This window comes from Streptomyces sp. NPDC058284 (assembly GCF_042881135.1).
Lineage (GTDB): Bacteria > Actinomycetota > Actinomycetes > Streptomycetales > Streptomycetaceae > Streptomyces.
The window spans coordinates 170,351-269,649 of sequence record NZ_JBHVYE010000008.1; the positions used below are offsets into that span (position 1 = coordinate 170,351).

Genomic DNA, 99,299 nt, shown 5'->3' on the forward strand with positions numbered 1-99,299 from the left:
GGGACCTGCCGAGCGACGTCGGCGCCGCGGACGTCGAGAAGCCCGCGGCGCAGTTCGCGGAGCGGCTCGCGGCGGCGCTCGCCTCCGACGCGCCGCTGACCGCGGACGAGCGCCGGGCGCGCGGCGGCCTCACCAACCGTCAGGTCACGCTCAGCTGAACCATCGGCCGGTCGGGGCGGTAGGGGTCGTATGCGTGACTCCTGTCACAACTCCCCGTAGGGACAGATAAATCCCTGTCCGGATAACTGGGATCGAATTTGCCAAGAGCCGATCTCTTGTTACCGTTCAGGTAGCCCGGTTGCTGGTGCATCCCCCGTCGCCAGCAACCGGGCCTTTTTCATTTCCCGGGACCGGTTCGGGTCTCAACTGCCTTGCGCCGACGCGGAGTTGCTCCCCGAGCGCAGCAGCAGTCGGCCCGCCTCCCCCGCCGCGTACTCCGCCACCGCCGAGTACGCCGCCGCCTCGCCCGCCGTCCGCTCGCGCGGGGTCTCGCACGTCGCCGGTTCGTCCCCCACGCCCACCACACAGTGCATTTGCACGGTGCGAGCGCCGGGACCCATCAGGGTCAGCACGGCGGTCAGCTCCTCGCCGGTGGCATTGCGGTAGTACGTGCGCGCCCAGGTGTCGCGGGCGCGCGTGAGGACACAGGTCTGCGCCTCGATGCCGTCGGGCGAGGAGAGTTCGGGGCCGCACCGCGCCGCGGTGGTCTCTCCGAGGACCGCGGGCAGGGAGGACTCCGGACCGGACCCCGCAGACCGGTATGGCTCCGAAGGGGCGTTCGAGGGGGCGCGTGAGGGGGAGAGAGGGGGCGACTTCGCGTCACCGTCACCCACCGGCCCCGCGGACGCGCCGGCGAGCGGTAGAAGAACCGTGACGGCCACGACGCCCAGGAGCACGATCAGGCGGGGTTGCATGAGCCGAAGATATCGACAGTGGGCGCGCGGCCCGGCCGCCGCGCGCCCGATTCCCCTACAACTCGGGGGCGCTCACACCCGTACGAGTGAGGGCGTCCACGACGGCGTCCACCACCGCCTCGACGTCCGGCACCCAGGGGGCGGCCGAACCGGGCAGCGGCGCGCGCTCCCAGCGGACCCTGCCCTGCCCCGTCTCGGAGGGGGGCAGGGCGAGATAACCGCCCTCCCCGTGGAAGCGCAGTGAGCCGGGGACGTAGTCCTTCGTATAGAGGAGCTCACCCAGCTGGGCCATGGAGTACGGCGCGACGAGCACATGGAGCCTGGTCTCGGTGGCGACCACAGGGCCGAGCCTGATGCCGGCTTCGTCGAGCGCGGCGAGGGCGCGCACGCCCGCGTCCACGGGGAGGCTCACGGCGCACGGGGCGCTGCCTCCGGTGGCGAGCACGACGGGTGCGCCCGGTCGGTTGGTCCACCACCAGCGGACCATCCGCTCATCGGTGGTGGCGGCGAGGAGGCCGGGGTCGAGGGGGTGCGCGCCCGGCACCGCGCAGTCGAGGTCAGGGCAGGCGCACCGGCTGCCGTCGCGCCGGTCGAGGCCGACTCCGGGCAGTACGGGCCACCGCCATGCGGTCGCGAAGGTCAGAGCCGCGCCGAGCTGTCCGGCGCTCCGGCCGGGCCTTCTTCCGATTCGCCAGGACAGGAGCCTGCGTCGCCTTCCGAGGATCTCGCGCATGAGCGCTCGTTCCTTTCCGTTGCACGCCGGCGGTTAGCCGGGGAGACTGCGGGCCACATCACACCATGTGTGGATCTCTTCGCTGTACGTACGAGCTGGCACATCCGACCCCAGCCTGCGGCATGGGGAACCACTCTGAACCGAGCGTTGACGTGGCGTGGGGTGGCGGCGCCTGGCGTTTGCCGTCCCGCGATATTGCTTGCCGCCTCCGCCACGGGAGGATGGGGCACGGTCGTCGTGAGTTAGGACGCCCGGGTCCTTGGTCAGGTTCCGGACGGGTCCCAACTGCCCCTGGCCATCACTGAGTACGTACCCAGCGCGACCACTGCAACGCTTTACCGAACAACCTCAGTCGACCCCAATATGCCCTAACCTGCCGCTGTTTTCAGCCATATTTTCAAGATCTTTTACCGCTTGATCAATTCCCACGGACACCAGGAATCCCAGCAGGACAATGCTGGACATCCCCTCACCAGTGCGTGTACATCTGGAGGCATTGCTAGCGGCGCATAATGACATGGGGGTTTGCGATGCTATTGAGCATTACGCACCGGCCGGAAAGCCGTCAGCCATGAACACCCCTCACCTTCCGAAAGTGGCCGGAATCGATTCCACTGTTCCACCACCGGCCCACACTGTCGCGCCGACCGCGCAGACCACGCCCGCCGCAGCGCCCACGAGGAGCACTTCCGTGCCGGGCGCACCGGGCGCCGTGCTCCAGGACCGGCTCGCGGGATGGGTCTCCGACCTCACCACGCTGCACGAACTGACCGAACGGCTCGCCCGCACGGCCACCCTCGACGACGCCCTGCAAGAGCTCCTGCGCGCGGGTGCCGCGCTGGTGGGCGCCCGGCGCGGTCTCGTCGTCGTGGAGCCCGCCGACGGGCTCGGCCCCGAGACCACCGTGGGCCTCGGCCTCGACCGCGCCGACCTCGGGCACATCGAGACGGTGCCGCGCGCCGCCACCGCGTACGGCAGGATCCTGGACGCCCCGGAGGGCGGGGCGGACGCCGCGCCCGGTACTGGGCCTGCTGCCGCGTCTGCTGCTGTGCCCGGCGCCGTGCCCGGGGAGATCGCGCAGCCCGATCTGCTCGCCGACGACGCTCTCGACCCGCGTCACCGCGAGGTCGCCGCCCGCCTCGGATACGCCGCGAGCTACGCCCTGCCGCTCGCCTCCGACTCCGCGGGCCGGATCGGCGCCGCCGTCTGGCTGTACGACGAGCCCGCCGAACCCGCCGAGCGCCGCCGCCACCTCGTCGGGCTCTACACCCGCCACGCCACCGAGCACGTGGCGCGGCTGATCGAACTGGACCGCGCCCGCGCCGCCGACGCCACCCTGCGCGAGGAGCTCATGCCCTCGCGGCTGCCCCGGGTCGCCGGTGTGCAGCTCGCCGCCCGGCACCGCACCGGGCCGCGCGGCGGCGGCGACTGGCACGACGCGCTGCCGCTGCCGGACGCGGCGCTCGGCCTCGCCGTCGGGTCCGTGACCGGGTCGGGGCCCAGCGCCGTGGCCGCGATGGGCCGTCTGCGCGCCTCCCTGCGCGCGTACGCCGTGATGGAGGGCGAGGACCCCGTCGCCGTCCTCTCCGACCTGGAGCTGCTGCTGCGGCTGACCGAGCCCGCGCGGTCGGCGACGGCCCTCTTCGCGTACTGCGAGCCCGCGCTGCGCAAGGTCGTCCTCGCCGGAGCCGGCCACAGCCCGCCGCTGATCGTCGGGGAGCGGCGCACGGAGTTCGTGGAGACCTCGCTCTCCGCGCCGCTCGGGATGCTCGCCTGCTGGGAGGCGCCCAGCGTGGAGATCAGCCCGGAGCCCGGAGAAACGGTGCTCCTCTACACCGACGGGCTGCTGTACCGCACCGGCGAACCGATGGACCGGGCCTTCGCACGGCTGCACGCGGCGGCGGCGAGCGTGCCGCGGGGCATCAGGGACGACCCCGGCGCGATCGCCGATCACGTGCTGCACACCGTCCTGCCTGACGGGCTCGACGCGGTGGACAGCGACGAGGACGTGGTGGTGCTCGCGGCCCGCTTCGAGTGAGGCGCCGGGCACGCGCGGTAAGTGGCCTTCCGGCCCTGGGACCCCTTCCGTACACCCGTACGATGGAGGGTGGCCCAGTGTCGTACATAGGAGGCAGACCGTGTCGGAGGCGCTCAACCCGGTGACCCCGGAAGAGACCGAAGAAGAGCCGATCAAGCAGCGCAAGAACGGCCTGTACCCGGGCGTTTCCGATGAGCTCGCCGAGAACATGAAGTCCGGCTGGGCCGACACCGAGCTGCGCGACCTGCAGCCGATCGCGCAGGCCGAGCACACCGCGGCCCGCCGCGCCGCGCTCTCCGCGCGCTTCCCTGGCGAGCGCCTGGTCATCCCCGCGGGCAACCTCAAGACCCGTTCGAACGACACCGAGTACGCCTTCCGGGCCTCCTGCGAGTACGCGTACCTCACCGGCAACCAGACCGAGGACGGCGTCCTGGTCCTGGAGCCCACCGCGAGCGGCCACGACGCGACGATCTACCTGCTGCCGCGCTCCGACCGCGAGAACGGTGAGTTCTGGCTGGACGGCCAGGGCGAGCTCTGGGTCGGCCGCAGGCACTCCCTCACCGAGGCCGAGAAGCTGTACGGCATCCCCGCCTCCGACGTGCGCGAGCTGACCGGCGCGCTGCGCGAGGCCACAGGACCGGTCCGCGTGGTCCGCGGCCACGACGCCGGGATCGAGGCGGCCCTGACCGACAAGGTCACCGCCGAGCGCGACGAGGAGCTGCGCGTCTTCCTCTCCGAGGCCCGGCTGGTCAAGGACGAGTTCGAGGTCGGCGAGCTGCAGAAGGCCGTCGACTCGACCGCCCGCGGCTTCGAGGACGTCGTGAAGGTCCTCGACAAGGCCGAGGCCACCAGCGAGCGCTACATCGAAGGCACGTTCTTCCTGCGCGCCCGCGTCGAGGGCAACGACATCGGCTACGGCTCCATCTGCGCCGCGGGCCCGCACGCCACCACCCTGCACTGGGTGCGCAACGACGGCGCGGTGCGCTCCGGCGAGCTGCTGCTGCTCGACGCCGGTGTGGAGACGCACACGTACTACACCGCGGACATCACGCGCACGCTGCCGATCAACGGCCGCTTCGACGCGCTGCAGAAGAAGATCTACGACGCCGTGTACGAGGCGCAGGAGGCGGGCATCGCGGCGGTGAAGCCGGGCGCCAAGTTCCGCGACTTCCACGACGCGTCGCAGCGCGTGCTCGCCGAGAAACTGGTCGAGTGGGGCCTTGTCGAGGGGCCGGTCGAGCGCGTCCTCGAGCTGGGCCTGCAGCGCCGCTGGACGCTGCACGGCACCGGCCACATGCTCGGCATGGACGTCCACGACTGCGCCGCCGCGCGCACCGAGGCGTACGTGAACGGCACGCTGGAGCCCGGCATGTGCCTGACCGTCGAGCCCGGCCTGTACTTCCAGGCGGACGACCTGACCGTGCCGGAGGAGTACCGCGGCATCGGCGTCCGGATCGAGGACGACATCCTCGTGACGGAGGACGGCAACAAGAACCTGTCGGCCGCTCTGCCTCGTACGTCCGACGACGTCGAGGCGTGGATGGCACGGCTCAAGGGCTGAGTGTTCCCGCAGAACCGGGTCCCCTCTTGAACCGGGTCTCCTCTTAAAGAGGAGGCCCGGTTCTGCGTTTTCGGCCTTTACAGGGGGCCTTTACAGGGGGCCTTCCCAGTGGGTTTAGCGCTCGTCCTCGCCCGCGACCTTGGCGGTGCTCAGGGCGATGCGGTTCCAGGTGTTGATGGTGAAGATCAGGGCGAGGACGCGGGCCAGCTCCTGCTCGTCGAAGTGGCGGGCCGCCTCGGCGTAGACGTCGTCCGGCACACTGCCCCGGGAGACGAGGGTGACGGCCTCGGTCAGGGCGAGGGCCGCCTGCTCCTTCGCCGTGAAGAAGTGCCTGGCCTCGCGCCATACGCCGATCATGTGCAGCCGCGCCTCGTCCTCACCGGCCTTGCGGGCGTCGGAGGTGTGCATGTGGAGGCAGTACGCGCAGCCGTTGAGGAGCGAGGCGCGGATCTGGACCAGCTCGACCAGGGCCGGGTCGAGACCGTCGCGGGCGGCGGCGTCGAAGCCTATGAGGGCCTTGAACGCCTTGGGGGCGGCCTGCGCGAAGTTGAGGCGAGGGGTGAGGGTGGCGGCCGGGGTGGAAGCGGTCTGCGGGGTGTTCGCGGTGTGCACGTTGTTCGTCATGACGATGAATCTAGGTCCGGGAAAGACCTCGCGTAGGGTGCATTCCCATGGCGGAATCATGGGTCAATTCGGCGGAACGCATCGGCAGTGACCTGCATGTGGAGCTGTCGGGTCCGGGCAGTCGCCGCGCCGTTCTGATCCGCGCGCTGCGCGATGCCGTACGCGAGGGCCGCCTCGCCCCGGGCACCCGTCTGCCGCCCTACCGTTCGCTCGCCGCCGACCTCGGCCTGGCCCGCAACACGGTCGCCGACGCCTATGCCGAACTGGTCGCCGAGGGCTGGCTGACGGCTCGGCAGGGATCCGGGACCAGGGTGGCGGAGCGCGCGGCGCCGCCCAAGCGGCCGCGACGGCCGAAGCCCGCACCCGCCCGGCCCGCCACCCCCGCGTACAACCTCCGCCAGGGCACACCGGACGTGGCGTCCTTTCCCCGCACGTCTTGGCTCGCCGCCGCCCGGCGTGCGCTGGGCGCCGCGCCCAACGAGGCCTTCGGTCCCGGCGACCCGCGCGGGCGCGTCGAACTGCGGCTGGCGCTCGCCGACTACCTGGCACGGGCCCGCGGGGTGCGTGCCGACCCCGAGCGCATCGTGGTCTGCTCCGGGTCCGCGCACGCGCTGCGGCTGCTCTTCGGGGGCGCGCCGGGCGCGGGCGGCGGCGTGCTGCGAGGCCCCTTCGCCGTGGAGTCGTACGGCCTCGGCTTCCACCGGGAGATCCTGGCGGATTCGGGCGTGCGGACCGTGCCGCTCGGCCTGGACGAACGGGGCGCGCGCGTCGAGGAGTTGGTGGGGCATCCCCGAGTACGCGGCGTACTGCTCACGCCCGCGCACCAGTTCCCGACCGGTGGCCCACTGCACGCGGCCCGGCGCGCCGCGGTCGTCGACTGGGCCCGCACCGGTGGCGGGGTGGTCCTTGAGGACGACTACGACGGCGAGTTCCGTTACGACCGCGAACCGGTCGGCGCCGTGCAGGGCCTGGACCCCGAACGCGTCGTCCACCTGGGCTCGGTGAGCAAGAGCCTGTCCCCCGCGGTGCGCCTCGGGTGGATGGTGCTGCCCGAGCACCTCGTCGACGGCGTCCTCGCGGCCAAGGGGGAGCGGGAGGCGTGGGCGAGCGTCCTCGACCAGCTCACGCTCGCCGACTTCATCGCCTCCGGGCAGTACGACCGGCACATCCGCCGGATGCGGCAGCGCTACCGGCGCCGCCGCGACCGCCTCGTCACCGCCCTCGCCGAACACGCCCCGCACATCACGGCCACCGGCATCGCGGCGGGCCTGCACGCGGTGCTGCGGCTGCCGCCCGGCACGGAGGCGTCCGCGGTCAAGGCCGCGTCCTGGCAAGGGATCGCGCTGGAGGGGCTCGCCGGTTTCCGGCACCCGCGGGCCACGATGCCGGCCGGGGACGGCCTCGTCGTCGGGTACTCGACGCCGACGGAGCACGCGTACGACGCCGCGGTCGAGGCGCTGCTGCGGGCGCTGCCACCCGCCGACGACTCCGTCGGGGTCCCTGCCGAGACGGATCGGTAGCCACCGGGCCGGGGCGGCGCGGTCAGTCCGAGGAGTCCTCCGGGTACGGCACCCAGCGGAGCTCGTCGCCGCCCCGGCGGACCGTGCCGAAGGGGACGTCCGCGAAGTGGACGCCGAAGCCGATGGTGCCCGGCTCCGCGAGCTCGGCGACGAGCGCGCGGCGGACCTCGGCGGCCGCGTCCCGGTCCAGGTCGGGGGAGGCCGACCAGTCGGGGTGGGCGATCTGGAGGGGCGAGTGCAGGGCGTCGCCGAACGCGATGACGCGCTGCCCGCCGTCGGAGATGACGTACGCGGTGTGGCCCGACGTGTGGCCGGGGAGCAGCCGGACGTGGACGCCGGGGCGGATCTCCTCACCGTCGGCCACGGTGCGCACCCGCGGTTCGAGGGCGCCGAGGATGTCGTCGTCGAGGCCCTCCGCACCGGCGTGGTGGCGTCCCGTCCACTCCTGCTCGGACAGCAGGTACTCGGCGCCGCCGAGCGCGGGTCCTTCGCCGCCGGGCGCGGACTGCCAGGCCCAGCCGACGTGGTCGGGGTGGAGGTGGGTGAAGGCGACCGCGCCGATCCGCGCCGGGGGCCGGCCGGCCGCGGCCAGGCTGTCGAGCAGCGTCCCGCTCCGGACGGCGCCGATCCGCCCGCCGTCCTGCGCGGGCATCGTCAGCGGGCCGAAGCCGGCGTCGATCAGCAGGGCGCCCACGGCGTCGTCGTTGTCGCCGCCCTCGCCCTCGCTGGCTCCGCCCTCGTCATCGGCGCGCTCGACGAGCAGGCCGCCGATGCTCGCCGTCAAGTAACCGTCGGCGTCCAGGTATTCGGGGTGGGCGGCCCAGTCGTCCTCGGTGGAGGCGGAGAACCAGAGGCGCGGTGACAGCTGCACCGCGCCGTCGGGTAGGTACGTCAGCTTCGTACGGCCGATTCGCAGCGAGCGCATGCGCGCGGGGCGCCGGAGCCGGTCGTTTCCATATGCCGTCGTAGGCAGGGGAGTTGTCATGGTTGCTGCCAACCATGGTGGGGACAGTCGCATTCCCCCACCGCCTGCCGTCCGGCCGTGGCGAATCGTTTCTCAGGGCGTGTGGCCGTCAAGCCGTCAGGCCGTCATCAACGGCGCGTCCGCGCGCCACTTGAGGATCTTGTCGAAGCTGATCACCGCGCCTCTGCCGGGTTTGTTGGCGAGGTGGACGTGATCGGCGAGTTCCCTGATCAGGCACAGGCCACGGCCGTGCTCGTCCGTCTCCGCGGCGGGCGGCCTTGGCGGCGGACAGCCGCGCGAGGAGCCGGGGAAGCCGGGGCCGGAATCGGTCACCTCAATGCGGCACTTCTCGCCGTCCAGATAGGCCGTGACCCGGTACCCGCCCGCGCCGCCCAGCGCGCCGCCTGGGTTACCCGCACCGCCGTGCTCCACGGCGTTGGCGCACGCTTCGCTGAGAGCGACCGACAGGTCGTAGGAGACGTCGGGGTCCACGCCCGCCGTCTCCATCGTGCCGATCAACAGGCGGCGGGCGAGCGGAACGCTCGCAGCTTCGCGCCGCAAATGGAGAGACCACCAGATGCTCATGCTCCAGCCTCCTGGCTGCGGCTCGACATACCGATACGTATTGCCACACCCGCCCGCGGATAAGCGCACGGTTGACGTGATACCGCCCATACGGCGGACGCGCGGCCCCGCCCGCTCCGTGTAGGCCCGCGGCGCCTCGGGGTCCCTCGGAGCCCGTCTTAGAGCCGGCCGCAGACGCCCCAACACCCTGGAACCGGACCTTCCGGACCTGCCGTACGCACCGGGCGGGTCCAGTGCGATGATGGCCCGGCCATGAACGCCCCCCACCAGCGCCAGCCGCGCGACGGAGCCGATCTCCGGCTACTCAGGGCCGCGACATTCGCCGCGGTCTGCGTCGTGCTGTCCGCCGGGGGCCATGTGCTCGCTTCCTGCGCCGCCGTCCCGCTGTGGACGCTGGGCGTGGGCTTCCTTCTCGTCCTCGCGGTCGCGCTGCCGCTCGCCGGGCGGGCCCGTTCGCTGCCCGGCATCGCCGCGCTGCTCGCGGCCGGACAGCTCGGCCTGCACGCCCTGTTCGGCCTCGGCCAGCACGGCACCGCGGTCACCACCACCGTCACCCGCAACGGTGACGGCTCTCTGGTGGAACGGGCCGCCCGGCTGGTCTGCGGGGCGGGCGCCGCGCCGATCACGCCCGCGCAGGCCCACCGGATCCTCACCACCGCCGGGTTCGGACCCGGTGGCGCGGGAGGTTCGGTCGGTTCGGGCACTCTCGGAGCGGGCCACTCCGTCGCCCACGGGCACGGCGGATCCGCCGCCGCGGCCGCGGACGCCGCGCTGGACTCGGTGACGAGTGCGACCGGCGCACCGGGCGGCGGCCCGCTCGGGTCGATGGGCTCGATGGGCTCGATGGGCGCCATGTCGCTCCTGCCGTCCCTGCCCATGCTCATCGCCCACGTCCTCGCGGCCCTGGCCGCCGGCTGGCTGCTGCGCCGCGGCGACATCGCGCTGCTCCGCCTCATCCGGCTCGCCGACGGGGCGCACGGGGTCACCGAAGGAGCGCTCGTACGTTCCTTGCGCTCGGCGCTCACCCTCGTACGCGCCCTGCGGGCGGGTCTGCCCGGCGCGCCCGAGACGACCGGCCCGCCGGTTCCGCGCACCGCGCTGCTCGCGCCGCCGAAGCCGCGCACGGTCGCGCTCGAGGACGCGGTGATCAGGCGCGGTCCCCCGGCCGGCCCCCTCGATCTCGAACTCGCCGCCTGACGCGACACTCCACACCGCTGTACGGAGCAGTGCTCCACACCGCTGCACGGAGGGGTCGCCCGGCGTCGCGCGCGTGCCCGGCGGGCCGCGCCCACCCCCCGTATCCAGCACCCGGTACGGCGACCAGCGCGTCGCGTACCGGTGACCACTGACGAAAGTGGAGTGTTCCTGTCATGAAGATGTCCCGTATCGCCGCCGTCGGCACCGTCGCCGCCTCCGCCGTTCTCGTCCTCTCGGCGCCCGCGCTCGCGCACGTCAGCGTCTCTCCCGAGGGCGCCGCCGCCAAGGGCGGGTACGCGACGGTCAACTTCAAGGTGCCGAACGAGATGGACGACGCCGCGACCAACAAGGTCGAGGTCACCTTCCCGGCCGACCACCCGCTCGCCTCCGTCATGACGGAGGCCGTCCCCGGCTGGAACGTCAAGGTCACCAAGAGCAAGCTCGACAAGCCGCTGGAGATCCACGGCGAGAAGATCGACGAGGCCGTCACCAAGGTCACCTGGACCGCCGACGGCAAGGGCATCCAGCCCGGCAGCTTCCAGAAGTTCCCGGTCTCCCTGGGCCAGCTGCCCGAGGACACCGACCAGCTCGTCTTCAAGGCGATCCAGACGTACGACAACAAGGACGTCGTCCGCTGGATCGAGCCGCAGCAGAAGGGTCAGGAGGAGCCGGAGCACCCGGCGCCCGCCCTGGAGCTGACCGCTGCCACCGAGGGCCACGGCGCCGCCGCCGACACCAAGGCGGACGACAAGGGCGGCAAGACCGAGAGCGCGTCCTCCGACTCCTCGGACAGCAGCGACACCACCGCCCGCGTCCTCGGCATCGTCGGCATCGTCGTCGGCGCGGCGGGCGTCGCGTTCGGCGTCCTCGCGGGCCGTCGCCGCGTCACCGGCTGAGCCGTCGGCCGAGCCACCCCACGGGGTGCGCCGCCGCGGCACGCAGCCGCCCCGGTGCACCCCGACCCCCTCACATCTGGGACATTTCCGTATGCGCACGAAGAGCTCGAAGAGCCACTCCAAGCACCTCTCCAAGAGCACCAACAAGAAGCTCGCCGCGGCTGCCCTGCTGGCCACGGCCGCCCTCACGCTGACCGCCTGCGGCGGCGGTGACGACAAGAAGCCGGTCGCCGACGTCTCCGTCGAGACCGACTCGGGCAAGGCCTCCACGGTCCTCGACAAGCCCTACGAGAAGCCGAACCTCGTCCTCACCGACACGCACGGCAAGAAGTACGACCTGCGCAAGGAGACCAAGGGCAAGCCGACGCTGATCTACTTCGGCTACACGCACTGCCCCGACGTCTGCCCGCTGACGATGAACAACATCGCGGTCGCCAAGAAGAAGCTGCCCAAGGCGGACCAGAAGAAGCTGAAGGTCGTCTTCGTCACCACCGACCCCGAGCGGGACACCCCCGCCGAGCTCGGCAAGTGGCTCAAGGGCGTGGACGCCGACTTCACCGGCCTGACCGGCGACTTCGCCACCATTCAGGCAGGCGCCCGCCAGCTCGCCATCAGCATCGAGCCGCCCAAGAAGCAGAAGGACGGCAAGATCGTCTCGATGCACGGGCTGCAGGTCATCGCCTTCTCACCGAAGAACGACTCGGGATACGTCATGTACAACGCCGACGCGACAGCCGGTGACTACACGAAGGATCTCCCCAAGCTCATCGAGGGAAAGAACCCGTGAACCACCGCACCACCCTCCACCGCACCACCCGGCGCCGCACCACCCCCCACCGCGCGTTCACCGGCGGAGCCATGGCGCTGGCCGCCGCGCTCGCCCTGGCGGGCTGCGGCGGCTCGGACTCCGGCAAGGACTCCGAGCCGGCCTCGGCGAAGGCCCCCGACCTCAAGGTCAGCGGCGCCTACATCCCCGAGCCCACCATGGCCGACATGGCGGCCGGTTTCCTCACGCTCACGAACAAGGGCGGCGCCGACAAGCTCACCTCTGCCACCAGCGATGTCGCGGGCTCGGTCACGCTGCACAGCACCAAGGGCGGCGCGATGAAGGAGCAGAAGTCCTTCGACGTGCCCGCGGGCGGCCACCTCGACTTCACCAGCGGCGGCAACCACCTGATGCTCGAAAAGCTCAAGCGCAAGCTGGAGCAGGGCGAGAAGGTCACCCTGACGCTGCGCTTCCAGAAGTCGGACCCCGTCAAGGTCGAGGTGCCGGTCAAGGAAGCGACGTACCAGCCGAAGCAGCACGACACGTCACACAACTCGCACTGAGGGACGGACCGTTGATGCAGACCATCGCTTCCCGCTCCGGGGTCGCTCCCCGGACCAGCGCCGCCCCCCGTGTCTGGCGGCTCCTCCTCGTGCTGCTCGCGGCGACCGGCGCCTTCCTCGCCGGGGCCGCGCCGGCCTCCGCGCACGCCGCGCTGACCGGCAGCGATCCGAGGCAGGGAGCGGTGGTCGAGGCGGCCCCCGCCCAGGTCAAGCTCACCTTCTCGGAGAAGGTCGCCATGTCGGAAGGCTCCGTGCGGGTGCTCGACCCGTCCGGCAAGCGCGCCGACACCGACAAGACGACGGACCTGGGCGCCAACACGTACGGCGTGAAACTCCGCCCCGGCCTGCCCGACGGCACCTTCACCGTCGCCTACCAAGTGGTCTCCGCCGACAGCCACCCCGTCTCCGGCGCCTTCACCTTCTCCATCGGCGCGCCCTCCGACACCAAGGTCGCGCTGCCCGACCAGGAGGCCGGCGGCGGCCTGGTCGGCGTGCTCTACGACATCACCCGCTACGTCTCGTACGCCGGTTTCATCCTGCTCGTCGGCGGCGCCGCCTTCGTGCTCGGCTGCTGGCCGCGCGGCGCCGGGGTGCGGCCGCTGCAGCGGCTCGTGACGTCGGGCTGGGTCGCGCTCACCGCCTCCACCCTCGTCCTGCTGCTCCTGCGCGCCCCCTACACCGGCTCCGGGAAGCTCGCCGACGCCTTCGACATGGGCAAGCTCGGCGACGTCCTCAACACCAAGACGGGCGCGGCCCTCGTCTCCAGGCTGCTGCTCCTCGCCGCCGCCGCGCTGTTCATCGCGGTGCTCTTCGGCGCGTACGCGAAGCGCGAGGGACCCGACGACGCGGCCGAGAAGAAGGACCTCACCTTCGGGCTCGCCATCGGCGGCACCGTCGTCGCCATCGGCATCGCGGCGACCTGGGCGATGGCCGAGCACGCGTCGACCGGCATCCAGGCGGGCATCGCGATGCCCGTCGACGTCCTGCACCTGCTCGCCGTCTCCACCTGGCTCGGTGGGCTCGCGGCGCTGTGCCTCGCGCTCTTCCGCACGGCCGCGGTGGACGCGCCCGCGGTGCGACGGTTCTCGGCCGTGGCATTCACCAGCGTCGTCGTACTCGCCGCGACCGGCACGTACCAGTCGTGGCGGCAGGTCGGTTCATGGTCGGCGCTGACCGGTACGTCGTACGGGCAGCTGCTCCTCGTCAAGATCGGCCTGGTCGTCGTCCTGGTGGGCGTCGCCTCCGTCTCCCGCCGGTGGACCGGCCGGATCACGGCCGAGGCCGCGGCGGCGACCGCCGTGGTCGTCGAACAGCGCGGGAAGCAGACGCAGGCTTCCAAGCAGGCGTCCAAGAAGACGGTCACCGTGCCCGCCACCGACGCGGACACGGGCGGCGATTCCCAGCGCTCCGCCCAGCTGGCGCGCCAGCGTGCCGCCATGGACACCGCCCGCGAGAAGCGCATACGTGACGCCGACCCGCACCGTTCGGGCCTGCGCCGCTCGGTGCTCACCGAGACCGGCATCGCCGTCGTCCTGCTCGCCGTGACGACGATCCTCACCACCACCGAGCCGGGCCGCACCGAGGAGGAGGCCGCGGGCGCCACCGCGGCGGCAGCGGCGCAGCGCTCGGGCCCGCTCAAGGTCAAGGTGCCCTTCGACACGGGCGGCACCGACGGCAAGGGCACGGTGCAGCTGGACCTCGACCCGGGCCGCAGCGGCAGCAACGCCCTGCACCTGTACGTGAAGCGGCCCAACGGCAGCGCCTTCGACGTCCCCGAGGTGAAGGTCTCCTTCACCCTCGCGTCGCAGGACGTCGGACCGCTGCCCGTCGCGCCCGACCACATCGCCACCGGACACTGGAGCGCGAACGGCGTGCAGATTCCGATGGCAGGAAACTGGAAGATCGCGGTGACGGTGCGGACCAGCGACATCGATCAGGTCACCGTGAAGAAGAACGCGCAGATCGGCTGAGTGGAACGACCATGGCGGACAACGGCATTTCGAGGCGGCGGCTGCTCGGCACCGCCGGCGCGACCGGACTCGCGCTCGGCGCGGCGGGCGGCGCCGCCGGATACGCCGCGGCACCCTCGTCCGACTCCTCCGCCGCGGTGGACGGCCCGTCGTCCGCGCTGACGTCCCTCGGCACGGACGAGGTGATGTTTCACGGGAAACATCAGCCCGGCATCACCACACCCATGCAGTCCCGCGGCCATCTGGTCGCCTTCGACCTGGTGGCGGGGACGGGCCGCAAGGAGGCGGCAGCCCTGCTGCGCCGCTGGTCGGCGACGGCCCAGGCGCTGATGGCGGGGCGGCCGACCGACGGCGACGACACAGCCGTCGCCCGGGACGCGGGCCCGTCCTCGCTCTCCGTCACCTTCGGTTTCGGCGCCTCCTTCTTCTCCCGCACGGGCCTGGCGAAGCAGCGCCCGGCCGCCCTGGACCCGCTGCCCGACTTCTCCTCGGACCATCTCGACAAGGCGCGCAGCAACGGCGACCTGTGGGTGCAGATCGGCGCGAACGACCCGCTCGTCGCCTTCCACGCCCTGCGCGCGATCCAACGGGAGGCGGCGGGCGCGGCGAAGGTCCGCTGGCAGATGAACGGGTTCAACCGCTCGCCGGGCGCCACCGCACGCCCGATGACCACCCGCAACCTGATGGGCCAGATCGACGGCACGAACAATCCCAAGCCGTCGGAGAAGACCTTCGACCAGCGCATCTTCGTCCCCGATGGCGGGAACCCCGCGTGGATGGCGGGCGGTTCCTACGTCGTCGTACGCCGCATCCGCATGCTCCTGGACGACTGGGAGAAGCTCGGCCTGAAGGAGCAGGAGGCGGTGATCGGACGGCACAAGTCGGACGGCTCACCGCTGACGGGCGGCTCGGAGAGCACCGAGCCGAAGCTCGACAAGACCGGCCCGGACGGCAAGGTCGTGATCCCGCCCAACGCGCACGCCCGCATCAGCAGGCCCGACCAGAACGGCGGCGCCGCGATGCTGCGCCGCCCGTTCTCCTACCACGACGGCTTCGACGCCAAGGGCGAGCCCGACGCGGGCCTGCTCTTCATCTGCTGGCAGGCCGACCCGATGAGTGGCTTCATCCCGGTGCAGCGCAAGCTCGACCGGGGCGACGCCCTGTCGGAGTTCATCCGGCACGAGGCCAGCGGGCTCTTCGCGGTGCCGGGCGGGGCGGCGAAGGGCGAGTACGTGGGGCAGCGGCTGCTGGAGGGGTGAGCCGTCGCTCGCCCGGGCGCGTGGCATATGCGGGGGCGCGTGTTGGGGTGCATGTGGGGGCGTACGCCTTCTTCGTACGCGCGTACGTGCGACGGGCGCCGCTCTGTGAGACGCGTGAGCCGCGCCACGTCGGGCCCATTAGGGTGACGGTATGTCGGCGACGCGCTATACGTACCTGGGCCCCGAAGGCACCTTCACGGAGGCGGCACTCCGCACGCTGCCGGAGGCGGCCGCCCGGGAGCTCGTCCCCATGGTCTCCGTGCCCGCCGCGCTGGACGCGGTCCGCGGCGGCCAGGCGGCTGCCGCGCTGGTGCCGATCGAGAACTCCGTCGAGGGCGGCGTCACCACCACCGTCGACGAGCTCGCCAAGGGCGAGCCCCTGATGATCTACCGCGAGGTCGTCCTGCCGATCGCCTTCGCGCTGCTCGTGCGCCCCGGCACGAAGCTCACGGACATCAAGACGGTGACCGGTCACCCCGTGGCCCAGCCGCAGGTCCGCAACTGGCTGGCCGCGCACCTGCCGGACGCCCTGTGGGAGTCGGCGGCCTCGAACGCGGACGGCGCCCGCCTGGTCCAGGAGGGCCGCTTCGACGCCGCCTTCGCGGGTGAGTTCGCCGCGGCGACGTACGGCCTGGAGCCGCTGGTCAGCGAGATCCACGACGCGGCGAACGCCGAGACCCGCTTCGTGCTGGTCGGCCGCCCCGCCCGGCCCGCCGCGCCGACGGGGGCCGACAAGACCTCCGTCGTCATCTGGCTGGGCGACGACCACCCCGGCGCGCTGCTCGAACTGCTCCAGGAGTTCGCCGTACGCGGCGTCAACCTCATGCGGATCGAATCGCGGCCGACGGGCCAGGGCATCGGCAACTACTGCTTCTCGATGGACGCCGAGGGGCACATCACGGACCGCCGGGTCGGCGAGGCCCTGATGGGGCTCAAGCGGATCTGCCCGCAGGTGCGCTTCCTCGGGTCGTACCCGCGGGCCGGAGTGGCGACGGAGGACGTCCGGCCGCTGCGGCCCGGCACGACCGACAGCGAGTTCATGGCGGCGTCGGACTGGCTGGCACGCTGCGAGGACGGCCGTTTCTAGCCGCTCGCCCGCTCCCCGTCCGGTCCTACCTGCAGATTTACGTTGTCCACAGAAGTTATCCACAGGTGCGCGTCTCGACCTGGGGACAAGTCGACAACGAAGCACGACATGGTCGACAAATCGGCGCAGGGACCTCAAGTCCGTCCACAGTCCGGCACGTCACCCCTCGTCCACTCTTTTCCATTGATCAACTCTTTGGGGCGAGGTATTTCCACTCGAAAGTGGGTGTGCGGGTGGTTTGGGAAGCGATTCCTTCGGCCCGTGCGGAACTTTCGGAACTCCCCCTTCCGGCATCCACAGATCTTTCGCACAGGCTGTGGACAACCGTCCGGAGTCGCCGATTCCTGTGGACAACCGCGGCGAGCGGGCGGCCAAGTCCCGCTTCCCGCAAGGAGTTCGGGTCAAGACGCCGGGTGCGGTCTGCCCCATTTCGGGGAATGGTGGCCATTTATTGACCCGCACCCCGAGTGCTCAGCGGCGGCGGCTTTCCAGCCGGGCCGAGCCCCATTCGGAGCCGTCGGCCGCCAGGAATTTCCATTCCGGCAAAACGGGCATAACGCACACCATGCAATATCGAGTCGTAGGCCGCAACCGCACGACGGTAGCCTTGAAGGGTGATTGACCTTCGCCTGCTCCGTGAGGACCCCGACCGTGTTCGCGCCTCCCAGCGCGCCCGTGGAGAGGACGTCGCGCTCGTCGACGCCCTGCTCTCCGCCGACGAGCGGCGCAGGTCGTCCGGCCTCCGCTTCGACGAGCTCCGCTCCGAGCAGAAGGCGCTCGGCAAGCTGATCCCCAAGGCCGCGCCCGAGGAGAAGCAGGAGCTCCTGAAGAAGGCGGGCGAGCTCTCCGCGGCCGTCAAGGCGGCCAACACCGCGCAGGACGAGGCCGACGAGGAGACCAAGCGCCTCCTCGGGCAGCTGGGCAACCTCGTCCACCCGGACGTCCCGGTCGGCGGCGAGGAGGACTTCGTCGTCCTCGACACGATCGGCACCCCGCGCGACTTCGCGGCCGAGGGCTTCGAGCCGAAGGACCACCTCGAGCTCGGCGAGCTGCTCGGCGCGATCGACGTCGAGCGCGGCGCCAAGGTCTCCGGATCGCGCTTCTACTACCTCACCGGTATCGGCGCCCTGCTCGAACTCGCCCTGGTCAACGCCGCCATCGCGCAGGCGACCGAGGCCGGGTTCATCCCCATGCTGACGCCGTCGCTCGTCCGCCCGCGCGCCATGGAGGGCACGGGCTTCCTCGGCCAGGCCGCGGAGAACGTGTACCACCTGGAGAAGGACGACTACTACCTGGTCGGCACCTCCGAGGTGGCGCTCGCGGCGTACCACATGGACGAGATCATCGACGCCGACAAGCTGCCCCTGCGGTACGCGGGCTTCTCGCCCTGCTACCGCCGCGAGGCCGGCACGTACGGCAAGGACACCCGCGGCATCTTCCGCGTCCACCAGTTCGACAAGGTCGAGATGTTCTCGTACGTCGACCCGGCCGACGCCGAGAACGAGCACAAGCGTCTCCTGGAGTGGGAGAAGCAGTGGCTGACCGGCCTTGGCCTGCCCTTCCAGGTGATCGACGTGGCGACGGGTGACCTCGGCGCCTCGGCCTCGCGCAAGTACGACTGCGAGGCGTGGATCCCCACCCAGGGCAAGTACCGCGAGCTGACCTCCGCCTCGAACTGCGACGGCTTCCAGGCCCGCCGCCTGTCGATCCGGATGCGCGACAGCCGCGACGGCAAGAAGGTCCTCCAGCCGCTGGCCACGCTGAACGGCACGCTGTGCGCCGTTCCGCGCACCATCGTGGCCATCCTGGAGAACCACCAGCAGGCCGACGGCTCCGTGGTGGTGCCCGAGGTCCTGCGTCCGTACCTCGGGGGCCGAGAGATTCTGGAGCCCATCGCCAAGTGAGTCACCCTGCTCCGGTCACGCCCTCCTTCCCGTACAAGCTGGTCGCGACCGACCTCGACGGGACGCTGCTGCGCCCCGACGACACGGTTTCGGGACGTACGCGCCAGGCGCTCACCGCGGTCACCGCGGCGGGCGCGGCGCACATCATCGTCACCGGCCGTGCGGTGCCCTGGACCCGGCACATCCTCGACGACCTCGGCTACGACGGGCTCGCGGTATGCGGCCAGGGCGCGCAGGTGTACCACGCGGGGGAGCACCGGCTGCTCACCTCGGTGACGCTCGACCGCCAGCTCGCGGGCCTTGCGCTCGCCAAGATCGAGGCGGAGATCGGCCCGCTCTTCCTCGCCGCGAGCCGCGACGGCATCGACGGCGAGGTGCTGGTCGGCCCCGGCTACGCGGTCCAGGAGGGCCCGCTCCCCGCCATCCCCTTCACGGACGTCGCCGACCTGTGGGCGGCCCCGCTGAACAAGGTGTACATCCAGCACCCCGGCCTGAGCGACGACGCGCTGGCGCAGGTGGCGCGCCGGGTGGCGGGCGATCTGGTCGGCGTGACCATGGCGGGCGAGGGGATAGTCGAACTCCTGCCGCTCGGCCTCTCCAAGGCCACGGGCCTCTCCCTGGCGGCACGCCGCCTCGGCGCGAAGGCCGCGGACACGATCGCCTTCGGCGACATGCCGAACGACATCCCGATGTTCGGCTGGGCGGCCCACGGCGTAGCCATGGCCAACGCCCACGACGAACTCAAGGCGGTCGCGGACGAGGTGACGACGTCGAACGAGGCGGACGGCATCGCGGTGGTTCTGGAACGCTTGCTGGGCTGAGGTCGCCGAGCGGGCGAGGGGGCGTATCCGGCCCATCGGGCGCTTGAGTTTTCCAGCGGTCGGGCGCTCAAGATTCCCAAGCCCGTCGTGCGCTCAAGCTCCCCGGCCCGTCCGGTGCTCAAGATCCCCGGCCTGTCCGGCGCTCGAATTTTCAGCCCACCCGGTGCTTGGGATTTCCAGCCGGTCCGGCGCTCGAGATCTTCAGCCCGTCCGGTGCTCAAGACCCCCGGCCCGTCCGGCGCTCGAATCTTCAGCCCGTCCGGCGTTTGAGGACGAACTCGGCGAAGCCGGTGATGAAGGCCGGATCAGGCGGCGCGGGCCCCCACCCCCGCCCAAGCCCAGTGCAACGCCCCGTCACTCCTCCCCGGCCAGCGTCAGCGATCGGAGCCGCTGCCCCGCGTACCACGTGGCGAGCACCGTGACGGCGACCAGCAGGACCGTCGCGGCCGGCAGGCCGACGTCCGAGGGGATCAGGTCACCGTGGCCGACCTTCTGCGCCACGGCGAGCGACCACTGCTGCACGCTGAGCGTGCGCGCCCCGGAGACCAGCGAACCGAAGAGCGCCTCCCACACCAGCGCGTAGACGAGCCCGAAGACCACGGCGTGCCGGGTGACCGTGCCGAGGAGCAGGAAGATCGCGGCGTACGTGACGGACGCGACGAGGGCGGCGATCGTGTAGGCGATGGCGATCTGCTGCCCGTTGCCGTTCAGGATCATCCCCGAGATGAACGTGGGGATCGCCGAGAAGGCCATGGTCACGGCGATGGCGACGATCAGCTTGGTGAAGATGATCGTGGGCCGCCGGACCGGCTTGGAGAGCAGGTAGACGACCGAGCCGTCGTCGATCTCCGGACCGATCGCACCGGTGCCCGCGATGACGCCGATGATCGGCACCATCGTGGCGAGCGCGAATCCGCCGAGGACATCGGCGGCCACCTGGTCGTCGGCGCCGCTGAACCCCCGTACCGCCGCGGAGATGACGATCAGGAGGAGGGGCAGGGCGAGGAGGATCAGCGCCCGGCGCCGGCCGAGCAGGGCCCGGTAGGTGAGCCGGGCGACAGTGGGGTTGTACACGGTCAGTCCCTTCAGGCCGCGACGAGGTAGGAGAAGACCGACTCGAGGGACTCGTCCGAGGGCGAGACCGTCAGGAGCCGGATGCCGTGCTCGCGGGCGACGCGGGGCAGCAGCGCGGTGAACCGGCCGAAGTCGACCGCCTGGATGCGCAAGGCGCCCTCCTTGAGGTCGACTTCGATGCCGGCCGTCGACGGATCGGCGATCAGCGCGGCGGCCAGGGCGCGGTCGTCGCTTGAACGGATCAGATAGCGGTGCGGGCGGTCGGTCATCAGACGCCGGATCCTGCGGAAGTCACCGCTGGCCGCGTGCCGTCCGGCGACGATGACCTCGATGTGCGAGGCGAGTTGCTCGACCTCTTCGAGGATGTGCGAGGAGAACAGGACCGTGCGGCCCTGCCCGCCCATGGTCCGCAGGAGGTCCATCAGCTGCATGCGCTGACGCGGGTCCATGCCGTTGAAGGGCTCGTCGAGCAGCAGCACCGCAGGGTCGTGGACCAGGGCGGAGGCCATCTTCACGCGCTGGCGCATGCCCTTGGAGTACGTCGAGATCTTCCGGTCCTGCGCGTACTCCATCTCGACGGTGGCGAGCGCCTTCTTGGCGGCCCGCTCGTCGAGACCGTGCAACTCGGCGTTGGCGACGACGAACTCGCGGCCCGTGAGGAAGTCGTACATCGCCTCGCGCTCGGGGACGATACCGATGTCCTTGTAGATCTCCTGGTTGCGCCAGATGGGCCTGCCGTCGAGGGTGACGCTGCCCGTGGAGGGGGCGAGGAAACCACCCATCATGTTGATGAGCGTCGACTTGCCCGCGCCGTTCGGACCGAGGAGCCCCGTGACTCCCGGGCCGATGTTCATGGTGATGTCGTTGACCGCCACGACGTTCCCGAACCAGCGCGACACATGGTCAATATTGATCGTGGTCATCAGAGGCCGACCTTCCGGTAGCGGCGCATCAGCGCGCCGTAGCAGCCCGCGATGAGGCAGAGAACAACGACTACGTAGAGGGCGCCTACGGCGGAAGAGGGGCCTTCCCCTCCGGGGAAGGCGGAGGTGGCGCCGAGGAAGGCGGTCTGTACGCCGTCGATGAGCGTGATCGGCGAGAAGAGGCCGAGCCAGGCGATGGCTCCGGTGCTGCCCTGCTCGGAGGCGATCTGCTGGACCGTGGACACCGCTCCGTAGGTGATGGTCAGCACCGCGATGACGGCGGCGATGCCGAATCCGCGGCGGGGTGTGACGGCGGAGATGACGAGGGCGATACCGGAGAAGAGCAGGGAGAGCAGCGCCACGGAGACCAGCCCCTGGCCGAATCCCTTGGTCTGGTCGGCGAAGTCGAGCTTGGCGAGCAGCGCCCCTACGTAGAGCACGACGAGCGGCGCCGCGGTGAGGACGAAGAGCGCCGAGGACATCGCGGCGAACTTCGCCGCCACGTAGTCACCGCGCTCGATGGGCCGCGAGAAGTAGAGGGGCACTGTCTTGAAGCGCAGGTCGCGGGAGACGGTCTGCGGGGCCTGGGCTGCCAGGAAGAGGCTGATGACGGCCTGGAGCACGATCGCGTAGCGCGTGTAGTCCAGGGGGAGGTCGTCGGCCTTGGTGGCGACGGCGACCGCCACCATGATCGCCGCGGGTGCGCACATCACCGCGAAGAGGATCATCGGCAGGACCTTGGACTTGGCGGAACGCCCGAGTCCGTACGCGCCGCGCAGGCTCTGGGAGAAGAGCGAGCGGCGGGCGTAGGCACGGCCGAGCCGCGGTCCTTCGTAGTTGCGGTAACCGATGTTGTGGATGCGGGTGGACTCGGGGGCCCGTGCGGGCTCCGGACTCCGGGTGGCCTCAGTGCTCATCGCGGCCGGCCCCCTTCTGCTGTGCGGTGGTCACGAGGGCGGCGGTGGGCCCGGCCGCGGGCTCCTGTCGCGGCTCGTCCGTGAAGACCTCCGCGATGTGGTGCCTGCGCTGTTCCATCCGCACCAGGCCGAGGCCGAGGTCGGCGACGAGGTCGCGCACGACGTCGTACGTCTCCTCGCCCTCGGCGGTGAGCAGGATCGTGTGCCCCGCGCCGGGCAGCTCGCCGCCGGTCTCCGTGCCGATGCCGCGGCCCCGCAGCGCCTCGCGCAGCGCGCGGGTGCCGTCGGGGTGGTCGTCGGTGTCGGTGACCTCGACGGCGAGCGTCGTGGTGGTCTGGGTGAAGTCGGTGGTGGAGCTGGACCGCAGGAGCTTGCCGCCGTCGATGACGACGACGTGGTCGCAGGTGCGCTCCAGCTCGCCGAGGAGGTGCGAGGTGACCAGGACCGAGATGCCGAAGTCGGTGTGGACGCGGCGGATCAGGCCGAGCATCTCATCGCGCCCGACCGGGTCGAGGCCGTTCGTCGGCTCGTCGAGGAAGACCAGCCGGGGGTCGTGGACGAGGGCCTGAGCGAGCTTGACGCGCTGCTTCATGCCGGTCGAGTAGCCGCCGATGGGGCGGTAGCGCTCTTCGTAGAGCCCGACGTGGCGCAGGGTGTCCGCGGTGCGCTCGCGGGCCGCGGTGGGCGGGAGTCCGGACATGCGCGCCATGTGCACGACGAACTCGGTGGCCGAGACGTCGGGCGGCAGGCAGTCGTGCTCCGGCATGTACCCCACGCGTTCGCGGATCTCGCCGCCGCTGGTGGCGACGTCGAGGCCGAGCACGGTGGCGCGGCCCTCCGTGGCGGGGGACAGACCCAGCAGGATCTTGATCAGTGTGGACTTGCCGGCTCCGTTGGCTCCGACGAGTCCAGTCACACCGGGCCCGATATCCATGGAGAGCCGGTCAAGCGCGGTCACCCTGGGGAACCGCTTGCTCAGGCTTTCGGTCGCGATCACAGTCACGCTTCGACGCTAGTGGCGCGGCCCACACCGGCGCGTCAGACCAAGGGCCTGCCCTGCCCTCACTCTCGAGTATCACGGGCCCGTAGGGGTCGTCCGGAAGTCGACCCGTGGGGGTTCTTCCGGACCTCTCCCGCAGGGTTGGACAGAACTCTTGACGTAGCCGCCGGGCATTGTCACATTCATCAGTGTCAAGTTACGACCGCGTACGGCGATGGCCCGGGACACGGGATGCACCGGACTCGGGATGGACCGGACTCAGGACGGACGGTGGCATGACCTCAGCGGTGGCAGGCGAACTCTCGGCGGAGCTGCGGGGGTTCAGAGAAGTGCAGACCCTTGCGTACGCGTGCGCCGAGGCGGTGGCGGCTCAGCTCAGGCCGGGTGTGACGGAGCGCGAGGCGGCGCGGATGCAGCGCGAGTGGCTGCGCGAGCGGGGCGTGCGCGACTGGTTCCACCTGCCCTTCGCCTGGTTCGGGGACCGCACGGCGTTCGCGGGCTTCCGGATCCCCCTGCAGTTCTTCCCCACCCACCGCAAGCTGGAGCCGGGGATGCCCTTCATCCTCGACATGGCCCCGGTCTACAAGGGCTTCACGGCCGACATCGGCTACTCCGGCTGCCTGGGCCTCAACCCCGTGCACGACAGGCTCCTCGCCGACCTGGAGGCGCACCGTGAGCTGATCCTGCGCGAAGTGCGCGAGCGCAGGCCGCTGCGGGAGATCTATGAGGACGTCGACCGTCTCATGGTCCGCCAGGGGTATGCCAACCGCCATCGCGCGTATCCGTTCGGCGTCATCGCGCACAAGGTCGACCGGGTCAAGGAGCGCCGCCTGTCCCCGCACCTCTTCGGTTTCGGCACACAGTCACTGAAGGGTCTGGTCAGCGACGCGATCCACGGCCACCGCGACGGCTGGTCGCCGCTGTGGTCCCCGTACAAGTTCTCCGACCACCCGCCCCGGAAGGGGCTCTGGGCGGTCGAGCCGCACCTCGGTTTCCGGGGTACGGGCGCGAAGTTCGAGGAGATCCTGGTCGTCACCGACTCCAAGGACCCCGAACAGAGCGCGTTCTGGCTGGACGACGATCTGCCGCATGTGCGGCGCTGGGCTGAGGAGAGGGCCGCCGCATGACGACCGGAGACATCGCCAAGGGCACCGGCGAGGAGCGGAGCGGCGGCCTGCGGGGCGCGCGCGAGCGCTGGGTTCGCACGGGCGGGGTGGAGCTGTGCGTCGCCGAGCTGGGCGACCCGGACCGGCCCACGATCCTGCTCGTGCACGGCTATCCGGACTCCAAGGAGGTGTGGAGCGAGGTCGCCGGGCGCCTCGCCGACCGCTTCCACGTCGTGCTGTACGACGTCCGCGGGCACGGCAGGTCGACCGCACCGCGTCCGCTGCGCGGCGGCTTCACCCTGGAGAAGCTGACCGACGACTTCGTGGCGGTCATCGACGAGGTCAGCCCGGACAAGCCGGTGCACGTGGTCGGGCACGACTGGGGCTCGGTGCAGTCCTGGGAGTTCGTGACCGTGAAGCGCACGGAGGGCCGCATCGCCTCCTTCACCTCGATGTCGGGCCCCTCGCTCGACCACTTCGGCCACTGGATCAAGCAGCGCGTGTCCCGGCCCACGCCCCGCAAGGTCGGCCAGTTGCTCGGCCAGGGCGCCAAGTCCTGGTACGTGTACATGCTGCACACCCCCGTGCTCCCCGAGCTCGCCTGGCGCGGCCCGCTCGCCAAGCAGTGGCCGAAGATCCTCCAGCGCCTGGAGAAGGTCCCGGCGGGCGACTATCCGACGTCGTCCCTGCCCCAGGACGCGGCACACGGGGCCTGGCTCTACCGCGACAACGTCCGCGCGAGGCTGCGCAGGCCGCGCACCGACGCGTACGCCCACGCGCCCGTGCAGCTCATCACGCCCTCCGGGGACATCTTCCTGTCCGAGCGGCTCTACGACGAGCTGGAGCTGTGGGCCCCGCAGCTGATCCGCCGCACCCTGTCCGCCAAGCACTGGGTGCCGCGCACCCGTCCCGACCAACTGGCCGCCTGGATCGGCGAGTTCGTCACGACGAACGAGGATGGCATGCCCGTCAACGACAGCGGTGCGAGCGGCAAGCACGCCGACCGGTTCGGCGGACAGCTCGTCCTTGTCACCGGAGCGGGCAGCGGCATCGGGCGGGCCACCGCCTTCGCGTTCGCCGAGGCGGGCGCGCGCGTGGTGGCCGTCGACCGGGACGCGGAGAGCGCGGCCCGCACGGCGGAGATGTCGCGCCTGATAGGTGCCCCCGCGGCCTGGGCCGAGACGGTCGACGTCACCGACGAGCAGGCCATGGAGAAGCTCGCCGAACGGGTCGCCACGGAGTACGGCGTGGTGGACGTCCTGGTGAACAACGCGGGCATCGGCATCGCCGGCTCCTTCCTTGAGACCAGCAGCGAGGACTGGAAGAAGGTCCTCGACGTCAATCTGTGGGGTGTCATCCACGGTTGCCGGCTCTTCGGCAAGCAGATGGCCGAGCGCGGCCAGGGCGGCCACATCGTCAACACGGCGTCCGCGGCGGCGTACCAGCCCTCCCGGAGCCTGCCCGCCTACAGCACCTCCAAGGCGGCCGTCCTGATGCTCAGCGAGTGCCTGCGCGCCGAGCTCGCGGGCCGGGGCATCGGGGTCTCCGCGATCTGCCCGGGCTTCGTGAACACGAGCATCACGGCGACGTCCCGCTTCGTCGGTGTCGGGGCCGACGAGGAGAAGCGCCGCCAGAAGAAGTCGGCCCGGCTGTACGGCCTGCGCAACTACCCGCCGGAGAAGGTCGCCGACGCGATCCTGAACGCTGTCGTCAAGAACCAGGCGGTGGTCCCGGTCACCCCGGAGGCCCGCGGCGCCCGCTTCATGTCGCGCTTCAGCCCGAAGGCCCTGCGTGCGATAGCCCGATTGGAGCCGCCGCTGTGAGCAAGGAGACGGATCCCCGCACGGGCGCGCGGGAGCACTACGCGATCGTTCCGCGCCGGGTCTCGTTCGACTGGGACGGGACACCTCTGCACTGGATACCGGACGAGCCGACCGCCACGCACGTCATCAACGTCCTGCATCTGCTTCTCCCGGCGGGGGAGCGGTGGTTCGTGAAGGTCTTCAAGGAAGGCCTGCCGCTGATCACCGATCCCGCACTGCGCGGGGACGTCAAGGGGTTCATGGGTCAGGAGGCCACGCACAGCGTGCAGCACGCGCACGTGCTCGACCACCTGGCGGCGCAGCGCCTGGACACCGCCGCCTTCACCAAGTACGTCGACTTCCTCTTCGAGAAGCTCCTCGGCGAGAAGCCACCGCTGGGCGTGCCGGTGCCGACGCAGGAGTGGCTTCGGTTCCGGCTGTCGATCATCGCCGCGATAGAGCAGTTCACGGCCGTCCTGGGCGACTGGGTCCTGCGCGCCGAGGGCCTCGACCGCGCCGGGGCCGACGAGGTCATGCTCGATCTGCTGCGCTGGCACGGGGCGGAGGAGGTCGAGCACCGCGCGGTCGCCTTCGACATGTTCCAGCACTGCGGCGGCCATGGCTTCCCCCGGTACGCGCGCAGGGTCGCCGGCATGGCGGTCACGGCGCCCGTGATGCTGTACCTGTGGATGTGGGGCACGGCCTATCTGATCCGCCACGACCCCCAACTCGCAGACCGCTCGCGGTACTCATTGGCCGAGCACAATCGCGCGGTCCGCAAGGGCCTGCTGCCCACCTGGCGCGAGCTCGGCACGGCGATACCCCGCTATCTGCGGCGGTCGTACCATCCCTCCCAGGAAGGCTCGTTGCGCAAGGCCGTCGGATATCTGGCGCAGTCGCCCGCGGCGCGGGCCGCGGCGGGCGCGATCGGCCGGACGGCCACCGCGTAGCGGCTGTGCCCAGGCGACACGAAGGGCGGGGGGAGTGACGTATACGGAGCCCACAGAGCAACCGGCGGAGCATCGCGCGGAGTACCGCATCGAGGATCTGGCGCACCACAGCGGGGCGACGGTCCGTACGATCCGCGCCTATCAAGACCGCGGGCTGCTCCCCCGTCCGGAGCGGCGCGGTCGGTCGAACGTGTACGGGGACGAGCATCTGGCACGCCTTCGGCAGATCGCGGACCTGCTGGACCGCGGTTACACCCTGGCGTCCATCAAGGAGCTCCTCGAGGCCTGGGACGCGGGCCGGGGGCTCGGCGGGGTGCTCGGCCTGGTCGCGGAGGTCGACGGCCCGTGGACGGACGAGAAGGCCGACCGGATCACCCGTGCCGAGCTCGACGCGGCCTTCGGCGGCACTCCCGACGAGGCGGCGGTGGCCGACGCGATCGCTCTCGGGGTGCTCGAACCGATACCGGGCCGCGAGGACGAGTTCCTGGTGCCGAGCCCACAAGAGCTCTCGGTGGCCGTCGAGTTGTACGCGGCGGGCGTGCCGCTGTCAGCTATTTCGGGGCATTTGCGGGAGTTGAGGGGCCAGGTCGAGCATATAGCCGCCCGTTTCCTGGAGTTCACGACCGAGCACGTATTCGCGCGCTATCTCGGACCTCACCCGCCGACCGACTCGGACGCGGCGGAGGCGGCCTCGCTCGTCCGCAGGCTGCGACCGCTCGCCCAGCAGTCGGTGGACGCGGAACTGGCCCGTGCGATGCGGACGTTCGCCACCAGGCACCTGCGTCAGCACCTGGAGCCGGGGGCACTCGCCTCTCGCACGGACGAGCGGCAGAACGTAGCACTCCCGGCATCCACAATGCGCGCCGTTCAGGCCCTGGTTGGCGAGACGAACGCGCCCGCGTTCATCGCCGCAGCCGCCGAAAAGGAGGTGCAGACAAGGACATTGGACGCGCTGGCGACAAGAGGCCCAAATATGCCGCAAGTTAGCCAAATGCCGCCAGTCGCTTAAGAGTTGTCCACAGAATTATCAACTAGCCTGTGGATAACTTGACTTGGCTGTGGATCAAACCTCCGGGCCTCGATCCGTCGATGAAAAGTCGATGGACGAAAATCGAGCACGCGGAAAACGGCGTTTCAGCTCAGCTGTCGGGGCGCCTCGGTGGCGATTTTCTCGAACACCGACTGGTCCGCGGCGAAGTCCGAGCCGGGGATCGGCCAGTGCACCACGATTTCGGTGAAGCCCAGCGCCTGGTGGCGGCCGGCGAAGTCCACGAAGGCGTCGACGGACTCAAGGGGACGGCCGCGCTCCGGCGTGAAGCCGGTCAGCAGGACCTTGTCCAGGTCGGCCAGGTCCCGGCCGATCTCCGCACACGCCTTGCCAAGCTTCTCGAGCTGACCCGAGAGCGCCTCGCGGGACTGCTCCGGCGTGCCCGCCTCGAAGAGCTTCGGGTCCCCCGTCGTCACCCACGCCTGCCCGTGCCGGGCCGCGAGCTTCAGGCCGCGCGGGCCGGTGGCCGCCACGGCGAAGGGCAGCCGCGGCCGCTGCACGCAGCCCGGGATGTCACGCGCCTCGGTCGCCGAGTAGTAGGTCCCTTCGTACGTCACCGAGTCCTCGGTCAGCAGCCGGTCGAGCAGCGGCACGAACTCCGCGAACCGGTCGGCGCGCTCGCGCGGGGTCCAGGGCTCCGCACCGCTCCGCAGCAGCGTCGTGGCGTCGAAACCGTTGCCGCCGGCGCCGATGCCGAGCGTGATCCGGCCTCCGGAGATGTCGTCGAGCGAGATGAGCTCCTTGGCGAGCGTCACCGGGTGCCGGAAGTTCGGTGACGTGACGAGCGTGCCCAGGCGCAGCCGCTCGGTGGCCGTCGCGGCGGCGGTCAGCGTGGGCAGCGCCCCGAACCACGGCCCGTCACGGAAGGTGCGCCAGGCGAGATGGTCGTACGTGTACGCCGCGTGGAAGCCGAGCTCCTCGGCCTGCCGCCACTGGTCGCGGGCGCCCTCGTGCCAGCGACGTACGGGAAGAATCACAGTGCTCAGACGCAGACTCATGCCCCAGAGCTTACGGCGGGGCCCTGAGCCGCCGAGTACTCAGATGTGCGCCCCAGCGCACGGCCGTGCGCGCATATGCGGGACAATCGAGGACGTGACCTCAGCTACCCCAGGGCCCCGGCGCCCGGCCCCCACCGCCCCGGCCCCCACAGCTTGGGCGCCCGGCGGCCCGGCCGCGAGCCGGCCGCGGCCCCGGCTGATCGCGACGGACCTCGACGGCACGCTGCTGCGCGACGACAAGACGGTCTCGGACCGCACCGTCGCCGCGCTCGCGGCAGCCGAGGAGGCCGGCATCGAGGTCTTCTTCGTGACCGGCCGCCCGGCCCGCTGGATGGACGTCGTCAGCGCGCACGTCCACGGCCACGGCCTCGCCATCTGCGGCAACGGCGCCGCCGTGGTCGACCTGCACGGCGGCCCCGGCACCCACCGCTTCGTCAAGGTCCGCGAGCTGGCGCGGGAGTGCGCCCTCGATGTCGTGCGCAGGCTGCGCGCCGCGGCGCCGGGCACGTCCTTCGCGATCGAGCGGACCGGGGGACTGCACCACGAGGAGACGTACCCACCGCTGCACATGGAGCCGGGCGAAAGCGTCGCCCCCGCGGAGAAGCTGCTCGCCGAGCACGCGGCGGACTCCGCGGCCCCCGACCAGCCCGTCCTCAAGATCCTCGCCTTCCATCCCGGGCTCGCCCCCGACGAATTCCTGGTGCTCGCCCGCACGGCCATCGGCGACCGGGCCACGGTCACCCGTTCCAGCCCGAGCGCCCTCCTGGAGATCAGCGGCCCCGGCGTCTCCAAGGCGAGCACCCTGGAGCTGTGCTGCGCGGAGCGCGGCATCGCGCCGCGGGAAGTCGTCGCCTTCGGAGACATGCCGAACGACATAGAGATGCTCGCCTGGGCCGGTACGTCGTACGCGATGGGCAATGCCCACCCGGACGTCGTCGCCGCGGCCTCCGGGCGCACCGTCGCCAACAACGACGACGGCGTCGCGGTCGTGATCGAGCAGATCCTCAGAGCCTGTCTTTGAACCCCCGTCGTCCGCGCGAAGCGCGGGCGCAGCGGCGTTCGGTGCGTGCGTGCCGGGCGCCGGGGCGCAGGCGGGGGTTCAAAGACAGGCTCTCAAGGACGGGTTCGGAGGGTGACGCCCCGCTCGGCCAGCCACTCCCGCGGATCGACCGCCGACCCCGGTTCCGGCGTGAGCCGCACCTCGAAGTGCAGGTGCGGACCGGTCGAGTTGCCGGTCGTGCCGGACTGCCCGATCCACTGACCGGGACGTACCCGCTCCCCCTGGTCGACGGTGACGGCCGCGAGATGCGCGTACTGCGTGAAGTAGCCGCCCTTGTGCCGCACCACCACCTCGATCCCGAAGCTCCCGCCGCACGACACGCTCTCCACCCGGCCCGCGCCGGCCGACCGCACGGGCGTCCCGATGCCGACCGCGAAGTCCTGCCCGGTGTGCCGGTGTGCCCAGCGCCCGCCGACGCTGTCGAAGCCCGCCGAGAGCTCGTAGGACCTCACGGGCGTCACCCACGCGCGCGTGCGGCGCGTTTTCGGCTGATCGAGCCGGACCGCGCCGCGGCACCTCCCCGCCGCCACCGACCGGTCGGCCTCGCCCTGGAGGGTCCACCGGGCCCTTTCCAGCTTCTGATCGATGTCCCGCTTGAGCTCGGCCAAGTGGACCTTGCGCCGCTCCAGGGTGCGCTTGGCGCGGGCCGCCCGGTCCTTGGCGAGGGCGAGCCCGGCCGCCGCCCGCCGGGTCTTGGCGACAGCGCTGTTCACGGCCAGATCGGCCTGCCACCGGATCTGCCTGCCCCGCATCAGGGCGTCGGGGCTGCCCGCGAGGAGGAGTTGCACGGTGTAGAGCGGACCGCCACCGGTGCGGTACTGGGCACTGGCCAGCCGGCCGAGGTCACCGCGCAGCGCCGCCATGTCACGCCGCTCCTCGGCGAGCAGCCGGTTCACCCTCCGGACCTTCGCGCGCTGGCGGCCGACGGCCCGATGCACCTCTTCGTAGCGTGCGGTCGCCACGGAGGCCTCCTCGTACAGCCGTGCCACGTCGACGCTCGTGTCCGGAGCCTCGGAGGCGGGGGCAGGGGGAGCGGACCAGAGCAGCGCGCACAGCAGTACCGGCACGCTGACGAACGGGTGCGGACGGTGGTGGCGGCTCAGCAACATGTCAGGGATCGTTGCCGGTCGCGGTGGCACGGGTCAGGACCAACTCGTGGACCCGGGGGCCACGGTGCCCCGTACGGCCCACTCGTATACCGCCGAACAGGGCCCGCCACGCTCACTGAGGCCGCCCCGTACTACGTCAGTACGGCGCCTCCCACACCACCGTCGTACCGCCGCCGTCCTCGCCGATCCCGGGCCCGTACCAACTGTCACCGCCCAGCGACTCGGCCCGCCTCTTGAGGTTCCTCAGGCCACTGCGCCGGCCGCCCTCGGCGATCCCCACGCCGTCGTCGGCGACGGTCAGGCGTACGCCGTGCTGCCCGTCGGGGAGGACGACGGTCGAGTCGACCACGACGTCGATACGGGCGGCCTGCGCGTGCCGGAACGCGTTGGACAGCGCCTCCCGCAGCGCCGCGATGAGGTTCTTGCCGGTCAGTTCCCCGACCACCGTGTCGACGGGCCCCACGAAGTGGTGCGACGGTTTGAAGCCCAGCGGGACGGCGGCCATGTTGATCTCGCGCAGGACGCGCGTGCGCAGCCCCGAGGGCGCCTCGGCCGGCCCCTGCTGCAGCGCGAAGATCGCCGTGCGGATCTCCTGGATCGTCACGTCCAGTTCGTCGACGGCGCGGCCGACGCCTACCTGCACCTCCGGCACGACCGACCTGCGCTGGGCGCTCTCCAGCATCATCCCGGTGGCGAACAGCCGCTGGATGACGAGGTCGTGCAGGTCCCTGGCGATCCGGTCGCGGTCCTCGTAGACCGCGAGCCGTTCCCGGTCCCGCTGCGCCTCGGCCATCATCAGCGCGAGCGCGGCCTGCGAGGCGAACTGGGTGGCGAGCGTCCGCTCGGCCTCGGTGAAGGGGCGCGCACCGCGCACGCGCGGCGTCACGAGCGTGCCGAGGACCCGGCCGTCGCTCTGCAGCGGCAGCATCATGACGGGGCCGAACGCACGGGCGGCCTCGGTCATGATGCGCGGGTCGGCGGCCGCGTCGTCGATGAACACGGAGTTGCCTTCGAGGAGGTCGGCCACGATGCGGCTCTCCGCGGGGACGATCATGCCGAGGGCTCCGACGGGCTCCTGCGAGGAGACCGCGACGACCTCCATGCCGCCCTCCTCGTCGGGCAGCAGCACGATGCCCGCGGCCGAGTCCGCGAGGTGCCTGGCCTGCTCGGCGACCACTTCGAGCGCCTCCTCGGCGTCGCTGCCGGACAGCAGGGCCGTGGTGACCGCCACGGAGCCGTCGATCCAGCGCTCACGCTGCTTGGCGGCTTCGTAGAGGCGCGCGTTCCCGATGGCGATGCCCGCCTCCGTGGCGAGGACACGCACCATGTGCACGTCGTAGTCGTTGAAGTCCGCTCCGTTCCGCTTCTCCGTCAGGTAGAGGTTGCCGAAGATCTCTCCCTGGACGCGGATGGGGACGCCGAGGAAGGTCCGCATCGGGGGGTGGTGGGCCGGGAATCCGCAGGAGCGCGGGTCGGCGGAGAGATCGCCGAGGCGCAGCGTCCGCGGCTGGTGGATGAGGGCGCCGAGGAGGCCCTTGTGGCCGTCGGGCAGGTGTCCGATGCGCTCCGCGGTCTCCTCGTCGATGCCGTGGTAGACGAAGTCGGAGAGCCCTTCGCCGTCTTCGGCGACGACGCCGATGGCGGCGTAGCGGGCATCGGCCAGCTCGGCGGCCGTCTCGCAGATGCGGTCCAGAGTGGTGTGCAGTTCGAGTCCGGCACCGACCGACCGCATGGCGTCGAGCAGTTGCGGCACCCGCGAACTCAGCTCGGGCGTGAGCCCTTGGAGGCCGCGGATCGCCAGCTCCGCCGCCTTCACCGTGGTCGGTGTGCCGTCGGGAAGCGGGGGATCGGCGGGGGCCGAAGGTACTGACATGCCTTTGAGCCTAGTAAGTCCTATTTGAAGGGGAAAGCCGAAGCTTTGAAGGGGAAAGCCGAAGCCTCGATCGATCCGATACGTCTCCGGCCCGTCCCCGGCCCGCCGAAGTCCGTCCCGCCCGGCTACCCCTCGGCCCCAGGACACCCCCAGGACCCCCCAGGACGCCCCCTCAAGCCGCCACCAGCAGGTCCGCCGCCCGCTCCACCTCCAGCATCCGCCGCAGCGGCCCCTCCACCGCCGTGAGCTCCGCGTACGTGCCGCGCTGCGCCACCCGTCCCGCGTCAAGGACGAGCACCTCGTCCACGGCGTCGAGGCCGGCGAGCCGGTGGGTGATGAGCAGCGTCGTACGTCCCTCGGTGACGGCCAGCAGGTCGGCGGTGAGGGCGTCGGCGGTCGGCAGGTCGAGGTGCTCTGCGGGCTCGTCGAGGACGAGGACGGGGAAGTCGGCGAGGAGCGCGCGGGCCAGCGCGAGGCGCTGCCGCTGCCCTCCGGAGAGCCGGGCCCCGTGCTCGCCGACGAGGGTGTCGAGCCCCTCCGGCAGCGAGTCGGCCCAGCCGTCGAGCCGTGCCCGCTCCAGGGCGTCGCGCAACTCCTCCTCCGTGGCGTTCTTCTTGGCGAGCAGCAGGTTCTCGCGCACCGAACTGTCGAAGATGTGGGCGTCCTGGGCGCACAGCCCGACCATGCGGCGCACGGCGTCACCGTCCAGGGCGGCCGCGTCCGTGCCGCCGAGGGTGTACGTCCCTTCGCTCGCCCCGAGGAACCGCAGCAGCACCTGCGCGAGCGTCGTCTTGCCCGACCCGGAGGGGCCGACCACGGCGATCCGCCGGCCGCGCTCCAGGGTGAGGCCGACGCCGGCGAGCGCGTCCCGGTCCTGCCCCTCGTACCGGGCACGCAGCCCCTCGACGCGCAGCGGGAAGGGCGACTGCGGCGCCCGCGCGGGTACGGCGGGCTCGGGGACGGGCACGGGCGCGTCGAGCACTTCGTAAACGCGTTCGGCGCTCTTGCCGACCCGCTGGCGGTACTGCACGGCGAGCGGCAGCCCCATCACCGCTTCGAAGGCGGCCAGCGGCGTGAGCACGACCGCGGCCAGGTCCACACCGCTGAGCCGCCCGTCGTGGACCGCCTGTACGCCGACGAGCGCGGCCGCGGCGACGGTGAGCCCGGTGGCGAGCGCCCTCAGGCCGTCGCCGAGCGCGGTGGCGGTGGCACCCCTGGAGACGATCCGGGTCAGCTCTGCGTCGGCCTCCCCCGCCTTGGCCGTACGCCGCTTCAGCGCCCCGGCGACGGTCAACTCCGCGGTTCCGGTGAGCAGGTCGGCGACGCGGGTGGCGAGCACCCCGCGCGCGGGGGCCAGCTTTCGCTCCGCGCGACGGGCCACGGCGCCGCTGACCAGCGGCACGCCGACGCCCGCCGCGAGCAGCCCCGCGGCGAGCACGGCACCCGCCTCGGGCAGCAGCCAGGCGGTGAACCCGACGGCTCCCGCGCTCACGAGGGCCGCGGCGGAGGCGGGGAGCAGCCAGCGCAGCCAGTAGTCCTGCAGGGCGTCGACGTCGGCGACCAGGCGGGAGAGGAGGTCGCCGCGCCGGGCGCCGCGCAGGCCCGCGGGGGCGAGCCGCTCCAGGCGCCGGTAGACGGCGACCCTGGTGTCGGCGAGCATCCGCAGCACGGCGTCGTGTGAGACGAGCCGCTCCGCGTACCGGAAGACGGCGCGGCCGATGCCGAAGGCGCGGGTCGCCGTGACGGCGATCATCAGGTACATCACCGGGGGCTGCTCCGAGGCCCTCGATATGAGCCAGCCGGAGGTGGCCATGAGCCCGACGGCGCTGCCGAGGGCGAGGGCGCCGAGGAGCAGGGCGAGGCCCAGCTGACCCCGCCTCGCCCGCGCGGCGTGCCGGACCCTGGCAAGGACCCGGCTCTTCGGGCGGGTCGCGTCCGGATCGCCCGGCACCGCGCTGTCGCCTGGGCTGCCCGCGATGTGCCCGCCCGTGCCGGACGGCACATCGGACGGCGTCACGGACGGGCGCGCCCCCTGGCTCCGGGAGGCCACGTCCGTGGCGTCCAGCCGTACGACCCGGTCGGCCACCGCAAGGAGCGCGGGCCGGTGCACGACCAGCAGAACGGTCCGCCCGACCGCCAGCCGGCGAACCGCCTCGACCACCTCCGCCTCGGTCCCGCCGTCGAGCGCCGCCGTCGGCTCGTCGAGTAGGACCACGGGCCGGTCGGCGAGGAACGCCCGCGCCAGGGCGAGCCGTTGCCGCTGCCCGGCGGAGAGCCCGGCCCCGTCCTCACCGAGGGCGGTGCCGGCCCCGGCGGGCAGCGCGTCCACGAACTCCAGGGCGCCCGCGTCCCGCAGAGCCTCCCGCACCTGGGCGTCGTCCGCCTCCGGCCGTGCGAGGCGTACGTTCTCCGCGATGGTCCCGGCGAAGAGGTGCGGCCGCTGCGGGACCCACGCGATCCGCTCCCGCCACCGCTCCGGCGCGACGTCGGCCAGGTCGACCCCGCCGACGCACACCCGCCCCTCGGTGGGCCTGACGAACCCGAGCACCACGTTCAGCAGGGTCGACTTGCCCGCCCCGCTGGGCCCCACGAGCGCCACGGTCTCCCCGGGCGCCACCTGGAAGGCGGCTTTGGAGACGGCGTCCGACGTCCGCCCCGGGTACCGGACCGTCACGCCCTCCACGCTCAGCACGCCCGAGGGCGCCGCCCCGGTCCCGGCGGGCGGCACCGGGGTCTCCAGCACCTCGAAAATCTCCTCGGCGGCCGAGAGCCCCTCCGCCGCCGCGTGGTACTGCGCCCCGACCTGGCGCAGCGGCAGGTACGCCTCGGGCGCGAGGACGAGGACGACGAGTCCGTCGTACAGCTCCATCTCGCCGTGCACGAGCCGCATGCCGATGGTGACCGCGACTAGGGCGACCGAGATCGTGGCGAGCAGTTCCAGGGCGAACGACGACAGGAAGGCGATGCGCAGCGTACGCATCGTGGCCTGCCGGTACTCGCCGGTGATCTTGCGTATCGAGTCGGCCTGGGCCTTCGCGCGACCGAACACCTTCAGGGTCGGAAGCCCCGCGACCACGTCCAGGAAATGTCCTGAGAGCCGCGAGAGGAGCCGCCACTGACGGTCCATGCGGTTCTGCGTGGCCCAGCCGATCAGGATCATGAAGACCGGGATGAGCGGCAGGGTGACGACGATGATCACCGCCGATACCCAGTCCTCGGTGACGATGCGGGCGAGCACCGCCACCGGCACGACCACCGCGAGCCCCAGCTGCGGCAGATAGCGGGAGAAGTAGTCGTCGAGCGCGTCCACGCCCCGCGTGGCGAGGGAGATCAGCGAACCCGTGCGCTGCTCTCCCAGCCACCCGGGCCCGAGCGCGCCCGCCCGCTCCAACAGCCGCCCCCGCAACTCCGACTTGACCGCCGCGCTCGCCCGGTGCGCGGCGAGCTCGGCCAGCCAGGAGACCAGGCCCCGCCCCAGCGCGACCACGGTGAGCAGCACCAAGGGCGTGCTCAAGTCACCTGCGGAGAGGCTCTTCTGGAAGGCGCCCACCACGATCTCGGCGATGAGCATCGCCTGACCGATGACCAGGCCGGCGCCGATCAGTCCCAGAACCACCACGGCGACCAGGAAGAAGCGAGTGGCGCGGGCGTATCGCAGCAGGCGCGGGTCGATTGGTTTCACGTGAAACACACCCTCCGAAGGGCAGGGGAGCGGCAGGTGACGACGGGCTCAATGCGCCGCGTCGGCGATGTGCTGCGTACCGATCCGCTTGCGGAACACCCAGTACGTCCACGACTGGTAGAGCAGCACGACCGGTGTAGCGACGCCCGCGCACCACGTCATGATCTTCAGCGTGTACGGGCTGGACGAGGCGTTGGTGACCGTCAGGCTCCACTCCTCGTTCAGCGACGACGGCATGACGTTCGGGAAGAGCGTCAGGAAGAGCATCGCGACGGCCGCCGCGATCGTGATCCCCGACAGCGCGAACGACCAGCCCTCACGCCCGATCTTGATCGCCACGAGGGCACCCACCAGGGCGGCCACCGCCACGATCATCGCGATCAGGCTCTTGCCGTCGCCCTTGTCGGCCTGGGTCCAGGTCAGGAATCCGAGCGCGAGCACGGCCGTCACGAGCCCGAGGCCCAGCGCGGTCTTCCGCGCCCGCACCCGGATGTCGCCCACCGTCTTGAGCGAGGCGAACACCGCACCGTGGAAGGTGAACAGCGTCAGAGTGACCAGACCGCCCAGGATCGCGTAGGGGTTGAGCAGGTCCCACAAGTCGCCCACGTACTCCTTGTGGGCGTCGATCTTCACGCCGCGCACGATGTTGCCGAAGGCCACGCCCCACAGCACCGCCGGGATCAGCGAGGTCCAGAAGATCGCGTGTTCCCAGTTGGTCTGCCACCGCTCCTCGGGCCGCTTGGCGCGGTATTCGAAGGCGACACCGCGCACGATCAGGCATATCAGGATGAGCAGCAGCGGCAGGTAGAAGCCGGAGAAGAGCGTGGCGTACCACTCGGGGAAGGCGGCGAAGGTCGCGCCGCCCGCCGTGAGCAACCACACCTCGTTGCCGTCCCAGACGGGACCGATGGTGTTGATGAGCACCCGCTTCTCGACCCGGTCGCGGGCGAGCAGCTTGGTGAGGATCCCTATCCCGAAGTCGAACCCCTCCAGGAAGAAGTAGCCGATCCACAGAACGGCGATCAGTACGAACCAGACGTCGTGAAGTTCCATGTCGTCGTCGCTCCTTCCTTCAGTACGAGAAGGCCATGGGCCGGTCGGTATCGGCGTCGGAATCGGAGCCTGAGCCCGAATCCTTGCCAGAGCCGGGGCCGCCGATCTTGGTGGGCGGGTCGAGGTCCGCCTCGGTCAGCTCGGGCGGGCCCTGCCTGACGTACTTGAGCAGCAGCTTCACCTCGATGACGGCGAGGATCGCGTAGATCAGCGTGAACCCGATCAGGGAGGTGAGCACCTCGCCCTGCGAGACCCCGGGGGAGACGGCGTCCCTGGTGCGCAGGACTCCGTAGACCACCCAGGGCTGCCGCCCCGTCTCGGTGAAGATCCAGCCCCAGGCGGTGCCGATGAGGGGGAAGATCAGCGTCCACTGCGAGAGCCGCCACCACCACGTGCCGAGCCTCGGCGCGAGCTCCTTGTCCTTGGTGAGCATCAGCTTGGGGATGTCGTCCGCGCCGGTGCGGTGCTCGGGCGCCAGCCAGAACTTCTTCCGGGTCAGCCAGAGGCCCGCGGTGCACAGCGCCATCGAGACGCCGCCGAAGCCGATCATCCAGCGGTAGGACCAGTAGGCGGTGGGGATGTTGGGCCGGTAGTCGCCGGGCCCGTACTTCTCCCGCGCCTCCTTGTTGAGGTCGTTGATGCCGGGGATCTCGGCGTTGAAGTTGTTCTTGGCGAGGAAGGACAGGACGCCGGGGACCTGGATGGCGACGTCGTTGTGCCCCTTGGCGACATCGCCGTACGCGAAGATCGAGAACGGCGCCGGCTTCTCGCTCTCCCACAGCGCCTCGGCCGCCGACATCTTCATCGGCTGCTGCTCGTACATGACCTTGCCGAGGGTGTCGGCGCTGACGACGGTGAGCAGCGTGCCGGCGAACGCGGCGACCAGGCCGAGCCGCATCGACATCCGCATGGTGCGGATGTGCTGCTTCTTGCGCAGGTGGAAGATGGCGATGCCGGTCATGAAGGCGCCGCCGACCAGGATGGCCGCCGAGATGACGTGGAAGAAGTTGACGAGCGCCGTCTCCTGGAAGAGCACCTTGGCGAAGTCGGTGAGCTCCGCGCGCTTGGTGCCGTCCCGCTCCACGATCTTGTAGCCGACCGGGTGCTGCATAAAGGCGTTGGCCGCGATGATGAAGTACGCCGACAGGACGGTTCCGATGGAGACGATCCAGATCGTGGCGCAGTGCAGCTTCTTCGGCAGCTTGTCCCAGCCGAAGATCCACAGCCCGATGAAGGTCGACTCGAAGAAGAACGCGATCAGTGCCTCGAACGCGAGCGGCGCGCCGAAGACGTCACCGACGAAGCGCGAGTAGTCGGACCAGTTCATGCCGAACTGGAACTCCTGGACGATGCCGGTGACGACACCCATCGCGATGTTGATCAGGAACAGCTTTCCCCAGAACTTGGTCGCTCGGAGGTAGTGCTCCTTGCCGGTCCGCACCCACGCCGTCTCGAGGATCGCCGTCAGGGCGGCGAGCGAGATCGTCAGGGGGACGAACAGGAAGTGGTAGACGGTCGTGATGCCGAACTGCCATCGCGCCAGGGTTTCCGGCGCCAGAGCCAGGTCCACTGCGGCTTCTCCTTACTCACCGCGGGCCAAGGAGGCAGCTTTGCCCCTTTTATCCCGCTGATCTCCGGACGAACCGGGACGCGCTTGTGAACGCGTTCACATTCACAAGCATTATGTCGTACCGGCTGCGCACATCCAAAGGGGGGTCCCCTTTACCGCCGGGAACGCCGGAACACCAGGAACACCGGAACACCGGGAACACCAGGAAGGCCCCGGACTGCTGTCCGGGGCCTTCCCTATCGCTTCAACATCTTGTTGCATCCGCGCCATGCGGATACGGACCTCCTGGCCTCCTTCGAGGCTAGAGCTCCTTGCGGAACGTCTCTGCCGCCCGCAGAAAGAGGTCGTTGGCCTCGGTCTCGCCGATCGTGGCCCGCATCCCCTCACCGGCGAACGGCCGCACGACCACACCGGCCTTCTCGCACGCCGCCGCGAAGTCCGCCGTACGGTCCCCGAGCCGCAGCCAGACGAAGTTCGCCTGCGTCTCCGGCACCGTCCAGCCCTGGCCGCGCAGCGTCTCGACCACGCGCGTGCGCTCGGCGACCAGCGAGTCGACCCGCCCCATCAGCTCGTCCTCGGCGCGCAGCGACGCCACCGCCGCGTCCTGCGCCAGCTGACTCACGCCGAAAGGCACCGCCGTCTTGCGCAGCGCGGCGGCCACCGGCTCGTGGGCGACCGCGAAGCCGACACGCAGGCCCGCGAGACCGTACGCCTTGGAGAACGTGCGCAGGACGCAGACGTTGGGGCGGTCACGGTAGATCTCGATGCCGTCCGGCACCTCGGGGTCGCGGATGAACTCGCGGTACGCCTCGTCCAGGACGACCAGCACATCACTCGGCACCCGGTCCAGGAACCGCTCGAGTTCCGCCCTGCGGACCACGGTGCCCGTGGGGTTGTTGGGGTTGCAGACGAAGATGAGGCGGGTGCGGTCGGTGATGGCCGCGGCCATCGCGTCGAGGTCGTGCACCTCGTCGTCCGTCAACGGCACCCGTACCGAGCTCGCACCGCTGACCTGCGTGATGATCGGGTACGCCTCGAAGGACCGCCACGCGTAGATCACCTCGTCGCCCGGACCGGAGGTGGCCTGCAGCAGCTGCTGGGCGACGCCGACGGAGCCGGTGCCCGTGGCGATGTGCGAGACGGGCACCCCGAAACGCTCGGCCAGCTCACTCATCAGGGCCGTGCACGCCATGTCGGGGTAGCGGTTGAAGGAACCGGCCGCCGCGAGCGCACTCTCCATGACGCCGGGAAGCGGCGGGTAGGGGTTCTCGTTGGAGGACAGCTTGTAGGCCACCGGACCGCCGGCCGCGGCGGGCTTGCCCGGCTTGTAGGTGGGGACACCTTCCAGCTCGGCGCGCAGCCTCGGGCTCGTCTCGCTCACCGCAGTCCTCCTCGTAGCCAGTCTCGACACGTTCGAATACTGCTTACCTTATGAGGATTGGGCGCCCCTGCGAATGGCCTTCCGATATCGGCGTACGAACGATCCGGCATCAACGCACGGACGATCCGGCATCGGCGTACGCGACGATCCGATATCGGCGTACGCGGCGGAGGGGGCGCTCCGTGCTCCCCCACGCGCCGGTGGCTCGCTCCGTGGCGCGCGTCCCCCGTGAAGGTGAGTTGAGACCTCTTCGAGACCTGATCCATTTGGCAGGCTCATGCGTGACGATCACGGGCAGCTGACCGTCCGACCACCCAACCCCCTTGCATTCCATGGTCATTGAGCCGCACACGCCATGCAGAAACGTGCCTGTCAACGAGTGAATATGCGTCCCTGCTACCCACCCGCATGAGCCCTACTATCGGCTCGCCATGACAGCAGCAGGGAAGCACCAGGTGAGCCGAGCGGAGACCGCGCGCCGGGGCAACCGGCAGAGTCGAGCGGGGATCAGAGACGTCGCCGCAGCCGCCGGTGTCTCCATCACGACTGTCTCCGACGCCCTCAACGGCAAGGGTCGGCTTCCCGACGCCACCCGACGCCATGTCCGCGAAGTCGCAGAGCGGCTGGGCTACCGCCCGTCCGCCGCGGCCCGCACCCTCCGTACCGGCAAATCCGGCCTCATCGGCCTGACCGTGACGACGTACGGGGATGAACCTTTCACCTTCACCGAGTTCGCCTACTTCGCCGAGATGGCCAGAGCCGCCACCTCGGCTGCCCTGGCCAGGGGATACGCCCTGGTCATCCTCCCCGCCACCTCGCGCCGCAGCCCCGTCGACGTGTGGTCGAACGTCGCACTCGACGGGACCGTCGTCGTCGACCCCTCCGACCACGACCCCGTGGTCAGCGAACTGGTCAGACAGGGCCTCCCGGTCGTCTCCGACGGCCGCCCGGCCGGCTCCCTGCCGGTCACCGCCTGGGTCGACAACGACCACGAGGCGGCGGTCCTGGAGATCCTCGACCACCTCGCCGCCGCCGGTGCCCGCCGGATCGGCCTCCTCACCGGCACCACCACGGACACGTACACCCACCTCTCCACCACCGCCTACCTGCGCTGGTGCGAACGCGTCGGGCAGGACCCGGTCTACGAGTCCTATCCCGCGCACGACCCCTGCGCGGGCGCCGTCGCCGCCGACCGGCTGCTCGCCAGGCCCGATCGGCCCGACGCCGTCTACGGCCTCTTCGACCCCAACGGCACCGATCTCCTCGCCGCCGCCCGGCGGTACGGCCTGCGCGTCCCCGACGACCTGCTGCTCGTCTGCTGCAGCGAGTCCACCGTGTACGCCACCACGGAACCGCCGATCACCACGCTCTCCCTCAAACCCCGGCGCATCGGCACAGCCGTCGTCCAGCTCCTCATCGACGCCATCGAGGGCCTCGACACGGGCCGTCCCATCGAGCAGGTGATACCGACCGAACTGATCGTGCGCACCTCGTCCGAGCGACGTCCGCCGCGCACGACGGTCAGCCCGCCCCGATCGCCCGGCCACGGCTGACCGCTTCCGCCCAAGCGTCCCGACACCGGGCAGAGGTTGGTGTATCCCCCGCCACCAGCGGGGAAACCTCTGCCCAATTCGGGAGAAAACCTCGGCGAACCGGGCTTCAGTACCGATTCACCACCCCTGGTGCACCACACAGCGGGAGCCGCATTCCTATGATGGGCGGACGACACCGCGGGCCGCTGCGACCAAGCAGTCCGATCTCGGTGCAGATGCGGCGCAATGGTGGTGGAGGGGTCGATGACTCAGGGGGCCGGTCAGGGACCCGATGTGCGGACGGCGACGCTGCGCGACTTCCGCGTACCGGCGTACGTCCATGAGACGACCGCTCCCGGCCCCGCGAGCCCAGGAGCTCCCGGCGAGCCGCCGGAGGAGGGCTACACCCCCACCCAGCGCGATCTGCCCGTCATCAACCGGGGAGACACCGTCCAGGTGCAGGTCATGCCGGAGCCGCCGCAGCCGCGGGCCAGCGAGGAGCACGGGCCCCTGTTCGTCGTGGGCGACGTGCACGGCTATCTGGAGGAGCTCCTCGCGGCCCTCCATGAGCAGGGCCTCATCGACGCCGAGGGCAACTGGGCCGCGGGCAACGCGCGCCTGTGGTTCCTCGGCGACTTCACCGACCGCGGTCCCGACGGCATCGGCGTCATCGACCTCGTGATGCGCCTTTCCGCCGAGGCCGCCGCCGCCGGTGGCTACTGCAAGGCGCTCATGGGCAACCACGAGCTGCTCCTGCTCGGCGCCAAGCGCTTCGGCGACACCCCCGTCAACTCCGGCGCAGGCACCGCCACCTTCCAGGCCGCCTGGCTGCTGAACGGCGGGCAGAAGACCGACATGGAGCGGCTGGAGGACCACCACCTGCAGTGGATGGCCCGCCTGGACGCGATGGAGGAGGCCGACGGCCACCTGCTCGTGCACTCCGACACAACCGCCTATCTGGATTACGGCGACTCGATCGAGGCGGTGAACGACACCATCCGGGAGACCCTCACGCGCAATGACGCCGACGAGTGCTGGGACCTCTTCCGCAAGTTCACCAAGCGCTTCGCCTTCCGCGACGAGTCGGGCCCCTCGGCCGTCCGCGAACTCCTCGACATCTATGGCGGCACACGCATCGTCCACGGCCACAGCCCCATCCCCTACCTCCTGGGCGATGTCGGCTCCGAGGACGAGTCGGACGGCGGCGGCCCGGTCATCGAGGGCCCGCACGTCTACGCCGACGGCCTGGCCATCGCCATGGACGGCGGAGTGACCATGGCTGGAAAGCTACTGGTCCAGCAACTCCCACTGGCTGACTGAGGCTTCAGCGGGCAGGCGTTCCTCTACACGATCACGCTGGCCAGGGTGGCAAATTCTGGAAACCCCCTGTCACCGCATGCGGTCACGGCTCTACCATCGGCTTATCCGTAGCAGGCTCCCCTCCGTTTCTGCCCAACGGCTCGTAGCCATGCGAGCCTCAGCCCTACGGAGCATCGGGGGATGCACATGAACAGCGCTCCACACCTGCTCAATGAGGACCGCCCCGAATACGAGCGGATTCTCGATGAGGCGCTGCGCAACGCACCTGACCGTCCTGAACTCGCCGCCGTGGGCCAGCGGCTCAACACCGAACAACTGCGCACCATGGCCCTGAACGCGACAGCACTGATCACGGCCGCGGCAGCGGCCGAGTACGCGCACTACGTGAAGGTTCGCGAGGAGTTGCGCGAACCTCGACCGACATCCACCACGATCCGTGAAGGGAACGGACAGAGCGCCGCGGAGTCCGGCTCCGGCGGCCTCAGCCTCGCCACCACGATGGGCGAGGTGGCGGAACCGGTGGCAGCGGGAGCCGGGGCGATCGCCGTCGTCGCGGTCCTCGCACCCGTCCTCGCGGGGGCGGCCGCCGCGATATTCCTACTCGTCGGCTACATCCTGAAGATGCTCAACCCCGAGCCCGCCTTCGCGGACACCCTGCTCACCGCGGGATGGCTGTTCGGCGCGCTCACCGCAGGGGGCATCCTGGTCGCCGCCGTCGGTCTGCTCCTGACCGCTCTGCGCAACGGCTCCACCTCGCTCCAGGCAGAACTCCACGGCGAGCAGTGCGAGGAGGTCTCCCGGGCCAGGGAAGACTGGGGCCGGGCGCTCCTCGAGCGGGGCGTCGTACCGTTCCTGCGGGAGGCCCTGACGGATCCGGGGGCGGCTCCGGCCGCCCGCGCGCCGTCTCCGGGCGCCGGGGAATCCGGCAAGGGTGGCCGCATGCCCCAACTCGGCTACCACAGGCCGGGGTTCAGCAGCCCGGACGGCGGCCAGACCGCGGGGTCCCGGCCGAGCTACTCGAGCCCGGACTTCTCCAGCCCCGATTTCGGCGGTCCCGACCACAAGCCGGAGTAGTAGGGCCGGGGACGGGCACGGGCACGACCGTGCACAGGTACGCAGGGGCCGGACGAAGGGCCGGCCAGGTCAGACCGTATGACCTGGCCGAACACCCGGCTGGACGAGGCGCGGGGCAGGGCAGTGACCGGCTGGATGCCGGTGTGCTGCCCTGCTTCCGCGTGCCGTCGGCCGTGGGGACGGCTCAGTCGGCGATCGGCAGGTAGACCCGGTTGCCCGCCGCGGCGAACTCCCTGGACTTCTGCTCCATGCCCGCCTCGATGTCATCGGCGGCCAGGTCACTGTCGGCCAGGTCACCGCCGTGCCGGCGCCGAATGTCCTGAGAGATCTTCATGCTGCAGAACTTCGGCCCGCACATCGAGCAGAAGTGCGCCGTCTTCGCGGGCTCGGCCGGCAGCGTCTCGTCGTGGAACTCCCGCGCCGTGACCGGGTCGAGGGCCAGATTGAACTGGTCCTCCCAACGGAACTCGAACCGCGCGTCCGAGAGCGCGTCGTCCCAGTCCTGCGCGCCCGGGTGCCCCTTGGCCAGGTCGGCGGCATGGGCCGCGATCTTGTAGGTGATCACGCCCGTCTTGACGTCGTCCCTGTTCGGCAGGCCGAGGTGCTCCTTCGGCGTGACGTAACAGAGCATCGCCGTGCCCCACCAGCCGATCATCGCGGCACCGATGCCGGAGGTGATGTGGTCGTAGGCGGGTGCGATGTCCGTGGTCAGCGGGCCGAGCGTGTAGAACGGCGCCTCCTCGCAGATCTCCTGCTGGAGGTCGATGTTCTCCTTGATCTTGTGCATCGGGACGTGACCGGGGCCCTCGATCATCGTCTGTACGTTGTGACGCTTGGCGATCGTGTTGAGTTCCCCGAGCGTCCGCAACTCGGCGAACTGCGCCTCGTCGTTGGCGTCCGCGATCGAGCCGGGGCGCAGGCCGTCGCCGAGCGAGTACGTCACGTCGTATGCCGCGAGGATCTCGCAGAGCTCCTCGAAGTGCTCGTAGAGGAAGCTCTCCTTGTGGTGCGCGAGGCACCAGGCGGCCATGATCGAGCCGCCGCGCGAGACGATGCCGGTCTTGCGGCGCGCGGTGAGCGGGACGTACGGCAGGCGCACGCCCGCGTGCACCGTCATGTAGTCCACGCCCTGCTCGGCCTGTTCGATGACCGTGTCCTTGTAGATCTCCCAGGTCAGCTCCTCGGCCTTGCCGTCGACCTTCTCCAGGGCCTGGTAGAGCGGCACGGTGCCGATCGGCACGGGGGAGTTGCGCAGGACCCACTCACGGGTGGTGTGGATGTTGCGGCCGGTGGACAGATCCATGACCGTGTCGGCGCCCCATTTGGTCGCCCACGTCATCTTGTCCACCTCCTCCTCGATGGAGGAGGTCACCGCGGAGTTGCCGATGTTGGCGTTCACCTTCACCAGGAACTTCTTGCCGATGATCATCGGCTCGATCTCCGGGTGGTTGACGTTGGCCGGGATCACCGCGCGGCCCGCGGCGACCTCGGCGCGCACGACCTCGGGGTCGAGGTTCTCGCGGATCCCGATGAACTCCATCTCGGGCGTGATCTCACCGCGCCGGGCGTACGCGAGCTGCGTCACCGCCTGACCGTCGCGGGCCCGACGCGGCTGGCGGGGGCGGCCGGGGAAGACCGCGTCGAGGTTCTTGAGCCCTCCGCGGGGCGAGGTGTGCTTGAGACCGTCGTCCTCGGGGCGAAGCGGACGGCCGACGTACTCCTCGGTGTCGCCGCGGGCGATGATCCAGTTCTCCCGCAGCGGCGGCAGCCCGCGGCGGACGTCGGTCTCGGCCGACGGGTCGGTGTACGGGCCCGAGGTGTCGTACAGGGTGACGGACTTGCCATTGGTGAGGTGCACCTGACGGACCGGCACGCGCAGGTCGGGGCGCGAGCCCTCGACATACGCCTTGTGCCAGCCGATGGACTTCCCGGCCTCGTCGGCCGCGACGGTGTTCTCGTCGCTGCCGGAGGCAGGCGTGCGTGTGTCCGATGTGGTCATGAGACCTACTCCCTACGCCGGCATTACCCGGTAACAGGTTCGGCGGTCGACGCAGCGGATCCCGTACGGCTCGTGCACGATCGTGCCCGTTCGTACGGAGGTCAGCGCCCTCTCAGCCCGGTGCTCCGAGCTCCCGCGATTGCAAAGGTGGCACCACGCTAGCGTCATATCGGCCGCGCTGAACAGAGGGCCCCCTTCGTTCTTGCGATGATCGGGCAGTGACCACCACAGAACCGCCGCTCCCCCCGCCCCCCCACCCCCCGTCCGGGCCACCGGCCCCGGCCCCGCCCCCGGACGGAAACTTTCCAGGTGACGGGCGTGTGCACGGGGGGCAGGGAGACGGAGGACAAGGACACGGAGGACAGGGGTCCGGGCCACACGGGCACGGGTCCGGGTCACACGGGCAGGGCGGGTCACACGGGCACGGGTCCGGGCATGGAGGACACGGGCACTCGCACAGTCACGGTCCGGCCGCTCCCGTCTCCAAGCACCTCCGCAAGGTCATCGCCGCGGTACTCATCCCCTTCGCCGCCGCAGTCGTCGTGGGCCTGGCCGTGCTGTGGCCCGGAGGCACACCGGGACACGAACGCACCGGCGTCGGCTTCGACCGGCAGACACAGTCGGCGAAGGTCACCAAGGTGCAGGAACTGCCCTGCAAAGACCTCAGCCCGTCACAGCCCCAGCCGAACGGCGACACCTCCACCGCCGAGGGACAGTCCGCGCAGTCCCGGGCGGCGGGCATCTGCAAAAGGGCGACGATCGAGGTCGGCAGCGGCAAGGACAAGGGCCGCACCTTCACCGAGATCATCCAGCCGGACTCGCCCCGGCAACTGAAGCAGGGCCAACAGGTGGTGGTCGCCTACGAGCCCAAGGCCCCCGAAGGACTCCAGTACTCCGTCACCGACGTCAACCGCAAGATTCCGATGGCTCTGCTCGCCGGCATCTTCGCACTCGCCGTCGTCGTGGTGGGACGGCTGCGCGGCCTGATGGCCCTGGTCGCCCTCGCCATCAGCTTCCTGGTGCTCACCTTCTTCATCCTGCCCGCCATCCTGCAGGGCTCGAACCCACTGGTCGTGGCAGTGATCGGGGCGAGCGCCATCATGCTCATCGCGCTCTACCTCTGCCACGGCCTCACAGCCCGTACGTCGGTCGCGGTGCTCGGTACGCTCATCTCCCTCCTCCTGATCGGCTTGCTCGGCTCACTCTTCATCGGCTGGGCCTCCCTGACCGGCAATACGGATGACAACACCGGCCTCATCCACGGCCTTTACCCGTCCATCGACATGAGCGGGCTGCTGCTCGCGGGCGTCATCATCGGCTCGCTCGGCGTCCTCGACGATGTGACGGTCACCCAGACCTCCGCGGTCTGGGAACTGCACCAGGCCAACCCGACCATGGGCTGGCGCGGTCTGTACCGTGCGGGCATCCGCATCGGCCGCGACCACATCGCCTCCGTCGTCAACACCCTCGTCCTCGCCTACGCGGGCGCCGCCCTGCCCCTCCTCCTTCTCTTCTCGATCGCTCAGTCCAGCGTGGGCACGGTGGCCAACAGCGAGTTGGTCGCCGAGGAGATCGTCCGCACCCTGATCGGCTCGATCGGCCTGGTCGCCTCAGTGCCGGTCACGACCGCGCTCGCCGCCCTGGTCGTCTCGGCGGACCGCACGACGGGGGCGGGGGGCAGTGCGGGCGCCGGGGGGAATGCCGGAGCCGGTGCGAGTGGGGGTGCGGGTGCGAGTGTGAATACGGGTGCGCGTGTGAATGCGGGCCCTGTCGCAGGGGCGGGTGCTGGTGCTGCCGGTTCCGCTCGGCCGTCGCGCGGTGGGAAGGGGCGACGGCGCAAGCGCTAGTTGATCCGGGGCTTGGGGTTGGGGTGGGGGTGGGGGGGTTGAGGCGCTCGGGGGCCGGATGCACGGGGCGTCCGGGGACGATCGGTGCACCCGGGCACTCAAGCCGCTGTACGCGCCCCAAGGGCCCCGCCAGCAAATGCACCAAAATGCCACTGCCTGTATGGAGTTGTTGGCGGCAACGAGTCAACCCGCGTTCTGCTCCTCCGCGAGGATCCGGTCCAGCGCCTCGTCGAGGTGTGCGTCGAAGTCGGCGAGCACCCGCTCCTGTCCGAGCGGCACCAACTTGTCCGTGCGGTCGAGGAAGGCGAGCAGCGGCGGGATGCCCACCCGGAACAGCGCTTGGTCCGCGCCGACCTGAAGCCTGATCAGGGCCTCGTCCAGCAGACCGGTATCGGTGGGCTCGATCCGCACATCACCGTCGCCGCACGGCCTGCCCACCCCGTCGATCAACAACTCCCGCCCGAAGGCCCAGGTCACCGGAGTGTCCCCCGGCAGATGGAACGTCAGCCGCACGGCATAGGGATCGTCGATCTCGTAGCGCAGCTCCACCGGGATGCGAAATGACAGTTCCTCGGAAACGAGAAAGCTCATCATGACCTCTGCCTGCACCGTCTCGTCCATCGCGCCCTACCCCGTCACTTAGCCGTCGAGGAGCCAGGAACCAACTCCCTGACACCCTCGCATCTTGCTCAACGTGCGTGTCAGATCACAAGGAGTGAGTTTTCAGATGCTGATAGAGAAGGCGAGTGTTCCTAGTAGCTTTCCGATCTCCCGTTGCAACCGGTGGGCTGCGGGCAGCAGTCGGTCGGCTTGATAGGCCGGAACGGAGATGGCCATGGTCGCGGCCGTGTCACCCGCTGTAATCGGGATTGCCGCGCAGACCGTCCCCAGCGCGTACTCCTGACGCTCCACGACGGGCCGCATCCGCTCCATGGCATCGAGTCGGCGGATGAATGTGCGGTCGTCCCGGACCGAATAGCGCGTGGTCGACTGGACCGGGTAGCGGTCGAGGTGGTCCAGTCGTGCCTCGTTGTCCAGCTGGCCGAGCAGGCACTGCCCGATCGCGTGCGCATGTCCTGTCTCCCTGAAGTCAGCCCATTCCTCCACGGCGGGGTTGCCCGGGGTGTCCGCGACGGCCACGATGTCGATCTCGCCCTCGCGGTAGACGGCGAAGTACACGGGGACGCCGATGGCGTCCCGCCAATGCGCCATGGACTCTTCGATCGCTCCGCGCCGCTTCTGCTCCGCCCCGCTGCTGCTCAGCCGCTCGGCTGCCTCGCCGAGCACGAACACACCCTTCTCCCTGCGCAGATAGTCCTCATGGGTCAGGGTGCGCAGCAGGTGGTACGCGGTGGGGAGGGCAAGCCCCGCCTCACGGGCCAACTGCTTTGCGGGCGCGCCTCCTTGGTGCGAAGCGGCGGCTTCTAGTAGCCGCATCGCCCGTTGTACCGAGCCGATGAGGGTCGGCCCGACGGTCGCGGAACTGGTGTCGGTCTGCGAAGAGGTGTCGATCGGTGAGGTGGTGTCGATCGGTGAGGTTGTGGTGTCGGCCGCGGCCAAGGTTCACTCCCGAAGCGCGTGGGGGCCCGCCCGGGCCCGGAGCAGCGAGGGAGGGGCAGTACGCGTGCGCCCGTACACGGAGATCGCCCCCCGCGTCGGTTTCCGGACTCTAATCCTTGGCCTTCGCTCTACGGTGCCTCACCGCGAAACTTCCCCCGGGCGAGGGAACCGATTCGCAAAATCACCAGTCAGTGGTCAGGATCTGACGGCGGGCGGTCACCAGTCGGTGCGGGACGAGGACGAGCCGGATATGAACTTCCGTACGACGTAGATGAGTCCACCGACCAAGGCTACGAATATCAGCGCCTTGAAGAGCAGACCGACCACGAATCCGACAACGGTCGCTATCACGCCGCCGAACACGACGAGTGCGATGACGGGCACAGCCACCCACTTCACCCACCACGGCATTCCCGCAAAGATCTCCTTCGCTGCCACGTCCTTACCTCTCTCTGCTCCGTCCGCACTCCCGCGCTCTTCGCCTCGGTGCGGTTCCTGAATTCCTGCAGGTCCCTGGCTTCTCACATTCGAGACTAAGGTGCCAAAGAGCTCCGCGGGGGCCTCGGAGCCCTTGTCCTCCCCTGATCCGACCCTGAGAGAACCCCGAGGCCCCAGCCCTGATCAGGACTCGGGCGGAGAGAAGACGACGAGTACGCGCAGGTCCTCGCTGATGTGGTGGAACTTGTGGGCCACTCCCGCCGGCACATAGACGACGCTGCCCCGCGCCACCTGCGTGGTCTCCGTGCCGACCGTGATCGAGGCGCGACCGCTGACGACCATGTACACCTCGTCCTGGCGGTGCGGCTGCTGCGGGTCGGACTCCCCGGCCTTCAGCGCGTACAGCCCGACCGACATGTTCCGCTCGTGCAGGAATTGCAGGTAGGCGCCGTCGTTCGCGGCGCGCTCCGCCTCCAGCTCGTCCAGTCGGAAAGCCTTCATCGCTCTCGTACACCCCTCGCTGATGCCCGTTGTGCCGCCGCTCGGCCTGCCACTGCTCGCGGGCTCCCGTGAGCCGACCGTTCCCGGCTCGTGTCTGCCACGATCAGACACATGAAGAATTTTGTAGTCAAGACGATCGCCAACGCCGCGGCCCTGGCTGTCGCCGTGTGGCTGCTCGACAAGATCACCCTGACCGGTGACGGCACCGGGAAGAAGGTGGGCACGCTCATCGTCGTCGCCCTACTCTTCGGTCTGGTGAACTTCCTGGTCAAGCCGGTGGTGAAGGTCCTCACCTTCCCCCTGTTCATCCTGACGCTCGGTCTGATCACCTTCGTGGTCAACGCCCTGATGCTGCTGCTGACCTCGTGGCTGGCCGACAAGCTCGACGTCAGTTTCCACGTCGAGGGCTTCTGGACCGCCGTCCTGGGCGGCCTGATCATCTCGATCGTGTCCTGGGCCATGAATGTCGTGCTCCCCGACGACAAGGACTGACTGCCGAACCCTCCGGCGGCCGAGGGGTGAGGGGGCCGAAGAGTGTCTGAGAATGGTGGGGGCGGCGAGCGGAAGCCCGCTCGGCGTTGTACGTGAAGCAGTGGAGAGGCGGGCGGCATGACGGAACCGGGACGCGTGGACGACGGCGCGGCGCGCATAGGCGACGGCACGCGTGCCGTGCGGGCCGGGTTGCCCGAGCCCGTGAAGTACGAACCGACGCTGCCCGGCCCGGTGTTCGCAGCCCACTTCCATCTGCCTGGCGACCCGACGGGCGGATATGCCTACGGACGCGACGACAACCCCACCTGGACGCACCTGGAGCGCGCCATCGGGGATTTGGAGGCGCCGGGCTCCGGTACGGACGTCGAGACGCTCGTCTTCGCCTCCGGTATGGCCGCGATCTCCGCGGTCCTGTTCTCGCAGCTGCGCGCCGGCGACGTGGTGGTTCTGCCGGACGACGGATATCAGGTCCTGCCGTTGGTCCGCGAGCAGCTCTCGGCGTACGGCATCGAGGTGCGCACCGCCCCGACTGGCGGTGATGCCCAGCTCGACGTCCTGGACGGCGCCAAGCTGCTGTGGATCGAGACGCCTTCCAACCCCGGCCTCGACGTGTGCGACGTGCGGCGGCTCGCCGATGCGGCACACGCGCGTGGCGCCCTGGTGGCCGTCGACAACACCCTGGCGACGCCGCTCGGCCAGCGCCCCCTCGAACTCGGCGCCGATTTCGCGGTTGCCAGCGGTACCAAGATGCTCACCGGCCACGGAGACATCCTGCTGGGGTACGTCGCCTGCCGTGACGCGGAGCTGACCGCCTCCGTGCGGCAGTGGCGCAAGATCGTCGGGGCTATCCCGGGGCCGATGGAGGCCTGGCTCGCGCACAGGTCGCTCGCCACGCTCCAACTCCGCGCCGACCGGCAGAACGGGAATGCTCTGGCCGTCGCGGAGGCCCTGCGCGACCGCGCCGATGTGTCGGGGCTGCGCTACCCCGGGCTACCCGGTGACCCCTCCCACGAGATCGCCTCGCGGCAGATGCGGCGCTTCGGGTGCGTGGTCTCTTTCACGCTGCCCACGCGCGCGCGTGCCGAGCGTTTCCTCGAAGCACTGCACCTGGTCGACGATGCCACGAGCTTCGGGGGCGTACGGTCCACAGCCGAACGCCGTCGCCGGTGGGGTGGTGACGCCGTCGCGGAGGGCTTCATCCGCTTCTCCGCGGGCGCCGAGGACCCTGCTGACCTCGTGGCGGACGTGTTGCGCGCCCTAGACGAGTCGGCCGCCCCCGCGGGCTGACCACCCCGGCGGGTGCCACCGGTAGCCCCTCAGCGGATCCACGGCATGGTCTCCAGGCGGACCGCCAGTGGCACTCCGGCTACGCACAACGAACGGTCCGAGCCTCCCCCCACGTGGCTCGGACCACCTGGATTCACCGTCGAGCGCGCGCTGCCCGCCCGGCCTTAGTGACTGCTGCACGCCGCCGCGGACTGGGCTTGATGGGGGCGGGGCCGACCCGCGATGTTTCACGTGGAACAGTCCGGGCCACATTTTCCCCATGACCGTCCGACCCGTGGTCAAGCGCACCGCACGTGCCGTCCTACTGGACGGAGACGACCTGATCCTGATCAAGCGCACCAAGCCCGGCGTCGATCCGTACTGGGTCACCCCGGGCGGCGGAGTGGAGGCGGAGGACGCTTCCGTCGTCGACGCGCTCCACCGCGAGGTCCACGAGGAGCTCGGTGCCAAGATCGTCGACGTCGTGCCCTGCTTCGTCGACACCGTGGAGCACATTGGTGAGGACGGCGGCGCGACCGGAGTGAAGGTGCAGCACTTCTTCGTCTGCCGACTTGAGTCCATGGACACCGGCCAGCGGCACGGACCCGAGGTCGAGGATCCGTGCGGCGAGTACGAGATCGTGCACGTGCCCTTCACCCGGGTCGGCATCGCCTCGGTACACCTCGTACCGCTGTCACTCCGGCACTATCTGGACGGCAACATCGAGGGCGTACGTGCGATGCACGCCCCCGACCTCGGTTAGTCCGCCGCCGGCCCGGGTCGTTCCGCCACAGGACCGGCTCAGTCCGCCGTCGCCATCAGTTCCTCGACCGAGTCATGGCGGATTCTGCCCTCGGGGATTCCGATGTCCCGCAGGGTGTCCACGCCGTTGCGGATCATTCCGGGCGGGCCGGAGAGATAGGCGTCGTACTCGTTCCACGGCCCGTAGTCCCGCACGGCATCCGGCAGTTGGGCCCGCTGGTCGACGAACGGTCGTACGGCGAGCCACGGATGGGTCTGTTGCAGTCGCAGCATCGTGTCGATGTCGTACAGGTCGTGATCGGTGCGCGCCCCGTAGAACACCTCGACCGGGCGGCGCCTGCCGTGCTCGGCGACGTCCTCGACCAATGCCTTGATGGGCGCGATGCCCGTGCCTCCACCCAGGCACAGCAATCCGCTGTCGGTGGTGTGGTCGACGGTCATCGAACCGGCGGGCGGGCCGAGCCGCAGGACGTCGCCGGGACGGGCGTGATGCACCAAGGCGTTCGACACCCACCCCGCCGGGACGGCTTTCACGTGGAAGGACAGCAGCCCGTCGGAACGTGGCGCCGATGCGAAGGAGTAGTGGCGCCAGATCCGTGGCCACCAAGGGGTCTCCAGGCTGGTGTACTGCCCGGCGAGGAAGGGGTACGGCTGGTCGGGGCGGACCGTGACGACCGCTATGTCGGGGGTCCGGAGGTCGTGCGAGACCACTTCGGCGAACCACCACGCCGGGGCACGCAGTTCGTCCTCGGCGGCCGCATCGATCATGACCTGCGAGATCGTCGTGTACGTCCGGACCCAGGCGGCTTCGGTCTCCTCGTCCCAGACCGCGCTCGCGTACCGGCTCAGCGAACCGATCAGGCACTCGCCGACGGCCGGGTAGTGCTCGGGCTGCGTGCCGTACTTGCGGTGACCCCGTCCGAGGTTCTTCAGATACGAGACGAGCACGTCGGGGTGGTCGATGTGCTCGGCCGAGGTCAGCAGCGCCTTGAGAATCCGGTCCCGCTGGGCGTCCATCGCCGCGGGGAAGAGGGCGCGCAGGTCGGGGTGGCGGGTGAAGAGCAGCGCGTAGAAGTACGAGGTGACCTTGTCGGCGACAGGGGCGATTTCGGCCATCGTGCGTTGGACCAGGACCGCGTCGGGGGACGCCTTCCGCGAGGGCTTCGTCTCCGGGGACGGTATCGGCGGCGAGGCCGACTGGGGTTGCGGCGCCGGAGTCCGAGAGGGCTGGTGTTGATCCTGCGGCAAGACCTGTGGGGGCTGGGCCTGGGCACCCGGAGCCTGGGCACCCGGAGCTGTGGATATTCGCTCGTCCGTCGACTCCGTGGCGGTCGACGACGGGGAAGCGTCGGACTGTCGGCTGTCTGCGTCCTCCGGCCGCGCCGAAGGCCTGCGCGGGGTGAACCAGCCGCCCCCGTCGCCGGTCGTGCCGTCATCCGCCGACGTGGTGGTCGGAGCGTCCATGCTGTGCCTCGCCTCGAACATCTCTCGGTCGGTCTGCGCACTTCCTGCCGGAAGCTGCCTGTGTTCCCCGCTCTGCCTGGACGGCCGTTACGGCCACATTGAACCCCGGCCCCCCGGGCCCTACGGACAAGTAGGGCGAGAATGTGATATTGGCCGCAGCCGTCTCACCGCAGCATCCCATTGCCCGTCGTCGCGCCGTCCGGGTAACCGGAAGTGCGAGTTCTGGATCTCTCCACCCCGTTAGGCTTCATTACCTGCGCGCGTACCCCCCAGGGTGCGAGAGACGCACCCGGCACGAACCGTGATCGACCATACCGGCAGCCTCCCGACGCACAAGTACCTCTTCCCTTCGCACGGAATTCTGTCGATCTGGCTGTCAATTGCCTCAATTACCCGCCGTGCCGGACCAATTCGTACGCCTTACGCAGATCCCGCCCGACATAGGAGTGGGTCGCCAGGCTCACCAGCCGTTGGTCCGCATTGACCGCCACGGAGACCGGCACTACGCCGAACAACTCCAGGTCGGAAAGCGAGTCGCCGTACGCGACGCAATCGCTGCGGTCCACCCCGAACTCTTCACAGAGCCGGTTCGTGATCTTCACCTTGGCCGCCGCATTGAGAATGCCCGTCGGATCGACGGGTTCGCTGAACGGTACGGCCGGGAAACGCGAACCGTGTGCGGCATGCGCGCCCCATCCGATGAGCCGCTCCACGAAGAATGACGGCGAGAGGGAGACCACCGCGCAGTAGTCACCGCGCTCCCTGATGTCGGCCCAGGTCTCCTGGATGATCGAAGAGATGTAGGCGTGCCATGTCCGCCGAGGCTAGTGCCCCTTGCCACCCGGGCTGCCAGACACCCCGTCCCGCACTGCTCGGCCCCATGTTTCACGTGAAACATGACCTTCCCGTAGGCCGCCTGTCGGCGCAGCAGCCTGAGACAACGTGGCCGGAACCAAAGTGGTTCTGCCCACAAACCGGTGGACGCCGAGGATGTACGTCAGACAGCCTGGCCCGCGTGTCGACACCTTCCCTCTCCGCACTGCCCATCCGCCGACTGACGCCCCGCGACCTGCTGGCCTGCGCCGACTTGTCCGAAGACCGGGGCTGGCCACGTGAAGAACACAAGTGGGGTCTGCTGCTTTCGGCCGGAACGGGCTACGGCATCGATGCCCCCGAAGGAAACGGCCTGATCGGCGCCTACGTAGTGACCCAGTACGGCCCTCGGGAGCACCCCGGTCTGGCCGCGATCGGCATGGTCCTCGTCGCCGAGCGGTACGCCCGTCGGGGCATCGGCCGTCGGCTGATGGAGTACGCCGTCGGGGCAGCGGGTCCTACCCCTCTGACTCTCCACGCGACACCGTACGGCCGTCCTCTCTACCAACAGCTCGGCTTCAAGGTGATCGGCCGGGCCGAGATGATCAGGGGGCACTTCGCCCCTGTGGGGCCACTGCCCGCGCTCGCCACCCGACCGGCCACCGCGGAGGATCTGACCGCCATCCTCCGGCTCGACACCGAGGTCCTGGGGCTTGATCGCATGCATGTGATCACCCGGCTACCCGCCTTCACCGACCAGCTTCGGGTAGCGGAGGCCGACGGCGAGCTCGTCGGCTACGCGGGCGCCTGGCCCAACATGGAGACGCATGTCGTGGGTCCGCTCGTCGCGCGGGACACCGAGACAGCGAAGGCTCTCATCGCCTCACTCGCCGTCGGCACCGACCGTCCGCTGCGTACCGACATCGACGTACGGCACGAAGAGCTGCTGTCGTGGCTGAAGGAGAGCGGCCTCGAATCCGTCGCTCACAACGCCGTGATGGCGTACGGGACACCTGAGCTGCCCGGCGACTGGACCCGCCGTTTCGCACCGCTGACGGTGGCGGCCTGCTGAGCCGACCGCCGCGACACGGAAGGCCTGCCCTCCCAGCAACGTCTGGGAGCAGGCCTTCTCTCGTACGTCTGTTACCCCTTGTAGGAGGTCGTACGTGCCTTACGCGAGGGCCTCCACGGCCCTTGTCGCGAAGCCGTGGTCCTGCTCGGGCGCACCGCCGCCGACGCCGACGGCGCCGATCAGACGGCCGTCACGGTGAACCGGTACCCCGCCCGCGATGAAGAGCAGGGGGCGGTCGAGTGCGGTGGGAAGGGTGTGGAAGAGGCCGCCGGGCTGGACCGCGTCCACGAGGTCGGCGGTCGGTGCGTTCAGCTGCAGTGCCGTGTACGCCTTGCGGGTGCTGGTCTCGCCGGAGATCAGGACGGCCCGGTCATCACGCCGGAAGGCGATGAGGTGGCCGCCCGCGTCGAGGACGGTGACGCTGACCGTGGCACCGGCTGCCTCGGCCGCGCGGCGGGCCGCGTTGACGAGTACCTCGGCGTCATCGGTGGTCAGCGGGGCAACGGCGGTGGTGGTGCTCATGAAGGTTCTCCTGCGAAGTGATGCTTGGGGGACGGAGGGTGTGGGATGGGAACAGTGGGGAGGGCCGAGCAGGCGGGGGAGGGAGTCAGTGGTGGACCGGCGTCCGCTGCTCGACGGGCGCGGGTGTCGCACCGCTCACGACGAGACCGGGGCTTGCGGAGCGACGCTCCAGGGCGGCCGAGACGAAGGCCAGCACAAGGGCGGAGGCGGCGAGTACCGCGCCGACCCAGTTCGGGGCGGTGTAGCCGAGTCCTGCGGAGATGACGAGCCCGCCGAGCCATGCCGACAGCGCGTTGCCCAGGTTGAATGCGCCGATGTTGACCGCGGAGGCGAGCGTCGGAGCGCCCGAGGCGTGGTCGAGGACGCGCTTCTGCAGAGGCGGCACGGTCGCGAAGCCGAGGGCCCCGATCAGCAGGACGGTCACGGCGGCCGCGATCTTGTTGTGCGCGGTGAAGGTGAACAGGCCGAGCACCAGGGCCAGGGAGCCCAGGGTCACGTACAGCATCGGCATCAGCACGCGGTCAGCGAGCCGCCCGGCGACGAGGTTGCCGCCGACCATGCCGAGCCCGAAGAGGACGAGCAGCCAGGTGACGGAGGAGTCCGCATAGCCTGCGACATCCGTCATCATCGGCGTGATGTAGGTGATGGCCGCGAAGACGCCGCCGAAGCCGAGGACCGTCATCGCCATGGCGAGCAGCACCTGCACATTGCGGAAGGCACCCAGCTCATCGCGCAGCCGCACGCCTTCGGGCTTGGGCAGGTCCGGCACGAGCTTGGCGATCCCGACGAGGCCGAAGACGCCCAGGGCTGCCACGATCACGAAGGTGATCCGCCATCCGATGGCCTGGCCGACGAGCGTGCCGAGCGGTACACCGACCACGTTGGCCACGGTGAGGCCCGAGAACATCATGGCGATCGCTCCGGCCTTCTTCTCGGGGGCGACCAACTCGGCCGCGACGACCGAGCCGATGCCGAAGAAGGCGCCGTGGGCGAGTGAGGCGACGACACGGCCGGCCAGCATTACACCGAAGACGGGGGCCACGGCGGAGAGCAGGTTGCCGAGGACGAAGAGGCCCATCAGGAGCATCAGCATCCGCTTGCGCGGGATTCGGGTGCCGAGGGCGGTCATCAGGGGGGCGCCGAGTACGACGCCGAGGGCGTAGCCGGTCACGAGGAAACCGGCCGTCGGGATGGAGACGCCGAAGTCACCCGCGACCTCGGGAAGTAGCCCCATGATCACGAACTCCGTGGTCCCGATCCCGAAGGCCCCGATCGCGAGGGCCAGAAGCGCGAGTGGCATGGATCTACCTTCCAAACGATTGCAGGTGCGCCTTACGTGCGTTCACAATAGTTGCAGACGCTGGGTACTTGCAAGCGCTGGATATTGCATCGGTGGACTACTCTGGGTACAACCGCTCCGGGACGGAGGAACAAGAGCCATGACAGCGACAGACCCCGCACTCACCGGGCTCGCCCAAAGCTGGTGCGCCCTCTCCTTGCTCCACGGCAAGATCGAGGCGCGCGTCGAGCGCGCCCTCCAGGCCAAGCACGGCCTGAGCGTGCGGGAGTACAGCCTCCTCGACGTCCTCAACCGCCAGCACGACGGTGAGGGCGGCCATCTGCAGATGAAGCAGGTCGCCGACGCCGTGGTCCTGAGCCAGAGCGCGACCACCCGCCTGGTGACCCGGCTCGAGGAGCGTGGCCTCCTGTCCCGCTACCTGTGCCCCACCGACCGCCGCGGCATCTACACGGACGTCAGCGAGGCCGGTGCCGCACTGCTCGCCGAGGCGCGTCCGACCAATGACGCCGCCCTGCGCGAGGCCCTCGACGAGGCCGCACAGAGCCCGGAGCTGGCCCCGCTGGTCAAGGCCGTCGAAACGCTGCGTGTGCCCGCGTAGGCTGCGGCCATGGGAGATCTTGAAATCCGCCCTGCCACAGCCGCAGACCTGGCCGCCATCGTGGAGATGCTCGCCGACGACCCCTTGGGCGCCGCACGCGAGTCTCCGGACGACCTCGCTCCGTACGTCACGGCGTTCGAGCGTCTGGCCGCCGACCCGAACCAGCACCTGGTCGTCGCCGAGCGCGAGGGGCGTGTCGTCGGCACACTCCAACTCACGATCGTTCCGGGGCTTTCCCGGAAGGGTTCCACCCGGTCGATCATCGAAGGCGTGCGCGTTCACGCAGATGAGCGCGGGAGCGGACTCGGTACGCGCTTCATCGAATGGGCCGTCGAGGAATCCCGCCGCCAGAACTGCCAGTTGGTACAGCTGACGTCGGACGCCACCCGCACCGACGCCCACCGCTTCTACGAGCGGCTCGGCTTCTCGGCCTCCCATGTGGGCTTCAAACTGCAGCTCTGAGACAGCGCTCGCCCACAAGGTGTTTCACGTGAAACACGACGAGACGGCTTGTTTCACGTGAAACAAGCCGCCTCGTCGTACTGTGCCGCCCCCAGGCCCCCGGAGTGTGAGGGCTGTCTACGGGAAGCCGCGCCACCCCTGCGGGTGCACCCCGCCAGGAACCGGCACCCCCTCGTCGTACGGCTTCCGCGTGAAGACGAACGATCCCAGGTCGAGGTGGCTCACCGAGCCGTCCTGCCGCCGTACCGCCTGCAGCAGCTCCCCCGCGTAGTAGCCGTTCAGGCCTGTCCAGGTCCCGTCCCCGTTGGACCGGAACCGGGCCTGGCGCCCCGCACCGGCGAGCGGGCCCATCTCGACGCCGCCGTCGGCCGTCAGCCGGAGCGCGAGCACCTGAGTCCCCCAGTACCAGGGCCCCGCCAACTCCAGCGCGGGTCCGTCGACTTCGGTGAGCGGCCGCCACGGCTCAGGAATACGGGGCTCGGCGTCGGCCACGATCTTCAACAGCTCCACGGCCACCGCCGCCACCAGCGGACCCGAGGTGCAGTTGGCGAGGGTGACCGTGACCAGACCATCCGCCTCGCTCACCCACAGAGCAGCCAGGAAACCCGGCAGAGACCCGCTGTGTCCGGCCAGGCTGCCCCTCTCCCACCGCAGCAGATCCACTCCCAGGCCGTACGCCCTGTCCCATTCCCCCGCCTGCGACGGAGCCGACGGCGTCCGCATCTCCCGTACGGACTCCGCGCAGAGAACCCGGTCGTCCCCCGAGACCAGGAAGGCTCCAAAGCGCGCCAGGTCGGCCGCGGTGGACCACAGTTGCCCTGCCGGGGCCATCAGGCCCAGGTCCTCGACGGGCTCGGGCATCATCACGTCCGCCCAGGGATGGACGGCGAAACCACCCGCGTGCGGTGCCTGAGGCTGCGCACTCGTACGGCTCAGGCCCAGCGGCTCAAGCACCTCGCGGCGCAGCACCTCCTCCCACGGAACTCCCCGCAACGCCTCCACCAGCGAACCGAGCAACGTATAGCCGGGATTCGAGTAGTGGAAGCGGCGTCCCGAGGGGTGCTTGAAGGGGTCCTGGCCCAGGACATCGGCGAGTTCCGGACGCGTCGATCCCGGTGTGCGCTCCCACCACGCGCCGGGCGTCTCGGCGGCCAGGCCGCCGGTGTGGGAGAGGAGTTCGGCGATGGTGACCTCCCCCACGCCGGTCTCCGGCAGATGCTTCTCCAGCGGGTCTCCCAGATCCAGCAGGCCCTCGTCCCGCAACCGCATCACCAGTACAGCGGTGAAGGTCTTGGTGATCGAGCCGATGCGGTACTGGACGTTCTCGTCCGGCTCGTGCCCGTCCACCATGCTGCGGCCGCCGCTCCACACCAGCTCGCCGTCCCGGGCCACCGCGGCGACCAGCGACGGGGTCCGGCCCTCCGTCTGCGCGGTGGCGATGCGGTGCAGCAGAGCTCGGCGGGTGGACGGGAGAAGCTCTTCATGGGGTGTTGTCATGGGACCAGTTCACCCGGCGGTCGTGGCTGAGTCGAGCGAATTCGTCCCCGTGCCCCCTCAGCCCTCCCACGGCATCGAGCCCGCGATCCGCCGCGTGGTGATGTTGATCCGGTTGAGCATGTTGGTCAAGCCGACGGCGAGCACGAGCGCCGCCAGTTCCTGCTCGGTGAAGTGCTTCGCCGCCTCGTCCCAGACCTCCACCGGCACCGGATCGCTCCGGTCGGCCAGCCGGGTGGCCGCCTCCGCGAGAGCGAGGGCAGCACGCTCCGCATCGGTGAAGCAGGGGACGCTGCGCCAGGCAGCCACCGCCGAACACCGCTGGTCGGTGACGCCCGCCGCCCCGGCGCTTCGCGCACTGCCGTCCACACAGACGCTGGATCCGTTGATCTGGCTCACACGCAGCTGCACCAGCTCGATCGTCGCCTGGGGCAGCCCTTGCTTCCTGACGACCTTGGACAGGATCAGCAAGGCCGTCGTGGCCTCCGGGATGATCACGGCGGGGTTCCGCATACGAGCCTGCATTGAGTGTTCTCCTCAAGCGTCTGCCCAGCGCCGCTGTCTGACTCAGAAGCGCCGTGGTGGTCCGTCACTGCACCGACGAATCGCGACGCGGGAGTGTGAGCGGCGGCGTGGTGACCGGGGGGCCCGGCCGCTGCCCGGGTACCACCGCGCGAGGCGTACGGCTCGTCGCCGGGCCCGAGGCGCACCCGAACCCGCGTTCCCCGTGAGTGCGGCACTCGGCACTCGGTGCACCCGAACCCGTCCCTTGACCTTGCGTGCACTCCAGGTCCTAGCGTCCGTGCATGATCACCGAACAGCAGAGACTCGGAAGCGGATTCGGGGCCCGCAGCACTGCCGACGACGTTCTCGCGGGGAGGGATCTGGCAGGCACCACGGCCCTGGTCACAGGCGGGTACTCCGGTCTCGGGCTGACGACCACCCGCGCGCTGGTCCGTGCGGGCGCGCACGTCATCGTCCCCGCCCGCCGCCCCGAGGCCGCTGAGGAGGCCCTGCGCGGCCTGCCTCATACAGAGGTGCAGGCCCTCGACCTCGCCGATCTGGACAGCGTCCGCGTCTTCTGCGAACGCTTCCTCGAATCCGGCCGCTCCCTCGGCATCCTCATCAACGGCGCCGGAGTGATGGCCTGCCCGGAGACGCGCGTCGGCCAGGGCTGGGAAGCGCACTTCGCCGTCAACCACCTCGGTCACTTCGCGCTGACCCACCGTCTGCGCCCGGCCTTCGCACCTTCCGGTGTCCGTGTAGTGGCCGTCGCCTCATCCGGGCACTTCCTGTCCGACATCCGCTGGACCGACCCCCACTTCCGCACCGGATACGACCGGTGGCTGGCATACGCCCAGTCCAAGACCGCCAACGCCCTCTTCGCCCTGCACCTCGACCGCCTGGGCAACGACCACGGCGTCAACGCGTTCGCCGTGCACCCCGGCAGCATCCTCACCCCGCTGCAGCGCCATATTCCGCGCGCGGAGTGGTTCGCTCAGGGCTGGGTGACCCAGGACGGCACTCCTGCCAAGGGTTTCAAGACACCGGAGCAGGGTGCGGCGACAGCGGTCTGGGCAGCGACCTCACCTCTGCTGAACGGTCACGGAGGCGCGTACTGCCAGGACTGCGACATCGCCGAACCGGCAACCACCGACGACATGCTGATCGGCGGCGTCAAGCCCTGGGCCGTGGACCCCGACGCGGCCTCCCGGCTCTGGGACCTCTCCTGCGAACTCACGGGCGTCAGCGCCTTCTGAACCCCGACAGGCAGACAAGGGAGGCGGGAGGGGCCGGGTCACCTGCGCGCCGCGGTGTCGGAGGGCAGTTCGGCGAAGCGGTCCCGGTAATCGCCGGCGAAGCGGCCAAGGTGCGCGATCCCCCACCGGTAGGCGATCGCGCCGACGGGATCGTCGGAGGCGAGGATCTCCTCTCGGATCCGGTCGAGCCGCAGGTCGCGGACGTAGGACATGGGCGAGATGCCGAGCCTTCCCCGGAACGTGGAGCTGAGCGTCCGCGGGCTGCACTTTGCGACACTTGCGATGTCGGCGAGGCTGATGCGCTCGCTGACGTTCGCTTCGATGAACGCGAGGGCTGTCCGCAAGGAGCGCGGGTAGCCGGGCCGCGGACCGTCGTGCAGTTCGCCGGTGTGCGAGTGCGGCTGGGCCAGGAGCAGAGCGGTGACGAGGCAACGCAGCTGGCTGCGCTGCAGATCCGCGCGTTGGAACAGAGGGTCTCCCGAGTCCAGCTGTTCGAGGAGGGAACGGACCAGCAGACGTACCGCCCGGCCTTTGGGCTCGGCGAGGTCGAGGGCCAGCTCGAAGCGCACGGTGGACCTCGGCGTACGCCCGGTCAGCGCGGCGAATTCCTGGTCGACCAGGGCGGCATCGATCCTCAGCCCCAGAAACCCCGGCCTCCGGCTCGGCAGGGGCCGCAATTCCTGGATGTCTCCGGGGTTGGCGACTCCTGCCGTCGTCTCGTCGAGCATCGCCCGCAGGCCGCCGCACGATGCCGAGAGGGCACCGGACAGGCCGATGTTGACGAAGTAGGAGCCGCGGGCGCGGCCCTCGGCCGGGGCGACTCGCACATTGAGTGGCGAGACGAAGTAGCCCACCGCGAAGTCGTGTGCGGCGACGCCGCGCAGTTCGTGTTCGCCGCCGCACAGCTCGTCCAGGGGCGATGTGGCGATCGAGCCGCCGAACAGGCGGGTGGCGGCGTTGAGAAGATCGGCGGGGTTTCGCGACCTGGTGATGAGGTGGTTGCGCAGCGGCGTCGACACGATGGTGGGGTCACCTCCCGAAGGAGTCCATTCTCCGTCGTCTGTACGGCCATCCGCCGGGACGCATCGGGGCACCCTTCGCACCGGCTGGTCACACGGGCTCTGCCATGAGCCGGTGGCAGGAATCGACCAGCGGATACGTCTCGTGGTGGCGCCGCGCCTGCTCCAGGCGGGCGACCGCCACCGAGGTCTGCACGAGCGTTCGGCACCGTCGCGCGCGTCGTCCTGTGAACGCCTGGAGTCCCACGGCGACCGACTCGTGCCGCCCGAGTTCCCGCGCCAGTACAAGCCCGTCCTCGATGGCCAGAGCAGCGCCACTGGCCATCTGAGGCGCGGGCGCATGCGCGGCGTCCCCGATGACCACACCGCCACCCCGGTGCCAGTCGCCCTCCAGGAACGCCGTGAGCACCGGACGGCGCACCACCGCTTCCGGGACGGAGACCAGGGAGCGGATCTCCTCCATCCGGCCCGGGAAGGCCTCAAGGAGTCGCCGCAGACGCGGGGCGAGTTCGGCGTCGGGCAGCACGCTCTGCTCCACGCCGTTCTCCGTCAGGAACACGTACGCCTGCGTGTTCGAGAGGGGCACGAGTCCGGCCGTGTCGGTCTTCCCGGCAAACTGATGGATACCCCTGGCCCACCGCGGGCGTGGCACCAGAGCCCGCCAGACCATTTGCCCGTGGAAATCGAGCGAGGTCTCGAGTCCCAGGAGGCCCCGCACCGACGAGCGGATCCCATCCGCGCCCACCAGCAACGCGACCCTCCGGACCGCTCCGTCCGACAACCGCACGCGGACCAGCTCACTCTCCTGATCCACCGCGGCAACGGTGACTCCATGGCGTACCACTACGCCACACCTCTCGGCCTCCGCGTACAGGATGCGGTGCAACACGGGGCGTGCGATGCCGACCATCGCCGGCTGGTACGCACCGAGCAGGCGCGGCAACCGGACCACGCCCGCGGGCTCCCCGCGCATGTCCACGTGCGTGATCGTGCTCATGCCGTAGCCCTCGGCCAGACACGCGTCGGCGAGACCCAGCTCGTCCAGCGCACGCAGCGAAGGACCGGTCAGGCACAGTCCCCATCCGGAAGGAGCTTGCGACGGGCCGATCTCGGCGATCTCGACCTGCCATCCGTCGCGTGCCAGAGCGGTGGCGACTGTCAGACCAGCCACGCCCGCACCCACGATCACGGCCGTCCGCGCGCCGCGACAGCTGTCCATGAACGCCTCCAGGCTTCGATTTCCTCCGCTTGCCTCGCAACCGTAGGGCGCGTCGGCGCTCTGCCTCATCCACATCGGGCGGCGGCCATCCGTTCTCGGCAAGCGGTCATCCCAGGGGAACGCCCGAGCCGGTCGGCGCCCGCATCTCCACTCGCTCCAGTGATCCAAGCACTTTCATCCACCAGTACGGACAACCCTCTTGCGCAATGGTCAAGGAGTGTTGACCATTGGCGCATGCCTACTGACGATCTCCCCGAGACGCTTCACGTCACCACTGACGAACAGCTGCGGGCCGTCTCCAATCTCACTCGCCACCGGATCATGGCCGTCCTCCGCTTCGAGCCCGCGACGATCACGCAGATCGCCGAGCGGGTGGGCCTGGCGAAAGGGAGTTCCAGCTACCACGTACGACTGCTCGAACGGGCCGGCCTGGTGAAAGTGGTGCGGACGCGGAAGGTCCGGGGGGTCACCGAGCGGTACTACGCGATGGCCGCACGGTCGATCGTGCTGCCGGAACCGGGCGAGGGAGGCCCGGATGTGCTGATGCGGCATGCGGTGGCGGACCTGGAGGCATCGTCGGCGGAAAGCGAGCGGCACGTACGGATGGCGCATCTGCGGCTCACCGAGGAGCAGTTCGCGGAGCTGGGGGCGCGGTTGCAGGCGCTTGCAGACGAGTACCGGGAGCTGTCCGACCCGTCACTGCCGGACGCGTCTCTCGTCTTCGCCCTCTTCCACCCGGCACCGCGTCAGCAGACCGAAGCAACCACCAAGTCCGAAGGGGACGCCACGTGACCTCAAGCGTTCGAAAGCTGCCGGCCGGGTTCGGACGGCTGTGGACCGCGCAGACGGTGTCCTCGCTCGGTGACGGAGTGACACATGCCGCGCTGCCGCTGCTCGCGTTGACGTTGACGCGGAATCCGATGGCGCTCGCCGTCGTCACGGCCGCAGGAACACTGCCGTGGCTGCTCTTCGGGGCGCTCGGCGGTGCGCTGGTGGACCGCTGGGACCGTCGGCGCACGATGTGGGTCGCGGACGCGGCACGTGCGGTGCTGCTCGCGATACCGGCGGCAGCAGCCGCGCTCGACACGCTGAGCGTTCCCCTGCTCGCAGCCGTCGCCTTCCTCCTCGGCCTCGGCGGGCTCTTCTTCGACACGGCCGCCACGGCCTACCTGCCGGATCTACTCGGCCGCGCCCCCGCGCTCCTGGAACGCGCCAACTCCCGCCTGCGCGGCACCCAGACCGCCGCGTCCGGCTTCGCGGGGCCGCCCGCAGGCAGTGCGCTCCTCGCACTCGGTCGGGCGGTTCCGCTGCTCGCCGACGCGGTGTCGTTCGCGCTCTCCGCACTGCTCGTACGGTCGTTGCCCGCCACCCCGCGGCCCGCACCGAAGGCCCGCGAGTCGCTGCTGCGGCAGGCGCGGGCCGGCGCCTCGTATGTCTTCCGGGACCGCGTCCTGCTCGGGCTCGCACTGCGTCCGGCGGTCGGAAACGTCGCCTTCCTCGCCGTGGAGACCGTGCTCGCTCTCTTCGCGCACGAACGTCTCGGCATCGACACCTTCGGCTTCGGCCTGCTCCTGACAGCGGAGGCCACCGGCGGTCTGCTCGGCGCGGGCATCGCCTCCTTCCTCGGCCGACGACTCGGCACCGGCACCGCACTGACCTGCACGGCCGCGGTCGAAGGGCTGGCCATCCTGGGCCTTGCCGCCGCCCCGAACCCTTACGTGGCCGGGCTCGCGCTCGCCATCTGCGGGGCCGGCATGGGCGCCACGATGGTGCTCGGGCCCTCTCTCCGGCAGGCGATCGTCCCCGCCCATCTGATGGGCCGGGTCGCCTCCACCTCCCGCATGCTCGCCATGTGCGCCGCCCCGTTCGGCGCCTTCCTCGGCGGCTGGCTGGCCACCACGTACGACGTACGCACCCCGCTCTACGCCGCCGCCGGCCTCCTGCTCACCATGACCGCCGTGACGGCGACCATGACCAGCAACCGCCGGGTCGAGGCGGCGCTGCGTGACGCTGCCTCGTACAGCAGCTCAGGGCACCCGGAACCCGAGGCTCCCGTGCGGGAGATTGCGCCCGAAGTGCGATAGCCCGTCCTGTAGGTTCTCACTTTCGATGTCAGGCGTCGGCGCTATGACCTGGACGTTCCCCTTCAGTCTCACGACGTGTCGGTCGGCGGCTGTCTCAGGGCGGTGTCATTTCCTCAGACTGTCCAGCCAGCTCCACCACGTCTGGGGCGTCACGAACCTGCATCGGCAGCCATCCTTCCACCCACTCACGCACCTTCACTGTAGGAATCCGAGGCAACTGAGCACTCCGACCTGGGACATTGCGGTAGTTGCGCAAACCCGACAGCCCTGCGGCGCCAGCACTTGAGCAGCGGCTCAGACTGACAGCCCCGCGGCTCCAGGCTCCGGATTCCGTCTCCGTTGGTCAGCGTTGGGACTCGCTGAAATGGCTCTGCCCGCGGCTCCGTAGCCAGTCTTGCCGGGTTTTCCCCGCAGCACGGTCGGCCACCACCAGCATGACGTCGCTGCGGCTACCGACCGCCCGATGACGATCCATCGCTCTGGCCACCGTGTGGAGTTCTACAGTGAAGGGCCCGCCAAGGGGCGCCGCTCGAAGGGGAATGAGCGTTGGCACGAACCGCGAATGGAGGACGCCTTGGCACACGAGAGTGGGTCACACTCCGTGTTGATGTGGCACTTGTCGCCCGATCGGCCTTGGGCCAAGGAGATCGTTTCCGGTCTGGCCCGGCACGGCTTCGCTGTGCGGAGAATGGAGCAGTACGTAGGGCGGGGGGAGCAAGCGACGGCTCTAGGAGAGAATAAGCAGGCGGGGCTCCTTTTGAGCCTCAAAGGCGCTGACTCACTACTCCTTCTGATCTCTCCGAACGTGCCTCCGAATGATGAGCAACTGCGCAGTCTCGACAGCAGCATGGATCAGCGGGGTGTCGATGTCATCCCAGTGATTCTTGGGTCAGGGTCAGTGCCCCAACCGCTGAGGGGGCGAGCCGGGGTGACCATGGCGCACGGCGAGGCGTCGATCGGTGAACTCACACAGAGAATCGAAAGAGGGAGGGCGCTTGACCTCCTGGACCTCCGGTCGGCGGATTTCGAGAATTTGGTAGAGGACCTTCTCCGCAGTGAGGGCTTCGACGTCATCGCGTTCAGCAGAGCGGGAGACCGTGGATACGATTTCTTAGCGAGGACCCCCGGAACCGACAACACGTCGCCGATCGAGTACGTCGTGCAGGTCAAGGCGTATCGACACTCACGTGTGTCGGTGGCAGCCGTGCACGAAATTGCACAGAAGGTCGCCAGGGCAGGAGGTGGCCGAGCCGTCATGATTGTGACGAATGGTCAGCTCACCTCAGTGGCAAAGCGCGCACTTACGGACCTTGCCTCACTCCCGGAGTCCCCCGAGATCCGCGTCTTGGACGGCACCCAGGTCAAGTACCTCCTACTCAAACATCCTGACCTGGTGCGCAAGTACGGGCGATCACACCACGAACGAGGCCGGTGAGGGGGATGACCACCCAAGCCGCACTGACAGCTGCACAACTGCGTGCAGACCTTGACTCGTGCCCGGCGGGGGCATCCGGGTGGAAGAGATTCGAGGAGGTCGCGCTCGACGCACTCAGCTACCTTTTCGTCCCGCCGCTCAGGCCGCCTACCCCCCAGGCGCACACCTACTCCAATGTGGAACGCCGGGACGCCGTCTTCCCTAACCGACACCTCGACCCGTCGAGCAACTGGGGCATTTTCCGACAGGACCTTGAGGCTCGGATGATCGCAGTGGAGTTCAAGAACTACGACAAGACAGGGATCGGGCGGGAAGAAGTCGATCAGACCGCCAATCATCTGCGCCGGGCCTGGGGTCGGCTTGCCTTACTTTGCACGAATGTTGAGCCGAGTAAGTCGGCGCATATTCGCCGAAACTCGATCTTCAGTGATGACGAAAAGGTGATCCTCTTCATCACTAAAGCCGACCTCGGCGAGATGCTGGATATGAAGGATCGAGGCGAAGATCCCTCGGACTTGATCATGGACATCTATGAGGCATTCCTAATCCAGCACGAGTGATTCCCCGGGGGAGGGAGGCCGTGGAAAAGCTTCAGCGACCTCCTCCGAGGGCGCCAACTTCAGCACGCTATCTGCTCAAGCAGACCGTTGACTGCTCATCTACTGCTTAGATACGGGTGTCCCGTGCCAGCGAACATCGACCGGTAGTTGCCCGGCTCGCGGCTGGCCTCACGGGCTGAGAGCGCACCCTGGACGAGCACTGACCTGCTACATGTAGAAGATCGCGATCCCCTTAATGTGGCGCGTCAGTGACGGGGGGAGGCTGCTACCTGCCTCGACATCCCGGACATACGAGGGCAGTTCGAAGCGCAATCCACTGAGGACGTGCGGATAGTAGGGAACTGGGAAGTGGCCGCGATCCGCGGGAAGATCTCTGAAAATCATTCCACTCCCAATGTCGACCTTGCCCGCAACGGCCAGCTCGTAGTCACCCCTCGTGCGGATTTTTGACATCTGCTTCCAAATTACCGAGGCGACCTGCTGCGGTCCGTAATTCGGAGCCACCAGCATGCGTTTCAGTTCGTGGCCGCAGCTTGGGAAGTTCAGGTCCCAGAAACGGGTTCGTGGTAGCGCTGGGTCGGCCAGGTATTCCAGGGGTGAGGCATCATGGAAAGCCTCCACGGCAGCAGAGCCAGGATCGTTAAGCAGTCGCCGCTGGGCGACTCGAGCGCTGAGGACCGACACGCCAGCCCGAGCGCACCGGTTACAGTCCGGCTCTGTGTGGCTGTCGCCACAGATCAATCCCGCCCGGTAGGACGCGTCACCGCAGTACAAGACGTACACCGGAGGAACCTTGTAGTGGTCGGCGGTCCGAAGCAGGTCCGGTAGTTGGACTCCGCTCTTGTTCTTATGCTCAAAATCGATGGACCACCCTTTGCCCTTTCGCTTAAGGCTCTTAGCCTGAACGAACATCCCGAAGCAGATTCCGGTTTCTCGATCAACCCACCACCAGAGCCAATCAGCGCCAGTCACACCCTCTTTGGTCCTGTCGAAAGTGATGGGCTTGACCAGCGGTGCCGATTTCTGGCAGAGGATTTCAGTCGCAGGCTCCTCGTTCCAGCTGCCGTTCGTCATTACCCAAAAGGCCATGTACTCGTCGACGGCCTCCCTTCCTCTTGTAAGTGCGGCAAGCAGCTCTGGTTCCCTCATGATGTACTCCCAGCTTGCGCCAAAAGGTGCAGCGTTCATGTGGCGGCGACCTGCGGCGGCGCACCTCACCAACGTGTCACCACTCTCAGGCCCACGCCAGCGTCATCCAAGGCATCGAGTGAGCCGAGTTGATACCGGCAAGGTTCGATGGCACGCGCTCAAACTTCCCTGGCACAGGACACCTGCGGCGAGGAATCTTCAGTGGCGAACGCAGCCTGGCTGAGACCATCGGGTGGAGCTTCTCCGGCTCGGATCTTGTCAGCGGATCTTGCTCACGGTGATCGCCATAAGGGCACGTCTCCGCCTCGATCCGTCGGACCCGAGCAAGGTGTAGTGGCAAGACTGTCCCCATGAGCAAGATTCACTGACAAAAAGGAAGATCACCTGTCACAGGACAACGGGCCCGATTGCTGAGGTAGAACGGTCCCCTACATTCATGTAGGTTCTCACCGCTCGTGACATCTACCGATGCCGTGACCTGGGGTTTCTCTGGTTGTCTCACGGCCTGGCGGGAAAGTCCTGCCTCACCGCCGTGTCATTTCCTCAGCGGTGATGTGGGGCCGACGACATCCCGCCGACCCCAAGGAATCATCGCTCGTGGTGGTTCGGCTTCGTGATCCCGAAGCGGGCCAGGTTCTCCTCGTTTTCCTCAGTGGCCCATCGGTGGAAGCCGGCCTTCTCCAGGACGCGGACGGAGGCCGGGTTCGACAGCTCCACGTTGGCGAACACCGTGTGGACGCCGGGGGTGGTGAGGGCGAACTCGGCGAGAGCCCGGGTGGCCTCGGGGGCATAGCCCCGGCCGCGACGGGACGCCACGATGCCGTATCCGATTTCGAGGGTTCCCTCGCTGGGCGGCCAGAACAGGCCGATCGAGCCCACGACCAGGCCGCTGTCGCGCTCGATGATCAGACGGTGGCCATGCTCGCCGAGCCAGTCGGGGAACTGGCCGAAGAGGCCCGCAACGGCGCGGTCGCCTTCGGCAGGGAAGTCGTCCGCCCAGTGGGCCGACCTGGTGTCGTCGAGGACCTCGGTGGCCTCGGTCATGGTCCAGGTCCGGAGAACGAGGCGGTCGGTGGTCAGCTGAATGCGGGCTGATGAAATGGAGGAAGTCACGTGTTATTCCTGGTCGTTGGAACGACCGGACCGCGCTCTGCTAACGCGCGGGCCGGAAAAGGGCATGCTGAAGACGGCCGACGGCAGCCATATTCATCAACCTCCCTCTCCCGTGATCACGCGCCTCTCGCGCTGGCGTGAAGGTAGCAACCCCTCACCGGCCTGGGCAAAGCATTTTTGGTCGGGATCAGCAAGGGCTTCGCGGGCAGCTGCGGCGACCTTCTGGCCGAAGGCCGTCAGCTTCATGGGGTGTCCGCGCTCAGCCCGCTCGAGTAGTTGTTGGCCGAGGTCGTTCTCAAGCCGCTGAATCTGCTTCATCAGTGCCGCGGGCGTGATGCGGCGAAATCGGGCGGCTTGATAGAGGCTCGGGTGTGGAGCCGCTGCCGCGAAGCGTTCCAGCCGCTGCCATGCATAGGGGCTGGTGAGGGCCTTGCGCAGAATCGCAGGTGCGTGGGCTGCTTGTTCGGCCAAGCGAAGAGCCGAGTCGTGACTCACTCCGCCTCGGGGCCTGATCGGGATGTTATGTCTGTGTGCCCACCGCTCCATGTGCGCGTGACTCATGCCCCTCTCCCGGGCGAGATCAGCAAGGGTCCGGCGACGAACGACGTATTGCTCGTGCAGCCAGTCGCGCTCGACGATCCCTCGGCGCGTGTAGTCCTGCGGTCCATCACGCAGCGGGATGCCGTATTCGTGTGCGAGCGGGGTCAGAACCGTGCGGGAGATGCCAGTGAGTTCTGCAATCCGGGCGAGTGAGAGATGTTCACTCTGGTAGAGGCGGGCGAAGTCACTTCTCGAGAGCTGTTGTCGAGCCGCGTAACGAACGCGGCCTGTTGATCTCGCGGCGGCCTCGGTCAGAGCGGCGGCAGGAGCGGGGTTCTCCTCCAGAATGCCTCGAACCACGGGGATGCTGGTGCCGAGGGTCTGAGCTGTCCGTCGAACGGGATGCTTGCCCTGACGGATCAGACAGTGCAGGTGTGGGATGTCGATGGTGGTGGGGTCGGGTCCGGGCAAGTCGAGTCCATCGAGTAGGCGAGCGGGTGGCTGCCAGACCACCGGTTCGTTCCGGATGCGCTGGGCAAGGAGGAACGCGCGGGCCTCGTCGTTCAGCGCTTCCGCAAGCTCGGGTGTCAGGAAGACGGGGAATCGTGCGGCCTCGACGCGGAAGTGTGCTTCTTCGTCCTCGTCGAACCCTGGGGAGGCTTGCGCTGGCAGGCCGCTGATGCGTTGGAACAGACGGCGGCGGACGACCCACTCGCGCCGTCCGTTTCCGGGCTGGGTGCCGGTGGACCGGCAGATCTCCAGCCAGCGCTCGTGCGGCAGCAGGAAGGTGTAGTCCAAGCGGCGACGCCTGGAGTAGTCGATGGGAACGTCGTGCGCGTCGAGGTAGTTGGCCAGTCGGATCAAGGCGGTCTGAACGTCAGGCCAGCGCGGGTCCTGGCCCAGTTTGTGCTGGATGCGGCCGACGGCGGGGCCGTCGGTATGGGAGTCGAGGAGTTCGGCGGCGGCGTCGAGCCGGACCCAGCTGTTGATCACCAGCAGTGAGGCGGACAAGGCCATAGGAAGGACGTTGTGGAAGCCCTCCGGTGAGGCACTGAAGCGCATGGCCCAGGAGGGCCAGAACGTGCTCGGGATCTTCCGGGCTCGCTGGCCGCCTGCCCGGCTTGCGGTGCTGGGACAGCTGGGCAGGGCTGTGATCGTGCGGAACCGGAGCTGTTCCAGAGGCGTGAAGGACGGGGCAAGCGCGGCTAGGTGCACGGCCTTGAGAACAGGGCTCAGGCCGCATCCCCAGCTGTCGATGCTGGTGGCCGTGACTTGGTGAAGATCCGGATGCATTGCCAACAGCAGTTCGCGCATCGCGCTCCCGCTGCGGTGGATGTCGCGGTGAGCGAGGACGCTCAACGTGAGCGTCACGGCAGCCGCAGTACTCACTGCCCGCGCCGGCGACATGTAGCCAGGGCGGGCTGCGGCTCGGTGTGCGAGATGACAGCCGGGCTCGGGGACGAGGTGCCGTTCGGCGAGGTCCGGCGGGGCCAGGGCGACGAGGGAGTGGGGAGGCAAAGCTGCCAGGACGCGACCGCTGATGGCACGGATGTCATTCAGGGCGGTTCGTGCTGGCTGAGGGTGTGCCGCATAAGGGCCGAACGACGCCGTTCCGCTATCGATGATCCCTAACACCCGGTCCTGAGCGAGCAGGGCCGGATGTCCTTCCGGCAGGCGGAAAGTAGGGGTTTGGGTCAGATCGAAGCCGCAGCCGGCCGATGGAGGGTCGTCCGTGCGGGCCGGCGGGTTTCCGCAGAACCCAGGTCGGGGGACAAGCTTGCCGGAGCGGGGCTGAAGTCTCTGGATGCGTCCGCAGCTCGGACAGCAGTCCGCCAGAAGACAGCGGTGGGTGGGACAGGCGAAGGTCCAGCCCAAGCGCCAGGTTAGCTGCCAGCGGCCGGTGGATGCGGCCAGGCAGTCCGGACAGAACCGGGAGCCAGAGCGGCCCCAGAGCCTTCCGCGTTTGACGTGCAGGCCATCGGCGGTGATGTGTAGGGCCCGACCGTCGTAGTGGGCCAGCGTCATGCTCATGACCTTTTCCAGGGGCAGTCCGCTCGCGCGGGCGACGGCTGCGGCTTCTGGGGCAGGCAGTGCGATCGTCCAGTCCGGAGGGATGCCCCGGGTGCGGTCACCAGCGCCACTGCGGGAGGGAAATCCGAGGTGCCGCTGAAGCTCGCCCAAGGTGGCGTGATGGCGAACCGCCGATGTCTCCAGCCAGGAGTCGAACGCCTCTCCGGGAAGGGGTTGCACTCGCAGTGGGAGGGTTCGAATGCGGGGCCTCATGCAGCCTTCCGCCGGTTGGCGCCGGGTCGGCTGGTCAGCTTCCCTCGTCCCAACGCGGCTTCGAGTTCTCTGCGGGCAGCCTCGGACGCCTCGTCGTTCTTCACCCGGTCGAGCAGGTCACGGTCGAGGCGTTCGGTGCCGCTGCGGATGGCCCGCTGGCAGCCGCGGTTGACCAGTGTCACCAGCGAGCCGATATGGCCGGTGCTGCGTGCGAAGAGGTAGTCGGACAGGTCGTCCGCGAGCATGCCGGGGTGTTTGTCGGCAAGGACGATGCGCTTTTCGAGAGCCAGGAGCATTTGCCGCCATTCGCGGCGACCGTTCTCTTTGGTGATTGTGAAGGGCGGCATGTCCAGCCGCGTGGTTCGGCGGCCTGTCTGAGCCAAGGTGGTGTCGCCGCCGGTGTCCCCTTCGCTGAACAATCCCTTCTCAGCGAGCCCGACCCCGACTTTCAGCAAAGTAACGGGGAACTCGTTGGCGATCCACTTGAGATGGTTGCTGACCTCGATGCCGCTGGTCTTGCGCCATTTCAGAAAGTGCAGGTCATCCAGCACCAGCAGACGGACCTCACAGGACAACACGCAGTCCAGAGCCTGCTGGCCAAGCTGGGCTGTGGTGCCGCGGTGGCGGCCAGGGTGCCCGAAGAACTCCAGCAGGGCCCGGTTCAGGTCCTTCATGCCGGTGTTGCCGGTGAGCCCGACCCGGCAGACCGGCCATCGCTCATTGCCCTGGGCGGTGAACTCGCCTTGCTCGGCAATCTCTCTGCGGTGGAATTCCCGGGTGAACGCGAGGACCGAGGTGGTTTTGCCCAAACCGGGAAAAGCATCGACGGCGACGGCGCCCTTGGCCTTGTCGCCGTCCTGCAGGTTGCTGTCGACGATGTCCCACAAGTCCTCGTGCAAGGCGGATAGTTGAGGAGTCTTGATCGGGCCGAGGTTGGCATGCCATTCCCGTCGCCGACGGCTGTATTCAGCTCTCGCCTCGGGGCTGAGCTTCTTCAGCTCGGCGCATGTCAGCAGCTCGGGTTGGCTTCGGCGTGGGGCATCGGCGAATGCTCTGAAGTCCTCCTTCCGGGACAGTGCCAGGTTGCCCATGCTCGGCAGGCTGGTGGTGACGGTCACGCATCCTCCAGGGCGTCGGCGTAGAAGTCGTCCTCGCCGGCGAGGTCTTCCAGGTCGGCTTCGTCGTCATCGCCCATTTCGGGCGCTGCGGCCACCTCCGGCTCTCCGTGGGAAGAGGCCGTCTCCTCGCCCAGAGCCTTGCGGACAGAAGGGAGCGAGAGGACCTGTTCCTCGGTGTCGGGCAGTTCGATGGCAGCCTGTTCACGTGAGAGCCGCAGGGCCATGCGCCGCTCGGCTAGCGTCGTGCCCAGGCCGAGGTTCCAGCGTTCCAGCAGGTCGGCGACCGCGAGCCGGTCGTCGGGGTAGCGGTATTTCGCGGCGGCCAGCTTCCTGGCGAAGATCAGAGCGTCCTCGCTCAGCGGCATTCCAGCCGCTGGCGCATGCTCCCATGTCAGGGCATGCCAGCAGCGGTCCGGAGCCCGAAAGTAGATCCGGGTGATGTCGTCGGGGTCGACCTGGAATGGCCAGCCGTTCTTGACCGGGCCGTCGTACGGATTCCGGACATCGCTGAGGCCCTTGAGACCGGGCCCGTTGTAGCGACGGCGGTTGATCTCGACGCCGTAGTGCTGGATCGTGCGCCATTCGGTCTTCAGGAACTCGTAGGCGAGGTTCGGGTCCCGGGGTGCTTCGATGTAGCCGGCCCGGGCCATGCCGTGCTCGAACATCTTCGCCGGGGACATCCGCAGCCCAGGCAATCCGGGGTCGACCAGGCTTGCGTGAGGTCGGTGGTGGTAAACCACCGCGACCCACTCCCGGATGATCGCCTCCAGCTCGTGCAGGAAGAAGAACGCGTCGTCCTCCGGGTGTTCGCCCCGGGAATGGATGTCTGGCCCCTTGTAGCCGGGCAGCGCTTGCAGTAGCCCCTCGCGCAGGGTGCGAAAGAACCTTTCTACGGGCCCTTTGTCCCGGCCCATCCGCAGCCTCGCCGGCTGGATGGAGATCCCCATCCTCCGGCAGACGCTGGTCAGATGCTCGGAGTCGTAGGGCTTGCCATGGTCGATGACCAGGGTCTCCGGAACCAGGACGGGGCCCGAAGCGCCAGCTCCTTCGGCAACAGCTGTGTCGACCAGGACGGTCCGCGGGATGCCGTGCTCGGGCCAGACCGCGTAGCGCGGCCAGCTTCTTCCCGCTGGCGGTGGGCGGAACGACTGGTAGAGCACTGCCGCAATATCCACTGCCTTCGTCGACACCGGGGTGAGGCGGATCCCGGTGATGCAGCGGGTGTACCAGTCCATGCCGACGCTCAGCTCGGCCTGCACCCACCGCAGCGTGAACGGGTCGAAGGCGAACACGTCCAGCCTGGTGGAGTCCATCAGCAAGTACTCGCCCGGCCTGGTCGGCCGCAGCTTGCCGTAGGGCCCGTCCGGCCGGTCGGCGATGTCCCGGTTCCGCTTCGTACTCATCCGGAACAGCGGGTGTTGGTCCTCCAGTTCCTCAAGGATCCGGAAGGCCGTGGCCCGACTGGGCTGCGGCACGACGTCCGAACCGAACCGCGCGATCACCCGGGCCCGGGTCCGTTCGATCACCATCGTGCGGGACGGCTTCGACTCTCCGGTATGTTCGACCATTACTTCCCTGGCTGTCTCCACCCACCGGTCGTCCACCTTGGTGGCCCGCCCCCGTGCCGGCCGTCCCGCGGCCGCCAGACCCGCCTCGCCGCCACGGCGGTAGTCCCGCACCCACCGCTCGATGGTGCGAACGGTGACGCCGATTTCAGCCGCCTTGCTCGCGTAACGGTCACCAAGCGAGACGTCAGGCAGGTATTCCGGCCTCGGCTCCCCGCCCGCCACCAATTCCGGCGTTCCCGACCGATAGCCCGTCAGGACCTCACGGATGTGGGCTGCCCGCTCCCGTACTCCGTCTTGCTCGGCCTCCGACAGCTGGCTCAGCACGACACCGGCGATGTCTTCGTCACCGGACGGCCCGGGACCCTCCGGGATTACGCGAGCCCGGTCAGACAGCAGCAGTTCCTTCACACTCAGCCGAATCAACTTGCCCCGGCCGTCCTTGAGTACTGCCTCGTTGCCGTTCGAGGTGATCGCCAACTCGATCACCTCGACGGTCTCGCCGTCATAGCGGAACCGGGTGCCGACCCCCACCCGGGTTCCTGCCCGGCTCACTGCGGGACCTTCAGGACATGGCGGCTGCTGATCGGTGTGCTCAGGTCGGTGACCACCTCGCCGCCCCAGAGAAGATGCAGGGCCGCGGAACGGATCTCCTCCCGCTCGCGCTCCGGAAGCAGTTCACCCAGCTCGCCAAGTGTCCGCCCGTCCAAGCCCATGGCTCGGACCTCATCAAGCAAGGCTCCATCGAAGAGCCAGTCACGGCGATACCCGGCAAGGAACCGCACGTTTTCCAGTTCTGCCGGAGGCAGCTCGCTCCAGACCACGTATTGCCATCCCCGTGCTTCCACCACCCGCCGGGTCCAGGCGAAGGTGAACGTCACCTCCGGCTTCGTCACCCGATGCCTCGGCTTGACGTCCACAACGACCGGACCGTCTCCGGTGATCAGCAAGTAGTCAGGGATGTGCTTGCGCCACTTCCCCTCGACATCGGCTTTGAGCAGGAACGGCTGTGCCAGGATGCGGCGAACAGACGGGGCGAAGTCATCGAACAGCAGCCGGGCCAGTTCAAGACGCGACTCGTAGATCACATGATCGCGCATGGTGGAGGACCAGTACGTACCCGAGTAGTGCTTCTGGCCCTTGTACCAACGGAAGGTCCTCCACGGTGTCACCGCCGCCAACGTGGCACTACCGGTGCTCTCCCACGGTTCGTCTTCAACCACCTGGACCGGCGTACGGAAACTCACCACGGCCGACTCAACTGACACCAGCCACCCCCGCCCCTGCAGCAGGCTCGATGCGATCAAGCAGTGGATGACAGCCTGGAGCAGACAGCCACGCTTCCTCCAGAAAAGCCGGAGGTACTCACACGTTTGAGCGAAACAAGGGTCCGAGCTCTAGCCAGTCTCACAGCGATGTCGTATCCGACATCCATCCGACATCAACTGTGAGATTCCGACACGGAAAATGAGGCCCTACACGTCCTGTAGGATCTCGCGGCTCGCGTCGGTCGGTGCCCCTGCGACCTGCGGGTCTACGAGTTGTCTCACGCGATGTCGGTCGCTGAAGTCTCAACTTCACGCCGGATCCTCGGCGTTTGGTGCACACGTGTCCGGTCTCAGTGCAGGTGGCGAACGGCTCGCTCAACATGGCGAACCTGTGGGCTATCTAGCTGTGCTGTACGACGGGGTCAGCGCCCTCATCCTCGGCGGGCGCCGCGTGCTGGACCGCCACCTGCTCCAGCACCGCGTACAGCGCCTGAGCACGCTGGCTGCGCGGGCTGCCGAAAGTCTTCCGGCCGGTGGTGAGCAGTAGGAGCCAGTGTGCGCCGGTCATCCGCATCCCGGCGGCGGCCCTCACCGCGGACAGCAGCCGCCGGTTCTCCCGCGCTGCCAGTGGCCCTCGTGCGGGCGACACCAGCTCCTGCGCGGGCCTCCGGAGCTGCTGGCGTAGATGCAGCGGCACCGTCTCCCACGTCGGGTCGGCTGCCCCGGGCAGCAATCGGCCCTGGGCAGCCCCGGACTCGGTCAGCAGCGCTGTGGCGGGGCCCGGAAGTGCGAGTTCGTGCTCCTGATCCAGCCCAGGTTGGGGTGGGGAGGGGGGCTGGTCGCCGACCGGGGCGTCGGTGCAGGTGTGGTTGGCCGACGGCCCGACATACGCGCACCCTGGGCAGCGCACCCAGCCCGCCTCCCGGACAGCCGCCTCGACCACCGAGCGCTCCGGGCCGAAACCCGCCGAGACCAGCTGGTGCGGCAGGCGCAATTCCTCCACAGCGCGCAGGGCGGCGGCCGCGGTGACGTCGTGGCCCGGAGCGAACCACCTGCCCATCTCCGCGTTCTCGCCGCACCCGCAAAAACAGCCTCGTTCCCTCTTCTCCTTCACGACCCGGGACCTTAACGGCTTCAGCAGCCCCGGATCGGTCAAGCCACGCCAACTCGCCCCTGGTCTGTTCGCCATGTTGGGCGAGCCGTTCGCCACCTGCATTGAGACCGGACACACGGCACGAGCCGGCGAATCTGTGACCTGGGTGTCCCGTCGCATCGGAGCTGTCTCTGGATCTTGGCCTGAGCTGGTGGTTCGCGTAGTGGATCGAGAACACGCCTGGGCGGATTCTCAACTGACGTGGCTTGGGGGGAGTCTTGGATGGCGGTCCGTGGCCCTGGGCTGGGGCGTGCACCATGGTGAGGTGATGAGCACCGAAGCAGAGCCGGTCGAACACGATGACCGGTGGATCCTGAATCTCCGAGGGCGGGGCGTTGCTGGGATCACTGTCGACTACCGCCTCACGCTGGCCCTCGACGAAGGTTGGGAAGTCACACTCGAAACGCCTGCTCGGCTCTCATCCGGGCCGGCCCACACCAATCCCGGCGTGCTTCTGGTGCCAGAGACCCAGGACGTGGCCGCAGTCCTTCCGCTCTTCGGGACGAAGGTCGTCTCTGCGGTCGCTTTCAAGTCCGGCATGCTTCGGATTGTGTTCGAGGACGGCACGCACCTGACGTGTCCAACCGATGCGGCGTTCGAGGCGTGGCAGATCACAGGACCTGGAGGACGGCGGTTCGTGTCCCTGCCGGGAGGCGACCTCGGCGTCTGGTCCGCCTCCGCGGCGAATGAGAACCCGCAAGGTCGGTCTGCAGAACATTGAGAAACTGACAGCTGGAATGCGACGGGACACTGGGCTGTCTCACCGGGATGTCGGATCCGACTTCGATCCGACATCGACCGTGAGATTCCGACACGAAATTTGAGCCCCTACACGTCCTGTAGGATCTCGCGGCTCGCGTCGGTCGGTGCCCCTGCGACCTGCGGGTCTACGAGTTGTCTCACGCGATGTCGGTCGCTGAAGTCTCAACTTCACGCCGGATCCTCGGCGTTTGGTGCACACGTGTCCGGTCTCAGTGCAGGTGGCGAACGGCTCGCTCAACATGGCGAACCTGTGGGCTATCTAGCTGTGCTGTACGACGGGGTCAGCGCCCTCATCCTCGGCGGGCGCCGCGTGCTGGACCGCCACCTGCTCCAGCACCGCGTACAGCGCCTGAGCACGCTGGCTGCGCGGGCTGCCGAAAGTCTTCCGGCCGGTGGTGAGCAGTAGGAGCCAGTGTGCGCCGGTCATCCGCATCCCGGCGGCGGCCCTCACCGCGGACAGCAGCCGCCGGTTCTCCCGCGCTGCCAGTGGCCCTCGTGCGGGCGACACCAGCTCCTGCGCGGGCCTCCGGAGCTGCTGGCGTAGATGCAGCGGCACCGTCTCCCACGTCGGGTCGGCTGCCCCGGGCAGCAATCGGCCCTGGGCAGCCCCGGACTCGGTCAGCAGCGCTGTGGCGGGGCCCGGAAGTGCGAGTTCGTGCTCCTGATCCAGCCCAGGTTGGGGTGGGGAGGGGGGCTGGTCGCCGACCGGGGCGTCGGTGCAGGTGTGGTTGGCCGACGGCCCGACATACGCGCACCCTGGGCAGCGCACCCAGCCCGCCTCCCGGACAGCCGCCTCGACCACCGAGCGCTCCGGGCCGAAACCCGCCGAGACCAGCTGGTGCGGCAGGCGCAATTCCTCCACAGCGCGCAGGGCGGCGGCCGCGGTGACGTCGTGGCCCGGAGCGAACCACCTGCCCATCTCCGCGTTCTCGCCGCACCCGCAAAAACAGCCTCGTTCCCTCTTCTCCTTCACGACCCGGGACCTTAACGGCTTCAGCAGCCCCGGATCGGTCAAGCCACGCCAACTCGCCCCTGGTCTGTTCGCCATGTTGGGCGAGCCGTTCGCCACCTGCATTGAGACCGGACACACGGCACGAGCCGGCGAATCTGTGACCTGGGTGTCCCGTCGCATCGGAGCTGTCTCTGGATCTTGGCCTGAGCTGCTGGTTCGCCAAGTGGATCGAGAACACGCCTCGCCGGATTCTCAACAGACGTGGCTTCGGCGGAATCTTTGATGACCGTCCGTCGCCCTCGGCTGGGCCGTGCACCATGGTGAGGTGATGAGCACCGAAGCAGAGCCGGTCGAACACGATGACCGGTGGATCCTGAATCTCCGAGGGCGGGGCGTTGCTGGGATCACTGTCGACTACCGCCTCACGCTGGCCCTCGACGAAGGTTGGGAAGTCACACTCGAAACGCCTGCTCGGCTCTCATCCGGGCCGGCCCACACCAATCCCGGCGTGCTTCTGGTGCCAGAGACCCAGGACGTGGCCGCAGTCCTTCCGCTCTTCGGGACGAAGGTCGTCTCTGCGGTCGCTTTCAAGTCCGGCATGCTTCGGATTGTGTTCGAGGACGGCACGCACCTGACGTGTCCAACCGATGCGGCGTTCGAGGCGTGGCAGATCACAGGACCTGGAGGACGGCGGTTCGTGTCCCTGCCGGGAGGCGACCTCGGCGTCTGGTCCGCCTCCGCGGCGAATGAGAACCCGCAAGGTCGGTCTGCAGAACATTGAGAAACTGACAGCTGGAATGCGACGGGACACTGGGCTGTCTCACCGGGATGTCGGATCCGACTTCGATCCGACATCGACCGTGAGATTCCGACACGAAATTTGAGCCCCTACACGTCCCTGGATCAGGTCTGGGCCATGTCCACGAAGCGTGAGTAGTGGCCTTGGAAGGCGACCGTGATCGTCGCCGTCGGGCCGTTACGGTGCTTGCCCACGATGATGTCCGCCTCGCCCGCGCGAGGTGACTCCTTCTCGTACGCGTCCTCGCGGTGCAGCAGGATCACCATGTCCGCGTCCTGCTCGATCGAGCCGGATTCACGCAGGTCAGAGACCATGGGCTTCTTGTCCGTACGCTGCTCGGGGCCACGGTTCAGCTGCGAGAGCGCGATCACCGGCAGCTCCAGCTCCTTGGCCAGGAGCTTCAGGTTTCGCGACATGTCCGAGACTTCCTGCTGACGGCTCTCGGATCTCTTGGAACCGCCCGACTGCATGAGCTGCAGATAGTCGATGACGACGAGCTTCAGGTCGTTGCGCTGCTTGAGGCGGCGGCACTTGGCGCGGATCTCCATCATCGACAGGTTCGGGGAGTCGTCGATGTAGAGCGGGGCGGCCGAGACGTCCGGCATGCGCCGGGCGAGGCGGGTCCAGTCATCGTCGGTCATCGTGCCGGAGCGCATGTGGTGCAGCGCCACCCGGGCCTCGGCCGACAGCAGACGCATCGCGATCTCGTTGCGCCCCATTTCGAGCGAGAAAATCACGCTCGGCATGTTGTGCTTGATCGAGCAGGCCCGCGCGAAGTCCAGGGCCAGTGTCGACTTACCCATGGCGGGGCGGGCCGCGATGATGATCATCTGGCCGGGGTGCAGGCCGTTGGTGAGCTGGTCCAGGTCGGTGAAGCCGGTCGGGACACCGGTCATCTCCCCAGAGCGCGACCCGATCGCCTCGATCTCGTCGAGCGCGCCCTCCATGATGTCGCCGAGGGGCAGGTAGTCCTCGGTGGTGCGCTGCTCGGTGACCGCGTAGATCTCGGCCTGGGCGCTGTTGACGATCTCGTCGACGTCGCCGTCGGCCGCGTAGCCCATCTGCGTGATGCGCGTGCCGGCCTCCACCAGGCGGCGCAGCACCGCACGCTCGTGGACGATCTCCGCGTAGTACTCGGCGTTCGCCGCGGTCGGGACCGTCTGGACGAGCGTGTGCAGATACGATGCGCCGCCGACCTTGGTGATCTCACCGCGCTTGGTGAGCTCGGCGGCCACGGTGATGGGGTCGGCCGGCTCGCCCTTCGCGTAGAGGTCGAGGATCGAGGCGTAGATCGTCTCGTGCGCGGGCCGGTAGAAGTCGTGGCCCTTGAGGACCTCGACGACGTCGGCGATGGCGTCCTTGGAGAGCAGCATGCCGCCCAGCACGGACTGCTCCGCGTCGAGATCCTGCGGCGGAACGCGCTCGAACGACGTGCCTCCGCCGTCCCAGCCGCTCTCCCGGCCACGATCGTGCTGCTCGTCGCGGCCCCGGCCTCCGTCGCGGCGCTGACGGGAAACGGGCAGACGGTCACTGGGACCGCTGTCGGCCCAGGGGTCGTCCAAAGGCTCGGAAATACTCACCGGGCCGCCTCCTCCCGTCCGCCGAGCGGACCTCGCCGTGCCCCTCTTTCCTACGGCACGACACTGACAAATAAGGGGTCCCAACTCCGGTTCTGACGCGTCGGTTTTACGCGGTTTCCGAGGTCGCACGAGGAGGCGGGCGCCGGACCACGGTAGGCCTGTGGGCACCGTCAGCCAATCTGGTTATCCACAGGCGGTGTGGATGACGGACCCTATGCTGTGGAGAACCTCCCCAAACCTGTGCACGGCCCGGTGGACAGCCCTGTGAACAAGCCCTCAGCAACTCCACGAAAACGCCGCTGACCTGCACTTTCCCCATCCACTGGCTGTGCAGAAGAAAAACTTTCCCGGTCGGACCAAGATCGTTGCAAACCACGCAGGGCAGCATGCTCCCGGACGGCTCGCGTAAGGGTCTCGTAGGCATTGCATCTCTTACCTGTGGAAGATTAGATTGGCACCCATGACACAGGCTCCCGCGGCATCCAAGACCGCCCGGCGACGGCACGACCGAGAGATCATCTCGCTCGCCGTTCCCGCTTTCGGCGCGCTGGTCGCCGAGCCCCTCTTCGTGCTGGCCGACAGTGCCATCGTGGGGCACCTCGGCACCGCACAGCTCGCCGGTCTCGGTGTCGCCTCGGCGCTCCTCACCACCGCGGTGAGCGTCTTCGTCTTCCTCGCCTACGCCACCACTGCCGCCGTCGCCCGCAGGGTGGGCGCCGGGGACCTCCCGTCCGCCATTCGCCAGGGCATGGACGGCATCTGGCTCGCGCTGCTCCTCGGTGCCGTCGTCATCGCCCTCGTCCTGCCCACCGCTCCCGCCCTCGTGGAACTTTTCGGCGCATCGGACACCGCGGCCCCGTACGCCGTCACCTATCTCCGGATCTCCTCGCTCGGCATCCCCGCCATGCTCGTCGTCCTCGCCTCCACCGGTGTCCTGCGCGGCCTGCAGGACACCCGGACCCCGCTGTACGTCGCGGTCGGCGGGTTCATCGCCAACGGCGTCCTCAACGTCGGCCTGGTCTACGGCGCCGGCCTCGGTATCGCCGGCTCCGCCTGGGGCACCGTCATCGCCCAGTGCGGCATGGCCGCCGTGTACCTCTTCGTCGTCGTACGCGGAGCACAGCGCCACGGCGCCTCGCTGCGTCCCGACATCGCCGGGATCCGGGCCTGCGCCCAAGCCGGTGCGCCACTCCTGGTCCGCACGCTCTCGCTGCGGGCCATCCTGATGATCGCGACCGCCGTGGCCGCCCGCCTCGGGGATTCCGACGTGGCCGCCCATCAGATCGTTCTCTCCCTGTGGAGTCTGCTGGCCTTCGCGCTCGACGCCATCGCCATCGCCGGGCAGGCGATCATCGGACGCTATCTGGGCGCCGATGATCCGGACGGCGCACGCGCCGTCTGTCGCCGGATGGTCGAGTGGGGCATCGCCTCGGGTGTCGTCCTCGGGCTGCTGGTCGTCCTCGCCCGGCCGTTGTTCATCCCGCTCTTCACGGGCGACGCCGCCGTCCAGGACGCGGCACTGCCCGCCCTCGTGGTGGTGGCTCTCGCCCAGCCCGTCTGCGGCATCGTCTTCGTCCTCGACGGCGTCCTGATGGGCGCGGGCGACGGGCCCTACCTCGCCTGGGCCATGATCATCACGCTGGCTGTCTTCACACCGGTCGCCCTGCTCGTGCCGGTCTTCGGGGGAGGCCTGACAACGCTGTGGGGAGCGATGACGCTGATGATGGCGGTACGCATGCTGACGCTCTGGCTGCGCTCCCGCTCGGGCCGCTGGATCGTCACCGGCGCCACGCGCTGAGCGGCCGTCCTGAAAGCGTCGTCGTTTCCTGGTAGGGGCAGTTCCCGAGGTGCTGTTTCACGTGAAACAGCACCTCCCAGGAAAGACGATGGGCCGCACCCCGAGGGGTGCGGCCCATCGCTTCGTTTCAACTCTGCCAAGCGCAGTGCTTAGGCGGAGACGACCTCGACGTTGACCTTCGCGGCAACCTCGGGGTGCAGACGCACGGACGTCGTGTGGGCGCCCAGCGTCTTGATCGGCGCGCCCAGCTCGACACGGCGCTTGTCGACCTTCGGGCCACCGGCAGCCTCGATCGCCGAAGCGATGTCAGCCGGAGTGACGGAACCGAAGAGACGACCGGCGTCGCCGGAGCGGACGGCCAGACGGACCTTGACGCCCTCGAGGCGGGCCTTGATCTCGTTGGCCTGCTCGATGGTCGCGATCTCGTGGATCTTGCGAGCACGACGGATCTGCTCGACGTCCTTCTCGCCACCCTTGGTCCAGCGGATCGCGAAGTTCCGCGGGATCAGGTAGTTGCGGGCGTAGCCGTCCTTGACGTCTACGACCTCGCCGGCGGCGCCGAGGCCGGAGACCTCGTGGGTGAGGATGATCTTCATTAGTCGGTCACCCTTCCCTTATCGCGCGGTGGACGTGTAGGGCAGCAGCGCCATCTCACGGCTGTTCTTCACGGCCGTGGCGACGTCACGCTGGTGCTGCGTGCAGTTGCCGGTCACGCGGCGGGCACGGATCTTGCCGCGGTCGGAAATGAACTTCCGCAGCATGTTCGTGTCCTTGTAGTCCACGTACGTGACCTTGTCCTTGCAGAAAGCGCAGACCTTTTTCTTCGGCTTGCGCACAGGCGGCTTCGCCATGGTGTTTCTCCTGTGTGATCAAGAAGTGGGGTTCGGCCCACCCTCGGCCCGAAGGCCTGAAAGCCCTGAGGCTTAGAAGGGGGGCTCGTCCGAGTAGCCGCCACCGGAGCCGCCGGAGCTTCCGCCCCAGCCGCCACCGCCGCCGCCCTGCTGCTGACCGCCAGCGGCCGGCGCACCGGTCGCCCAGGGGTCGTCGGCGGGAGCACCGCCGCCACCCTGCTGCTGACCGCCACCGGGGCCACCGCCCCAGCCGCCGCCCTGCTGGCCGCCGCCACCGCCGCCGTAATTACCCTGGCCGCCCTGGCCACCGCGACCGGTGGTCTTGGTGACCTTGGCCGTGGCGTTCTTCAGGCTGGCGCCGACTTCCTCGACGTCCAGCTCGTAGACCGTGCGCTTGATGCCCTCACGGTCCTCGTAGGACCGCTGCTTCAACCGGCCCTGCACGACGACGCGCATGCCTCGCTGAAGCGACTCCGCGACGTTCTCCGCCGCCTGACGCCAGACCGAGCAGGTCAAAAAGAGGCTCTCGCCGTCCTTCCACTCGTTCGTCTGACGGTCGAAGGTGCGGGGGGTGGACGCGACACGGAACTTCGCGACCGCCGCACCGGAGGGGGTGAAGCGCAGCTCGGGGTCGTCGACAAGATTGCCGACGACCGTGATGACGGTCTCGCCTGCCATGGGGGAACCTCTCGGCGGGTTTGCTGCTGGCTGCTTGTTGCTGCTACTCGATTCCCGGGTGCTGCTGAGCTAGAGAGCTCAGTGCATCTCGGGACGGAGGACCTTGGTCCGGAGGACCGACTCGTTCAGGTTCATCTGGCGGTCGAGCTCCTTGACGACCGCAGGCTCGGCCTGCAGGTCGATGACCGAGTAGATGCCCTCGGGCTTCTTCTTGATCTCGTACGAGAGACGACGACGGCCCCAGGTGTCGACCTTTTCGACCTTTCCGTTGCCCTCACGGACGACGGAGAGGAAGTTCTCGATCAACGGGGAGACAGCGCGCTCCTCGAGATCGGGGTCGAGGATGACCATCACTTCGTAGTGACGCATGTGGAACCCACCTCCTTTGGACTCAGCGGCCACGGTCGTTCCGTGGCAGGAGGGTCGTGATGCGTACGCAACGGTATCGGCCGCTACTGACAATCGGCTCCCGCGAACGGGGGCTCATGCTGTGGCCAGGGCAGACACCGGTGCAGACGGTACAGAGTACCCGCACCGAGGCTTCCGGTTGAAATCCGGCTGCGGACGGGCAGAATCTGTACACATCGGGTGTGTATGGCGCTACGATGCGCCGCCTCACGCAGGAGGTGCCTCACATGGCACAAGCAATGCGACCGAACACCGCCACCTCTCTCTTCGCCTCGGACGGCAAGGCCCATCCGTTCCAGGACGCGCTGGTCGGCGTGACACTGGTGCTGGGGGTGATCGCCTTCGTGACGGCGATGTTCCACAACCTCCATCTGCTCAGCTCGTGGGCGGGCCTGGTCGGGATCGCCACCGGCGCGTACGGCCAGTTCATCTCGGTGACCACGCGCGAGCGCTTCGGCCTGATCCTGGGTCTCGGCGCCTCGGCGGTCGGCTTCTTCCTGGGCATGGCGCACGGCGGACTCTTCGGCGGGATCGTCGGCTGACGGCCTTCCCGGCCCCGGTCGCGCAAGCGGGCCGGGGCTCGGAGTTCCGTACGCCCAGACGGGGCGCTCGCAGGGCGCAGTAGGCTTCGGCGCGAGAGCCGGAGCCCCTGAACCCATGGGGACACACCAGCCCGAGGAGCGCCCCGAATGAGTCTGACCCTGAGGACCATCAGTCGCGAGCAGCATCTGGCGTATATCCAGACACTGCCGTCGGCGAGTCATTGCCAGGTCCCGGCATGGGCTGACGTGAAGAGCGAATGGCGCTCGGAGAACCTGGGCTGGTTCGACGACCGGACCGGTGCGCTGGTCGGCGTGGGCCTGGTGCTCTACCGGCAGCTGCCCAAGCTGAAGCGGTACCTCGCGTACCTCCCCGAGGGCCCGGTCATCAACTGGTACGCCCCGAACCTCGACGAGTGGCTGCAGCCGATGCTGGCGCATCTGAAGCAGCAGGGCGCCTTCTCCGTGAAGATGGGTCCGCCGGTCGTGATCCGCCGCTGGGACGCTCCGGCGATCAAGGCAGGCATCCAGAACCCGGACGTGAAGCGGCTGCGGGACACCGAGGCCACCTACATCGAGCCGCGTGCCTTCGAGGTCTCCGACCGGCTGCGGCGGATGGGCTGGCAGCAGGGCGAGGACGGCGGCGCCGGCTTCGGTGACGTACAGCCCCGCTTCGTCTTCCAGGTGCCGCTGGCCAACCGCTCCCTGGACGAGGTCCAGAAGGGCTTCAACCAGCTGTGGCGGCGCAACATCAAGAAGGCCGAGAAGGCGGGCGTCGAGGTCGTCCAGGGCGGTTACCAGGACCTTCCCGAGTGGCAGCGTCTCTACGAGATCACCGCCGTGCGCGACAAGTTCCGCCCGCGGCCCCTCGGCTACTTCGAGCAGATGTGGCGGGCCCTCAACTCCGAGGATCCCAACCGCATGCGGCTGTACTTCGCACGGCACAACGGCGTGAACCTGTCGGCCGCGACGATGCTCGTCGTCGGCGGGCACGTCTGGTACTCCTACGGCGCCTCGGACAACATCGGGCGTGAGGTCCGGCCCTCGAACGCGATGCAGTGGCGGATGCTCCGCGACGCGTACGCCATGGGGGCAACGGTCTATGACCTGCGCGGCATCTCCGACTCGCTGGACGAGACCGATCACCTCTTCGGCCTGATCCAGTTCAAGGTCGGCACCGGCGGCGAGGCCGCCGAGTACATCGGCGAGTGGGACTTCCCGCTCAACAAGCTGCTGCACAAGGCGCTGGACATCTACATGTCGCGCCGCTGATCCCGCACAATTTCCTTCCATACCTCTGATACACCGCAGACACGAGAAAGGTTCCGGGATCCAGCCATGGCGCTCACGCTCTATGTCGACACCGCGCGCTGGCGGGCACACCAGAAGCACCTGCTGGAGCAGTTTCCGGGCATCGTCCCGGTCTGCAAGGGCAACGGTTACGGCTTCGGTCACGAGCGCCTCGCCGAGGAAGCCACGCGCTTCGGCTCCGACATCCTCGCCGTGGGCACCACGTACGAAGCCGCCCGGATCAAGGACTGGTTCAGCGGTGACCTGCTGGTCCTGACCCCGTTCCGGCGGGGCGAGGAGCCGGTGCCGCTGCCCGACCGCGTCATCCGCTCCGTGTCGTCGCTCGACGGCGTGTACGGCCTGGTGGGCGCTCGTGTCGTCATCGAGGTCATGTCCTCGATGAAGCGGCACGGCATCACCGAACAGGAGCTTCCGCAGCTGCACGCGGCGATCGAGGACGTGCGCCTCGAAGGTTTCGCGATCCACCTGCCGCTGGACCGCACCGACGGCTCCGACGCCGTCGAGGAGGTCATCGGCTGGATGGACCGCCTGCGCGCGGCCCGCCTCCCGCTCCACACGATGTTCGTCAGCCACCTCAAGGCCGGTGAACTCGCGCGTCTGCAGCAGCAGTTCCCCCAGACCCGCTTCCGCGCGCGCATCGGCACGAACCTCTGGCTGGGCGATCACGAGGCCACGGAGTACCGCGGCGCCGTCCTCGATGTCACCGCCGTCGCCAAGGGTGACCGCTTCGGCTACCGCCAGCAGAAGGCCGCGTCCGACGGTTGGCTGGTCGTGGTCGCCGGCGGCACCTCGCACGGTGTCGGCCTTGAGGCTCCGAAGGCGCTCCACGGCATGATGCCGCGGGCCAAGGGCGTGGCCCGGGCGGGCCTCGCGACCGTCAACCGCAACCTCTCGCCCTTCGTCTGGGCGGGCAAGCAGCGGTGGTTCGCGGAGCCGCCGCACATGCAGGTCTCGATCCTCTTCGTGCCCTCCGACGCGCCGGAACCGAAGGTCGGCGAGGAACTGGTGGCCCATCTGCGGCACACCACCACGCAGTTCGACCGGATCCTCGACCGCTGAGAAGAGGCGCCCTCAGCGCGGGTAACGCAGCGGCAAGCGGAAGGGCCGGTACGACTCACCGTCGTACCGGCCCTTCCGTCTGACTGGTGAGCCGCAAAGCCGCCTCGTCGTCCACCCGCCGCCCCCTGTTCGCTCTGAGCGAAATCCAGGTGAGTCTCAACGCGACGGATCCGTCACAGAGCCCCACTTCACGACGGGCGCCACAGTGGAGCACAGCGAAGTGCGTGCGGCACGGCCCGTGTACCCCAGGACGAAGACATCCTCGGCCCTGTCCAGGACACCCCCCGAAGGGTCATCGTCCCCGGCCCGCCGCACCGTGTCCCGCTCCGGCATCAGGATGTCGCGTACGACCACGGCACACAGATACAGCGTGCCCAACAGGTGCACGACGATGGCCAATTGGTAGCCCTCGGTCGGCAGCCCCTTATGGGCGTCCCCGCTCGTCGTGTACGCCAGGTACATCCAGATCCCCAGGAAGTACGCGACCTCACCCGCCTGCCAGATCAGGAAGTCGCGCCAACGCGGGCGGGCGAGCGCGGCGAGCGGAACCAGCCACAGGACGTACTGCGGTGAGTAGACCTTGTTGGTGAGGACGAAGGCGGCGACCACCAGGAAGGCGAGCTGCGCGAAGCGCGGACGGCGCGGCGCGGCGAGTCCGAGCGCACCGATGCCCAGGCAGGCGAGGAGCATCAGGACCATCGCCAGGGTGTTGACCGTGTCGGTGGACAGCGGGGAATCCATCCGCTGGGAGAGGATCAGCCAGAAGGACCCGAAGTCGACGCCGCGCTCCTTGCTGAACGTATAGAACTTCGACCATCCGTCGCCCGCGAGCAGTATCACCGGAAGGTTCACGAGCAGCCAGGTGCCCACCGTGCCGAGCAGGGCCGTCCCGAGTTCCCGCCATCGACCGGCCCGCCAGCACAGGATCAGCAGGGGGCCGAGCAGCAGCACGGGGTAGAGCTTGGCGGCCGTCGCGAGCCCGAGGAGCACGCCGAAGGCGAGGGTGCGCGAGCGGGCCCACATCAGCATCGCGGCGGCCGTGAGAGCGACGGCGAGCAGGTCCCAGTTGATGGTGGCCGTCAGCGCGAGGGCCGGCGCGAGGGCGACGAGCAGCCCGTCCCAGGGTCGGCGCCGGTGGGTACGCGCGACACAGATGGCGAGAACCGCGGCGCAGACCATCAGCATCCCGGTGTTGACCATCCAGTAGATCTTCTCCTGGTGCTGGATGGAGCCGCTGCCAGGCGTCACCCAGGAGGCCACCTCCATGAACGCCCCTGTCAGGACCGGGTATTCGAGGTACTCCATGTCGCCGGGCAGCCGGTCGAAGTACGGCACGAGACCGTCGGCGAAGCCGCGTCCCTGATAGAGGTGCGGGATGTCGGAGTAGCACGCGTGCGTGTACTGCGAGCTCGCTCCGAAGAACCAGGCGCCGTTGTAGCACGGCATCTTCTGGACCATGCCGAGCGCGAACATGCCTAGGGCGAGGAGCGTGATGACACGGACGGGTGTCCACCAGCCCGCCGTGAACAGCACTCTTCTGCCGGCCGGGCCCCCGAGCAGCTCACTGCCGGCCCGGGCGACCTGATCCTCCTTGGTCGGCCGTACCGGCTCCTGCGGGCTCACAGATTCGTACGCGCTCGTGTGCGCCGTCTCTGCACCAGGGTTTGCACTGTGGGGGTCTGCGCTGGGCATGCCCGCCATCCTGCCGTACGCGCCTGAGAACACGGAGAGGACCGCCGCACCCATCAGGGCGACGGTCCTCGTTTCACGTGAAACATCCCTGGGGGAGTTCCGGCGACCCGCCGAGTCGCGCCCTGCGGATTCCGCTCAGCCCCTCGGGCCGCGGATAAAGCCGCCGCCTCCGTCTTCGTTGCCCTCGTTGGCTCCACCACCGGCCGGATCATCCGTCGGGGGCGGTGACTGGCCACCGGGACCGCCGTCGACACCGCCCTGGCCGCCGCCTCCGTTCTGCTGCCCACCGTCTTGGTGGTTGCACTCCCAGTCGAGTGGCTCGCAGGTCTCCTCGGGGTCCGGCTCCTTCGTCGGAGGCTTCGTTGTCTCGGATTGCGAGGGGGTGGGCGAGGTCGTCTTCTCCGGCTCCTTGGTCTCCTCCGGTGCCTTGGTCTTCGTCGGGGGCGGAGTCTCACCGACGACCTGACCGATCGGCCCGGGCACAGGGAAGGGGATGGCGCGCTTGCCCTTGAGCGCCTGCTCCATGTAGTCCTGCCAGATCTGCGCGGGGAACGAGGCGCCGTGGATCTTCGCCTCACCCCCCGTGCCGAACATCTCCAGGAACTTGCGCTTCTTGTTGCTCTCGTCGTCGTCGAGCCGGTACATGCTCACCGCCGTCGAGAGCTGCGGGGTGTAGCCCACGAACCAGGCCGACTTGTTGCCGTCGGTCGTACCGGTCTTGCCGGCCACCTGGCGGCCGATGAGCTTGGCCGAGGTTCCGGTGCCCTTCTCGACGACGGTCCGCAGCACGTCGGTGACGTTGTCGGCGACCTCATCGCTGAAGGCCTGCTTGGTCTCCTTCTTGTGCCGGTAGACCGATTCGCCCCCGTGCTGGACCTCGGTGACGGAGTACGGATCGTTCTGCTTGCCGCTCGCCGCGAAGGTGGAGTACGCGCCGGCCATCCGGATCGCACTCGGTGACGAGGTGCCGAGCGAGAAGGACGGGTAGTTGGCGCTGGCCATGGACTGGTCGTCCTTGAGGCCGGCGGCCATGGCCGACTCCTTCACCTTGTCCAGACCGACATCCATGCCGAGCTGCACGTAGGCCGAGTTGACCGACTCCCTCATCGCCTCGCGGAGGTCGATCTGGTAGCTAGGAGGGTTGTACGAACGGCCGCCGTCGTTCTTCTGGTTCCACTGCTGGCCCTCCCGGTCCGTCCAGATCGCGCCGTTGTACTTCTGGATCTTGAGCTCGTTCTTGCCGCTGTACAGGCTCTTCGGGTTCACGATGGTGCGTTCGCTGTCCGTCTGGAACTCGCCGAGGTCCGGGTTCCGCACGCCGTACTTGAAGGCCGCGGCCAGCACGAACGGCTTGTACGTCGAACCGACCTGCGCACCGGTCTGGTCAGCGTTGTTGGTGAAGTGCTTCGTCGCGTCCTCACCGCCGTAGATGGCCCTGATCGCGCCGTCCCCCGGGTCCACGGAGGCGCCACCGAACTGGACGTGGGTGTCCTTCTCGGGCCGCAGCTTCGGCTTGATCTTCTCCTTGCGGACCTTGTTGACCGCCTTCTCGAGCTCCTTGACCTTCGTCCTGTCGAAGGTCGTGTGGATCTCGTAGCCGCCCTGCCGAAGCTGCTCGTCGGTGATGCCGGTGTTCCTGATGACGTATGCCTTGGCCAGGTCCACGAGGTAACCGGTCTGGCCGGCCAGGTCGATGTTGGACCGCGGGTTCTGCAGCTTCGGGAACTTGGTGTACTTGGCCCGTTCCTCGGCGGTCAGACGGCCGTCCTTGACCTCCTCGTCGAGGATCCACGCCCACCGCTTCTTGGCCCGGGCTGTGTTGTCCTGCGGGTTCGCCGAGGGGTCGATCTCGGGGTAGCCGGCCGGGTCGTAGTACGTGGCGCCCTTCAGGACGGTGGCGAGGAGAGCACACTGGCTCGGGTCCAGGTCCTTGGCTTCCTCGTTGAAGTACGCCCGGGCCGCCGCCTGGATGCCGTACGCCCCACGCCCGTAGTAGGCGGTGTTGAGGTACCCGGCCATGACGTCTTCCTTGGAGACCGTCCGGCCGACCTTTATCGAGATGAAGAGCTCTTTGAACTTACGGGTGAACGTCTGCGACTGGTCGCCCAGGCGCGCGTTCTTCACGTACTGCTGGGTGATCGTGGAGCCACCCTGGGTCTGCCCGCCCTTGGCCATGTTGACCAGGGCGCGGGTGATGCCCATCGGGTCGATGCCCTTGTCCTTCTCGAAGGACTTGTTCTCCGCCGACATGACGGCGAAGCGCATCTCATCGGGAATGTCGTCGTAATCGATGATCTGACGGTTGCGCTCACCGCCGGTCGCGACCATCTGCTTGCCGTCGGCCCAGTAGTAGACGTTGTTCTGCGCCTTGGCCGCCTTGTCGACCTCCGGCACATCCACCAGGGCGTACGAGATGCCGGCGACCGCCATCACACTGCCGAGGAAGCCCAGGAAGAGACCGGAAACCAAACGCCAGGACGGGACCCAGCGCCGCGCGCCGTACTTGCCCGCGCGCGGGTAGTCGATGAACCGCTTCTTGCGGGGCGGCTCGGAGCCGCCACGGCCCCTGCCGCGCCCCGGACCGCTCGGGCCACCGGGTCCGCCACCACCGCGGCGGCCACCACCGCCCGAGCGCCCGCCCCCCTCCGGCGCCCTGCGCCGGCCGCCGCTCGCACCGACCGAGCCGCTGCGCTGGGCGGCACGGCGGGCCTCGGCCCGGCCTCCGTAGGGACGGTCCCCGGCATCCGGGGCCCCTGATCCGGGTGCCCCATAAGAGGAAGAAGGCGATCCGGTGTCGCTTCGCGGTGCCGCGCGGCGGCCCGACGGCGCTGGTGGGGTGCCACGCCTGGCCGCGGCGCGTCCGCCACCCTGCGGCTGCGGCGGTTTGCGACGGTGCTCGCTCATCGAACGATTACTCCTCGGGCAGGCGCAGCTGTCCACGCCTGGAAACGGCGGCTGGTTTCCGGTCCCCCCGAAGTACGGATGCGCCCGTTCCGAAGCTCACCCGCACTACACCGGGGACGACGACGCCCCCTGGCGTCACATGGTTCCCGGTGGCATGCATGGCGCACAGACTACGCACCGTCAAAACCCTCGTAGAGCCGAAGTTCACCCCAAATCAGGCAAGTTACTTCCTACGAATCGGTGATGTGACGCCGTTCACCGTTCCCCCTCTTGTCTCAACCGGATCGCCGTTCTATCGTCTCGATGTATCGAGTCGATACATCAGCTCGGCATAAAGGCCGTACTGAGGGACCGCGGCAGTCGGGAGGCGAAGATGAGCAGGCGCTCCGGCATCCTGGAATTCGCTGTGCTCGGTCTGCTCAGAGAGTCCCCGATGCACGGCTATGAGCTGCGTAAACGACTCAATACGTCACTGGGAGTGTTCCGCGCCTTCAGCTACGGGACGCTCTACCCCTGCCTCAAGACGCTGGTCACCAACGGCTGGTTGATCGAGGAGTCGGGCAGCGCCCCTGACGACGCACTCGCAGCCCCGCTCGCAGGGCGTCGCGCCAAGATCGTCTATCGGTTGACGGCAGAAGGTAAGGAGCACTTCGAGGATCTGCTCTCGCAGACCGGCCCCGACGCATACGAGGACGAGCACTTCGCCGCCCGCTTCGCCTTCTTCGGGCAGACCTCGCGGGACGTACGGATGCGGGTGCTCGAGGGCCGCCGCAGCCGCCTCGAAGAGCGTCTGGAGAAGATGCGCGCGTCCCTGGCCCGTACCCGGGAGCGCCTGGACGACTACACGCTCGAACTTCAGCGGCACGGCATGGAGTCCGTGGAGCGCGAAGTGCGCTGGCTGAACGAGCTCATCGAGAGCGAGCGAGCGGGACGGGACCAGCAACGGCCCTCCGGCAGCTCCGCTCAGCAGAACAGCACATCTGGGGAGTCGGCGGGCCTGCCCCGGCGGCGGGAGACCAACCCGCCGCCGGATCCGTCCGATGACCCCACCAAGTGAGACCCAGCGTTCCGCGGGGTTTCATCCCGAATACCGAGATCACACAGGGAGCAACCGGAATGGGTTCGGTTCGCGTAGCCATCGTCGGCGTGGGCAACTGCGCCGCCTCGCTGGTCCAGGGCGTCGAGTACTACAAGGACGCCGACCCGGACGCCAAGGTCCCGGGCCTGATGCACGTCCAGTTCGGCGACTACCACGTCGGTGACGTCGAGTTCGTCGCCGCCTTCGACGTCGACGCGAAGAAGGTCGGCCTCGACCTGTCGGACGCCATCGGCGCCAGCGAGAACAACACCATCAAGATCTGCGACGTGCCGAACAAGGGCGTCTCCGTCCAGCGCGGTCACACCCTCGACGGTCTGGGCAAGTACTACCGCCAGACCATCGAGGAGTCCGAGGAGGCTCCGGTCGACATCGTCCAGATCCTCAAGGACCGCAAGGTCGACGTCCTCGTCTGCTACCTGCCCGTAGGTTCCGAGGACGCCGCGAAGTTCTACGCGCAGTGCGCCATCGACGCCAAGGTCGCGTTCGTCAACGCTCTGCCGGTCTTCATCGCCGGCACCAAGGAGTGGGCCGACAAGTTCACCGAGGCCGGTGTCCCGATCGTCGGTGACGACATCAAGTCGCAGGTCGGCGCCACCATCACGCACCGCGTCATGGCGAAGCTGTTCGAGGACCGCGGTGTCCGCCTTGAGCGCACCATGCAGCTGAACGTCGGCGGCAACATGGACTTCAAGAACATGTTGGAGCGCGACCGCCTCGAGTCGAAGAAGATCTCGAAGACGCAGGCCGTCACCTCGCAGATCCCCGACCGCGAGATGGGCGAGAAGAACGTCCACATCGGCCCGTCGGACTACGTCGCGTGGCTCGACGACCGCAAGTGGGCGTACGTCCGCCTCGAGGGCCGCGCCTTCGGCGACGTCCCGCTGAACCTGGAGTACAAGCTCGAGGTCTGGGACTCCCCGAACTCGGCCGGTGTCATCATCGACGCCCTGCGCGCCGCGAAGATCGCCAAGGACCGCGGCATCGGCGGCCCGATCCTCTCCGCGTCGAGCTACTTCATGAAGTCGCCGCCGGTCCAGTACTTCGACGACGAGGCCTACGCGAACGTCGAGAAGTTCATCAAGGGCGAGGTCGAGCGCTAAACAGCTCTCTCCTTGTCACGTGTCGAGGGTCCCCGGGCATGGCGCCCGGGGGCCTTCCTCATATGTGAGGCTGTGCCCCATGGCTGTCGTCGGTGACCTGCGGATACTGCTGCGACTGCGGGATTTCCGGCGGCTGCTCGCCGTACGGCTGCTCTCCCAGGGAGCCGACGGCGTCTACCAGGTCGCACTCGCCACCTACGTCGTCTTCTCCCCGGAGAAGCAGACCTCACCGGCGGCGATCGCCTCCGCCATGGCGGTGCTGCTCCTGCCCTACTCGCTCATCGGGCCCTTCGCCGGGGTCCTGCTCGACCGCTGGCAGCGCCGACAGGTCTTTCTGTACGGCAACCTCCTGCGGGCCGCCCTGGCCTCGCTGACCGCCGTGCTCATGCTGAGCGGTGTCCCCGACTGGCTCTTCTACATCTCCGCCCTCTGTGTCACCGCCGTCAACCGCTTCGTCCTGGCCGGGCTCTCGGCCGCGCTGCCACGCGTCGTCGACGCCGACCGCCTGGTCATCGCCAACTCCCTCTCGCCGACCGCAGGGACGCTCGCCGCGACCGTGGGCGGCGGCATGGCCTTCGCGGTCCGCCTGGTGGGATCGGACTCGGACGCGGCGGTGGTCCTCCTCGGCGCCGCCCTGTACCTCTGCGCCGCGCTCGCCTCACTGCGCATGGCGCGCGACCTGCTCGGCCCCGATCCGGAGCTGGTGCCGCCAAGGCTCTCCGCCGCGCTGGCCGGGACGGCGCGCGGGCTGAGAGGGGGAGTACGACACCTGACGCAGCGCCCCGCGGCCGCGCGTGCGCTGGCCGCGATGACGATGATGCGGTTCTGCTACGGCGCGCTGACGGTCATGGTCCTGATGCTGTGCCGGTACGCCTGGTCGTCGACGGAGTCCGACGGGCTCGCGCTGCTCGGCCTGGCCGTGGGGGCCTCAGGGGCGGGGTTCTTCGTGGCGGCCCTGGTGACGCCGGCGGCGGTGGGGCGGCTGGGAGCGGGCGGCTGGATGGTCGCCTGCGCGGGAACGGCCGCGGTCCTGGAACCAGCTCTCGGCCTCCTCTTTGAGCCCGTCCCTCTGCTCGTTGCCGCCTTCGTCCTCGGCGTGACGACCCAGGGCGCGAAGATCGCCACGGACACGGTGGTGCAGTCCGCGGTGGACGACGGCTTTCGCGGTCGGATCTTCTCCGTCTACGACGTGCTTTTCAACGTCGCGTTCGTGGGCGCCGCGGCAGTGGCCGCCCTGATGCTGCCGCCCGACGGCAGGTCGGTCCCGCTGGTGGTCACGGTGGCTCTGGTCTACGCGGCGGTTGCTGGAGCTATGGCCCGGTTTGACGCGCAATAAGTGTCACATCAGTGCCACAGAGCCCCTCTGAGCTTCAGAGTTGTCCCCGCACCCCGATAACTTACGGGCGTCGTATTCGCGCCATCGCGCTTCCGTTCGAGGGGGACCCCCAAAGTGACCACTCCGCCGCCCCAGGGCCAGATGCCGTACCCGCCCCAGGGCCAGAACCCCTATGGCCAGCCCCAGGGCGGCGCTCCGGCCCCGTACGGTCAGCAGGCCCCGACGGCTCCGTACCCGGCCCACCAGGGCCAGCCGGGCCAGCCGGGAATGCCGCAGCAGCCGTACCCGCCCTACAACCAGGGTGGCCCCGTCCCCCCGCCGGCCGCTCCTCGCGGGGGGCGTGGCAAGAAGCTGTTCCTGCGGATCGGCGGATTCATCCTGGTGGCGATCCTCATAGCCGTCGGCAAGTCGATGCTCAACAAGAGCGACGCGGAGACCACCTCGGTCGGCAGCTGCATGCACAACGAGGGCACGCAGTTCGCGCCGGATCTCAAGGAGGTCGACTGCTCCTCGAGCGACTCCGAGCTCAAGGTCGTCGAGAAGTTCGACGACACCAGTGACAGCAAAAAGTGCGAGGCCGTCAAGACCTCTGAGATCGCCTACTACCAGAGCGGCAAGGGCCACAACGTGGTGCTCTGCTTGAAGAAGACCAAGTAGGAGCCCGCCGAGGGGCCGCTGTTTCACGGTTTCACGTGAAACAG

Annotated in this window: 86 protein-coding genes, 2 pseudogenes and 1 riboswitch (1 of these 89 cut by a window edge); of the genes and pseudogenes, 43 read left to right on the plus strand and 45 right to left on the minus strand. The window is 69.0% G+C overall.

Annotation, left to right across the window (positions count from 1 at the left end; genetic code table 11):
• Window positions 1-158 carry the 3' end of a DUF5926 family protein gene (locus ACFVYR_RS14400; RefSeq protein ID WP_384254573.1) on the plus strand. It extends 832 nt beyond the left edge of the window, so only the last 158 of its 990 coding nucleotides appear in the window; its start codon lies off the left edge, out of view; the stop codon is at window positions 156-158.
• A 204-nt stretch (window positions 159-362) separates the two neighbouring features.
• Here ACFVYR_RS14400 and ACFVYR_RS14405 read toward each other — a convergent pair whose 3' ends face one another.
• Window positions 363-914 carry a hypothetical protein gene (locus ACFVYR_RS14405; protein ID WP_384254571.1) on the minus strand — a complete coding sequence of 184 codons (552 nt, stop codon included), beginning with the start codon at window positions 912-914 and terminating at the stop codon, window positions 363-365.
• A gap of 55 nt (window positions 915-969) precedes the next feature.
• Window positions 970-1,647, minus strand: a complete 678-nt coding sequence (locus tag ACFVYR_RS14410; protein ID WP_384254568.1) for a bifunctional DNA primase/polymerase — start codon at window positions 1,645-1,647, stop codon at window positions 970-972.
• Between the two features lie 454 nt (window positions 1,648-2,101).
• Here ACFVYR_RS14410 and ACFVYR_RS14415 point away from each other — a divergent pair, with 454 nt between their 5' ends.
• Together ACFVYR_RS14415 and ACFVYR_RS14420 are read left to right on the plus strand one after the other, a co-directional pair.
• Window positions 2,102-3,685 carry a PP2C family protein-serine/threonine phosphatase gene (locus ACFVYR_RS14415; RefSeq protein ID WP_384254566.1) on the plus strand — a complete coding sequence of 528 codons (1,584 nt, stop codon included), beginning with the start codon at window positions 2,102-2,104 and terminating at the stop codon, window positions 3,683-3,685.
• A 100-nt stretch (window positions 3,686-3,785) separates the two neighbouring features.
• On the plus strand, window positions 3,786-5,246 hold the full coding sequence (locus ACFVYR_RS14420; RefSeq protein WP_384254564.1) for an aminopeptidase P family protein: 1,461 nt from the start codon (window positions 3,786-3,788) through the stop codon (window positions 5,244-5,246).
• A 114-nt stretch (window positions 5,247-5,360) separates the two neighbouring features.
• On the opposite strand, the gene ACFVYR_RS14425 is transcribed toward ACFVYR_RS14420, so the two are convergent.
• Entirely contained in the window at window positions 5,361-5,870 is a 510-nt protein-coding gene (locus ACFVYR_RS14425; RefSeq protein ID WP_384254561.1) for a carboxymuconolactone decarboxylase family protein, read from the minus strand.
• Window positions 5,871-5,917: 47 nt separating this feature from the next.
• Between ACFVYR_RS14425 and ACFVYR_RS14430 the strand changes: the two genes are divergently transcribed.
• Window positions 5,918-7,390 carry a PLP-dependent aminotransferase family protein gene (locus ACFVYR_RS14430; RefSeq protein ID WP_384254559.1) on the plus strand — a complete coding sequence of 491 codons (1,473 nt, stop codon included), beginning with the start codon at window positions 5,918-5,920 and terminating at the stop codon, window positions 7,388-7,390.
• 22 nt (window positions 7,391-7,412) lie between these two features.
• Here the strand turns inward: ACFVYR_RS14430 and ACFVYR_RS14435 are convergent, their stop codons facing one another.
• Window positions 7,413-8,315 (minus strand): MBL fold metallo-hydrolase, encoded by a 903-nt coding sequence (locus ACFVYR_RS14435; protein WP_384254556.1) that lies wholly within the window; start codon window positions 8,313-8,315, stop codon window positions 7,413-7,415.
• A 156-nt stretch (window positions 8,316-8,471) separates the two neighbouring features.
• Window positions 8,472-8,939, minus strand: a complete 468-nt coding sequence (locus tag ACFVYR_RS14440) for an ATP-binding protein (RefSeq protein WP_384254554.1) — start codon at window positions 8,937-8,939, stop codon at window positions 8,472-8,474.
• Window positions 8,940-9,191: 252 nt separating this feature from the next.
• Here ACFVYR_RS14440 and ACFVYR_RS14445 point away from each other — a divergent pair, with 252 nt between their 5' ends.
• The 9 genes from ACFVYR_RS14445 to ACFVYR_RS14485 all read left to right on the plus strand — a co-directional run bounded on the left by ACFVYR_RS14445 (window position 9,192) and on the right by ACFVYR_RS14485 (window position 19,402).
• Complete coding sequence (locus tag ACFVYR_RS14445; RefSeq protein ID WP_384254552.1) at window positions 9,192-10,136, plus strand: hypothetical protein; 945 nt, start codon at window positions 9,192-9,194, stop codon at window positions 10,134-10,136.
• Between the two features lie 173 nt (window positions 10,137-10,309).
• Window positions 10,310-11,032 carry a YcnI family protein gene (locus tag ACFVYR_RS14450; RefSeq protein WP_384254549.1) on the plus strand — a complete coding sequence of 241 codons (723 nt, stop codon included), beginning with the start codon at window positions 10,310-10,312 and terminating at the stop codon, window positions 11,030-11,032.
• Window positions 11,033-11,123: 91 nt separating this feature from the next.
• Complete coding sequence (locus ACFVYR_RS14455; RefSeq protein WP_384254547.1) at window positions 11,124-11,819, plus strand: SCO family protein; 696 nt, start codon at window positions 11,124-11,126, stop codon at window positions 11,817-11,819.
• Between the two features lie 71 nt (window positions 11,820-11,890).
• Window positions 11,891-12,361, plus strand: coding sequence for a copper chaperone PCu(A)C (locus ACFVYR_RS14460; RefSeq protein WP_384254688.1), 471 nt, complete (start codon window positions 11,891-11,893; stop codon window positions 12,359-12,361).
• Window positions 12,362-12,375: 14 nt separating this feature from the next.
• Window positions 12,376-14,331 (plus strand): copper resistance CopC/CopD family protein, encoded by a 1,956-nt coding sequence (locus ACFVYR_RS14465; protein ID WP_384254545.1) that lies wholly within the window; start codon window positions 12,376-12,378, stop codon window positions 14,329-14,331.
• 11 nt (window positions 14,332-14,342) lie between these two features.
• A complete protein-coding gene (gene efeB / locus ACFVYR_RS14470; RefSeq protein WP_384254542.1) occupies window positions 14,343-15,590 on the plus strand; it encodes an iron uptake transporter deferrochelatase/peroxidase subunit in 1,248 nt (415 codons plus the stop codon).
• Window positions 15,591-15,741: 151 nt separating this feature from the next.
• Window positions 15,742-16,677 (plus strand): prephenate dehydratase, encoded by a 936-nt coding sequence (gene pheA / locus ACFVYR_RS14475; protein WP_384254540.1) that lies wholly within the window; start codon window positions 15,742-15,744, stop codon window positions 16,675-16,677.
• Between the two features lie 614 nt (window positions 16,678-17,291).
• A complete protein-coding gene (gene serS, locus ACFVYR_RS14480) occupies window positions 17,292-18,581 on the plus strand; it encodes a serine--tRNA ligase (RefSeq protein WP_384254538.1) in 1,290 nt (429 codons plus the stop codon).
• Window positions 18,578-19,402, plus strand: a complete 825-nt coding sequence (locus ACFVYR_RS14485) for an HAD family hydrolase (RefSeq protein ID WP_384254535.1) — start codon at window positions 18,578-18,580, stop codon at window positions 19,400-19,402. The genes serS and ACFVYR_RS14485 overlap by 4 nt, the downstream gene beginning before the upstream one ends.
• 354 nt (window positions 19,403-19,756) lie before the next feature.
• Here ACFVYR_RS14485 and ACFVYR_RS14490 read toward each other — a convergent pair whose 3' ends face one another.
• The 4 genes from ACFVYR_RS14490 to ACFVYR_RS14505 are packed head-to-tail and all read right to left on the minus strand — an operon-like array spanning window position 19,757 to window position 23,313.
• The gene (locus tag ACFVYR_RS14490) at window positions 19,757-20,476 is read right to left on the minus strand and encodes an ABC transporter permease subunit (protein WP_384254533.1); all 720 of its coding nucleotides are present in this window, start codon (window positions 20,474-20,476) and stop codon (window positions 19,757-19,759) included.
• An 11-nt stretch (window positions 20,477-20,487) separates the two neighbouring features.
• Window positions 20,488-21,399, minus strand: a complete 912-nt coding sequence (locus ACFVYR_RS14495; RefSeq protein ID WP_384254531.1) for an ABC transporter ATP-binding protein — start codon at window positions 21,397-21,399, stop codon at window positions 20,488-20,490.
• Complete coding sequence (locus ACFVYR_RS14500) at window positions 21,399-22,316, minus strand: ABC transporter permease (protein ID WP_384254528.1); 918 nt, start codon at window positions 22,314-22,316, stop codon at window positions 21,399-21,401. The genes ACFVYR_RS14495 and ACFVYR_RS14500 overlap by 1 nt, the downstream gene beginning before the upstream one ends.
• Window positions 22,306-23,313 (minus strand): ABC transporter ATP-binding protein, encoded by a 1,008-nt coding sequence (locus ACFVYR_RS14505; RefSeq protein WP_384254685.1) that lies wholly within the window; start codon window positions 23,311-23,313, stop codon window positions 22,306-22,308. Before ACFVYR_RS14505 ends, ACFVYR_RS14500 begins: the two co-directional genes overlap by 11 nt.
• A 278-nt stretch (window positions 23,314-23,591) precedes the next feature.
• Here ACFVYR_RS14505 and ACFVYR_RS14510 point away from each other — a divergent pair, with 278 nt between their 5' ends.
• From ACFVYR_RS14510 to ACFVYR_RS14525, 4 genes are read left to right on the plus strand one after another with little or no spacing between them, the layout of a single operon-like run.
• Window positions 23,592-24,443, plus strand: coding sequence for a M24 family metallopeptidase (locus ACFVYR_RS14510; RefSeq protein WP_384254526.1), 852 nt, complete (start codon window positions 23,592-23,594; stop codon window positions 24,441-24,443).
• A complete protein-coding gene (locus ACFVYR_RS14515) occupies window positions 24,440-26,245 on the plus strand; it encodes an SDR family oxidoreductase (RefSeq protein WP_384254524.1) in 1,806 nt (601 codons plus the stop codon). Before ACFVYR_RS14510 ends, ACFVYR_RS14515 begins: the two co-directional genes overlap by 4 nt.
• A complete protein-coding gene (locus ACFVYR_RS14520) occupies window positions 26,242-27,174 on the plus strand; it encodes a metal-dependent hydrolase (protein ID WP_384254521.1) in 933 nt (310 codons plus the stop codon). Before ACFVYR_RS14515 ends, ACFVYR_RS14520 begins: the two co-directional genes overlap by 4 nt.
• Before the next feature lie 34 nt (window positions 27,175-27,208).
• Window positions 27,209-28,183: a MerR family transcriptional regulator gene (locus ACFVYR_RS14525; protein ID WP_384254519.1), complete on the plus strand. Its 975-nt coding sequence runs from the start codon at window positions 27,209-27,211 to the stop codon at window positions 28,181-28,183.
• Window positions 28,184-28,308: 125 nt separating this feature from the next.
• Here the strand turns inward: ACFVYR_RS14525 and ACFVYR_RS14530 are convergent, their stop codons facing one another.
• A complete protein-coding gene (locus ACFVYR_RS14530) occupies window positions 28,309-29,220 on the minus strand; it encodes an LLM class flavin-dependent oxidoreductase (RefSeq protein ID WP_384254517.1) in 912 nt (303 codons plus the stop codon).
• Between the two features lie 94 nt (window positions 29,221-29,314).
• On the opposite strand from ACFVYR_RS14530, the gene ACFVYR_RS14535 reads away from it, so the two are divergent.
• On the plus strand, window positions 29,315-30,241 hold the full coding sequence (locus ACFVYR_RS14535) for a Cof-type HAD-IIB family hydrolase (RefSeq protein ID WP_384254514.1): 927 nt from the start codon (window positions 29,315-29,317) through the stop codon (window positions 30,239-30,241).
• Window positions 30,242-30,333: 92 nt separating this feature from the next.
• On the opposite strand, the gene ACFVYR_RS14540 is transcribed toward ACFVYR_RS14535, so the two are convergent.
• From ACFVYR_RS14540 to hisC, 6 genes are all read right to left on the minus strand, one after another.
• Window positions 30,334-31,389 carry a M23 family metallopeptidase gene (locus ACFVYR_RS14540; protein WP_384254512.1) on the minus strand — a complete coding sequence of 352 codons (1,056 nt, stop codon included), beginning with the start codon at window positions 31,387-31,389 and terminating at the stop codon, window positions 30,334-30,336.
• 136 nt (window positions 31,390-31,525) lie between these two features.
• Window positions 31,526-33,262, minus strand: a complete 1,737-nt coding sequence (locus ACFVYR_RS14545) for a GAF domain-containing sensor histidine kinase (RefSeq protein ID WP_384254510.1) — start codon at window positions 33,260-33,262, stop codon at window positions 31,526-31,528.
• A 172-nt stretch (window positions 33,263-33,434) separates the two neighbouring features.
• Complete coding sequence (cydD, locus tag ACFVYR_RS14550) at window positions 33,435-36,944, minus strand: thiol reductant ABC exporter subunit CydD (protein ID WP_384254507.1); 3,510 nt, start codon at window positions 36,942-36,944, stop codon at window positions 33,435-33,437.
• A 48-nt stretch (window positions 36,945-36,992) separates the two neighbouring features.
• Entirely contained in the window at window positions 36,993-37,997 is a 1,005-nt protein-coding gene (gene cydB / locus ACFVYR_RS14555; RefSeq protein WP_384254505.1) for a cytochrome d ubiquinol oxidase subunit II, read from the minus strand.
• Window positions 37,998-38,016: 19 nt separating this feature from the next.
• Window positions 38,017-39,567: a cytochrome ubiquinol oxidase subunit I gene (locus ACFVYR_RS14560; protein WP_384254503.1), complete on the minus strand. Its 1,551-nt coding sequence runs from the start codon at window positions 39,565-39,567 to the stop codon at window positions 38,017-38,019.
• Between the two features lie 301 nt (window positions 39,568-39,868).
• Window positions 39,869-40,948: a histidinol-phosphate transaminase gene (gene hisC, locus ACFVYR_RS14565; RefSeq protein WP_384254500.1), complete on the minus strand. Its 1,080-nt coding sequence runs from the start codon at window positions 40,946-40,948 to the stop codon at window positions 39,869-39,871.
• 431 nt (window positions 40,949-41,379) lie between these two features.
• On the opposite strand from hisC, the gene ACFVYR_RS14570 reads away from it, so the two are divergent.
• The 3 genes from ACFVYR_RS14570 (at window position 41,380) to ACFVYR_RS14580 (ending at window position 44,874) form a co-directional block, all read left to right on the plus strand.
• The gene (locus tag ACFVYR_RS14570) at window positions 41,380-42,501 is read left to right on the plus strand and encodes a LacI family DNA-binding transcriptional regulator (protein ID WP_361718992.1); all 1,122 of its coding nucleotides are present in this window, start codon (window positions 41,380-41,382) and stop codon (window positions 42,499-42,501) included.
• 243 nt (window positions 42,502-42,744) lie between these two features.
• Complete coding sequence (locus tag ACFVYR_RS14575) at window positions 42,745-43,800, plus strand: metallophosphoesterase (RefSeq protein WP_384254498.1); 1,056 nt, start codon at window positions 42,745-42,747, stop codon at window positions 43,798-43,800.
• A 180-nt stretch (window positions 43,801-43,980) separates the two neighbouring features.
• Complete coding sequence (locus tag ACFVYR_RS14580) at window positions 43,981-44,874, plus strand: hypothetical protein (RefSeq protein ID WP_384254495.1); 894 nt, start codon at window positions 43,981-43,983, stop codon at window positions 44,872-44,874.
• Between the two features lie 184 nt (window positions 44,875-45,058).
• Here the strand turns inward: ACFVYR_RS14580 and thiC are convergent, their stop codons facing one another.
• Window positions 45,059-46,873 carry a phosphomethylpyrimidine synthase ThiC gene (thiC, locus tag ACFVYR_RS14585; RefSeq protein WP_384254493.1) on the minus strand — a complete coding sequence of 605 codons (1,815 nt, stop codon included), beginning with the start codon at window positions 46,871-46,873 and terminating at the stop codon, window positions 45,059-45,061.
• A riboswitch (TPP riboswitch) is annotated at window positions 46,866-47,020 on the minus strand. Its footprint overlaps the gene before it by 8 nt.
• A 71-nt stretch (window positions 47,021-47,091) precedes the next feature.
• On the opposite strand from thiC, the gene ACFVYR_RS14590 reads away from it, so the two are divergent.
• The gene (locus ACFVYR_RS14590) at window positions 47,092-48,720 is read left to right on the plus strand and encodes a YibE/F family protein (protein ID WP_384254490.1); all 1,629 of its coding nucleotides are present in this window, start codon (window positions 47,092-47,094) and stop codon (window positions 48,718-48,720) included.
• 183 nt (window positions 48,721-48,903) lie between these two features.
• Here the strand turns inward: ACFVYR_RS14590 and ACFVYR_RS14595 are convergent, their stop codons facing one another.
• The 4 genes from ACFVYR_RS14595 to ACFVYR_RS14610 form a co-directional block, all read right to left on the minus strand.
• Window positions 48,904-49,341 (minus strand): SsgA family sporulation/cell division regulator, encoded by a 438-nt coding sequence (locus ACFVYR_RS14595; RefSeq protein WP_384254488.1) that lies wholly within the window; start codon window positions 49,339-49,341, stop codon window positions 48,904-48,906.
• Window positions 49,342-49,443: 102 nt separating this feature from the next.
• A complete protein-coding gene (locus ACFVYR_RS14600) occupies window positions 49,444-50,157 on the minus strand; it encodes an IclR family transcriptional regulator (RefSeq protein ID WP_384254682.1) in 714 nt (237 codons plus the stop codon).
• Between the two features lie 339 nt (window positions 50,158-50,496).
• Window positions 50,497-50,718: a DUF5326 family protein gene (locus tag ACFVYR_RS14605; RefSeq protein WP_384254486.1), complete on the minus strand. Its 222-nt coding sequence runs from the start codon at window positions 50,716-50,718 to the stop codon at window positions 50,497-50,499.
• A gap of 183 nt (window positions 50,719-50,901) precedes the next feature.
• Entirely contained in the window at window positions 50,902-51,219 is a 318-nt protein-coding gene (locus tag ACFVYR_RS14610; RefSeq protein ID WP_384254483.1) for a cupin domain-containing protein, read from the minus strand.
• A 111-nt stretch (window positions 51,220-51,330) separates the two neighbouring features.
• On the opposite strand from ACFVYR_RS14610, the gene ACFVYR_RS14615 reads away from it, so the two are divergent.
• From ACFVYR_RS14615 to ACFVYR_RS14625, 3 genes are all read left to right on the plus strand, one after another.
• Entirely contained in the window at window positions 51,331-51,711 is a 381-nt protein-coding gene (locus ACFVYR_RS14615) for a phage holin family protein (RefSeq protein ID WP_384254481.1), read from the plus strand.
• Window positions 51,712-51,828: 117 nt separating this feature from the next.
• A complete protein-coding gene (locus ACFVYR_RS14620; RefSeq protein ID WP_384254478.1) occupies window positions 51,829-52,998 on the plus strand; it encodes a cystathionine gamma-lyase in 1,170 nt (389 codons plus the stop codon).
• A 259-nt stretch (window positions 52,999-53,257) separates the two neighbouring features.
• Window positions 53,258-53,740 carry an NUDIX domain-containing protein gene (locus ACFVYR_RS14625; RefSeq protein ID WP_384254475.1) on the plus strand — a complete coding sequence of 161 codons (483 nt, stop codon included), beginning with the start codon at window positions 53,258-53,260 and terminating at the stop codon, window positions 53,738-53,740.
• A gap of 38 nt (window positions 53,741-53,778) precedes the next feature.
• Here ACFVYR_RS14625 and ACFVYR_RS14630 read toward each other — a convergent pair whose 3' ends face one another.
• Together ACFVYR_RS14630 and ACFVYR_RS14635 are read right to left on the minus strand one after the other, a co-directional pair.
• The gene (locus tag ACFVYR_RS14630; RefSeq protein WP_384254473.1) at window positions 53,779-55,224 is read right to left on the minus strand and encodes a globin domain-containing protein; all 1,446 of its coding nucleotides are present in this window, start codon (window positions 55,222-55,224) and stop codon (window positions 53,779-53,781) included.
• A 368-nt stretch (window positions 55,225-55,592) separates the two neighbouring features.
• A pseudogene (locus ACFVYR_RS14635) lies at window positions 55,593-55,991 on the minus strand (HAD family hydrolase); the annotation flags it as partial.
• 227 nt (window positions 55,992-56,218) lie between these two features.
• Here ACFVYR_RS14635 and ACFVYR_RS14640 point away from each other — a divergent pair.
• Window positions 56,219-57,088 (plus strand): GNAT family N-acetyltransferase, encoded by an 870-nt coding sequence (locus tag ACFVYR_RS14640; RefSeq protein ID WP_384254471.1) that lies wholly within the window; start codon window positions 56,219-56,221, stop codon window positions 57,086-57,088.
• Window positions 57,089-57,187: 99 nt separating this feature from the next.
• On the opposite strand, the gene ACFVYR_RS14645 is transcribed toward ACFVYR_RS14640, so the two are convergent.
• Both ACFVYR_RS14645 and ACFVYR_RS14650 read right to left on the minus strand, forming a co-directional pair.
• A complete protein-coding gene (locus tag ACFVYR_RS14645) occupies window positions 57,188-57,610 on the minus strand; it encodes a heme-binding protein (RefSeq protein ID WP_384254468.1) in 423 nt (140 codons plus the stop codon).
• Window positions 57,611-57,695: 85 nt separating this feature from the next.
• A complete protein-coding gene (locus tag ACFVYR_RS14650; RefSeq protein WP_384254466.1) occupies window positions 57,696-58,910 on the minus strand; it encodes an MFS transporter in 1,215 nt (404 codons plus the stop codon).
• Window positions 58,911-59,049: 139 nt separating this feature from the next.
• On the opposite strand from ACFVYR_RS14650, the gene ACFVYR_RS14655 reads away from it, so the two are divergent.
• Both ACFVYR_RS14655 and ACFVYR_RS14660 read left to right on the plus strand, forming a co-directional pair.
• Entirely contained in the window at window positions 59,050-59,508 is a 459-nt protein-coding gene (locus ACFVYR_RS14655; protein ID WP_384254464.1) for a MarR family winged helix-turn-helix transcriptional regulator, read from the plus strand.
• 9 nt (window positions 59,509-59,517) lie between these two features.
• On the plus strand, window positions 59,518-59,970 hold the full coding sequence (locus tag ACFVYR_RS14660) for a GNAT family N-acetyltransferase (RefSeq protein ID WP_384254461.1): 453 nt from the start codon (window positions 59,518-59,520) through the stop codon (window positions 59,968-59,970).
• A gap of 117 nt (window positions 59,971-60,087) precedes the next feature.
• On the opposite strand, the gene ACFVYR_RS14665 is transcribed toward ACFVYR_RS14660, so the two are convergent.
• Both ACFVYR_RS14665 and ACFVYR_RS14670 read right to left on the minus strand, forming a co-directional pair.
• Complete coding sequence (locus ACFVYR_RS14665; protein WP_384254459.1) at window positions 60,088-61,467, minus strand: serine hydrolase domain-containing protein; 1,380 nt, start codon at window positions 61,465-61,467, stop codon at window positions 60,088-60,090.
• Window positions 61,468-61,524: 57 nt separating this feature from the next.
• The gene (locus ACFVYR_RS14670; RefSeq protein ID WP_384254457.1) at window positions 61,525-61,989 is read right to left on the minus strand and encodes a carboxymuconolactone decarboxylase family protein; all 465 of its coding nucleotides are present in this window, start codon (window positions 61,987-61,989) and stop codon (window positions 61,525-61,527) included.
• A gap of 281 nt (window positions 61,990-62,270) precedes the next feature.
• Here ACFVYR_RS14670 and ACFVYR_RS14675 point away from each other — a divergent pair, with 281 nt between their 5' ends.
• Window positions 62,271-63,224 (plus strand): SDR family NAD(P)-dependent oxidoreductase, encoded by a 954-nt coding sequence (locus ACFVYR_RS14675; RefSeq protein ID WP_384254454.1) that lies wholly within the window; start codon window positions 62,271-62,273, stop codon window positions 63,222-63,224.
• Window positions 63,225-63,262: 38 nt separating this feature from the next.
• Here the strand turns inward: ACFVYR_RS14675 and ACFVYR_RS14680 are convergent, their stop codons facing one another.
• Both ACFVYR_RS14680 and ACFVYR_RS14685 read right to left on the minus strand, forming a co-directional pair.
• Window positions 63,263-64,243 carry an AraC family transcriptional regulator gene (locus tag ACFVYR_RS14680; protein ID WP_384254452.1) on the minus strand — a complete coding sequence of 327 codons (981 nt, stop codon included), beginning with the start codon at window positions 64,241-64,243 and terminating at the stop codon, window positions 63,263-63,265.
• A gap of 91 nt (window positions 64,244-64,334) precedes the next feature.
• On the minus strand, window positions 64,335-65,462 hold the full coding sequence (locus ACFVYR_RS14685; RefSeq protein WP_384254449.1) for an FAD-dependent monooxygenase: 1,128 nt from the start codon (window positions 65,460-65,462) through the stop codon (window positions 64,335-64,337).
• Window positions 65,463-65,696: 234 nt separating this feature from the next.
• On the opposite strand from ACFVYR_RS14685, the gene ACFVYR_RS14690 reads away from it, so the two are divergent.
• The 4 genes from ACFVYR_RS14690 (at window position 65,697) to ACFVYR_RS14705 (ending at window position 69,541) form a co-directional block, all read left to right on the plus strand.
• Entirely contained in the window at window positions 65,697-66,254 is a 558-nt protein-coding gene (locus ACFVYR_RS14690) for an ArsR/SmtB family transcription factor (protein WP_384254447.1), read from the plus strand.
• Window positions 66,251-67,546, plus strand: coding sequence for an MFS transporter (locus ACFVYR_RS14695; RefSeq protein WP_384254444.1), 1,296 nt, complete (start codon window positions 66,251-66,253; stop codon window positions 67,544-67,546). The genes ACFVYR_RS14690 and ACFVYR_RS14695 overlap by 4 nt, the downstream gene beginning before the upstream one ends.
• A 688-nt stretch (window positions 67,547-68,234) precedes the next feature.
• The gene (locus tag ACFVYR_RS14700; RefSeq protein ID WP_384254442.1) at window positions 68,235-68,981 is read left to right on the plus strand and encodes a restriction endonuclease; all 747 of its coding nucleotides are present in this window, start codon (window positions 68,235-68,237) and stop codon (window positions 68,979-68,981) included.
• A 5-nt stretch (window positions 68,982-68,986) separates the two neighbouring features.
• Window positions 68,987-69,541 (plus strand): hypothetical protein, encoded by a 555-nt coding sequence (locus tag ACFVYR_RS14705; protein WP_384254439.1) that lies wholly within the window; start codon window positions 68,987-68,989, stop codon window positions 69,539-69,541.
• A gap of 207 nt (window positions 69,542-69,748) precedes the next feature.
• Here ACFVYR_RS14705 and ACFVYR_RS14710 read toward each other — a convergent pair whose 3' ends face one another.
• The 8 genes and pseudogenes from ACFVYR_RS14710 to ACFVYR_RS14745 all read right to left on the minus strand — a co-directional run bounded on the left by ACFVYR_RS14710 (window position 69,749) and on the right by ACFVYR_RS14745 (window position 79,637).
• Complete coding sequence (locus tag ACFVYR_RS14710) at window positions 69,749-70,729, minus strand: DUF6615 family protein (RefSeq protein ID WP_384254437.1); 981 nt, start codon at window positions 70,727-70,729, stop codon at window positions 69,749-69,751.
• A 549-nt stretch (window positions 70,730-71,278) separates the two neighbouring features.
• On the minus strand, window positions 71,279-71,803 hold the full coding sequence (locus ACFVYR_RS14715; RefSeq protein ID WP_384254434.1) for a GNAT family N-acetyltransferase: 525 nt from the start codon (window positions 71,801-71,803) through the stop codon (window positions 71,279-71,281).
• Window positions 71,804-71,899: 96 nt separating this feature from the next.
• Complete coding sequence (locus ACFVYR_RS14720) at window positions 71,900-73,714, minus strand: LysR family transcriptional regulator (protein ID WP_384254679.1); 1,815 nt, start codon at window positions 73,712-73,714, stop codon at window positions 71,900-71,902.
• Window positions 73,715-74,188: 474 nt separating this feature from the next.
• A pseudogene (locus tag ACFVYR_RS14725) lies at window positions 74,189-74,626 on the minus strand (TniQ family protein); the annotation flags it as partial.
• On the minus strand, window positions 74,623-75,744 hold the full coding sequence (locus ACFVYR_RS14730) for an AAA family ATPase (protein WP_384254432.1): 1,122 nt from the start codon (window positions 75,742-75,744) through the stop codon (window positions 74,623-74,625). The gene ACFVYR_RS14730 and the pseudogene ACFVYR_RS14725, both read right to left, overlap by 4 nt.
• Window positions 75,741-77,864, minus strand: a complete 2,124-nt coding sequence (locus tag ACFVYR_RS14735; RefSeq protein ID WP_384254429.1) for a helix-turn-helix domain-containing protein — start codon at window positions 77,862-77,864, stop codon at window positions 75,741-75,743. Before ACFVYR_RS14735 ends, ACFVYR_RS14730 begins: the two co-directional genes overlap by 4 nt.
• A complete protein-coding gene (locus tag ACFVYR_RS14740; protein WP_384254427.1) occupies window positions 77,861-78,616 on the minus strand; it encodes a TnsA-like heteromeric transposase endonuclease subunit in 756 nt (251 codons plus the stop codon). The genes ACFVYR_RS14735 and ACFVYR_RS14740 overlap by 4 nt, the downstream gene beginning before the upstream one ends.
• 361 nt (window positions 78,617-78,977) lie before the next feature.
• Window positions 78,978-79,637 (minus strand): hypothetical protein, encoded by a 660-nt coding sequence (locus tag ACFVYR_RS14745; protein WP_384254425.1) that lies wholly within the window; start codon window positions 79,635-79,637, stop codon window positions 78,978-78,980.
• Window positions 79,638-79,998: 361 nt separating this feature from the next.
• Between ACFVYR_RS14745 and ACFVYR_RS14750 the strand changes: the two genes are divergently transcribed.
• Window positions 79,999-80,451, plus strand: coding sequence for a DUF6188 family protein (locus ACFVYR_RS14750; protein ID WP_384254420.1), 453 nt, complete (start codon window positions 79,999-80,001; stop codon window positions 80,449-80,451).
• Between the two features lie 300 nt (window positions 80,452-80,751).
• On the opposite strand, the gene ACFVYR_RS14755 is transcribed toward ACFVYR_RS14750, so the two are convergent.
• The gene (locus tag ACFVYR_RS14755; RefSeq protein ID WP_384254425.1) at window positions 80,752-81,411 is read right to left on the minus strand and encodes a hypothetical protein; all 660 of its coding nucleotides are present in this window, start codon (window positions 81,409-81,411) and stop codon (window positions 80,752-80,754) included.
• A 361-nt stretch (window positions 81,412-81,772) separates the two neighbouring features.
• Between ACFVYR_RS14755 and ACFVYR_RS14760 the strand changes: the two genes are divergently transcribed.
• Window positions 81,773-82,225: a DUF6188 family protein gene (locus ACFVYR_RS14760; RefSeq protein ID WP_384254420.1), complete on the plus strand. Its 453-nt coding sequence runs from the start codon at window positions 81,773-81,775 to the stop codon at window positions 82,223-82,225.
• A 122-nt stretch (window positions 82,226-82,347) separates the two neighbouring features.
• On the opposite strand, the gene dnaB is transcribed toward ACFVYR_RS14760, so the two are convergent.
• On the minus strand, window positions 82,348-83,823 hold the full coding sequence (gene dnaB / locus ACFVYR_RS14765; RefSeq protein ID WP_384254418.1) for a replicative DNA helicase: 1,476 nt from the start codon (window positions 83,821-83,823) through the stop codon (window positions 82,348-82,350).
• Between the two features lie 460 nt (window positions 83,824-84,283).
• On the opposite strand from dnaB, the gene ACFVYR_RS14770 reads away from it, so the two are divergent.
• The gene (locus tag ACFVYR_RS14770) at window positions 84,284-85,621 is read left to right on the plus strand and encodes an MATE family efflux transporter (protein WP_384254416.1); all 1,338 of its coding nucleotides are present in this window, start codon (window positions 84,284-84,286) and stop codon (window positions 85,619-85,621) included.
• Window positions 85,622-85,770: 149 nt separating this feature from the next.
• Here ACFVYR_RS14770 and rplI read toward each other — a convergent pair whose 3' ends face one another.
• From rplI to rpsF, 4 genes are all read right to left on the minus strand, one after another.
• Entirely contained in the window at window positions 85,771-86,217 is a 447-nt protein-coding gene (gene rplI, locus ACFVYR_RS14775; RefSeq protein ID WP_384254413.1) for a 50S ribosomal protein L9, read from the minus strand.
• A gap of 18 nt (window positions 86,218-86,235) precedes the next feature.
• Window positions 86,236-86,472 carry a 30S ribosomal protein S18 gene (gene rpsR / locus ACFVYR_RS14780; protein WP_003949403.1) on the minus strand — a complete coding sequence of 79 codons (237 nt, stop codon included), beginning with the start codon at window positions 86,470-86,472 and terminating at the stop codon, window positions 86,236-86,238.
• A 72-nt stretch (window positions 86,473-86,544) separates the two neighbouring features.
• A complete protein-coding gene (locus ACFVYR_RS14785; protein WP_384254411.1) occupies window positions 86,545-87,150 on the minus strand; it encodes a single-stranded DNA-binding protein in 606 nt (201 codons plus the stop codon).
• A gap of 78 nt (window positions 87,151-87,228) precedes the next feature.
• Complete coding sequence (rpsF, locus tag ACFVYR_RS14790) at window positions 87,229-87,519, minus strand: 30S ribosomal protein S6 (RefSeq protein ID WP_016644628.1); 291 nt, start codon at window positions 87,517-87,519, stop codon at window positions 87,229-87,231.
• A 266-nt stretch (window positions 87,520-87,785) separates the two neighbouring features.
• Between rpsF and ACFVYR_RS14795 the strand changes: the two genes are divergently transcribed.
• The 3 genes from ACFVYR_RS14795 to ACFVYR_RS14805 all read left to right on the plus strand — a co-directional run bounded on the left by ACFVYR_RS14795 (window position 87,786) and on the right by ACFVYR_RS14805 (window position 90,467).
• Complete coding sequence (locus tag ACFVYR_RS14795) at window positions 87,786-88,100, plus strand: hypothetical protein (protein WP_384254409.1); 315 nt, start codon at window positions 87,786-87,788, stop codon at window positions 88,098-88,100.
• A 147-nt stretch (window positions 88,101-88,247) separates the two neighbouring features.
• The gene (locus tag ACFVYR_RS14800) at window positions 88,248-89,369 is read left to right on the plus strand and encodes a lipid II:glycine glycyltransferase FemX (RefSeq protein WP_384254406.1); all 1,122 of its coding nucleotides are present in this window, start codon (window positions 88,248-88,250) and stop codon (window positions 89,367-89,369) included.
• 66 nt (window positions 89,370-89,435) lie between these two features.
• Window positions 89,436-90,467, plus strand: a complete 1,032-nt coding sequence (locus ACFVYR_RS14805; protein ID WP_384254404.1) for an alanine racemase — start codon at window positions 89,436-89,438, stop codon at window positions 90,465-90,467.
• Between the two features lie 156 nt (window positions 90,468-90,623).
• Here the strand turns inward: ACFVYR_RS14805 and ACFVYR_RS14810 are convergent, their stop codons facing one another.
• Together ACFVYR_RS14810 and ACFVYR_RS14815 are read right to left on the minus strand one after the other, a co-directional pair.
• Window positions 90,624-92,168, minus strand: coding sequence for a glycosyltransferase family 87 protein (locus ACFVYR_RS14810; protein ID WP_384254676.1), 1,545 nt, complete (start codon window positions 92,166-92,168; stop codon window positions 90,624-90,626).
• Between the two features lie 126 nt (window positions 92,169-92,294).
• On the minus strand, window positions 92,295-95,063 hold the full coding sequence (locus ACFVYR_RS14815) for a transglycosylase domain-containing protein (RefSeq protein WP_384254401.1): 2,769 nt from the start codon (window positions 95,061-95,063) through the stop codon (window positions 92,295-92,297).
• A gap of 373 nt (window positions 95,064-95,436) precedes the next feature.
• Here ACFVYR_RS14815 and ACFVYR_RS14820 point away from each other — a divergent pair, with 373 nt between their 5' ends.
• The 4 genes from ACFVYR_RS14820 (at window position 95,437) to ACFVYR_RS14835 (ending at window position 99,255) form a co-directional block, all read left to right on the plus strand.
• A complete protein-coding gene (locus ACFVYR_RS14820) occupies window positions 95,437-96,120 on the plus strand; it encodes a helix-turn-helix transcriptional regulator (RefSeq protein WP_384254399.1) in 684 nt (227 codons plus the stop codon).
• 59 nt (window positions 96,121-96,179) lie between these two features.
• Window positions 96,180-97,262, plus strand: a complete 1,083-nt coding sequence (locus ACFVYR_RS14825) for an inositol-3-phosphate synthase (protein ID WP_384254397.1) — start codon at window positions 96,180-96,182, stop codon at window positions 97,260-97,262.
• 79 nt (window positions 97,263-97,341) lie between these two features.
• Complete coding sequence (locus ACFVYR_RS14830) at window positions 97,342-98,598, plus strand: MFS transporter (protein ID WP_384254395.1); 1,257 nt, start codon at window positions 97,342-97,344, stop codon at window positions 98,596-98,598.
• Between the two features lie 114 nt (window positions 98,599-98,712).
• Window positions 98,713-99,255 carry a hypothetical protein gene (locus ACFVYR_RS14835; protein ID WP_384254392.1) on the plus strand — a complete coding sequence of 181 codons (543 nt, stop codon included), beginning with the start codon at window positions 98,713-98,715 and terminating at the stop codon, window positions 99,253-99,255.
• The last annotated feature ends 44 nt before the right edge of the window (window positions 99,256-99,299 follow it).

Excerpts from the sequence above, each read along its gene's own strand:
- ACFVYR_RS14405 (WP_384254571.1), bottom strand. The coding sequence starts at position 914 with ATGCAACCCCGCCTGATCGTGCTCCTGGGCGTCGTGGCCGTCACGGTT.
- ACFVYR_RS14410 (WP_384254568.1), bottom strand. The coding sequence starts at position 1,647 with ATGCGCGAGATCCTCGGAAGGCGACGCAGGCTCCTGTCCTGGCGAATC.
- ACFVYR_RS14415 (WP_384254566.1), top strand. The coding sequence starts at position 2,102 with ATGCTGGACATCCCCTCACCAGTGCGTGTACATCTGGAGGCATTGCTA.
- ACFVYR_RS14425 (WP_384254561.1), bottom strand. The coding sequence starts at position 5,870 with ATGACGAACAACGTGCACACCGCGAACACCCCGCAGACCGCTTCCACC.
- ACFVYR_RS14430 (WP_384254559.1), top strand. The coding sequence starts at position 5,918 with ATGGCGGAATCATGGGTCAATTCGGCGGAACGCATCGGCAGTGACCTG.
- ACFVYR_RS14435 (WP_384254556.1), bottom strand. The coding sequence starts at position 8,315 with ATGCGCTCGCTGCGAATCGGCCGTACGAAGCTGACGTACCTACCCGAC.
- ACFVYR_RS14440 (WP_384254554.1), bottom strand. The coding sequence starts at position 8,939 with ATGAGCATCTGGTGGTCTCTCCATTTGCGGCGCGAAGCTGCGAGCGTT.
- ACFVYR_RS14445 (WP_384254552.1), top strand. The coding sequence starts at position 9,192 with ATGAACGCCCCCCACCAGCGCCAGCCGCGCGACGGAGCCGATCTCCGG.
- ACFVYR_RS14450 (WP_384254549.1), top strand. The coding sequence starts at position 10,310 with ATGAAGATGTCCCGTATCGCCGCCGTCGGCACCGTCGCCGCCTCCGCC.
- ACFVYR_RS14455 (WP_384254547.1), top strand. The coding sequence starts at position 11,124 with ATGCGCACGAAGAGCTCGAAGAGCCACTCCAAGCACCTCTCCAAGAGC.
- ACFVYR_RS14460 (WP_384254688.1), top strand. The coding sequence starts at position 11,891 with ATGGCGCTGGCCGCCGCGCTCGCCCTGGCGGGCTGCGGCGGCTCGGAC.
- ACFVYR_RS14465 (WP_384254545.1), top strand. The coding sequence starts at position 12,376 with ATGCAGACCATCGCTTCCCGCTCCGGGGTCGCTCCCCGGACCAGCGCC.
- efeB (WP_384254542.1), top strand. The coding sequence starts at position 14,343 with ATGGCGGACAACGGCATTTCGAGGCGGCGGCTGCTCGGCACCGCCGGC.
- pheA (WP_384254540.1), top strand. The coding sequence starts at position 15,742 with ATGTCGGCGACGCGCTATACGTACCTGGGCCCCGAAGGCACCTTCACG.
- ACFVYR_RS14495 (WP_384254531.1), bottom strand. The coding sequence starts at position 21,399 with ATGACCACGATCAATATTGACCATGTGTCGCGCTGGTTCGGGAACGTC.
- ACFVYR_RS14500 (WP_384254528.1), bottom strand. The coding sequence starts at position 22,316 with ATGAGCACTGAGGCCACCCGGAGTCCGGAGCCCGCACGGGCCCCCGAG.
- ACFVYR_RS14510 (WP_384254526.1), top strand. The coding sequence starts at position 23,592 with ATGACCTCAGCGGTGGCAGGCGAACTCTCGGCGGAGCTGCGGGGGTTC.
- ACFVYR_RS14515 (WP_384254524.1), top strand. The coding sequence starts at position 24,440 with ATGACGACCGGAGACATCGCCAAGGGCACCGGCGAGGAGCGGAGCGGC.
- ACFVYR_RS14530 (WP_384254517.1), bottom strand. The coding sequence starts at position 29,220 with ATGAGTCTGCGTCTGAGCACTGTGATTCTTCCCGTACGTCGCTGGCAC.
- ACFVYR_RS14540 (WP_384254512.1), bottom strand. The coding sequence starts at position 31,389 with ATGTTGCTGAGCCGCCACCACCGTCCGCACCCGTTCGTCAGCGTGCCG.
- ACFVYR_RS14545 (WP_384254510.1), bottom strand. The coding sequence starts at position 33,262 with ATGTCAGTACCTTCGGCCCCCGCCGATCCCCCGCTTCCCGACGGCACA.
- cydB (WP_384254505.1), bottom strand. The coding sequence starts at position 37,997 with ATGGAACTTCACGACGTCTGGTTCGTACTGATCGCCGTTCTGTGGATC.
- ACFVYR_RS14570 (WP_361718992.1), top strand. The coding sequence starts at position 41,380 with ATGACAGCAGCAGGGAAGCACCAGGTGAGCCGAGCGGAGACCGCGCGC.
- ACFVYR_RS14575 (WP_384254498.1), top strand. The coding sequence starts at position 42,745 with ATGACTCAGGGGGCCGGTCAGGGACCCGATGTGCGGACGGCGACGCTG.
- ACFVYR_RS14580 (WP_384254495.1), top strand. The coding sequence starts at position 43,981 with ATGCACATGAACAGCGCTCCACACCTGCTCAATGAGGACCGCCCCGAA.
- thiC (WP_384254493.1), bottom strand. The coding sequence starts at position 46,873 with ATGACCACATCGGACACACGCACGCCTGCCTCCGGCAGCGACGAGAAC.
- ACFVYR_RS14595 (WP_384254488.1), bottom strand. The coding sequence starts at position 49,341 with ATGGACGAGACGGTGCAGGCAGAGGTCATGATGAGCTTTCTCGTTTCC.
- ACFVYR_RS14600 (WP_384254682.1), bottom strand. The coding sequence starts at position 50,157 with ATGCGGCTACTAGAAGCCGCCGCTTCGCACCAAGGAGGCGCGCCCGCA.
- ACFVYR_RS14610 (WP_384254483.1), bottom strand. The coding sequence starts at position 51,219 with ATGAAGGCTTTCCGACTGGACGAGCTGGAGGCGGAGCGCGCCGCGAAC.
- ACFVYR_RS14615 (WP_384254481.1), top strand. The coding sequence starts at position 51,331 with ATGAAGAATTTTGTAGTCAAGACGATCGCCAACGCCGCGGCCCTGGCT.
- ACFVYR_RS14620 (WP_384254478.1), top strand. The coding sequence starts at position 51,829 with ATGACGGAACCGGGACGCGTGGACGACGGCGCGGCGCGCATAGGCGAC.
- ACFVYR_RS14625 (WP_384254475.1), top strand. The coding sequence starts at position 53,258 with ATGACCGTCCGACCCGTGGTCAAGCGCACCGCACGTGCCGTCCTACTG.
- ACFVYR_RS14630 (WP_384254473.1), bottom strand. The coding sequence starts at position 55,224 with ATGTTCGAGGCGAGGCACAGCATGGACGCTCCGACCACCACGTCGGCG.
- ACFVYR_RS14645 (WP_384254468.1), bottom strand. The coding sequence starts at position 57,610 with ATGAGCACCACCACCGCCGTTGCCCCGCTGACCACCGATGACGCCGAG.
- ACFVYR_RS14650 (WP_384254466.1), bottom strand. The coding sequence starts at position 58,910 with ATGCCACTCGCGCTTCTGGCCCTCGCGATCGGGGCCTTCGGGATCGGG.
- ACFVYR_RS14655 (WP_384254464.1), top strand. The coding sequence starts at position 59,050 with ATGACAGCGACAGACCCCGCACTCACCGGGCTCGCCCAAAGCTGGTGC.
- ACFVYR_RS14660 (WP_384254461.1), top strand. The coding sequence starts at position 59,518 with ATGGGAGATCTTGAAATCCGCCCTGCCACAGCCGCAGACCTGGCCGCC.
- ACFVYR_RS14665 (WP_384254459.1), bottom strand. The coding sequence starts at position 61,467 with ATGACAACACCCCATGAAGAGCTTCTCCCGTCCACCCGCCGAGCTCTG.
- ACFVYR_RS14670 (WP_384254457.1), bottom strand. The coding sequence starts at position 61,989 with ATGCAGGCTCGTATGCGGAACCCCGCCGTGATCATCCCGGAGGCCACG.
- ACFVYR_RS14675 (WP_384254454.1), top strand. The coding sequence starts at position 62,271 with ATGATCACCGAACAGCAGAGACTCGGAAGCGGATTCGGGGCCCGCAGC.
- ACFVYR_RS14685 (WP_384254449.1), bottom strand. The coding sequence starts at position 65,462 with ATGGACAGCTGTCGCGGCGCGCGGACGGCCGTGATCGTGGGTGCGGGC.
- ACFVYR_RS14690 (WP_384254447.1), top strand. The coding sequence starts at position 65,697 with ATGCCTACTGACGATCTCCCCGAGACGCTTCACGTCACCACTGACGAA.
- ACFVYR_RS14700 (WP_384254442.1), top strand. The coding sequence starts at position 68,235 with ATGGAGCAGTACGTAGGGCGGGGGGAGCAAGCGACGGCTCTAGGAGAG.
- ACFVYR_RS14705 (WP_384254439.1), top strand. The coding sequence starts at position 68,987 with ATGACCACCCAAGCCGCACTGACAGCTGCACAACTGCGTGCAGACCTT.
- ACFVYR_RS14710 (WP_384254437.1), bottom strand. The coding sequence starts at position 70,729 with ATGAACGCTGCACCTTTTGGCGCAAGCTGGGAGTACATCATGAGGGAA.
- ACFVYR_RS14745 (WP_384254425.1), bottom strand. The coding sequence starts at position 79,637 with ATGGGCAGGTGGTTCGCTCCGGGCCACGACGTCACCGCGGCCGCCGCC.
- ACFVYR_RS14750 (WP_384254420.1), top strand. The coding sequence starts at position 79,999 with ATGAGCACCGAAGCAGAGCCGGTCGAACACGATGACCGGTGGATCCTG.
- ACFVYR_RS14755 (WP_384254425.1), bottom strand. The coding sequence starts at position 81,411 with ATGGGCAGGTGGTTCGCTCCGGGCCACGACGTCACCGCGGCCGCCGCC.
- ACFVYR_RS14760 (WP_384254420.1), top strand. The coding sequence starts at position 81,773 with ATGAGCACCGAAGCAGAGCCGGTCGAACACGATGACCGGTGGATCCTG.
- ACFVYR_RS14770 (WP_384254416.1), top strand. The coding sequence starts at position 84,284 with ATGACACAGGCTCCCGCGGCATCCAAGACCGCCCGGCGACGGCACGAC.
- rplI (WP_384254413.1), bottom strand. The coding sequence starts at position 86,217 with ATGAAGATCATCCTCACCCACGAGGTCTCCGGCCTCGGCGCCGCCGGC.
- rpsR (WP_003949403.1), bottom strand. The coding sequence starts at position 86,472 with ATGGCGAAGCCGCCTGTGCGCAAGCCGAAGAAAAAGGTCTGCGCTTTC.
- ACFVYR_RS14785 (WP_384254411.1), bottom strand. The coding sequence starts at position 87,150 with ATGGCAGGCGAGACCGTCATCACGGTCGTCGGCAATCTTGTCGACGAC.
- rpsF (WP_016644628.1), bottom strand. The coding sequence starts at position 87,519 with ATGCGTCACTACGAAGTGATGGTCATCCTCGACCCCGATCTCGAGGAG.
- ACFVYR_RS14795 (WP_384254409.1), top strand. The coding sequence starts at position 87,786 with ATGGCACAAGCAATGCGACCGAACACCGCCACCTCTCTCTTCGCCTCG.
- ACFVYR_RS14800 (WP_384254406.1), top strand. The coding sequence starts at position 88,248 with ATGAGTCTGACCCTGAGGACCATCAGTCGCGAGCAGCATCTGGCGTAT.
- ACFVYR_RS14805 (WP_384254404.1), top strand. The coding sequence starts at position 89,436 with ATGGCGCTCACGCTCTATGTCGACACCGCGCGCTGGCGGGCACACCAG.
- ACFVYR_RS14810 (WP_384254676.1), bottom strand. The coding sequence starts at position 92,168 with ATGGCGGGCATGCCCAGCGCAGACCCCCACAGTGCAAACCCTGGTGCA.
- ACFVYR_RS14815 (WP_384254401.1), bottom strand. The coding sequence starts at position 95,063 with ATGAGCGAGCACCGTCGCAAACCGCCGCAGCCGCAGGGTGGCGGACGC.
- ACFVYR_RS14820 (WP_384254399.1), top strand. The coding sequence starts at position 95,437 with ATGAGCAGGCGCTCCGGCATCCTGGAATTCGCTGTGCTCGGTCTGCTC.
- ACFVYR_RS14825 (WP_384254397.1), top strand. The coding sequence starts at position 96,180 with ATGGGTTCGGTTCGCGTAGCCATCGTCGGCGTGGGCAACTGCGCCGCC.
- ACFVYR_RS14830 (WP_384254395.1), top strand. The coding sequence starts at position 97,342 with ATGGCTGTCGTCGGTGACCTGCGGATACTGCTGCGACTGCGGGATTTC.